This window comes from Burkholderia sp. MSMB0856, from assembly GCF_001524645.2.
Lineage (GTDB): Bacteria > Pseudomonadota > Gammaproteobacteria > Burkholderiales > Burkholderiaceae > Burkholderia > Burkholderia diffusa.
In genome coordinates this window covers 2,119,406-2,234,748 of the sequence record NZ_CP013428.1, presented here as the reverse complement: position 1 = coordinate 2,234,748, position 115,343 = coordinate 2,119,406, and the positions used below count along the sequence as shown (strand labels likewise).

The following is a 115,343-nucleotide window of genomic DNA, read 5'->3' as shown; positions in this document are numbered from 1 at the left end:
GCCGAACGCGACCGACACGCCGTAGCCGACGAGCACGAGGCTGACCTGCGACGGCGTGAAGCCGGCGATCTGTTCGAGCAGCGGTGCCATGTAGGTGAACGCGATCAGCGAGCCGCCGTAGCCGACCGCCGTCATCGCATAGACGAGCAGCAGGCGCGGCTGGGCCAGCACGCGGAACTGGCGGGCGAGCGGCGCCGGCGGCGTCCGCGGAAGACCGCGCGGCACGAAGGCAACCGCGCCGAGGAACGCGACGAGGCCGAACAGCGCGACGATCAGGAACGTCGCGCGCCAGCCGAAGTGCTGGCCGATGAAGGTGCCGAGCGGAATGCCGGCGACGAACGCGACGGTCATGCCGCTGAACATCGTCGCGATCGCGCTGGCGGCTTTGTCCTTCGGCACGAGCGTGGTCGCGATGATCGAGCCGACCGAGAAGAACACGCCGTGCGCGAGGCCGGTGAGCACGCGCGCGACGATCAGCGATTCGTAGCCCGGCGCCTGCCAGGCGACGAGGTTGCCGATGGTGAACAGCGCCATCAGCGCGGCGAGCAGCGTCTTGCGCGGCACGCGGCCGGTGAGCGCGGTGAGGAGCGGCGCGCCGATCGCGACGCTCAGCGCGTAGAGGCTGACGAGCAGGCCGGCCGACGGCAGGCTGACGCCGAGATCGGCGCCGATCGTCGGAATCAGCCCGACGATCACGAATTCGGTCGTGCCGATGGCAAAGGCGCTGATGGTCAGCGCAAGCAGGGCGAGTGGCATGGCGGGATCCAGGTTCCAGTAAGAATGGATCGCAGTGTGCCGCCTTTACTTTTGCGGAAAAACTGGTCTATAAACCAAATTGTTTTGATTTCAGGTCAACAATGAAAATCACGCTCGACGAACTCCAGGCCTTTGCCGCCGTGGTCGACACCGGTTCGATCACCGCCGCCGCGCAGCAGCTCGACGTCACCGTGTCGGCGGCGAGTCGCACGCTTGCGCGGCTCGAGGAGAAGCTGAAGACCACGCTGCTGCGCCGGACCACGCGCCGGCTCGAACTGACCGAAGAAGGGCGCGCGTTCCTGCAGGATGCGCGCGCGATCATCGAATCGGTCGAGAACGCCGAGGAGCAGATGCTCGCGCGGCGCGAGATGCCGTCGGGGCGGCTGCGCGTCGATGCCGCGACGCCGTTCATGCTGCACGTGATCGTGCCGCTCGTGCGCGGCTACCGCGAACGCTTCCCGAAGGTCGAACTGGAACTGAACAGCAACGAGGGGATCATCGACCTGCTCGAGCGGCGCACCGACGTCGCGATCCGGATCGGCCGCCTGAAGGATTCGACGCTGCACAGCCGGCGGATCGGCAACAGCCGGCTGCGCATCCTCGCGAGCCCCGCGTACATCGAAGCGCACGGCCAGCCGCGCAAGGTCGAGGATCTCGCCAAGCACACGCTGCTCGGCTTCACGCAGCCGGAATCGCTGAACGTGTGGCCGATCCTCGGCGCGGACGGCGAGCCGAGCCGCATCGAGCCCGCCATCTGGTCGTCGAGCGGCGAGACGCTGCGGCAGCTCGCGCTGGAGGGAGCGGGCATGGTGTGCCTGTCGGATTTCATGACCGCGCAGGATCGCGAGGCCGGCCGGCTCGTGCAGGTGCTCGCGCGGCAGACGCTCGAAGTCGAACAGCCGATCAACGCGGTGTATTACCGGAACACCGCGATCTCGTCGCGGATCGCGTCGTTCGTCGATTACATGATCGAGGTGCTGGGCGGCGGGAGCAGCGGCAGCGATGCGCCGACGCGGCGCAAGGCTGCCTGGATGGGGCCGCTGTAACGGCGGCGCGCCGGAAGGGAAGCGGGGGGCGGCGGTGGGCCGGGTGTGATCCGGCGTGCCGCACGGCGCTTGCGCCGCGGGCACGCCGTCGTGCAGCGCTTACGCTTCCTCGGACCACGACATGTTGTCGCGCGCCAGCAGCGCCGACGATGCCGCCGGTCCGAACGTGCCCGCGGTGTAGAGCCGCGGGCGATCGCCGAGCTGCTTCCAGCCGTCGAGGATCGGCTCGACCCACGACCACGCGGCCTCGAGTTCGTCGCGGCGCATGAAGTGCGTGAGGCGGCCGCGGATCACGTCGATCAGCAACCGCTCGTACGCTTCCGCGCGCCGTTCCGGAATCGCCTGCTGCAGGTCGAGGTTCAGGCTCACCGGCACCATCTTCATCCCGCTGCCCGGCTCCTTCGCGAGCATCTGCAACTGGATCGACTCTTCCGGCTGGAGCTGGATCACGAGGCGGTTGCTGTAGTGGCGCGGGCCGCTCGGGATGATCGAAAACGGCATGTCCGCGAACTCGATCACGATTTCCGACTGGCGGCGCTGCAGCCGCTTGCCGGTGCGCAGGAAGAACGGCACGTTCGCCCAGCGCCAGTTGTTGATGTGCGCGCGCAGCGCGACGAAGGTCTCCGCGTGGCTGTCCGCCGGCACGTTGTCTTCCTCGAGATAGCCCTTGACCGGCTGACCGTCGACCGCGCCGGCCGTGTACTGGCCGCGAACCGTGTCGCGCGCGACGTCCGACAGCGCCATCGGCCGCAGCGAGCGCAGCACCTTCAGCTTCTCGTCGCGCACCGCGTCCGGGTCGAGCGACACCGGCGGCTCCATCGCGACGATGCACAGCAGTTGCAGCAGGTGGTTCTGCACCATGTCGCGCAGCGCGCCGGTATGGTCGTAGAAGCCCGCGCGGCTGCCGACGCCGACCGTCTCCGCCACCGTGATCTGCACGCTGCGGATGCTCGGCGCCTGCCACAGCGGCCCGAAGATCGGGTTGCCGAAGCGCAGCACCATCAGGTTCTGCACGGTTTCCTTGCCGAGGTAATGGTCGATCCGGTAGATCTGCGATTCCGCGAAATGCTTGCCGACCGCGTCGTTGATCGCCTGCGCCGACGCGAGATCGTGGCCGAGCGGCTTTTCGAGGACGACGCGCGAGCGCGCGTCGACGAGGTGCGCGGCCGACAGGTTGTCGCAGATCGTCGTGAACAGCTCCGGCGACGTCGACAGATAGAACACGCGGATCGCATCGCCGCGCGCGGCGTCGGCGAGGCGTGCGTAGTCTTCCGGCGCGTTCACGTCGATCAGCACGTACTTGAACAGGTCGAGGAAACGGGCCCACGCGTCGGCGTCGAACGCCTTGTCGTCGATGAACGGACGCGATTGCTCGTCCATGAACTTGCGATAGCCGTCGATGCCCCAGTCGCGCCGGCCGACCGCGATGATGCGCGTCTCCGGCGGCAGGTTGCAGTGCAGGTGCGCCATGTACAGCGCGGGCAACAGCTTGCGGGCGGCCAGGTCGCCGCCGCCGCCGAAGATGATCATGTCGACGGGCTGGTCGGCTTCGGTCTGGTTGGGCTTATTCGTCATGAGTGGATCGCGGTCTGAAGCGGTGTGAGCGTGGAACGAACGTCGAAGCGCCGGGCGCCGGTGCGTTGGCGCGCCAGTACGTGAAAACGCTAATAGTGCACGCTTTTGATCGATTGCGTATGTGTTCCCGCGTTGTAACGGCACTTGCATCGCACGCATGCCGTGATTATGATTGAGCGCTCACTCATTAAAGGAATCGAACGTGGCCCGACCGCGCAGTCCCGACAAGCACGACGCCATCCTCGCCGCCGCCGCCCGCGCGCTCGCGGAGGACGGCGCGAGCGCGACCACCGCGCGCATCGCGCGGCTCGCCGGCGTCGCGGAGGGCACGGTGTTTACCTATTTCGAGACCAAGGATGCGCTGCTGAATGCGCTGTACCTGAGCCTGAAGGCCGAGATGCGCGAGGCGATGATGACCGGGTTTCCGGAGCATGCGCCGGCCGAACAGGCGATGCGGCATGCGTGGAACGGCTACGTGTCGTGGGGCGTCGCGAACCCGGACGGGCGCCGCGCGTTGCAGCAACTCGGCGTGAGCGGCCGCATCGACGACGCGCATCGCGCGGCCGGGGCAGAAGGGTTCGGCGCGATCAGCTCGCTGCTGCGCGCGCAGGTTGCCGCGGCGGGCGGGCTGAAGGCCGACGATGCGCACGCGTTCTGCGCGGCGCTGTTCACGTCGATCGCGGAGACGGCGATGGAATCGATCGCGCGCGATCCGGCGCTGGCCGACGGATACCGGGAGGCCGGGTTTCGTGCGCTGTGGGCCGTGCTGCACGCTGTCTGAGCGAACGGCCCGCCGGGCGGACTGCGCGGCGGACAGCGGGAGGCGGGTGATCGGCGGCGTGTTCGGCTCGGGCGTGTCCGCCGCGACGGAAGGCGGTTTCAGGCAGGGCGAGGCACGGTGAAAACCATCGCGTCAGCGCCCATATTAATGAGTGAGTAATCATTCATTTTGTGGTTTCAACCTTGTCGAGGAGTGGAAAATGTCGAAAGTCTGGCTGGTAACAGGGGCCGCGCGCGGCTTGGGGCGTGCGATCGCGGAAGCGGTGCTGGCGGCGGGCGATCGTCTGGTGGCCGGTGCGCGCGATCCCGCGCGGCTCGCGGATCTGGAGGAGCGGTACGGCGACCGGCTGCTGCCGATCGAACTCGACGTGACCGACGCCGCCGCGGCCGCGCATGCGGTGGCGGCTGCGCGCGACGCGTTCGGCCGCATCGACGTGCTGGTGAACAACGCGGGCTACGGTCATACGGCGCCGTTCGAGCAGATGGCCGCCGACGATTTCCGCGACCAGATCGAAACGAACCTGTTCGGCGTGGTCAACATGACGCGCGCGGTGCTGCCGACGATGCGCGCGCAGCGCGCGGGCCACATCTTCCAGGTGTCGTCGGTCGGCGGGCGCACGGCGACGGCCGGCCTGTCCGCGTATCAGGCCGCGAAGTGGGCGGTCGGCGGGTTCAGCGACGTGCTGTCGAAGGAAGTCGCGCCGTTCGGCGTGCGCGTGTGCACGCTGGAGCCGGGCGGGATGCGCACCGAATGGGCGGCGCAGGCGAAGCGCGAGGTCGACGGCTTGCTGCCCGACTATCAGCCGTCGGTCGGGAAGATTCTCGAATTGCTCGGCGCGTATGGCGGCCACGAGGTCGGCGATCCCGCACGGATCGCGGCGCTGATCGTCGAGCTGTCGCGTCGCGACGACGTGCCGATGCGTCTGCTGCTCGGCGGCGATGCGCTGTTCGTGTGCGAGCAGGCGGAAGCGCAGCGTGTGGAGGAGGCGGCGCGGTGGCGCGATGCGACGCTGTCGACGATGTTCCCGGACGCGAAGCTCCCGGATGGGCTGCAGGCGTTGAAGAAGGTCGGGTAAGCCGGGGCATCGCGGGTTCGTTTGAGCGCCGCGCCGCGCCGGTCGTCGACAGCGATCGCCGTTGCCGGCGGCCTTCAGCGCCCCAGCGCGTAGAACTCCGCGTTGGGCCGCATGTTCGTCACGTTCGCGAGGCGATTCGACATCCCGAAGAACGCCGAGATCGCCGCGATGTCCCAGGCGTCCTCTTCGGTGAAGCCATGCGACTTCAGCGTATCGAAGTCCGCTTCGCCCACCAGGTGCGCGGTTTGCGAAACCTTCATCGCGAAGTCGAGCATCGCCTTCTGTCGGGCGGTGATGTCGGCCTTGCGATAGTTGGTCGCGATCTGGTCGGCGATTAGCGGATCCTTCGCGCGAATGCGCAGGATCGCGCCGTGCGCGATCACGCAGTACTGACACTGGTTCACGCTGCTGGTGGCCACGACGATCATTTCGCGTTCGGCCTTGGTGAGGTTGCCCGGCTTGTCCATCAGCGCGTCGTGGTACGCCATGAACGCGCGAAACTCGTCCGGGCGATGCGCGAGCGTGAGGAATACGTTCGGGACGAAGCCCGATTTTTCCTGGACGGCCGCGATCCGTTCGCGAATGTCGTCGGGCAGGTCTTCGAGTGCCGGCACGGGGAAGCGGCTGACGGGCGTGTTGTCTGCTGCGGTCATGAGGTCTCCTGGATGAAGTGGCACGGGCGGTCTCGACGCACGAGCCGCGGGCCTGAAAAAGAAACATCGCGTGTTGCCAGTGGCGTCATGCGTTGACGTCGACGATGATGTGGCCGCGAATCGGGTTGTTCATCAGCTCATCGCCAAGTGGGGTGACGCTGCCGACGCCGAATAGCGTGATGCAGCGCAGGATGAACGGCATGACTATATGAGCCATGAATGCTCTTCCAAGTTGCGATCCGTGTTCCGCTTCGTCCGCTCTTTGAGACGTATCGGGATTTTCGTCGCGTTCAGAACTTGGTGCACGCCGGCTTTGCCAACCGTAGCAAGGAATTTCGATTTCCCTTTACCTCAAAATTTGCCATGGCCATGGCATCCGCGTCACGAGATTGTAAAACATGCAAGAGGCCGTTGCCTTTTAATTCAGACGCGAAATGTAATTTCATCGATTCAGGATCAAACGGGCAGACGAAACTAATGCTTCGAACGAAGGCGATTTGCTCCGTTTTTGTATTCAACACAAGAGTGCCGGGGGTAGATGTGCTTGGAGAAAGCTCGATGTCAATAAATCCCGCCATATTTTCTGAGGCTTTTCCGTCCAATGCGGCCAGATTGACTTGGAGTCGAAGCTTTGATGTAACGATTTGATCGTTGATATTGTTTGAATGTATTAAAGCGATGCACGCTTCGTGATCGCATTTTTGGGTTACGACAATTTCGAAGCTTGGCTCGTTATTTGCCGAAATAGCGCTGGCCAAGGCGCTTTCAGCAGCGATGGACGTCATCGCGCAAACTATGCTGGCCATGGTGAGGAAGGTATTGGATTTCTTTAATTTTAGAATGCGATTTCTTTCGAATATGCTGCTGGCGAGTGTGATGATGGCCGTTGAGGCAATAAATGAGAAATATATTGCGGATTCATATTTTCTGAATTGTATCTCGAGCAAAGGACGTAGCACCATTGCTATCAAAGATAGGGCGATCCAGATTATGGAAAATTTTATAATGACGCTCGATATTATGAAGGTGATGTGAATCTCCATGTCAGCCGTTCGTTTGGACGGGCGAAGAAGTTTTGCGAATAAGCGAATTGCGCAAAAACAGATCAATGTTGAAGCGGCAAATATGAGGCTTTCATCGCCGATCGAGAGCGTTTCTAGTTCTTTCCAGACTTTGTGGTTGATCTGATTTATGTCGTATACGGCGCCGGCTATTCCGTAAGTATGAGGGGCGTATATTGACAGGAAATTCAAGCGAAATGCCGCGATGGTCCCCCAGATTGTGGCTGCTGTTGCCAATGCCGACGTAACAAGAGCGTATGTCCACCACGTCAAATGATTGCGGTTTGGTACTTTGGATTGTCTTTCTCTCGATAGGGTAGTGGACCATCTGTACGTTATGTAGAGTCGTTTGAAGAAAATTGCCGTATTGACAATAATTTTCCCGATTTCGCTGGTTTCCATGTTGAAATGGCTGGGTGTTTTATGATGGTTGCGGAAAATGGCACCAAGTTGCCTTGGTGCCACATGATTCATGTACATCGGTAAATAACGGCCGGTGCTGAATAATCTTGACCTGTCGATGGCCTGTGTTTATAGCCGGATGGAGCAAGTCTGTCTGCGAACGGTGCAAGCATGGGATCTCACTCGCACTGGTACAAACCCTGATTAAATAAATTTATCGCGGTGAAAAATTCCGCATCTTATTCAACGGATATCGGCTCGCTATAGTGGCTCGCTTTCCCGCACGCAACCGTTCGCGTGCGGGCTGACACGCTGACGATCAGCAGGAGCCGCTTGATGACCACCGACGTCCGATTCACCGAAATCGAGGATCTGATGCCCGCCGCCGGCGGGCTGCGCGAGATTCGCCATCACATTCACCATCACCCGGAACTCGCGTACGAGGAGCACGAGACGGCCGCGCTCGTCGCGGACAAGCTCGAGCAATGGGGCTGGCAGGTGACGCGCGGGGTCGGCGAGACGGGCGTGGTCGGCACGCTGCGCGTCGGCGACGGCACGCGCAGCATCGGCATCCGTGCGGACATGGACGCGCTGCCGATCCTCGAGGCGACCGGCCTGCCGTACGCGAGCGGCACGCACGGCAAGATGCACGCATGCGGCCACGACGGCCACACGACGATGCTGCTCGGCGCCGCGCAACACCTCGCGAAGACGCGCAACTTCTCCGGCACCGTGCATCTGTATTTCCAGCCGGCGGAAGAGCACGGCGTCGACAGCGGCGCGAAGAAGATGATCGACGACGGCCTGTTCGACCGCTTTCCGTGCGATGCGGTGTTCGGCATGCACAACCATCCGGGCGCGGCGCCCGGCGTGTTCCTCACGCGGCGCGGCCCGTTCATGTCGGCCGGCGACAAGGCGATCATCTCGATCGAGGGCGTCGGCGGCCATGCGGCGCGGCCGCACCTGACGGTCGATCCGGTGGTCGTCGCGGCGAGCATCGTGATGGCGCTGCAGACGATCGTCGCGCGCAACGTCGACCCGTCGCAGCCGGCGGTCGTCACGGTCGGCTCGATCCACGCGGGCACCGCGAACAACGTGATCCCGAACGGCGCGCGCCTCGAGCTCAGCGTGCGGTCGTTCAGCCCCGAGGTCCGCGCGCTGCTCAAGCGCCGCATCGTCGAGCTCGCCGAAGCGCAGGCCGCGAGTTACGGCGCGACCGCGCACGTCGAGTACATCGAAGGCTATCCGGTCGTCGTCAATACGGATGCCGAAACGGATTTCGCCGCGCAGGTTGCGCGCGAGCTGGTCGGCGACGCGCACGTGGTCGAGCAGGCCGACCTGCTGATGGGCAGCGAGGATTTCGCGTTCATGCTGCAGCAGCGGCCGGGCTCGTTCGTGCGGCTCGGCAACGGCGAAGGCGAGGACGGCTGCATGGTGCACAACCCGAAGTACGACTTCAACGATCGCAACCTGCCGATCGGCGCGGCGTTCTGGACGCGCCTCGTCGAGCGGTACCTCGGGCAGTAGCCCCGGCGGCGGCGCGCGGCCGGCGCTTCCGGCCGCATTGAGAGGAGAACCGAACGATGCAGAAAGACCATCTCGCGCTGCACCCCGCGTCGGCGGGGGCTGCCGAAGCCGATACGCGCGGCGCACCGGCCGTCACGAAGCGCGGCGCGATCGCGGCGGCCGTGATCGGCAACTGGCTGGAGTTCTTCGATTTCACCGTGTACGGCTTTTTCGCGGTGCTGATCGGCAAGCTGTTCTTCCCGTCGAGCGATCCGACCACGTCGCTGCTGCTGTCGGTCGCGACGTTCGCCGCGGGCTTCTTCACGCGGCCGCTCGGCAGCGTCGTGCTCGGCGTCTATGCGGATCGCAAGGGCCGCAAGGCCGCGCTGAACCTGACGATCATGCTGATGGCGCTCGGCACCGGCCTGATCGCGATCGCGCCGACCTACGCGCAGGTCGGTGTGGCCGCGCCGCTGCTGGTCGTCTGCGCACGGCTGATGCAGGGCTTCTCGCAGGGCGGTGAATTCGGCGCGGCGACTTCCACGCTGATCGAGCAGGGCGGCACGTCGCACCGCGCGTTCCGCGCGAGCTGGCAGCTGGCGACGCAAGGCGGCGCGGCGCTGATGGGATCGGGCTTCGCGGCGCTGCTGTCGAACACGCTGACGAAGGACGCGCTCGAGGGCTGGGGCTGGCGCCTGCCGTTCCTCGTGGGCGTGCTGATCGCGCCGGTCGGCATGTATCTGCGCCGCCGGCTCGCGGACGATGCGCCCGGCGACAGCCATCACGGGATCGAACGCGGCGTGCTGCGCGAGCTGTTCTCGCAGCACACGCGCACGGTGCTGCTGCTGATGCTGACGGTGATGGGCGGCACGGTGTCGACCTACATCCTGACGTTCTACATGCCGACCTATGCGATCCACACGCTCGGGCTGCCGATGAAGCTGTCGATGTTCGTCGGCGTCGCGTCGGGTTGCGTGATGCTGGTGACGTGTCCGCTGTTCGGCTGGCTGTCGGACCGCCTCGGCAGCCGGCGCATGCCGATCTTCGTCGGACGCGGCGTACTGGTCCTGCTGCTGTTCCCGGCATTCTGGCTGATGAACCATCATCCGACGCTGTCGGTGATTCTGCCGCTGACCGCGCTGATGCTGCTGTTCTATTCGCTCGGTTCGGCATCCGAAATGGCGCTGATGTGCGAATCGCTGCCGCGCCACGTGCGCGCGACGGGCATCTCGATCGCGTATGCGCTCGCCGTGACGATCTTCGGCGGCACCGCGCAGCTGGTCGCGACCTGGCTCGTGAAGACGACGGGCAGCAAGCTCGCGCCGGCCGGCTATGTGGCCGCGTGCGTGGTGCTGTCGCTGATCGCGGTCGCGATGCTGCGCGAGACGGCGCGCGAATCGATGGACTGACGGGCGGCGCCGCGGGCGGCGATCCGCGTCTGGATTACCGCCCGCGCACGGTCCTCAGGTACGACGCGAGCATCGTCGCCAGTTCCTGCGCGGCAGGCGTCAACGGCACGGCCGCGCGCTGCAGCAGGCAGACTTCCTGCGATTCAGCCTGCTCGCGCACGCGCACTTTCGCGAGCGCGCCCGCGAACGGCCCGTGCCGCGTCACGGCTTCGGATTCGAGCGCGAGGCAATCCGTCTGCGTGACGAGCTGCAGCGTTTCGAACATCCCTTCCACGGTTGCGATGATCGTCGGCGCGGGCTGGCCGTGCGCGTCGAAATACGCGAGCAGCCGGTTGACGACCGGATCGGCGCTCAGGTTCGGCGAACGCGTCGACACCCACGCGTAGTCGGCCAGCTCGGCAAGCGATTGCGCGTGCTGCCGCGGATGGCCGCTGCGACACACGACCACCGGCGCCGACGCATGCAGCGGCGTGACCGCGAGATCTGTCGTGTCGGTCTGCTTCGCGACGAGCGCGATCGCGAAATCCACCGCGCTCTCGCGCAGCCAGCCGATCATCATCCGCGACGTGCCGGTGCGCAAGTGCACGTCGACCTTCGGGAAGCGCGCGCGGAACGCGGTCAGCACCGGCGCGAACGCATCGATCAGCGGTTCGGTCACGAGGCCCAGCGTGACGGTGCCTTCGTAGGCGCCGCTCAGCTGACGGATCTCGTGCTCGACCTGTTCGCATTCGCCGAGGATCGCGCCCGAGCGCGCGAGCAGCCGCTGGCCGACGGCCGTCGGCACGATCCCGCGATTGGTGCGCGTGAACAGCGTCGCGCCGAGCGTCGCTTCGAGGCTCTGCAGTTGCTGCGTGACGCCGCTCTGCGCGAGATCCAGCGCGCGTGCGGCGGCGCGCAGGCTGCCGTGTTCGACGACGGCCTGGAAGATGCGGAGCTGGGACAGCGTGAACGCCATGGTCGAGCGCGAGGCCGGTGATCGGAAATACTGATCATGATAAGACAGCCGCGCGTTCCGGCGGCGACGCGCGCGCACTACGATCGCAGGCAGTCCGGCCCATGCCGGTTGTCCCACTTCCCGCCTTCCGTCGATCATGAAACGCGTGCCACGCCTCCCTCGCTTCCGCCGCTTCCTCGTTCCGCTGGCTTCCCTGTGCATCGGTTTCGCGGCGCCGTCCGCGCACGCGCTCGATGCGCATGTGGTGCGCCTCGGCATCGATCCGACCTATCCGCCGATGGACGCGAAGGCGCCCGACGGCAGCCTGAAGGGCTTCGACGTCGATCTCGGCAACGAGATCTGCCGCCGTGCGCAATTGCGCTGCCAGTGGGTCGAGCTGGAATTCTCCGGGATGATCCCGGCGCTGCAGGCGCGCAAGATCGACGCGATCCTGTCGTCGATGGCGATCACCGAGAAGCGCGAGAAGCAGATCCTGTTCTCGTCGAAACTGTTTCGTTTCAAGTCGCGACTCGTCGCGCGGCCCGAGCGCGGGCTCGGCAGCACGGCCGCGTCGCTGGCCGGCAAGCGCGTCGGCGTGCAGTCGGGCACGCAGTTCGAATCGTGGGCGCTCGCGCACTGGGCGCCGGCCGGTGTCGGCGTGGTGCCGTACAAGAGCCAGGACGACGTGTTCGCCGATCTCGTCAACGGCCGGCTCGACGCCGCGCTGCTCGGCACGGTGGAAGCCGACTACGGATTCCTGCGCCAGCCGAAGGGCAAGGGCTTCGCGTTCGTCGGCGCGCCGCTCGACCTGGGCGATCGCGGTGTCGGCATCGGAATGCGCCAGTCGGACACGGCGCTCAAGGCGTCGATCGACGGCGCGATCGCATCAATGCTGAAGGACGGCACGTACGAGCGGATCGCGAAGCAGTACTTCGATTTCAACCCATACGGCGACTGAGCCGAACGCGCCGTTTCCCTCGCATTTTTCATTCTGGACCCTCGATGCAGATTCGCACCACGCCGCTCCTGTCGCCGTCGATCGGCACGCAGCGCACGCTGATGAGCTTTCACTTCGGGCCGGCCGACGCCGGCCGCAAGATCTACCTGCAGGCCGCGCTGCACGCGGACGAGACGCCCGCGATGCTCGCCGCCGTCGCGCTCAAGCAGCGACTCGCGCAGCTCGACGCGGCCGGCCGGCTCGCGGCCGAGGTCGTGCTGGTGCCGGTCGCGAACCCGATCGGGCTCAATCACCATCTGCTCGGGCAATTCATCGGCCGGTTCGATCTCGCGAGCGGGCGCAATTTCAATCGCGGCTTCCTGCCGCTCGCCGACATCGCCGCGCGGGCGCGCGACCGGCTCGGCGCGGATCCCGAACGCAATCGCGCGACCGTGCGCGAATGCGTCGGCGCGGCGCTCGGCGAGATCGCGCCGCGCACCGAATTCGACGCGTTGCAGCTTGCGTTGCTGAAGCTGTCGCACGACGCGGACGTCGTGATCGACCTGCATTGCTCGCTCGAAGCGGTGATGCACGTGTACACGAGCGACGAGGCATGGCCACAGGTCGAGCCGCTCGCGCGCTATCTCGGCGCGGAGGTGTCGCTGCTCGCCGAGGATTCCGGCGGCCACGCGTTCGACGATGCGCATCACCTGCTGTGGACGCAGTTGCGGCAGCATCTGCCGGAACGCACGCCGATGGCGGCGGGCACGGTGGCCGTGACCGTCGAATGCCGCGGCCAGCGCGACGTGACGCACGAATACGCGGCGCGCGACGCCGAGGCGCTCGTCGACTATCTGGTGTGGTGCGGCGCGGTGCGTGGCGAGCGCACGCCGCTGCCGCCGCTCGCCGCGCCGGCCACGCCGCTCGCGGGCAGCGAGCAGTTCTACGCGCCGGTGAGCGGGATTCTCGTGCACCGCGCGGCGATCGGCGCGACGATTCGTGCGGGCGATCCGTTGTTCGACATCGTCGATCCGCTGACCGACGCGATCACGACGGTGTCGAGCGGCACCGACGGCGTGTTCTACATGCGCCGCGCGATCCGCTTCGTGACGGCCGGTGCGCCGCTCGGCCGCGTGACGGGGACGGTGCCGGTGCGCACGGGGATGCTGCTCGGGGCGTGAGTGGTGGGCACGGTGCCTGAGCGGCGCCGCGCAATGTCGTGCTTGTTGAATTGACCGGGCGTTACAGGAGAGTCGGAGCATTGAACGGGCGGCCACGTGCCCCCCGTTTTTTTGTGTCCGCGAATGGCCGTCGCACTGGTCCGGCCATCCCACGGTGCACTTACCCGCGCCGTGCCACCAGTTCCGACACCGTCTGCGCGGCCTGCTGCAGCGGCCCGAGAAACTCCTTCACCATCTGCTTCGCGGTATGCCGCTGCGCGTTGCCGCTGATGTTCATCGCGGCGATCACCTGCCCGCGCCGGTTGCGGATCGGCGCCGAGATCGACATCAAGCCCACTTCGAGTTCCTGGTCGACCACGGCCCAGCCTTGTTGACGCACCTGCGCGATCGTCGCCTTCAGCTCGCCGATGTCGGTGATCGTGCGCGGCGTGTGCGCGCGGATGCCGCTCTGAGCGAGCGTTTCGTCGAGCGCCGCGTCGTCGAGCGCGGACAGCAGCACACGGCCCATCGACGTGCAGTACGCGGGCAGGCGGCTGCCGATCGACAGGTTGATCGTCATGATCTTGTGGGTCGGCACGCGCAGCACGTAGACGATCTCGGTGCGGTCGAGCACGGCGGCCGAGCAGCTTTCGTGGATCTGCGCGGACAGCTGCTCCATCACCGGATCGGCGAGACTCCAGAACGGCATCGACGTGAGATACGCGAAGCCGAGTTCGAGGATCTTCGGCGTGAGCCGGAACAGCCGGCCGTCGGCCTCGACATAGCCGAGCGTCTGCAGCGTCAGCAGGATCCGGCGCGCGCCGGCGCGCGTGAGCCCGGTGGCCGAGGCGACCTCGGTGAGCGTCTGCTCCGGGCGCTGGGCGTCGAATGCGCGGATCACCGCGAGGCCGCGCGCGAACGACTGCACATAGGAGTCGCCCGGTTTCGTCTGGATGTCTTCGGTTGTCATGAACGGTCGGATTGTCGTGCAGCCGAGAAGATAGCGCATGGGGCCTGACACGCCAACCGCACCGCGGACCGGGCGCTTGACAGGTCGTCCCCGCACTCCCTATGATGCGTTGAACGTTCGATACACGATCTTATGTTCGTATATAGAACATTTAAGCGCATCCCGGCGGGCAATGCAAGGGGCGCGTTTCATTAACTTCCCAGCCTTGCATGAGACCGGAGACACTGATGACCGAAGCTTTTCTGTGTGATGCGATTCGTACCCCGATCGGCCGTTACGGCGGCGCGCTGTCCGGCGTGCGCGCCGACGACCTCGGCGCGGTGCCGCTCAAGGCGCTCGTCGAGCGCAACCGCGACGTCGACTGGACGGCGATCGACGACGTGATCTACGGCTGCGCGAACCAGGCCGGCGAGGACAACCGCAACGTCGCGCGCATGTCCGCGCTGCTCGCGGGTCTGCCGGAGGGCGTGCCGGGTTCGACGATCAACCGCCTGTGCGGTTCCGGGATGGACGCGGTCGGCGTGGCCGCGCGCGCGATCAAGTCGGGCGAAGCCGCGCTGATGGTGGCCGGCGGCGTCGAAAGCATGACGCGCGCGCCGTTCGTGATGGGCAAGGCCGCCAGCGCGTTCGCGCGCCAGGCCGACATCTACGACACGACGATCGGCTGGCGCTTCGTCAATCCGCTGATGAAACAGCTGCATGGCGTCGATTCGATGCCGGAGACGGCCGAGAACGTCGCGGTCGACTACAACATCAGCCGCGCCGACCAGGACCTGTTCGCGCTGCGCAGCCAGCAGAAGGCCGCGCGTGCGCAGCAGGACGGCACGCTCGCCGAGGAAATCGTGCCGGTCACGATTCCGCAGAAGAAGGGCGATCCGGTTGTCTTTTCGCGTGACGAGCATCCGCGCGAAACGTCGCTCGAGACGCTCGCGAAGCTGAAGGGCGTCGTGCGTCCGGACGGCTCGGTGACGGCCGGCAACGCGTCGGGCGTCAACGACGGCGCTGCCGCGCTGCTGCTCGCGAACGAAGCCACCGCGAAGCGCTTCGGCCTGACGCCGCGCGCGCGCGTGCTCGGCATCGCGACGGCCGGCGTCGCGCCGCGCGTGATGGGCATCGGCCCCGCGCCGGCCACGCAGAAGCTGCTCGCCCGGCTCGGGATGACGATCGACCAGTTCGACGTGATCGAGCTGAACGAAGCGTTCGCGTCGCAGGGCCTCGCGGTGCTGCGCATGCTGGGCGTCGCCGACGACGATCCTCGCGTGAACCCGAACGGCGGCGCGATCGCGCTCGGCCATCCGCTCGGCGCGTCGGGCGCGCGCCTCGTGACGACCGCGATGTATCAGCTGCATCGCACCAACGGCCGCTTCGCGCTGTGCACGATGTGCATCGGCGTCGGCCAGGGCATCGCGATCGCGATCGAGCGCGTCTGATCGCGTCATCCGGGGGAGCGGCGGGAGTTCACGCCGCTTGACCGGGTTCCCGCTTCAAACGGTGTGGCCGGCACGCGATCGTCGTGCCGGCCACATCGTCATTCAGCTTGCGCTCGTTGCGCGAGGCGTGCGATGAGCGCGTCGATCTCGGTGTCCGCGAACACCTCGATGCCATGCTGGCGCAGAAGCGCCGCCGTCACGCCGGCGCCGGCATGCCGTCGGCCCGCAAAACTCCCGTCGTAAATGAAACTGCTTCCGCACGAGGGGCTGCCGTCCGCCAGGATCGCGTAGCGGCAGTCGTGCGCGCGTGCCAGCGCGAGCGCGGTGCGCGCGCCGTCGATGAACGGCGCCGTCGCGTCGGTGCCGTGCACGTCGACGATGCGCGCGGCACCCGACAGAACGCGTTGCCCTGATTCCCCATTCGCGATTTCGGCGGGCGGTCGCGGCACGCTCAATCCCCCTGCCAGTTCCGGACACACGGGCACCAGGCGCCCTTCGCGCTGCCATCGTGCGAGCGTTTCATGCGCGGCGGTCTTCGCCGAGCCGTTGTAACGGACGGGGTGACCGAGCACGCACATGCTGACGAGGATCTTCGGCAAGGCCGGTGGCCGCGACGCGTTGTGCAATGTCGTTCTCCGAGCAGGCGGTGTTGAGCGAGCGGAAATTCTACGCGCGGGTTGCGTTCGCGCGCGTACGGATGACGGAGGATCTCGCACCGAGCGGCATGTCCGCCGCCGCATTCCGGCACGACCGATTCCATTGATTGCTGGATTTTTTCATCGAATTCAAATGCCGGTCGAATGGAGCCGAGCAGACTGAATCGTTTCGCTGTGCGCAATGGTTATGTGAACCGATGCGTCGCCTGACGTAATCCAGCAAAGCATCGGGCCGTATCCGCAAAGCGCTGGATGCAATTATCGCGGCATTACTTGATCGAAATCATGTCGACGACGGAATTCGAATTTTCCGGCGCTTTCGGACTCAGGATTTCCCGGTGATTGCCGACAGTAAGGACGAGACCGTCGTAAAGCGATAAACCGTTTTTCGGCTACTGAGCGTGATTTTCGCGCCGCGCGGATCCCGCAGACGGATCCGCCTTTCGGAGCCTTGCATGCGCAACAACCAACCTATCACCCAACAAGAATTCGAATTTCCCGACGACGTCACGCTGATGTCGACCACCGATGCCGACAGCATCATCACGTACGCGAACACGACGTTCGAATACGTGAGCGGCTTCTCGAACGACGAACTCGTCGGTCAGCCGCACAACGTCGTGCGGCACCCCGATATGCCGAAGGAGGCGTTCGCCGACATGTGGGCGACGTTGAAGAGCGGTGAGCCGTGGACCGCGCTCGTGAAGAACCGTCGCCGGAACGGCGATCATTACTGGGTGCGCGCGAACGCGGTGCCGGTGATGCGCGACGGCGTGCCGCACGGTTACCTGTCGGTGCGCACGAAGGCACCGCGCGACGAGATCGCGGCCACCGACGCGCTGTATCGCGCGTTCCGTGAAGGCAAGGCCGGCAATCGCCGTTTCCACAAGGGATTGATCGTCCGGAGCGGGCTGATGCGGATCGTGTCGCTGCCGCAGACGATGTCGGTGCGCGCGCGCGTGCATTCGGCGCTGTGCGTGCTGGCGCCGGCCGTCGTCGGTGCGGGCTGGGCATGCGGGCTGGCCGGCGGCGGGCTGGCGGCGTTTGCCGCCGCGACGGCCGGCGTGTCGGTGGCCGCCGGCCTGTGGCTCGATGCGCAGATCGTGCGTCCGCTGAAACGGCTGCACGACCAGGCACTGAACGTCGCGACCGGCGAAAGCCGCCGCGGCGTGCGGATGAACCGCGTCGACGAGATCGGCATGACGCTGCGCACGATCAACCAGCTCGGGCTGATGTTCCGCTGGCTCGTCGACGACGTCAGCGAGCAGGTGCACAACGTGCAGCGCGCGAGCAACGAGATCGCGCAGGGCAACAACGACCTGAGCGCGCGCACCGAGCAGGCGTCGACCAGCGTGCAGCAGACGGCCGCGTCGATGGCCGAGATGACGGCCACGGTGTCGAGCAATGCGGAGACGGCGCTGCAGGCGAACCAGTTGTCGGTTTCCGCGAGCGAGGCGGCCGAGCGCGGCGGGCAGGCGGTGAGCGAGGTCGTGACGACGATGAACGACATCACGGCGAGTTCGCGCAAGATTTCCGACATCATCGGCGTGATCGACGGCATCGCGTTTCAGACCAACATCCTTGCGCTGAACGCGGCGGTCGAGGCGGCGCGCGCGGGCGAACAGGGGCGCGGCTTCGCGGTGGTCGCCGGCGAGGTGCGGGCGCTCGCGCAGCGCAGCGCGAACGCGGCGAAGGAAATCAAGACGCTGATCGGCGCGAGCGTCGAGCGGGTCGAGTCGGGCGCGCGCCGGGTCGACGATGCGGGCAGAACGATGGAGGACATCGTCACGCAGGTGAAACGCGTGTCGGACCTGATCGCGGAAATCAGCTCGTCGACGGTGGAACAGAGCACGGGCGTCGCGCAAGTGGATCAGGCAGTCGTGCATCTGGACAACATCACGCAGCAGAACGCGGCGCTGGTCGAGCAGAGCGCGGCGGCGTCGGAAAGCCTGAAGCAGCAGGCGACGCGGCTCGTCGATGCGGTAAACGTGTTTCGGTAATCGGCGGGGGGCGCGGGCGTCTGCGCGTTCCGTCGCGGCGAGCCGGTTAAATCCCGGCTTTCCGATTCGATTCGAATGTATCGAACGAGAGGGATTCTCATTTCCGAACCCGGATTTATTCACTAATCCGGGCGGAGGATATGTTTACATTGATCTGACAATTGACGGCAAAGTATTTGATAAAACGGGTTTTTTGATTCACGTATAAACAAAGTTTTCGGCTGAATCAAGATGATGCGAAATTAATGCATATTTACCCGCAGCCGGCATAATGTTTTCGCCGGATTTGCCGAAAGCGCAGGAGTGTGACCGAACGCATGCGGGACAGCCGCGATGCGTACGGTCTCGATCCAATCCACAAGCGGACACAAGATTCGCAACCGGGAACTCCACACCATGCGCAATAACCAGCCTGTCACGCAACGCGAATTCGAATTCCCCGATGACGCGACGCTGATGTCGACCACCGACGCGGACAGTTACATCAAATACGCGAATGCCGCGTTCATTCAGGTCAGCGGATTTTCCCCCGAGGAAATCGAAGGTCAGCCGCACAACATCGTGCGGCATCCGGATATGCCGAAGGAAGCGTTCGCCGACATGTGGGCGACGCTGAAGAACGGCGAACCATGGACCGCACTGGTAAAGAATCGCCGCAAGAACGGCGATCACTACTGGGTCCGTTCGAATACGGTGCCGGTGATGCGCAACGGGCAGCCGACCGGCTACATGTCGGTGCGCACGAAGGCGACGCGCGACGAGATCGCGGCGGCCGACGCGCTGTATCGCGCGTTCCGCGAAGGCAAGGCCGGCAATCGCCGTTTCCACAAGGGATTGATCGTCCGGACCGGGCTGATGCGCGTCGCGTCGCTGTTCCAGATGATGTCGGTGCGCGCGCGTTTGCATTCGACGCTGTGCGTGCTGGCGCCGGCCGTCGTCGGCGCGGGCTGGGCATGCGGGCTGGCCGGCGGCGGGCTCGCGGCGTTCGCCGCCGCGACGGCCGGCGTGTCGGTGGCCGCCGGCCTGTGGCTCGATGCGCAGATCGCGCGGCCGCTGATGCAGCTGCGTGACCAGGCGTTGCGCGTCGCGACCGGCGAGAGCCGCACCGGCGTGGCGATGAACCGCGTCGACGAGATCGGCATGACGCTGCGCACGATCAACCAGCTCGGGCTGATGTTCCGCTGGCTCGTCGACGACGTCAGCGAGCAGGTGCACAACGTGCAGCGCGCGAGCAACGAGATCGCGCAGGGCAACAACGACCTGAGCGCGCGCACCGAGCAGGCGTCGACCAGCGTGCAGCAGACGGCCGCGTCGATGGCCGAGATGACGGCCACGGTGTCGAGCAATGCGGAGACGGCGCTGCAGGCGAACCAGTTGTCGGTTTCCGCGAGCGAGGCGGCCGAGCGCGGCGGGCAGGCGGTGAGCGAGGTCGTGACGACGATGAACGACATCACGGCGAGTTCGCGCAAGATTTCCGACATCATCGGCGTGATCGACGGCATCGCGTTCCAGACCAACATCCTCGCGCTGAACGCGGCGGTCGAGGCGGCGCGCGCGGGCGATCAGGGGCGCGGCTTCGCGGTGGTCGCCGGTGAAGTGCGGGCGCTCGCGCAGCGCAGCGCGAACGCGGCGAAGGAGATCAAGACGCTGATCGGCGCGAGCGTCGAGCGGGTCGAGTCGGGCGCACGGATCGTCGACGGCGCGGGCAAGACGATGGAGGACATCGTCACGCAGGTGAAGCGCGTGTCGGACCTGATCGCGGAGATCAGCTCGTCGACGGCGGAACAGAGCACGGGCGTCGCGCAGGTCGACCAGGCGGTCGTGCATCTGGACAACATCACGCAGCAGAACGCGGCGCTGGTCGAGCAGAGCGCGGCGGCGTCCGAAAGCCTGAAGCAGCAGGCGACGCGGCTCGTCGATGCGGTGAACGTGTTTCGTTGAAGGCGGGGGGAGGGAGGTGACGCGGGCGCGGCGGAGAGGGGCGCCGGCCCGCGTCGGGACCGCCCGGTTCCGGCCGGGCGGTCAGGGCCTGTCACGGACGCGACAGGCCCCGAACCGTCAGACGGCGAGACAGAGGTACTTGATCACGACGTAATCGTCGATGCCGTAGTGCGAGCCTTCGCGGCCGAGGCCCGACTGCTTGACGCCGCCGAACGGCGCGACTTCGTTCGAGATCAGGCCCGTGTTGACGCCGACCATCCCGTATTCGAGCGCCTCGGCGACCTTCCACACGCGACCGATGTCGCGGCTGTAGAAATACGCGGCGAGACCGAACTCGGTGTCGTTCGCGAGGCGGATCACCTCGTCGTCGCTGCCGAACTTGAACAGCGGCGCGAGCGGCCCGAACGTCTCTTCCTTCGCGACCTTCATCGCCGGCGTGACGCCCGTCAGCACGGTCGGCTCGAAGAAGCCGTGGCCGAGCGCGTGGCGCTTGCCGCCCGTCACGACGGTCGCGCCCTTCGCGAGCGCGTCCTCGATGTGTGCCTCGACCTTCAGCACGGCCGCTTCGTTGATCAGCGGGCCTTGCGTGACGCCCGGCTCCGTGCCGCGACCGACCTTCAGCTGGCCGACCGCCGCCGCGAGCTTCTGCGCGAACTGGTCGTACACGGCTTCGTGCACATAGAAGCGGTTCGTGCACACGCACGTCTGGCCGCTGTTGCGGTACTTCGACGCGATCGCGCCCTGCACGGCCGCATCGAGATCGGCGTCGTCGAACACGATGAACGGCGCGTTGCCGCCGAGCTCCAGCGACACTTTCTTGACCGTCGCCGCGCATTGCGACATCAGCAGGCGGCCGACCGGCGTCGAGCCGGTAAACGACAGCTTGCGCACGATCGGGTTAGACGTCAGTTCGCCGCCGATCGCCTTCGGGTCGCCCGTGACGACGCTGAACACGCCGGCCGGCACGCCCGCGCGCTCGGCCAGCACGGCCATCGCGAGGGCCGAGAACGGCGTCGCTTCAGCCGGCTTCACGACGATCGGGCAGCCTGCCGCGAGCGCCGGGCCGACCTTGCGGGTGATCATCGCCGCCGGGAAGTTCCACGGCGTGATCGCCGCGCACACGCCGATCGCTTCCTTCGTCACGACGATGCGCTTGTCGCTCGCCGGCGTCGGGATCGTGTCGCCGTACACGCGCTTGCCTTCCTCCGCGAACCACTCGAGGAACGACGCCGCGTAGCCGATCTCGCCCTTCGCCTCGGCCAGCGACTTGCCCTGCTCGGTCGTCAGGATCAGCGCGAGGTCGTCGGCGTTTTCCATCATCAGGTCGTGCCACTTGCGCAGGATCGCCGCGCGTTCCTTCGCGGTCTTCTTGCGCCACGCCGGCCATGCGGCGTTCGCGGCTTCGATCGCGTGACGCGTCTCGGCCGTGCCCATCGCCGGCACGGTGCCGAGCAGGCCGCCGGTTGCCGGGTTGCGGACTTCGAACGACTCGCCGTTCGCCGCGCCTTGCCATTCGCCGTTGACGTACGCCTGCTGGCGGAACAGCGACGGATCTTTCAGTGCCAGGGTTTCCTGAACAGTGCTCATATGAATCGCCTGCGTTGAAAATGACGGATGAAACGGCCGCCGCCGTCACGAAGACGGCGGCGGCGCATTCAATTGAAGCGGACGGGAACTCAGGCCGGCACGCCGACCGTTTCCTTCAGCACTTCCTCGAGGATCACGAGCGCTTCGTCGAACACGGCCTGCGGGATCGTCAGCGGGAACAGGAAGCGCACGACGTTCGAGTACACGCCGCACACGAGCAGCAGCAGCCCGCGCTCGAGCGCACGCGCCTGCACGCGCTTCGTGAATTCCGCGTCCGGCTCGCCCGAACCCGGCTTCAGGAACTCGACCGCGATCATCGCGCCCGGGCCGCGCACGTCGGCGATCTGCGGCACGTCGGCCTGCAGCGAATTCAGCTTCGCCTTCAGCACGTCGCCGAGCTGCGTCGCGCGTTCGCACAGCTTCTCTTCGTCGATGATGTCGAGCACCGCGTGCGCCGACGCGACGGCCAGCGGGTTGCCCGCGTACGTGCCGCCGAGGCCGCCGGGGGCAGCCGCGTCCATCACGTCGGCACGGCCGACGACGCCCGACAGCGGCATGCCGCCCGCGAGGCTCTTCGCCATCGTGATCAGGTCGGCCAGCACGTCGTAGTGCTGCATCGCGAACAGCTTGCCGGTACGCGCGAAGCCCGTCTGCACTTCGTCGGCGATCAGCAGGATGCCGTGCTCGTTACAGATCTTGCGCAGCGCGCGCACGAATTCGGCCGGCGCCGGATTGAAGCCGCCTTCGCCCTGGACCGGTTCGAAGATGATCGCGGCGACGCGCTTCGGATCGATGTCGGCCTTGAACAGCATCTCGATCGCCTTGATCGAGTCGGCCGTCGTCACGCCGTGCAGCGCGTTCGGGTACGGTGCGTGGAACACGTCGCCCGGGAACGGGCCGAAGTTCAGCTTGTACGGGGCGACCTTGCCGGTCAGCGCCATGCCCATCATCGTGCGGCCGTGGAAGCCGCCCGAGAACGCAATGACGCCCGGACGGCCGGTTGCCGCGCGCGCGATCTTGATCGCGTTTTCGACGGCTTCGGCGCCGGTCGTGAAGAACGCGGTCTTCTTCGGGAAGTCGCCCGGCGCGCGCGCATTGATCTTTTCGGCCAGTTCGACGTACGACGCGTACGGGACGATCTGGTAAGCGGTGTGCGTGAAGCTGTTCAGCTGATCCGCGATCGCCTTGACGATCTTCGGGTGGCGGTGGCCCGTGTTCAGCACCGCGATGCCGGCGGCGAAATCGATGAAGCGACGGCCTTCGACATCCCACAGCTCCGCGTTCTCGGCGCGGGCTGCGTAGAAATCACACATCACGCCGACGCCGCGCGGGGTGGCGGCGTTCTTGCGGGCCTGCAGGTCGGCATTCTTCACGGTCATCTCCTTGATGTTTTGCCCGGTGGGATAAAAATCGGCCGCGTTGGCAGCCCATGGAGGCGACTATAATCACATTTGGCTCTGGCAATCAGAGCCATTTCAATAAATATTCAGGAGCCAATCATGCGCGCAAGCGTGTTGTCGGACTGGCTGGCGCAGCGCCTCGTGCGCGGCGGCGAACAGCCGATCTACCGGCAGCTGCACCGCCTGCTGCAGCAGGCGATCCTGTCGCGCGAACTGCCGGCCGGCACGCGCGTGCCGTCGTCGCGGCTGCTGGCGGCGGAGCTCGGGATCGCCCGCAACACGGTCACGCAGGTTTACGAACAGCTTTCGCTCGAAGGCTACGTGAACTCGGCGACGGGGCGCGGCACGTTCGTCGCCGACAGCGCGCCGGACGAGATCGTCGGCGCGCCGGCCGACGCGGGCGCCGGGCCGGCGGTGGTGCCTGCTTCCGCGCGGCGGCTGTCCTCGCGCGGCACGCGGCTCGTCGAAGGCGCGGGCGTGTCGAAGCGCCAGGGCGGCGCGTTCATGCCGGGCGTGCCCGATGTGTCGCGATTTCCGGCGCGCGCGTGGACGCGGCTGCACAACAAGTATTGGCGGCGCCTGCGCCCGGACCTGCTGACCTACGCGCCGGGCGGCGGGCTCGCGCTGTTGCGCGAGGCGCTGGCCGACTATCTGCGCACGTCGCGCTCGGTGCGCTGCACGCCCGAGCAGATCGTGATCACGACCGGGATCCACCAGTCGATCGACCTCGCGGTGCGGCTGCTGACCGATCCGGGCGACGCGATCTGGACCGAGGATCCGTGCTACTGGGGCGTGCGCAGCGTGCTGAACGTGTCGGGGCTCACCACGCGGCCGATTCCGGTCGACGACGAAGGGATCGCGCCGTCGGCCGCTGATCTCGCCGAGCCGCCGAAGCTGATGCTCGTCACGCCGTCGCATCAGTATCCGCTCGGGATGGTGATGAGCCTCGCGCGGCGGCGGATGCTGCTCGAATACGCGCGCCAGCACGGCTGCTGGATCATCGAGGACGACTACGACAGCGAATTCCGTTACGGCAGCCGGCCGCTCGCGTCGCTGCAGGGGCTCGATACGGCCGGGCAGGTGATCTACGTCGGCAGCTTCGGCAAGACGCTGTTCCCGGGGCTGCGGGTCGGGTATCTCGTCGCGCCGGAGCCGCTCGCGGAGAGTTTCGCGACCGCGAGCGCCGAGCTGTATCGCGAAGGTCAGTTGTTGCAGCAGGCGGTGCTCGCGGAGTTCATCGCGGAAGGGCACTTCGTGTCGCATATCCGCAAGATGCGCACGCTGTACGGGCAGCGCCGCGAGGTGCTGCTCGATGCGGTCGCGCGCCGCTACGGCGACACGCTGCAGGCGCTCGGCAGCGACGCGGGGCTGCATCTCGTCACGCGGCTCCCGGACGGTGTCGACGATCGCGCGGTCGCGCAGGCCGCGCTCGAACGCAACATCGTCGTGCGGCCGTTGTCCGGCTATTACGCGCAGCGCGAACGTGCGGCGTCGGGCTTGCTGCTCGGTTATGCGTGCGTGCCGGAGGACGAGATCGCGACCGCGTTCGCGACGCTCGCCGAGGCGATCGACGAACGGGCGTTCGACCAGGTCGTCGCGACGGTCTGACGGGAACGGCACGGCGGCATGCGCGCGCTGCGGGGCGGGCCGTCGACAGGTGAGCCAACGATCGCCCGCGCGGTGCGAACCGATCGTCGGCATGCGCTACAGCCGAATCAACACCGCGCCCGCGACCACCAGCACACACGCGGCGAGCCGCTGCGCGCCGGGCCGCTCGCGCATCACGAACCAGCCGATCGCGACCGCGAAGATCGAGCTCGTCTCGCGCAGCGCCGACACCGTCGCGACCGGCAGGTGCCGGTACGCGAGGATCACGATCCCGTATGCGGTGAGCGAGATCGTGCCGGCGATCGCGCCCTGCGTGAGCGCGGTGCGCGACGCGAGCACCGCGCGCGGGCCGCCGCGCAGCACGCAGACGAGCACGAGCTGCGGCACGCTCCACAGCAGATACACCCACGCGATGTAGCCGAGCGCGCTGCCGGACACGCGCGAGCCGATCCCGTCGCAGATTGAATACGCGGCGATGAACACACCCGTGAGCAGCGCATACGGCACGCCTTCGCCGGAGAACCGGAAGCCGCGCCGCAGCGCGAGCGACATGATGCCGAGCGACACGAGCGCGATGCCCGCGAAGCCGAACGGCGTCGGCCGCTCGTGCAGCATCGCGAGCGCCAGCACCGACACGAGCAGCGGCGAAATCCCGCGCGCGATCGGATAGATCTGCCCGAACTCGCCGTTGCGGTACGCGCGCGCCAGCGTGAAGCAGTACGCGACCTCGAGCACCGCCGACGCCGCGACATATGGCCAGGCGGCGGGCGCCGGCGCGGGCAGCAGCACGGTGCCTGCGATGCCGAACGCGAGATACGGCAGCGACATCGTGCCGAGCTGGACGAGCCGGTCTTCGCTGACATGGAGGAAGGCATTCCAGATCGCGTGCAGCAACGCGGAGCACAGCACGAGACCGATGAACAGGTGATCCATGAACGAAGGCGCGGACGGGAGGGGAGCGGCGAGCGCCGTCAATTATGTGGGTATCCGGCGCGCTCGCGCGGAATTGTCGATAATGGAGCGTTGTTATTTACCGGATGCCGACGATGACCGAAGCCACCCTCACCCCGCCCGCCGTTCCGCGCCTCACGAGCCTGTCCCACGGCGGCGGCTGCGGCTGCAAGATCGCGCCGGGCGTGTTGTCCGAACTGCTGAAGCGAGCCACGCCGCCGGCGCTGTTCCCGGACCTGCTGGTTGGCACCGAGACCTCCGACGACGCGGCCGTCTACCGGCTGAACGACGAGCAGGCGATCGTCGCGACCACGGACTTCTTCATGCCGATCGTCGACGATCCGTTCGACTTCGGCCGCATCGCGGCAACCAACGCGCTGTCCGACGTCTACGCGATGGGCGGCAAGCCGATTCTCGCGCTCGCGCTGGTCGGGATGCCGATCAACGTGCTGCCGCACGAGACGATCGCGGCCGTGCTGCGCGGCGGCGAATCGGTGTGCGCGGATGCCGGCATTCCGGTCGCGGGCGGCCACTCGATCGATTCGGTCGAGCCGATCTACGGGCTCGCGGCGATCGGCGTCGTGCATCCGTCGCGCGTGAAGCGCAACGCGGCCGCGCGCGCGGGCGACGTGCTCGTGCTCGGCAAGCCGCTCGGCGTCGGCGTGCTGTCGGCCGCGCTGAAGAAGAATCAGCTCGACGACGCGGGCTACGCGCAGATGGTTGCGACGACCACCAAGCTGAACCGGCCGGGTGCCGAACTCGCCGCGCTGCCGGGCGTGCATGCGTTGACCGACGTCACGGGCTTCGGGCTGCTCGGCCACACGCTCGAACTCGCGCGCGGCGCGAATCTCACCGCACGCGTGCATTACGCGTCGCTGCCGTGGCTGGCGGGCGTCGAGGCGTTCGTCGCCGACGGCGTGTTCACCGGCGCATCGGGCCGCAACTGGGCGGCGTATGGCGCCGACGTGCGGCTCGCCGACGGGCTGCCGACGGTCGCGCAGGCGCTGCTGACCGACCCGCAGACATCCGGCGGCCTGCTGGTCGCGTGCGCGCCGGACGCAGTCGACGACGTGCTCGCGTGCTTCCGCGCCGACGGTTTCGATCGCGCGGCCGTGATCGGCGAGATGGTGGACGGCCCCGCGCGCGTCGACGTCGCCTGACGCGTTTCCTTATCGCGGATCGCTGTCGGTCGGAAGAATCGATGCCTTCCCTCGACGGCATCGACGACCGATGAACGATTTCCTGTTCGGGCTGACGATCGCATTGTCGGTCGGGCCCGTCGCGCTGATGATCGCGAACCACGGGATGCGCGCCGGCACCGCGAGCGGCGTGCGCGCGGCGGTCGGCGTGGCGTCGGCCGACGGCTGCTATGCGCTCGTCGCGTTCACGCTCGGCGCGATGCTCGCGAGCACGCTCGCGTCTTACCTGCCGCTGTTCCGCTTCGTCGGTGCGCTCGTGCTGCTCGCCATGGGCGCACGCATGCTGTGGCAGGCGCTGAAGGATCGGCGCCGCACGCTGGATGGCGCCGCCCCGCCGCCGGGCACGCGCCCGTTCACGTCGATGTTCGTCGTCACGCTCGCGAATCCGCTGACCATCCTGCTGTTTTATGGCTATGCCACCGCCACCGCCGCAGCCGGCGCGCACCGGCACTGGCTGCTCGGCGCCGCGTGCGTGTTTGCCGGCAGTCTCGCCGGACAACTCGTGTTCGCATTCGGCGGCAGCGCGATCGGGCGCATCGTGAAGTCGCCCCGATGGCTCGTGGCAAGCCATGTGCTGGCGGCGCTCGTCGTGCTCGGTTATGGCGTCGCGGGGATGCTGCGCGTTTAGCGAATCGAATGCCGTCGCCGGTCACGATCGATAGCGGCGATGTCGCGTCGCCCAATCGAATGGCATTCCTGATTTTTTGTCGGATATCGTTCGAACCACGCGCACACGAACCGCGTGATCGAATGCCGCGGGCCGTTTCGTAGCCGGGTTCCGCATCGCACACGCGCGTTCTATACTCCCTCGCGCAGTCTCCGAGAGCCGTTCTCACCCAACATCACCGAAACAAGGAACGCCGATGCTGACTCGCTCCATCCTTTCCGCCGCTGCATTCTCGCTTGCCGCCTGTGCGACCGCGCCGTCGATCGCGCAGGATCACCAGGGCAACGACGCGGGCAATGCTGCATTCGCCGAGACCGGTGCACAGGGCCGCCCGGTCAAGGTCATGATCATCACGATGTTCGGTCCGGAGGGCCAGGCATGGCTCGACCGGCTCGGCCCGTGGCGCGACATCACCGTGCCCGGCCTGTCGCCCGACTATCCGGCCGTTCACTGCAACAAGCAGGACGTGTGCGTGGTGACGACCGGCATGGGCTACGCGAACGCCTCCGCGACGATCATGGCGCTCACGTTCTCGCAGCGCTTCGACCTGCGCCGCACGTATTTCCTCGTGTCGGGCATCGCGGGCGTCGACCCCGCGCAAGGCACGGTCGGTTCCGCCGCCTGGTCGAAATATCTGGTCGACTTCAGCCTGCAGTGGGAACTCGATGCGCGCGAGATTCCGGCCGGCTGGAACACCGGCTTTCTCGGTATCAATACGAAGAGCCCGAACGACAAGCCGCCGCTCGACTACCGCACCGAAGTATTCCAGCTCAACCCGCAGCTGACGGACGCGGCGTATGCGCTCTCGCGCAACGTCGTGCTCGCCGACAGCGCGCAGGCGCAGGCCGCGCGCGCGAAGTTCACGTATGCGCCGGCGAACCGGCCGCCGACGGTGATCCAGTGCGACACGTCATCGGGCAATACGTGGTTCTCGGGCACGCTGATCGGCGAGCGCGCGCGTCAGTGGACGAAGATCCTCACCGACGGCAAGGGCACCTACTGCATGACTGCGCAGGAAGACAACGCGACGTACGAAGCGCTCAAGCGCGCGGCGAGCGTGAAGCGGGTCGACCTGTCGCGCGTCGCGGTGCTGCGCACGGGCTCCGATTTCGACCGGCCGTATGCGGGGCAGACGAGCGCGGACAACCTGCTGAACTACGCGGATCAGGGCGGTTTCGCGCCGGCGACCGAAAACCTGTATCGCGCCGGCAATCCGCTCGTGCAGGACATCGTCACGCACTGGGGCGAATGGCGCGACGGCGTGCCGCGCCGTTGACGGGCGCACGCTGTCGACGAGACGTCGGCGCGAAAGTAGTCAATGCGATTGCGGCGCGGAACGGAACGGCGTCCACACCGGCGTGGTGTCGTCCCAATGATCGAGCGGCGAAGGAAGGTGGTCGTTCATCACAGACTCCTGCAACTAACTGACTAATCGAATGTTGGACGGCGGTATCGCGACGCCGCGCGGTGGATCATCCGCTGCGCGGCGTTGCGCGTTTACCGACGTTCAGCGGGCCCCGCCTGCGAGCTGGTTGCTTTCCGGCATCGAGCGATACGGGCCTTGCGCGAGTTCGAGCCCTTGCGGATACGAATTCGCCTTGCGCAGCCAGGCCAGCGTGCCGTCGCGGCGTGCCTGTTCGACTTCGGCGCTGACTTCGGCGCGCGTGCGCGGGCCGTTGTGCTGCGTGTACCACGACGTGTTGCCGTAGTCGCCGGCGTGCGCGGTGGTCGTATCGGCGAAGGCCGGTGCGGACACGGCGAGTGCGAGGGCGACGGCGGAGAGAAGATGGCGGCGGTTCATGACGTAACTCCTGTGTTAGTCGGAGTTGGCGCCTGAGCGCTCGCTCCGGTCCCGTCAAACGGGGCTGTTCGATGCGCAACGAGGTGCGCGACAGGGTTTACTCTAGGTATCTGTCCCGACGCGATAAATGCGGCAGACGCGAATTGATTTGTCGTGATCGAGGAACAATCGCGATTCGCAACGTCGTCAGGGGGATGTCGAAATCGCCCGCAGCCGCCTGCAGCGGGCCTCGCGGCGGTGTACCACTGCTCGCGCAATGACGTGCGCGGACCATTGCCACACGCGGCGAAAAGGTGTGATGCGGATTCGGAAAAGGCGAGGTGCGCGGCGAGGAAGGTGGCACGAAGGCGACACCGCAGCGGCACGAAGGCGGGACGGCGCGCGAGCCGGACAGCCCGCGCGCCGCGGTTCAGACGATTACGCGACCCACTCGTTGATGACCGGCGTGTCGAGCGCCGGCGCGCGCTCGGCTTCCTCGAACGTGCGCTTGCTGCACGTCGCGTCGAGGCTGCCCTTGCCGCTCAGCAGCGGGCAGCGGTCGAACACTTCGGCGATCCAGTCGACGAACACGCGCACCTTTGGCGACAGGTGCCGGCTGTGCGGATACACGACCGAGATCGGCATCGGCAGCGGTTTCAGGCCGGGCAGCACTTCCTTGAGCCGGCCGTCGCGCAGGTGCGGCAGCACCATGAACAACGGCGGCTGGATCAGGCCGAAGCCTTCGAGCCCGCAGGTCACGTACGCATCGGCGTCGTTGACCGACACGATCGCGTTCATCTTGACCTCGACTTCCTTGCCGTCCGTGAGGAAGGTCCAGTCGATCGTGCGGCCCGTGCGGCTCGAGAAGTAGTTGACGGCCCGGTGGTCGCCCAGGTCCTCGATCGCGTGCGGCTCGCCGTGCTTCTCGAGATACGCGGGCGACGCCACCGACACGCATTCGAACAGGCCGACGCGGCGCGCGACGAGCGACGAGTCCTGCAGCGCACCGACGCGGATCACGCAGTCGACGCCTTCCTGCAGCAGGTCGACCGGTCGGTCGGACAGGCCGAGTTGCAGGTCGATGTCCGGATAGCGCGTGTGGAATTCGCACAGCGACGGAATCACGAGCAGCCGCCCGATCGAGCCCGGCATGTCGATACGCAACTTTCCGTGCGGCTTCCGGTTGTTGTTCTGGAAGCTTGCTTCGGTTTCCTCGACATCGGCGAGGATCCGCACGCAGCGTTCGTAGTACGCGGCGCCGTCAGGCGTCAGCGACAAGCGGCGCGTGGTCCGGTGCATCAGGCGCACGCCGAGAAATGCTTCGAGATTCTGGATGATCGTCGTGACGGATGCCCGCGGCAGGCTGAGCGTTTCTGCTGCCTTGGTGAAGCTGCTTGTATCGACGACGCGAGTAAACACCTGCATGGCCTGAAGCCGGTCCATCACAACCTCCGCAATCTAATTTGCCGCCGGAACAAGAAGGCTGCGCCGCTTTGTAGGCGGCGCAGCCTGGGATTGTTCGGGGGTGTTGAATTGTGTTGCCGGATTATAGGCATTTATCCCAATGTCTGCCGGACCCAGAATTCGTTCCATCTCGAAATGGATGCTGCATCGTCATGGACGCTTCTGAATTCAGCAAATTCCTGAAAGCCGCATTGCCCGCCGAAGCCAGAGCCGGCGCGGCATTGACGGTCGCGGAAGTGGAAATTCCCGGCTACGCGCAGGACATCGTGCTGCGCCTCTATCGGCGTGCGGACAAGACCGGACTGCCGGTAGTGCTTTATTTCCACGGCGGCGGTTTCGTGCGCGGCACGCTCGACGACGCCGACTTCGCCGCGCGCTTTTTAGCAGAACGCTTACCAGCTCTCGTAGTGTCGGTCGATTATTCGCTCGCGCCGGCCTTTCCTTTTCCGGCCGCGCCGGAGGATGCGTATCGCGCCGCCGTATGGGCCGCGACGCGCGCCCGCGCGTTCGGCGGCAATCCGAAGAAGATCGGCGTCGCGGGGCACGACGCGGGCGGTCAGCTCGCGAACTGTCTCGCGTTCATCGCGCGCGATCGCGGTGAAGTGTCGATCGCCGCACAGGCGCTGTTCGGGCCGATGCTCGACCCGAGCATGACGCGCATCGGCGACGCAGAACGCCTTTCATCCGACATCACCGCGCGCGAATGCGCGGCCTGTTATCGCGCCTATCTGCCACAGGCGGCGCAGCGCATGCACCCGTATGCGGCGCCGCTCGAATCGGTGCGCCTCGCGGGCCTGCCGCCGACGCTCGTCGTCACCGCGCAGAACGACGTGCTGCACGTCGAAGCGGAGAAATATGCGGGCTGCCTGATTTCATCGGGCGTGCTCACGCAGGTGATCCGCTACCCGGACGTCACGCACGCGTCGCTCGCGACGCACGAAGCCGCGCTCGAGGAGGCCGTGCGCTTCTTCCAGTGCCGCTTCCAGGCGCGCCAGCCGAACCGTTCCGAATAACCAGACCAATCCACGCTTATTGGAGATCCACATGGCCATCCTACGCACCTCCCGCTCCCGAATCGCGACCGCGGCGATCGTGACGCTCGCCGTCGTCGGCCTCGGCACGTTCGGCGCGATGCGCGTGAACGCGAACGCACCCGAGAAAGCGGCGGCGCCGCTGCCGGAAGTCGACGTCGCGACCGTCGTGCCGCAGACCGTCACCGATTGGCAAAGCTATTCGGGCCGCCTCGAGGCGGTCGAGAAAGTCGACGTGCGCCCGCAGGTGTCGGGCACGATCGTCGCGGTGAACTTCAAGGACGGCGCGCTCGTGAAGAAGGGCGACGTGCTGTTCGTGATCGACCCGCGCCCGTATCAGGCCGAAACCGACCGCGCGGCCGCGCAGCTCGCCGCCGCGCAGGCCCGCAACGGCTACGCGCAGAGCGACTGGCAGCGCGCGCAGCGGCTGATCGGCGACAACGCGATCGCGAAGCGCGACTACGACGAGAAGCAGAACGCCGCGCGCGAGGCGAGCGCGAACCTGAAGGCCGCCGAAGCCGCGCTGGAAACGGCGCGCATCAATCTCGGCTACACGCGCATCACCGCCCCCGTGTCGGGCCGTGTGTCGCGCGCGGAAATCACGCTCGGCAACGTCGTGTCGGCCGGCGCGTCGGCCGCGCCGCTGACGACGCTGGTATCGGTGTCGCCGATCTACGCATCGTTCGACGCGGACGAGCAGACCTACCTGCAATACATCAACGGCGCGCGCAACGGCCGCAAGGTGCCGGTCGAGCTCGGCCTCGCGAATGAAACGGGCTACTCGCGCAGCGGCGAGATCGACTCGGTCGACAACCGGCTCGACACGTCGTCCGGCACGATCCGCGTGCGCGCGCGTTTCGACAACGCGGACGGCGCGCTCGTCCCGGGTCTCTACGCACGCGTGAAGGTGGGCGGCAGCGCGCCGCACCAGGCGCTGCTCGTCGACGACGCCGCGATCAACACCGACCAGGACAAGAAGTTCGTGTTCGTCGTCGACCAGCAGGGCCGCGTGTCGTATCGCGAAGTGCAGCAGGGCCTGCAGCACGGCAACCGGCGCGTGATCGTGAGCGGCTTGTCCGCCGGCGATCGCGTGATCGTGAACGGCACGCAGCGCGTGCGCCCGGGCGAGCAGGTGAAGCCGCACATGGTCCCGATGACGGGCGGCGATGCGCCGTCCGCGCCGCTCGCGGATAACGCGAAGCCGGCCGCACCGGCGAAGGCGGAATCGTAAGCGGCCCGCCGCTACGGTTTCCGCGTTCAACCAGACAGAGCCAGACATGAACATTTCAAAATTCTTTATCGACCGGCCGATCTTTGCAGGAGTCCTATCGGTGATCATCCTGCTCGGCGGGGTGATCGCGATGTTCCTGCTGCCGATTTCGGAGTATCCGGAAGTCGTGCCGCCTTCCGTGATCGTGAAGGCGCAGTACCCCGGCGCCAACCCGAAAGTGATCGCCGAGACGGTCGCGTCGCCGCTCGAGGAGCAGATCAACGGCGTCGAGGACATGCTCTACATGCAGTCGCAGGCGAACAGCGACGGCAACATGACGATCACCGTCACGTTCAAGCTGGGCACCGATCCGGACAAGGCCACGCAGCTCGTGCAGAACCGCGTGAACCAGGCGTTGCCGCGTTTGCCGGAAGACGTGCAGCGGCTCGGCATCACCACGGTGAAGAGTTCGCCGACGCTGACGATGGTGGTCCACCTGATCTCGCCGGACAACCGCTACGACATGACCTACCTGCGCAACTACGCGCTGATCAACGTAAAGGATCGCCTGTCGCGGATCCAGGGCGTCGGTCAGGTGCAGCTGTGGGGCTCGGGCGACTACGCGATGCGCGTGTGGCTCGATCCGCAGAAGGTCGCGCAGCGCGGGCTGTCCGCCGAGGACGTCGTGCAGGCGATCCGCGAGCAGAACGTGCAGGTCGCGGCCGGCGTGATCGGCGCGTCGCCGTCGCTGCCCGGCACGCCGCTGCAGCTGTCGGTCAACGCGCGCGGCCGTCTGCAGACGGAAGACGAGTTCGGCGACATCGTCGTGAAGACAACGCCGGACGGCGGCGTCACGCACCTGCGCGACATCGCGCGCATCGAACTGGATGCGTCCGAATACGGGCTGCGCTCGCTGCTCGACAACAAGCCCGCCGTCGCGATGGCGATCAACCAGTCGCCGGGCGCGAACTCGCTGCAGATCTCCGACGAAGTGCGCAAAACGATGGCCGAGCTGAAGCAGGACATGCCGGCCGGCGTCGACTACAAGATCGTCTATGACCCGACGCAGTTCGTGCGCTCGTCGATCAAGGCCGTGGTGCACACGCTGCTCGAAGCGATCGCGCTGGTCGTGATCGTCGTGATCGTGTTCCTGCAGACCTGGCGCGCATCGCTGATTCCGCTGATCGCGGTGCCGGTGTCGATCATCGGCACGTTCTCGCTGCTGCTCGGCTTCGGTTATTCGATCAACGCGCTGTCGCTGTTCGGGATGGTGCTCGCGATCGGTATCGTGGTCGACGATGCGATCGTGGTCGTCGAGAACGTCGAGCGCAACATCGAAAGCGGGATGAACGCGCGGCAAGCGACCTACAAGGCGATGCAGGAAGTGAGCGGGCCGATCATCGCGATCGCGCTGACGCTCGTCGCCGTGTTCGTGCCGCTCGCGTTCATGTCGGGCCTGACCGGCCAGTTCTACAAGCAGTTCGCGATGACGATCGCGATCTCGACGGTGATCTCGGCGTTCAACTCGCTGACGCTGTCGCCGGCGCTGTCCGCAATCCTGCTGAAGGGCCATGGCGACAAGGAGGACTGGCTCACGCGCGCGATGAACCGCGTGCTCGGCGGCTTCTTCAGGCGCTTCAACAAGGTGTTCCATCGCGGCGCGGAGAACTATGGCCGCGGCGTGCGCGGCGTGCTGTCGCGCAAGACGCTGATGCTCGGCGTGTATCTCGTGCTGGTGGGCGCGACCGTGCTCGTGTCGAAGATCGTGCCGGGCGGCTTCGTGCCCGCGCAGGACAAGGAATACCTGATCGCGTTCGCGCAGTTGCCGAACGGCGCGTCGCTCGACCGCACCGAGAAGGTGATTCGCGACATGGGCTCGATCGCGCTGAAGCAGCCGGGCGTCGAAAGCGCGGTCGCGTTCCCGGGGCTGTCGGTGAACGGCTTCACCAACAGCTCGAGCGCGGGCATCGTGTTCGTCACGCTCAAGCCGTTCTCGGAGCGGCACGGCAAGGCGCTGTCGGCCGGTGCGATCGCCGGTGCGCTGAACCAGCAGTACGGCGCGATCAAGGACTCGTTCGTAGCGGTGTTTCCGCCGCCGCCGGTGCTCGGCCTCGGCACGCTCGGCGGGTTCAAGATGCAGATCGAGGATCGCGGCGCGGTCGGCTACGCGAAGCTGTCGGATGCGACCAACGACTTCATCAAGCGCGCGCAGCAGGCGCCGGAGCTCGGCCCGTTGTTCACGAGCTATCAGATCAATGTGCCGCAGCTCAACGTCGATCTCGACCGCGTGAAGGCGAAGCAGCTCGGCGTGCCGGTCACCGACGTATTCAACACGATGCAGGTGTATCTCGGCTCGCTGTACGTGAACGACTTCAACCGCTTCGGACGCGTGTACCAGGTGCGCGTGCAGGCCGATGCGCCGTTCCGTCAGCGCGCGGACGACATCCTGCAGCTGAAGACGCGCAACGACCGTGGCGAGATGGTGCCGCTGTCGTCGCTCGTCACGGTGACGCCGACGTTCGGCCCGGAAATGGTCGTGCGCTACAACGGCTACACGGCGGCCGACATCAACGGCGGCCCGGCGCCGGGCTTCTCGTCGGGCCAGGCGCAGGCCGCGATCGAGCGCATCGCGCATGAAACGCTGCCGCGCGGCGTGCGGTTCGAATGGACCGACCTCACGTACCAGCAGATCCTCGCGGGCGATTCGGCGATGTGGGTGTTCCCGATCAGCGTGCTGCTCGTGTTCCTCGTGCTCGCCGCGCTGTATGAAAGCCTGACGCTGCCGCTCGCGGTGATCCTGATCGTGCCGATGAGCATTTTGTCGGCGCTGACGGGCGTGTGGCTCACGCAGGGCGACAACAACATCTTCACGCAGATCGGCTTGATGGTGCTGGTGGGGTTGTCGGCGAAGAACGCGATCCTGATCGTCGAATTCGCACGCGAACTGGAGCATGACGGCAGGACGCCGCTCGAGGCCGCGATCGAGGCGAGCCGGCTGCGGCTGCGCCCGATCCTGATGACGTCGATCGCATTCATCATGGGCGTCGTGCCGCTCGTCATGTCGACGGGCGCGGGCTCCGAGATGCGACATGCGATGGGTATCGCAGTGTTCTTCGGGATGCTCGGCGTGACGCTGTTCGGGCTGATGTTGACGCCGGTGTTCTACGTCGTGCTGCGCACGCTGGCGGGCGGCAAGATCCACGTCGCCGGCAAGGACTCCGCCGGCTATGGCGTGCCGGGCCAAGGCGTGCCGGCTTCGGATGCTTGAGGATAAAAAGATGGACAACATGCACAACTCGAATGGCCTGATGCGCTTCGCGAAGGTGGCGGCCGCGAGCACCCTGCTCGCGACGCTGCTCGCCGCGTGCGCGGTGGGGCCCGACTACAAGCGCCCGGACGTGTCGACGCCCGCGGCGTTCAAGGAAGCGCCGACGCTCGCGGCCGGCGAACAGGCCGGCACGTGGAAGACCGCCGAACCGGCGGACGGCGAGCATCGCGGCGAATGGTGGAAGGTGTTCGGCGATCCGGTGCTCGACTCGCTCGAATCGCAGGCGCTCGCCGCGAACCAGAACCTGAAGGCCGCGGCGGCGCGCGTCGAGGAAGCGCGTGCGGCGACCCGCACCGCGCGCTCGCAGTGGTTCCCGCAGGTCGGCGCCGGATTCGGGCCGACGCGCGAAGGGCTGTCGTCGGCGTCGCAGTTCCAGCCGCAGGGCACGGGTCCGACCACCGCGACGCTGTGGCGCGCGCAGGGCACGGTGTCGTACGAGGCAGACCTGTTCGGCCGCGTGAGCCGCAACGTCGAGGCGTCGCGCGCCGACCAGGCGCAGAGCGAAGCGCTGTTCCGTTCGGTGCAGCTCGCGCTGCAGGCGGACGTCGCGCAGAACTACTTCGAACTGCGCCAGCTCGACTCGGATCAGGACCTGTACCGTCGCACGGTCGAATTGCGCGACCAGGCGCTCAAGCTCGTGCAGCGCCGCTTCAACGAAGGCGACATCAGCGAGCTCGACGTGTCGCGCGCGAAGAACGAACTGGCGACCGCGCAGGCCGATGCGGTCGGCGTCGCGCGTCGGCGCGCGGCGTCCGAGCATGCGCTCGCGATCCTGCTCGGCAAGGCGCCCGCGGACTTCGCGTTCAAGGAGACGCCGATCGTGCCGGTCGCGGTGAAGGTGCCCGCCGGCCTGCCGTCCGCGCTGCTCGAACGCCGCCCGGACGTGTCGGCGGCCGAGCGCGCGATGGCGGCCGCGAACGCGCGGATCGGCCTCGCGAAGTCGGCGTATTTCCCGAAGCTCGATATCACGGGTGCGTTCGGTTATGAAGCGTCGACGCTGGGCAACCTGTTCCTGTGGTCGAGCCGCACGTTCCTGCTCGGGCCGTTCGCCGGCACCGCGCTGACGCTGCCGCTGTTCGACGGCGGCCGCCGTGCGGCGGGCGTGCAGCAGGCGCGCGCGCAGTATGACGAGCAGGTCGCGAACTACCGGCAGCAAGTGCTCGTCGCGTTCCGCGAGGTCGAGGACAATCTCGCCGATCTGCGTCTGCTCGACGACCAGATTCGCGCGCAGGATGCGGCCGTCAATGCGTCGCGCCGTGCGGCGACGCTGTCGCGTACGCAGTATCAGGAAGGTGAGGTCGCCTATCTCGACGTGATCGACAGCGAGCGGTCGGTGCTGCAGTCGCAATTGCAGGCGAACCAGCTGACCGGTGCGCAGGCCGTGTCGACCGTCAACCTGATCCGCGCGCTGGGCGGCGGGTGGGGCGCGGCGCCGACGGCGGTCGGCGATGCGGCGACGGGCAAGCAGGAAGTCGCCGTGCGTTGATATGCCGGCCGGCGACGGGCTGCCGTAACGGGCGGTCGATCGAAGAACCCGATCCGTGGTAACGCGGATCGGGTTTTTTTGTTGGCCTTTTGTCGCGGTGCCGCAGGTGCGTCGCTCCGGTTGCAGGTCCCACGTCGGATTGGGGGATTGCCGGAAGACGCGAAGCAACTGCAACTAACGGTCGAGCCGTCGGGCATTGACCAACGCTGCGGCGGCATTCGCCGCCGCACCGCTTACCTGCTGTCGCTTTCCGCCCGCAGCGCCCGCACCAGTTCGCTGGCCGCCTTGCCGAGCCCCGTGTACTTCGGCCGGCGCAGGTACACGGGCAGCGGCAGCCCGTTGCGGATGTTTGCGAACACGAGCGGCGCCAGTTCGCCGTCTTCGACATACCGGCCGATCAGCGATTCGGGCAGGTTCGCCCAGCCGTGTCCGGCCTTCACGAGCGCGATCGCGGTGGCCATGTCGGTCACCTTCCACGTGCGGTTGCCGATCACGGGACGCACGTCGGTGAGCGGCCGTTCCGGGTCCGCGATGACGATCTGCCGAAACCCCGACAGCCGTTCGATCGCCTCGGGATGCGCGGCTTCGGCAATCGACGGATGACCGGGCGCGGCGACGGCGATCAGCGTCTCGGTCCACAGCGCGTGGATCTGTTCCTGCGGATGAAGATCGAGCCCGCCGTACGCGACGCAGAGATCGATCGCGCCGCGATGCAATGCGTCGACGATCGCGTCCTGCGGCGCGGTGACGATGCTGATCGCGAGCGCCGGATATTTCGCGGCGACGGCGGTCAGTGCGCGCGCAACGGGCGCGCCGTCGAGCTCCGCCGCGAGGCCGAGCCGCAGCGTGTCCTCGACGCCTTCCGACAAGTGCTGCGCATGCGCGCGCAACGCCTGCAACCGTTCGGCGATCGACCGCGCATCGGGCAGCAGCGCGGCCATCGCGGCGGTCGGCGTGGGTTCGCGCGTGCCGCGATCGAACAGCACGAGGTCCAGCTCGGCCTCGAGGTTCGCGATCGCCATGCTGACCGCCGACGGCGTGCGGCCGAGCGCGCGCGCGGCCGCCGAGAACGAGCCTTTGTCGATGACGGTCAGCAGCATGTCGATGTGGTCGCTGGTCAGCATCGGCGGCCTCCTGTCAGAAAAATTGAAAGGACCTGACTTTTGCGGGCGAAGTGCCCGCTGTAGTCTCGCCACCTCGTTCGATATGAAGGTGGTGGGTCATGCAAGGATGGAAGAGACGCATAGTCTACGTCGTGATGTTCGAGGTGCTCGGCATCCTCGTCGCATCGTCGGTGCTCGGCATGCTGAGCGGCGCGAGCGCGACGACGAGCGGCCTGCTCGGCGTGATGATCTCGACGACGGGCGTCATCGTCAATTTTCTGTACAACCTCGGGTTCGAGGCGTGGGAGCGGCGCCGCGCGGAAACGACGCGCACCGTCGCGCGGCGCGTCGTGCATGCGATCGGTTTTCAGGTCGCGCTCGTGACGTTCCTGATCCCGCTGATCGCGTGGTGGCTCGACGTGTCGCTGGTGCAGGCGTTCCTGTACGACGCAGTGCTGATCGTGTTCTTCCCGATCTTCACGTTCGCGTACAACTGGTCGTTCGACAGCGTGTTCGGGTTGCCGGATGCGGTGACGCGCAAGCCCGAACCGATCATGTGACGCGAACGCGAACGCGAACGCGAACGCGAACGCGAACGCGAACGCGAACGCGAACGCGAACGCGAACGAAGCGCTGCGATGCAGGCAACCCGCATCGCAGCGCTTCGAATGAGAAAGGGGAGTAAGCAACGGGCGGCGCGAATGCCGCCCGCGAGCGTTACGCGGCGACGAACTCGTGCACGTAACGGTTGAACACTGCGGGGCTCGCCGCGTTCATCCCGTGCGACGCACCGGCGACGGTCTGCCGTTGCGCATCGCCGATCCATTGCGACAGCGTGTCGACGTTGTTGCGGAACATCTTCGGGCTGCGCTGGCCGTCGATCAGCAGCGTGCGGCACGCGATGTCCGACGCCGAGTGCTGCGAATACGCGGGCAGCGGATCCTGAAGCTGCTTCGGCAGCGTGCTCGCGTTGTCGATCGCCATCGTGCGAAAGCGCGACGTGCTCTTCTTCCATGCGCCGGGCAGGCTCACCGAATCGACGAACATCTCGAGGCCGGCTTCCACTTCGCCTTCCCCGATCAGGTTCACGGCCTTCGTGCGCAGTGCGATCGCGGCGGCCGGCAGCGCGGCTTCGCGCACGCCCGGCTGCTGCAGCGGGCCGCCCGGATCCGCGAGCGTCAGCGTGTCGACGAGTTGCGGATGCTGGCGGGCGACGTTGAACGCGACGCTGCCGCCACGCGAGTGGCCGACGAGATGCACGGGGCCGAGATCGAGTGCGTCGATGAATTCGGCGAGCTCGTCGACGTGGTTCTGCCAGCTGAACTCGTCCTGGATGCCCGCTTCGACGGCCGGCCAGTAGTGGCTCAGGCTCGGCGCGATGCAGCGGTAGTGCGCCGACAGCGACGCGAGTTGCGGCTCCCAGTAACGGTAGTCGCACAACGATCCGTGCACGAACACCATCGGCGCGCCGCTCCCCCGCTCGACATACGGCAGGCTGATGCCCGACGAAAGCGTCGCAAATTGCAGGTCCGGGTTCGCGAGCACCGACGGCTCGATTCGCATGTTCATGACTGAAAACTCAATGGGTGCGTCATCACGTCGCAACTATGCCTCACGGCAAGCTGCAAGGAAAACGCATAATTTTCATCGTCACGATCAATTTTATTGATGGTTCGGCTGAAAACCCTTGTCGCAGCGTGGGGATGTGGCGAAGCTTTCAATCATCTGATGATTGATTGCGCGGATGAAAGCGCGGCGAAGGCCGTCGAATGCGGCCCGCGCATTACCGCACCACCAGCGCGGGCGCGGTCTGAAGCTCGACGGGAAGATCGTTGTCGGCGGCGAACTGCATCGCGAAGTCGAACGCGTCGGCGCATACGTCGCGCAATTCGTCCGACACGAACAGGCATTTGACGCCGCCGTCGACGACCGGCATCGCGAGCCGCGACAGCGCGCACGGATAGCCGGGCCGCCGCTCGCCGACGAACAGCGTGATGACGCCCGCGAGCCGTTCGGGCCAGTCGCTCGGGCGGAACGTCTTGTGTGCGCGGGTGATGCCGCGCATCAGGTGGCCGTCGATGCGGCCGCGTGCGGTGATGTCGATGCGATCCATGCCGTGCGTATCCTTTCGCGTCATTCGCCGCCGTCGGCCGCCGCGTCGCCGCGCGCGGGAATCCGCAGGTTGCGCAGCTTGTGATAAAGCGTCTTCTTCGGCATGCCGAGCGCAACGCTCGCATCCGCGACGTTGCCGTTGTGACGCTGCAGCGCGTCCTCGATCAGCATCCGTTCGAAATATGCGAGCTGCTCCGCGAGCGTGTCGCCCGCGACGGGCGCACCGCCGGACGACAGCAGGCTGTCGCCCGTCAGGCCGAGCACGAAGCGATCGGCCACGTTCTGCAGTTCGCGCACGTTGCCGGGCCATGCATGCGTCATCAGTTCGGACACCTGCGCAGCGGTGACGACCGGCGCCGGCTGCCCGAAGCGCCGCGCGGCCGCGAGCACGAAATGCTCGAACAGCAGCGGCACGTCCTCGCGCCGCTCGCGCAGCGGCGGCAGCTCGATCTGCGCGACGTTGAGCCGATACAGCAAGTCCGCGCGGAAGCGCCCGTCGGCCGCGAGTTCGGCGAGATCGGCCTTCGACGCGGCGACGACGCGGCAATCGACCGGAATCAGCTCGTTCGCGCCGAGCCGCTCCACCACGCGTTCCTGCAGCACGCGCAGCATCTTGATCTGCAGCGGAATCGGCATCGTCTCGATCTCGTCGAGGAACAGCGTGCCGCCGTGCGCCCATTCGATCTTGCCGATGCGCTTCTTGATCGCGCCGGTGAACGCGCCGGCCTCATGGCCGAACAGCTCGCTCTCGAACACCTGCTCGGGCAGGCCGCCGCAATTCAGCGCGACGAAATGCGCATCGCGCCGGCCGCCGAAGTCGTGCAGGCTGCGCGCGATCAGTTCCTTGCCGGTGCCCGTCTCGCCGGTGATGAGCACCGACACCGACGTATCCGCGAGGCGCAGGATCTTCTTGCGCACGTCGGCCATCGCGGGCGACTTGCCGAGCACGAACGCCTCGATGCCCTGCCAGTTGTTGAGCGCCGCGCGCAGCCCCTGCACCTCGAGCGTGAGCCGGCGCTTCTCGACCGCGCGCGCGACGCGGCCGGCGATCACGTCCGACGAGAACGGCTTCTCGATGAAGTCGTATGCGCCGTCCTGCATCGCGCCGACGGCCGTCGAAATGTCGGCGTGGCCGCTGATCAGCACGACCGGAATCTGCGTATCGACGGCCATCACGCGTTCGAGCAGCTGCAGCCCGTCGATGCCCGGCATCCGCACGTCCGACACGATCACGACGGGCGCGCCGGGCGCGACGTGCGCGAGCGCGTCGGCGGCCGACGCGAACGCGTCGACCGGGAACCCCGCGAGCGCGACGGCCTGCTCGACGCCGATCCGGACGTTTTCATCGTCCTCGACGACCAGCACGCGAATCTCATCTTCCATGCTCTGTCCTTTGTTGCGGCGCGACCGCCGCGAATTCGATGGTGAACTGCGCGCCGCCGGCGTCGCGGTTCGTCGCGGCGATCTTCGCGCCGAACGCCTCGACGATGCGCGACGTGATCGCGAGGCCGAGCCCGAGGCCCTGACCGCGCGGCTTGGTGGTGACGAACGGCTCGAACAGGTGCGGCAGCACCTCCGGCGCGATGCCGGCGCCGCTGTCGGCGACGGTGAGGCGCACGCGGCCGGCTGCGTCCGCATCGTCGGCTCTGGCGGCTTCGATGACGATGCGCCGCACGGGCGCGTCATGCACCGCGTCGAGCGCGTTGCCGAGCAGGTTCACGATCACCTGCTGCAACTGGCTCGATTCCGCGGATACCGTCGTGCCGGGCGCGATGTTCACGTCGAGCTGCACGCCTTCGTCGCGGATCCGCGCATCGTAGATGAGCCGCGCGTGCGCGACGGCCTCGTTCAGCGACACGGCGACGCGCTCGACATCGGGCTTGCGCGCGAAGGTCTTCAGCTCGCCGGTGAGCACGGCCATGCCGTCGACCAGCTTGCCGATCCGTTCGAGATTGGCGTATGCCGGCGCCGGCTGGCCGCGCTCGAAGAACGTGCGTGCGTTGTCGCACAGCGTGCGGATCGCGACGAGCGGCTGGTTCAGCTCGTGCGTGAGGCCCGCGGCCATCTGCCCGAGCACCGCGAGCTTGCCCGCGTGCACGACTTCCTGCTGCGAATCGCGCAGCCGCTGCTCGGTGCGTTCGCGTTCGACGATCTCGCGCTGCATCCGCTCGTTCGCGGCCGTCAGCGCGGCCGTGCGCTGCGCGACGGTCAGCTCGAGCCGGTCGTTCGCGCGGCGCAGCGCGTCCTGCGCGTTCAGCCGCGCGACGATCGCCCGGCGGCGCTGGATCGCGTAGCCGACCAGCAGCGCGGCGATCAGGAACGCGCCGGTGACGAACACGAACGCGGTTTGCTGCTGGCGCCGCGCGCCGGCGATGTCGAGCAGCACCATCAGCGAGTCGCCGGCCTGCGGCGCGGGCCGCGACATCACGAGATAGCGTGTGCTGCGGCCGGCGTGACGCGGATCCGGGAACGTGCCGAACCATGCGGCGGCGCTGCGGTCGCCGATGTGGCGGTAGGGCAGCACGTCGACCGTGCGGCCCGCGTATTGCCGCGACGCCTGGATGTCGCGCTGCTGCTGCGCGGTGATCGGGCGCAGCGCGGTGAATTTCCACGCCGGCTCGGTCGAGATCACGACCACGCCGTTGCCGTCGACCACCATCGCGGCGACCCCCGGCGCGCGCCATGCGGATTCGAGCGGGTCGACGCTGATCTTCACGGCGGTCGCGCCGATCGGCACGCCGTCGTCGCGCACCGCGCTCGCGAAGTAGACGCCCGGCACGCCGGTGTTGGTGCCGATCCCGAAGAAGCGGCCGCTGCCGTGTGCCAGGGCATCCTTGAAGTACGGCCGGTACGACACGTTGGTGCCGACGAAGCTGATCGTCTCGTTCCAGTTGCTGGCGGCGATCACTTCGCCCTGCAGGTCGATCACGTCGACGGCACCGCTGCCCGCGTCGCGGTTCACGGCTTCGAGATACGTGTTCACGGTGTGCGTGAGCGCGGGCCGGTCTTGCGGCGCGGCCCGCAGCAGCGTGCGCACGCCGTCCTGGCGGGCGACCAGGCCGGGCAGGATCTCGAAGCGGCCGAGTTCGCTCTTCAGGCTCGACGCGTACAGGTCGAGCCGATGCGCGCCGGTTTCCTCGAGCGCGTCGATCGCGCGTTCCCACGCGAAATCGACGGCCGCGCCCGCCACGCCGACATACAGCACGGCGGCCGACGCCCACCCCCACCACGGGATTCCCTTGAAGCTCTTCTGCACGTTCGCCCTCATCGAAGCCCGCAACCGGTCGTCCGCAACCGGTCCCCGGAGCGACGCCCCGAACGACGCGCGCCGCGCGCCGGCAGGGCCGGCGGCGGCGCGTGCGAAGCAGCCTGCGCGACGGTGCGCGCAGCGGCGCGTCATCCGAAGTGCGCGACCAGGATCAGCGTCACAGTGACGACGATTGCGCCGCCGATGCGCGTCGCGATCTGCGCGAACGGCATCAGCTGCATCCGGTTCGCGGCGGTCAGGATCGCGACGTCGCCGGTGCCGCCTTGCCCGCTGTGGCAGGCGTTCACGATTGCGGTGTCGATAGGGTACATCTTCAGCAGGCGGCCGACCACGAAACCGGTGCCCATCAGCGTCGCGACGGTCGACACGATCGTGACGACGTTGACGATCGTGAAGGCGGCGGTCAGCTTGTCCCACGGCGTCATCGCGACGCCGATCGCGAACAGCAGCGGATACGTGACGGCGGTCGAGAAGAACTTGTAGACGACGAACGCGCCTTCCTGCAGCGGCGGCGACACCGCGCGCGCGAGCTTCACCAGCACCGCGAGGAACAGCATCGCGACCGGCGCGGGCAGGCCGAACAGCTTGTGCGCCATCAGGCCGACGAGGTACAGCGTGATCGCCGTGATGCCGGCGCCCGCGATGTGCGTGACGTCGACGTGGCCGCGGATTTCCTCGCTTTCCGGCGTCATGTCGCCGCTTTCGCCGACCTGCAGGCGGCCGTTGCCGGTCAGGTGCGGCAGGCGCTTGCCGAGCATGTCGAGCGCGCCCGACAGGATGATCGCGGTCAGGCTGCCGAGCATCACCGGCGGCAGCACCATCGCGAACATCTCGCCCTGCGGCAGGTGCATCAGTTCCGAATAGCCGATCGACAGCGGAATCGCGCCTTCGCCGACGCCGCCCGCCATGATCGGCACGACGATGTACAGCAGCGTGTGGCGCGCGCCGAGGCCGAGCGCGGTGCCGACCGCCGTGCCGACGATCGCGGCCGCGACCGAACCGGCGGCGAGCGGAATGAAGATCTTCACGAAGCCCTGGATCAGCACGCGCCGGTCCATGCTCAGGATGCTGCCGACGATGATCGACGCGATGAACAGATACAGGAAGTTCGTCGACTTCGTGAACTCGACGGTGAGGTTCAGCACCGGCTTCGGCAGCACGTGGTAATAGGTGAGCGCCGACGGCACGAAGGTCGCGAAGATCGCGGCCGCGCCGATGTTGCGCAAGAGCGGCAGGCGCTTGCCGAGTTCCGCGCAGGTGAAGCCGAAGAACGCGAGCACGGCGATCGCCATCGAGATCTCGCCGGGCACCTTGCCCGTCACCGCGAAGCCGACGATCAGCCCGAACAGGATCACGTAGACCGGCAGCGGGATGATGCCGATGCGGATTTCCATCAGCTTCCACCAGCCTTCAGGCCAGAAGCGCTCGCGCGCGGCGGGACCGGCTTCGGCAATCGGCTCGGCACGGGCGGGGGTAGGGATTGAGGTCTGCAAGACGTGTCTCCTGATGTTGGAATGCCTGCATGGCTTCGCGGCATCGTGTGCCGTCTATTACGCAACCCCCGTGCCAGGATTCCGGCCTGCCGGAATATTTTCAATGCATTGATTCATAACGGATTTGTTTCGTCTGCGGAAAGGGTTCAGCCGCAGGCTGGCCGAGATTTCGGAATTCGCCCGCCGGCCAGGCCGAGATTTCGGCCAACTGGCCATCCGGGCGGCCGCCCGCGCGGCGGATCGCGCGCCATATCGCCGCACGCGATTTTCTTCGCACAATCGCTTCGTAGACCGCCTTCCCGCCGCTCTCTATCATCGACTGATCCTTTTCCGATGCGACGACGACCGTCCGGAGAACGCCCGCGCGTTCGCCGCGGCGTCGCTCATCCGTCGATACCGTCTTTGGACAGGAGAGTGGTTCCCATGCTGCATGCCGTTTTTTCCACCCGTTTTTCCCCCGGCCGCGTGACCCGCCTGCTGGCCGCCGCGCTGCTCGGCGTCGTGATGCTGAACGGCGCGCGTGCCGATACCGCGCCGTTGAAGGTCGGCATCTCGACGAGCCCGCAGATCGATGCGCTGAAGATCGCCGCGAAGGAGGCGAAGGAGCAGGGCCTCGACGTGCGGATCGTCGAGTTCACCGACTGGAATACGCCGAACGCGGCGCTCGCGAACAAGGACATCGACGTCAATTACTTCCAGCACATCCCGTTTCTCGAGAACGCGAAGAAGCAGGGCGGCTACAACTTCGTATCGATCGCGCCCGGCACGATCATGAAGATCGGTCTCTATTCGAAGAAGGTGAAGCGCTTCGACGAGCTGAAGGACGGCGCGCGCGTCGCGATCGCGAACGATCCGGTAAACGGCGGGCGCGGGCTGTTGCTGCTGCAGCGCGCGGGCCTCATCACGCTGAAACCGGGCGCCGACTACCGCGCGACGACGCACGACATCGTGTCGAATCCGAAACACCTGAAGATCATCCCGCTCGAAGCGTCGCAGCTCGCGCGCTCGCTCGATGACGTCGACCTTGCACAGGGCTACCCGAGCTTCATCAAGCTCGCCGGCACGACCGACCCGAACAGCGCGCTGCTGTTCGACGGCACCGAGAACAAGAACTTCGCGATCCAGTGGGTCGTGCGGCCGGAGAGCGTGAACGATGCGCGCATCCGCAAGTTCATCGCGATCTACCAGCACTCGCCGGCGGTGCGCCGGGCGCTCGACAACGCATTCGGCTCGCTGTACGCGATCGCGTGGTGACGGAGGCGACATGACGACGGCGAACCGCAAGAAGATCCTGCTTAACGCGTTCAACATGAACTGCGTCGGGCACATCAACCACGGGCTGTGGACGCATCCGCGCGACCGCTCCGCGCACTACACCGATCTCGACTACTGGGCCGATCTCGCGCGGACGCTCGAACGCGGCAAGTTCGACGGGATCTTTCTCGCGGACATCGTCGGCGTGTACGACGTGTTCGGCGGCGGCCCGGACGCCGCGCTGCGCGAATCGGTGCAGGTGCCCGTCAACGATCCGCTGCTGCTCGTGCCCGCGATGGCGCAGGTCACGCAACATCTCGGCTTCGGCGTGACCGCGAACCTGACCTACGAGCCGCCTTACCTGTTCGCGCGCCGCATGTCGACGCTCGACCACCTGACGAAGGGGCGCGTCGGCTGGAACATCGTGACCGGCTATCTCGACAGCGCCGCGCGCGGGATGGGCCTCGCGCAGCAGATCGGCCACGACGACCGCTACGAACGCGCGGACGATTACATGGACGTCGTCTACAAGCTGTGGGAACAGAGCTGGGACGACGACGCGGTGATTCGCGATGCGCACGCGCGCGTGTTCGCGCAGCCGGGCAAGGTGCGGCGCGTGAAGCACGACGGGCCGTTCTATTCGGTCGACGCGATTCACCTGAGCGAGCCGTCGCTGCAGCGCACGCCGGTGCTGTACCAGGCCGGTTCGTCGGCGCGCGGCGTCGAATTCGCGGGGCGGCATGCGGAATGCGTGTTCGTGAACGGGCAGAGCAAGGCCGCCGCGCGCGCGGCCGCGCTCGACATTCGCGCGGCCGCCGCACGGCAGGGGCGCGACCCGGCATCGATCAGGATTTTCGCCGGCGTGAGCGTCGTGACCGCCGAGACCGAACGTCTCGCGCGCGCGAAGTTCGATGAATACCGGCGCTACGCGAGCCCGGAAGCCGGCCTCGCGCATTTCGCGAGCTCGACCGGCATCGACTTCGCGAAGTACGGCCTCGACGAGCCGATCTCGTACGTGAAGACCGACTCGATCCAGTCGGCCGTCGACGCGATCTCGCGCAAGAGCACGACCGGCACGTGGACCGTGCGCCGGATGCTCGAACAGATGTCGCTGGGCGGCCGCTATGCGCCGATCGTCGGTTCGCCGTCGCAGGTCGCGGACGAACTGCAGTCGTGGATCGACGAGACGGGCATCGACGGTTTCAATCTGACGCGCACCGTGATGCCCGAGTCGTTCGAGGATTTCGTCGACTGGGTCGTGCCGGAATTGCAGAACCGCGGCGTCTACAAGGAAGACTACGATCCCGCCCCGACGCTGCGCGAGAAACTGTTCGGCGCCGGCGCACGGCTGCCGGCCTGGCACACGGGCGCGCGGCACCGGCCCACCGCCGCGCCGGCGACGGAACCCGCGCATCCCGCGCATGCATGAACGTGACGGAGCGAAGCGATGACGCAATTGTTCGATACGCTGGGTTTCATCGAGGCTTCGGCCGCGCGGGCCGGCGCAGGCGCGCACGCACAAGGGGCGCTTGACGAAGCGGCCGCACGCGCCGACGGCGCCGCCGTGTCGCTCGCGCACGTCGGCAAGGTGTTCTCGACGCCGCGCGGCCAGGCCGCCGCGCTGCGCGACGTGACGCTCGACGTGCGGCGCGGCGAGGTGTTCGGAATCATCGGCCGCAGCGGTGCCGGCAAGTCGACGCTGCTGCGGCTCGTGAACGGCCTCGAGCGGCCGAGTTCGGGCAGCGTGCGCGTGCAGGGCGTCGACGTCGGCGCGCTCGACGAGGATGGGCTCGTCGCGCTGCGGCGTCGCACCGGCATGGTGTTCCAGCATTTCAACCTGCTGTCGGCGAAGACGGTGTTCGAGAACGTCGCGCTGCCGCTGAAGATCGCCGGCGTACCGAAGGCCGAGCGCACGCGCAAGGCCGAGGCGCTGCTCGATCTCGTCGGGCTCGCCGCGAAGCGCGACGCGTATCCGGCGAGCCTGTCGGGCGGCCAGAAGCAGCGCGTCGGCATCGCGCGGGCGCTGGTGCACGACCCCGAGGTGCTGCTGTGCGACGAGGCGACCTCGGCGCTCGATCCCGAGACGACGCAATCGATCCTCTCGCTGCTCGCCGACATCAACCGCCGCCTCGGGCTGACGATCGTGCTGATCACGCACGAGATGGAAGTGATCCGCGCGGTCTGCGACACGGTCGCGGTGATCGAGCAGGGCGAGGTCGTCGAAACGGGCCCGGTGTGGCGCGTGTTCGGCGATCCGCGCCACGGCGCGACGCGCGCGCTGCTCAGCACGCTCGTGCACGACCTGCCGGCCGAACTGGCCGCGCGCGTACGGCCGTTGCCCGAGCAGGCCGTGCTGCCCGAAGGCGCGCAGGTGGTGCTCGACGTTCGCTATACGGGCGAGAGTGGCGGCGAGCCGGACGTCGGCGCGCTCGCGGCGGCGCTCGGCGGTTCGGTGCGCTTTCTGCATGGCGGGATCGAGCGGATCCAGGGCCATGCGCAGGGGCGTCTCGTGATCGCGGCATCGCCGCGCGCGGATGACGCGGGGCAGCCGCCGGCACGCGGCGGCGCGGTCGCGGCACTGCTCGAACGCGCACGCCGCCATGCGAACCACGCGGAGGTGCTCGGCTATGTTTGAACTCTGGAGGCCCGAACTGCTCGACGCGATCCGCGACACGCTGTCGATGGTCGCCGCGTCGGCCGCGATTGCCGCGCTGATCGGCATCCCGCTCGCGGTGATCCTCGTGACGACCGCGCCAGGCGGCATCTATGCGCGGCGCGGCGTGAACGCGGTGCTCGGTGCGCTCGTCAACGTGTTCCGCTCGACGCCGTTCATCATCCTGCTCGTCGCGCTGTTGCCGTTCACGCGCGTGCTGATCGGCACGACCATCGGCGTGTGGGCGGCCGTCGTGCCGCTGTCGATCGCCGCGATTCCGTTCTTCGCGCGGATTGCCGAGGTGAGCCTGCGCGAAGTCGATCGCGGACTGATCGAGGCCGCGCTCGCGATGGGCGCGAAACGTCGCCACATCGTGTGGCACGTGCTGCTGCCGGAAGCGCTGCCCGGCATGCTCGGCGGCTTCACGATCACCGTCGTCGCGCTGATCGGCTCGACCGCGATGGCCGGCGCCGTCGGCGCGGGCGGGCTCGGCGATCTCGCGATCCGCTACGGCTACCAGCGCTTCGACACCACCGTCATGGTGACCGTGATCGTGATCCTGATCGCACTCGTTTCGGCCGTGCAATTCACGGGCGACCGCCTGGTCCGACGCGTGACCCGGCGTACCTGAGCGGTGCCACGAGCGCCGGCTCTTTTCATTGAAGACCCTGAGAGAACGATACCCATGACCTTACCTACCGGCGCGCCGCGCGAATGGAACGGACAATTCGAGGAAGCGCTGTTTCTGGATGTCGCGCGACGCCATCGCCCCGACTTCCCGGACAAGCTGGCGACACCGCCGCGCGAGCCTCGCGATGAAGATGAACGGGCCGCCGTCGCCGACTACTACACGAAGATGGCGTCGCACGACCTGTTCATCGTGCAGGTCGTCGCGAAGGCGATCGACACGCTGTTCCGCGACGACCCGCATTTCCAGCTGATCCTGTCGCGTCAGCTCGGCGACGACGGCGCGCACGCCGTGATCGGTCGCGAACGCGTGACCGAACTGACGGGCCGCGATCCGCTGCCGGAAGTCGAGCGGCTCGTCGCCGCGCACTGGGAACGCATCGGAGACATCGCGGTGCGCGACGTCGCGGGTTTTCTCGCGTTCGAATGGCATTACGAACTGCACATCCTCGCGAAGCTGTGGATCCAGCGCAAGACCGGCCGCATCGCCGACGGTGCGATGCGCGAGCACGGCGAGAACCGGATTCGACCGGACGAGGAGTGGCATCGCGTGCAGATCGTCCAGTGGTGGTTCGACACGTTGAAGGCGCTGCCGGCCGCCGAGCGCGACGCGCTGATCGATCGCGTGATCGCGGCCGACGAGGAAACGCAGGCACGGCTCGACGGTTATCTGCACGACGAATATGCGCACACCGCACACGTGTTCGGTGCCGATATCGCCGAATACCGCGCGATCTACGACGACTGGCGGCGCGAGATCCTGTCGCGGCTGACCGGCCGTCGACTCAGCGCGCTGGTGCCGCTGTCGAGCGATACAGTTGCGCACGCAACCGTTGCACAGGAAGCCGTCGCATGAACGATCCTCGCGGCCCGGCGACGCTGGCGCCGGACTCCGACACCAGCGCGATCGACGCCGACGCGCTGGCGCGTGCGATCGACGCGCTGCGTGCGACGGCCGCCGCGCGCGACCGCGCGGGCGGTCATGCGGCCGACGAGAAGCAGCGGCTCGCCGACGCGGGCCTGCTGACGCTCGCGGTGCCGCGCGAATTCGGCGGACAGGAAGCCGAGTGGCCGGCGATCTACGACACGATCCGGCGGATCGCGCGCGTCGACAGCGCGCTCGCGCATCTGGTCGGGTTCCAGGTCCTGCAGGTGGTGAGCGTCGACGTGTGGGGCAGTGCGGCGCAGCGCGAACGCTATCTGCGCGGCACGGTCGAGCATCGCTGGTGGTGGGGCAATGCCGTGAACCCGCTCGACACGCGGCTGGTGGCGACCGCGACGCCGGACGGCGGCTACCGGCTCGACGGCGTGAAGGGATTCTGCTCGGGCACGCGCGGCTCGCAGCGGATGACCGTGTCCGCGCACGATCCGGAAACGGGCCGCGCCGTGTTCGGCGTCGTGCCGACCGATCGCGACGGGATCACGGTCAACGAAGACTGGGATCCCGTCGGTCAGCGCCAGACCGACAGCGGCAGCGTGCGCTTCGACGGCGTGACGCTCGCGCCGGACGACGTGCTGCACAGGTCCGAGACGCCGCCGACGCCGCGCGCGACGCTACGCACGCTGGTGTCGCAGCTCGTGTTGACGAACCTGTTCGTCGGGCTTGCGGAAGGCGCGCTGGCCGAGGCGCGCGAATACGTGCTGGCGCACGGCCGGCCGTGGATTAACTCGGGCGTCGCGCAGGCGAGCGACGATCCCTATACGCTGCAGCGCTTCGGCGACATGCGCGTGCAGGCGGTTGCGGCGGCGTCGCTGGCCGATCGCGCGGCCGTCGCGTTGCAGCGCGCATGGACGCGGCGCGGCGCGCTGACGGCCGGCGAACGTGCCGAAGTGGCGCTCGCGGTGTCGGACGCGAAGATCGTCGCGCAGCGCGCGGCGCTCGATAACGGCGAGGCGCTGTTCGATGCGTGCGGCGCGCGCGCGACGGCCGCGTCGCTCGGCCTCGACCGCTTCTGGCGCAACGCGCGCACGCATACGCTGCACGATCCGCTCGACTACCGGCTGCGCGACGTCGGCCGGTTCGCGTTGACGGGGGAATTGCCGCAGGCGTCGCTGTATACGTAGCGTCGGCAAGCCGTCCGCCGACGCTACGCAGCTCGGTGTCGCCTACCAGCGATAGCCGACGCCCGCGCCGGCGCCGAACGAGCCGTGGCCCGACACCGCCGTCGTGATCGAGCCTTTGACGAGCCATTTCGTCGTCGCGACCGACAGGCCGACCGCCATCGCGCTTTGACCGCCGTACGTGCCGCCGCCGAGCGCAACGACCTTCTCGCCGGGCAGCACGGCCTGCGGCACGTTGGCCATCGCGATCGCGCTCGCTGTGCCAGCGTTCGCGTCCTTGCGGTACTTCGACATTTCTTCGCGAACCGAATTGATCGCGCCGTTCAACTGGCGCACGTTGACACCGTCCGTCGGTGCAGTGCCGTCGGCCACGTTGGTCAACTGGCGTTCTGCACCCGGCGCGCCGATCGAGACCGTGTTGTCGCGATCCGCGACCGAGTTCGCGCCCAACGCCACGGCATTGTTGGCGCTCGCGCGGCTGTTCGTGCCGATCGCGGTGGAGTCCGTGCCGGAAACATTCGAGCCGGTGCCGACGGCCGTGCCGTTCGTGGCGGTGACCTTCGAATTCGTGCCGATGGCCGTGCCGTTCGTCGCGGTGACGGTCGAATTCACGCCGACCGCCGTACCGTTGTCGCCCGAGACGTTCGAGCCGTTGCCGACCGCCGTTCCGTTCGTCGCCGTGACCGACGTATTCGTGCCAATCGCGGTGTCCGTCGGGTCCGTCACCGTGCCGCTCGGGACGCTCGACGAGATCTTGCCGACGGTGGTCGTCAGCGCCGCGAGATCCGTCGTCAACGTCGAAACTTGGCTTGCGATCGAGAACAGCTGCGAACCGTTGATGGCGTCCGTGCTGGTTGCGCTGATTGCACCGGCCGCGACGTTCACGATCTGCCGCTCGGCGCCGGCGCTGCCGACGCTGACCACACCGACCGGCGTGCCCGCGAAGCCGCTGTAGCTGACGCCGTCGAGCGTTACGCTGCTCACGGTCGTGAACGCGCGCGTCGCTGCGTTCGAGCCCAATGCGACGGAGTTCGCGTCGGCGGCGTTCGCGCCTTCGCCGATGGCGACCGCGTTCACGGCGGATGCCGTCGCGCGGGCGATGGCCACGCTGCCGGTTGCGGACGCCGAGCTGTCGATGCCGAGCGCGACCGCATCGTTGGCGCCGGCGTTCGCCTGGAAGCCGAGGGCCGTCCCGCCGGCCGCCACGCTGCCTTTGCCGACCGCCGTCGAGAACGTCGCGGTCGCGCTCGCGCCTTGTCCGACCGCCGTTGCCTGGTCGACGGCCGAGGCACCCTGACCGAATGCCGACGCGGTGGCGCCGTTGGCGATCGCGCCGTCGCCGACCGCCGTCGCCTGGATACCGGTTGCGCGGGTAAGCGCGCCGAGCGCCGTTGCGTGGTCTCCGGTGGCGGTGGAATTGCCGCCGACCGCAGTTGCCTGCGTGCCGGTCGCGCCGGCCATGCGGCCGATCGCGACGGTTTCGCTATAGGCGCCGGTCGACGAACCGGAGTTCGCCACCGCCGCGGTGCCGATTGCCACGTTGTCGCAACCCGTTGCGGTCGCCGGATACGTGCCGCTTCCCGAGATCGCGATGTTGCCGACGCAGCCGCCCGACGTTTCTGTCGACGTACCGTTCTGCACGTAGTCGGCCCGCGCGGGCGCGGAAGCGGCGAATGCGACCATGGCGGCACCGACCGCGACGGCAAGCGTGGCCTTCGACTTCTTCGGTGCGCGTCGTGCGGAAAGTTCCAACCCTCGTTGATGCTTGTTCATTTCGTGTTCCCAGGCTCAATGTAAAAGTCGTGTTGTGTTTTGCACGGTCTGCGCACGATTTCACGTTCGCATCGAATCGTTCGCGTCTCTTTCATGACAGGTGCTGCCCGTCCATCCGGAAAACAAAAGTTCTGCTAATCAAATTCGACATTCGCCGGTATTGAAGAGACAAGAACCGCGCACGGATCGCAGCTACGTGCTTCGGCCGCGGCCACTTCCGGGCTTCGGGGGCTCGAAGCTCGAGCCGCGACGACGCATTTTGATGGGCCTCGGCCGAGCCTATGTTTGCCGCGGCGTCTGAACGCTATGTTTCGGGAGAAATTCGGTCGGTGAAGGGCGTGATGCGGCGGCGGGCAGGCGGTGTGGCTCGCTCATGCGGGTAGGCGTCTCGTCGTGCGGCGCTTCATCGTCGAAGTCCGTCCCGACCGTCATTGCGACGGCGGGAATGCCGTAGACATCGACCGCGTGCGGGAACTCGGCTTTCTCGATCGATTTCGTGTCGCCGGCGCGCGAGAGCGACAGCCGCGTACCGGGTGGCATATCGATGCGCAGCAGACGCGCGCCCTTCTCGAGCGCCGGATGCTTTGCGGCTTCTTCCTTTCTGATGTTCGCCTCGGCCCGCCGCCCGATCGCCGCCATCAAGACGACGAAGCTGCTCATCACGCACAGCGCGGTGAGGACGACGGTGGAGCGTCGCCGATGCACACGAAACGATCGTCGTACAGGCGGAAGCAACACCAGTGCAACGATCCCAAGCAGGACTCAGACGGCCGCCAGTAACGAAATGCCGAGAACGATGAAGAAGGTGCCGGAGAAAATCGGGTGCAGCCACCGGTGTGGCCCCGGGTGGCGAACGGCATTTCAGGATCTTGTATGAACGGACGTCATTGCAGTGTTCTGCCGCATCGATCCGATGACGGCAGCACGCACGCCTTCGCCTTTCCGCATGCCTAGATCGGCAGACGCACCGTCTGCTTGATGCGTTTCAGCGGAATCTCGGTTTCGACGTTGCGTACGCCTTCGATCTGGGTGAGCGTCTCCATCTGAAAGCGCTGGTAATCGTCCAGATCCTTCGCGATGACGCGCAGCAGATAGTCGTAGCTGCCGGCCATCAGGTGGCATTCGAGTACCTCGGGCGCTTGCTCCATCTCGCGCGCGAAGCGTTCGACGGTCGTCTTGTCCTGGCGTTCCAGCGTGACGCGCACGAATGCCGTGAATCGCAGCTCGACGGCTGCCGGGTTCAGCAGGGCGACGTATGCGTCGATGACGCCCTGTTCCTCGAGCAGGTGAACGCGGCGCAGGCAGGGCGTGGGCGAGAGGCCGGCCTGCTGCGCGAGCTCGGCATTCGTCTGGTTCGAGTTTCGTTGCAGCGCACGCAAAATGCGCCGGTCGATGGCGTCCAGCTTGATTGGCATTTTTGGCTACCAATGATGTCGATGATGGAGAATAACGCCAATTTGCAAATCGAAAGTAGCCAATTTCGCAGCCATTCTCCACGGCAAGTTGCCGATAATCCGATGACTGCCCGGCCCCGGAGGCATGTGCGATTCCCGTCCGTCGCTCCCGGTGCCGCTTTCAGGAGAATCCCGATGCCGCACGTAGCCTGGTTGCCGTTCATGGCCACCTCCCTTCTGATCATTCTGACACCGGGCCAGGACATGGTGCTCGTGATGTCGCGCACGCTATCCGGCGGCACGCGGGCGGGCCTCGTGACCGCTGCGGGTGTCAGCGTCGGGTTGCTCGTGCATACGATGCTCGCGACGCTCGGGCTGGGCGCGCTTCTTCAGGCATCCGAATGGCTGTTCACTGCATTGAAGATGATCGGCGCGCTGTACCTGCTGTACCTCGGCATCACGCTGCTGCGTTCGTCCGGCGAGCTGACGCTCGCGAGCGGTCGCGACGCGCCGGCGTCCGGGTTGCGCACGTTCGCGCAGGGCGCGCTGTCCAACGTGTCGAATCCGAAGGTCGCGCTGTTCTATCTCGCGTTTCTGCCGCAGTTCGTGCCCGCGGGCGCCGCGCATCCGATGGTGTCGCTGTTCGTGCTCGGCACGACGTTTGCCGGCCTGACGTTTCTCGTCAAGGGGCCGGTCGCGCTGTTCGCCGGCCTGCTGTCGACGTCGATCCGGCGCAATCCGCGCATCCTGACCCGCATGCATCGGGTGAGCGGCGCGGTGCTCCTCGGGCTGGGCGTGAAGCTGGCGTTCGAGCGTCGTTGACGATGCTCACCGAGCCGGCAGCGCGTCCGCCAGCGCGCGCATCGCGTTCACCGTTTCCGGGTTCGCCGGGAAAAACGCCTCGATCGCGAGTTCCGACAGCGTGACGTCGACCGGCGTGCCGAACACCGTCGTCGTGCTGAAGAACGTCAGTTCGCCGGCGGCCGTGCGCAGCCGCAGCGGCACCGCGATGTCCGCGTAGTCGGCGCGCGCATGCGTGTCGTCGGGCTGGCCGGCCGGTGCCGGATACGCGGCGAGTTCGTCGCGCAGCGCATGCAGCGTGCGGTCGCCGCTCGCGTCGATCTGCCGTTGCAGCCGGTGCAGGATATGCGCGCGCCATTCGTGCCAGTTGACGATCTGCGGCGCGAGGCCGTCAGGATGCAAACTCAGGCGCAGCACGTTGACGGGCGGCCGCAGGAGCGCCGGATCGGCCTGCGCGACCAGCGCGCCGAGCATCCGGTTCGCGGCGAGCAGCGTCCAGTGGCGATCCACCGCGAGTGCAGGGTAGGGCTCGTGGCCGCGCAGCACGGCTTCGACCGCGTGGCGTGCCGCATCGAGCTGCGGATCGGAGAAGGGCCGTTCGCGAAACAGCGGCGCATAGCCGGCCGCGACGAGCAGCGCGTTGCGCTCGCGCAGCGGCACGTCGAGGCGCTCCGCGAGATGCAGCACCATCTCCCGGCTCGGCTGCGCGCGTCCCGATTCGACGAAGCTCAGGTGCCGCGCGGACACTTCGGCCTCCAGCGCGAGGGCCATCTGGCTCAGGCGCCGGCGTTGACGCCAGGTGCGCAGCAGCGAGCCGATGCCGGACGCGCGGCCGGCGGACGGGGGGAGCGATTGAAGGGCGGCGGTCGAGTTCATGACGAGGATGATAGGCAATCCCGCGCGCATCGGGCATTACCTGCGAGGTAAGCATTCCGGATCGATGTGCATCGGGTGTGCATCGCGACTCCGCCCGCTGCCGCCCGATGCGCTCTTCCGCCCCCGCATTTCGATCCCGGATGCGCGCCGACGCTGCGTTACCATAGCCCTCGTGCCACCTGAGAGGCGGCACCGGACCCGCGACCACCACGCCCGGGCCGGATGCCGCGCACATTCACAACAAGGCATTCCAGGGGAATCCAACAATGAAAAAACTCGCCGTCCGCGTCGCCTGCGTGGCGATGCTCGCGCTCGCCGCAACCAGCGGCCATGCGCAGACCGAAGCCGCGCAGGTCGAAATGAGGGCCGCCGCCGCGGCCGCCAACAAGGTCGTCGTGAAGGGGCCGGCCGATATCGACGTCAAGCACGAAGCCGTGCTGAAGCTGAAGGAAGGCGAATCGTTCGTGCCGGCCGCCGAAGCCGGCCGCTACCTGCGCTCGATGGGCAACTCGATCGACGAATCGAAGCTGGTCGGCCTCGTGCTGCCCGAGGACCCGGACGCCGACTGGATCTCGGTCGTGTCGTTCGAGCCGAGCGGCTACATTCGCGACGACGACGCGAAGGACTGGAAACCCGACGAATTGCTGAAGAGCCTGCAGGCCGGCACGGAGGAAAACAACCCGGCGCGCAAGGAGCGCGGGCTGCCCGAGACCGAGGTGGTCGGCTGGGCGCAGGCGCCCGCGTACGACGCCGCCACGCACCGGCTCGTGTGGTCCGCGATCATTCGCGACAAGGGTGCGGCCGCGAACGCGGAGAGCGACGGCGTGAACTACCGGACGCTCGTGCTCGGCCGTGACGGCTACCTGTCGTTGACGATGGCGTCGACGCTCGCCGATCTGCCGAAGTACAAGGCTTCGGCAGACGACCTCCTCGCGAACATCCGCTTCAACGACGGCAAGCGCTATGCCGATTTCAACAAGTCGACCGACCACGTCGCCGAGTACGGGCTCGCGGCGCTGATCGTCGGCGTCGGCGCGAAGAAGCTCGGGCTGCTCGCGCTGATCGGCGCGTTCGCCGTGAAGTTCTTCAAGATCGGCGCGGTCGCGTTGCTGGCAGGCGGTGCGGCGTTGAAGCGCTTCTTCGGGCGCAAGCCGAAGCCGGCGGCCGTGCCGGTCGTCGCCGATGCAACCGACGCAGCCGCCGTGTCCGGCACGGAGCGCAAGGAATGACCAAGCTGCTGCTGCTGATCTTCGGCGGCCTGAAGCTCGGCAAGGTACTCATGTCGGCGGGCACCATGCTGGCGTCGATCGCGGTCTACGCGCTGTTCTACGGATGGCGCTTCGCGGCCGGTTTCGTCGCGCTGCTGCTGGTCCATGAAGCCGGCCACTACATGGCCGCGCAGCGGCGCGGGCTCGACGTCGGGCTGCCGACGTTCATTCCGTTCGTCGGCGCGTGGATCCAGCTGAAGGAGATGCCGCACGACGCCGAAACCGAAGCGTACGTCGGGCTGGCCGGGCCGTTCGTCGGCACGCTCGGCGCGCTGGCCTGCTACGCGGCCGCGCGGCACTACGACAGCAACCTGCTGCTCGCGCTCGCCTATACGGGCTTCTTCCTGAACCTGTTCAACATGATTCCGCTGTCGCCGTTCGACGGCGGGCGCATCACGGCGGTGCTGTCGCCGCGCATCTGGTTCGCGGGCGTGCCCGTGCTGATCGCGCTGTTCGCGTACCGGCCGAGCCCGCTCCTGATCGTGATGGCGATCCTCGCGTTGCCGCAGTTGAAGCGCGCATGGCGCTACGATCCCGACGCGCCGGAGAACCGCGCGTACTACACGACGTCGGTCGAGACGAAAACGACTTACGCGCTTTTCTACGTCGGCCTGCTCGCGTTTCTCGCGCTGATGACGTCCGGCGTGCACGACATGCTGCGCGTCGCGCATTCGGCGGCCTGAGCGATGTAAGAACGGCGGCCGCTCATGCGCGGCCGCCTTCGTCTTTGCCAGCCGCTCGGCAATTGCGCGAGCACGTATGCCCAGCCGAACGCCGAGACGGCGAACAGCATCGCCAGAATCCAGTAGCGCACGGCGGTGCGGCGGGCGGTGCGCGCGAGATCGATCGGAAGATCGCGAGGGGAGGTTTGATTGGGCACTTTAACGTACGTCGTCGTATGACATGACCAGAAGTTCATAAGGCCTGGCCGAACCCGAAACCTCGGGTTTTCCCTTTGCAGAGCGGCGTGAAATGGTCAACATTTGGGCAAAGCCCGAAGGGATAAGGGTTTCGCGCAGAGTGTGGCAGGATCGACGATCGGCGCGAATCGTGAAATCGTGTCGGCAGACATCGTATCTGTTGAGCTACAATGAACCAATTATTCCCGAAACACGGAGCACACCCCATGCAACTGACTGGAGAGATGCTGATCGGCGCCGATGCGGTGGCCGGCTCGGCCGGTACCCTGCACGCGTTCGACCCGACGAAGGGCGCGCCGATCGATGCGCCGGCCTTCGGCGTCGCGACGCAGGCGGACGTCGACCGCGCGTGCGAGCTTGCGCGCGACGCGTTCGACGCGTACCGCGCGCAGCCGCTGGCGGCCCGCGCGGCGTTTCTCGAAACGATCGCCGACGAAATCGTCGCGCTCGGCGACGCGCTGATCGAGCGCGCACACGCCGAAACGGGCCTGCCCGTCGCGCGGCTGCAGGGCGAGCGCGGCCGCACCGTCGGCCAGCTCCGGCTGTTCGCGCGCGTCGTGCGCGACGGGCGTTTCCTCGCCGCGTCGATCGATCCCGCGCAGCCCGCGCGCACGCCGCTGCCGCGCTCGGACCTGCGGCTGCAGAAGGTCGGGCTTGGGCCGGTCGCGGTGTTTGGCGCGAGCAACTTCCCGCTCGCGTTCTCGGTGGCCGGCGGCGATACGGCGTCGGCACTCGCGGCCGGCTGCCCGGTGATCGTGAAGGCCCATGAGGCGCACCTCGGCACGTCCGAGCTGGTCGGCCGCGCGATCCGTGCCGCGGTCGCGAAATGCGGGATGCCGGCCGGCGTGTTCTCGCTGCTGATCGGCCCCGGCCGCGTGACCGGCGCGGCGCTCGTCAGCCATCCGGCGGTGCAGGCCGTCGGCTTCACCGGCTCGCGGCAGGGCGGCATGGCGCTCGTGCAACTCGCGAACGCACGCCCGCAGCCGATTCCCGTCTATGCGGAAATGAGCAGCATCAACCCGGTCGTGCTGTTCCCGGCCGCGCTGGCCGCGCGCGGCGACGCGATCGCGACCGGCTTCGTCGATTCGCTGACGCTCGGCACCGGCCAGTTCTGCACGAATCCGGGCCTCGTGCTGGCGGTCGATGGCCCCGATCTCGACCGCTTCGAGTCCGTCGCGGCAGAGGCGCTCGCGAAGAAACCGGCCGGCGTGATGCTGACGAGCGGCATCGCCGATGCGTATCGCAATGGCCGCGGCAAGCTGGCCGAACTGCCGGGCGTGCGCGAAGTCGGCGTGGGCGAGGCGGCGCAGACCGAATGCCAGGCAGGCGGCGCGCTGTACGAAGTCGCCGCGCCGGCGTTCCTGGCCGAGCCGGCGTTCGGCCACGAAGTGTTCGGGCCGGCATCGCTGATCGTGCGTTGCCGTGATCTCGACGAAGTCGCACGCGTGCTCGACGCACTCGAGGGCCAGCTGACGGCCACGCTCCAGATGGACGCCGACGACAAGCCGCTCGCGCGCCGCCTGCTGCCGATCCTCGAACGCAAGGCCGGGCGCCTGCTCGTCAACGGCTACCCGACCGGCGTCGAAGTGTGCGACGCGATGGTGCACGGCGGGCCGTTCCCGGCGACGTCGAACCCGGCGGTCACGTCGGTCGGCGCGACCGCGATCGACCGTTTCCTGCGGCCCGTGTGCTATCAGGACTTCCCGGACGACCTGCTGCCCGAAGGGCTGCAGGAAAGCAATCCGCTCGGCGTTCCGCGGCTGCGGGACGGAAAGGCGGAGTGACGGTGCGGCGGCGCGGCGCGAAGCCGGGCCGCTTGCCGAAGGAATGAAAGCGGGGGCGGCCGGCGGGCTGCCTCCGCTTTTTTCATGATGGCTTCCGCGTCACCGGAATTTCTCCTACAGTAGCGGGGCCTCGGGCCGCCCGGCCCGCAGGCGAGCCTGAGAGACCACAAAATTCCAAGAGGGAACCATCCGATGAACATCAGCAAGCGCGGCGACCACCTGTTCGCCGCCGGATTGTGGAAGGCGATCGGTGACGTCGCGCATTCGGTGCGCAGCCGGATCGGCCAGTACAGCGAAGGGCGCGTGCTCGCGAATGCGCTGCTGGAATTCCAGCGCGACCTGGGCGGCAGCGAATTCGACGTGACCATCAACCAGGGGCGGCCCGTCACGGGCTCCGATGCGCATTCGCTCATGTTCGGCCTCGCCGTGCGCCGTTTCCGGCAGGACATGGAAGCGCTGGTGTTCGCGCTCGAGCATCGCCGCAACATCGACGACCGCGACCAGAGCCTGCGCACCGAAGCGCTGATGCAGGCCAACAGCGCGCTTCTGACCGCGAAGCAGTCGGCGACGATCACGGTCGGCCGGTTCTTCGACGCGGTCGTCGATCGCGACGTGCTGGGGCAGATTCTCGGCGACGGGTCGAATGCACGCGTGCGTGCGGGCGCGCAAGGGCAGATCGAGGCGACCCGGATCAAGCTCGGCAACGTGCGTCACCGGATCATCGGCGTCATCGCGCAGATGTGACCACGCGCATCGCGGCGGGACGCGTGGCATGTCCGCCGCTGCAAACGACCGCGGCCGGCAGGCGCCGGCCGCGATGCAACGCAGGCAACAAGCCGGTCGCGGTGCCGTTGAAGGCACCGCCCCGGCCATGCCCGCTTACTGCGGGCCCATCTTCTTGATCAGCATGTCCAGTTCGGCCATTTCGGCGTCGGTCAGGTCGACGAGCGGCGCGCGCACGGGGCCCGCGTCGTGGCCGACGAGCTTCGCGCCTGCCTTCACGATGCTGACCGCATAGCCCGCGCGACGGTTGCGGATCTTCAGGTACGGCAGGAAGAATTCGTCGATCAGGCGACCGACCGTTGCGTGGTCGTCCTTCGCGATCGCTTCGTAGAACGCCATCGCCGTCTTCGGGATGAAGTTGAATACGGCGGACGAGTACACCGGCACGCCGAGCGCCTTGTACGCGGCCGCATAGACTTCGGCCGTCGGCAGGCCGCCGAGGTACGCGAAGCGGTCGCCGAGGCGGCGGCGGATCGTGACCATGCTCTCGATTTCGCCGACGCCGTCCTTGAAGCCGATCAGGTTCGGGCAGCGGTCGGCGAGGCGCTCGAGCATGTCGGCGTTCAGCTTCGAATTCGCGCGGTTGTACACCACGACGCCGATCTTCAGCGCGCGGCACACCTGCTCGACGTGTTCGGCGATGCCTTCCTGGCTGGCTTCGGTCAGGTAGTGCGGCATCAGCAGCACGCCGCTCGCGCCGAGGCGCTCGGCTTCCTGCGCATATTCGATCGCGACGCGCGTGCCGCCGCCGGCGCCGGCCAGGATCGGTACCTTGCCCTTGCAGGTTTCCGTCGCGACGCGGATCACGTCCGAATACTCGCGCTGCGTGAGCGAGAAGAATTCACCGGTGCCGCCGGCCGCGAACAGCGCGGTCGCGCCATACGGCGCCAGCCATTCCAGACGCTCGGCATAGGTGGTCGGGCGGAAGCTGCCGTCCGCGTCGAAGTCCGTCAGCGGAAACGACAGCAGGCCGTGGGAGATGATCTGTTTGAGTTCTTGCGGTGAGGTCATGGTTGGGTCGTCCGTCTAGCGCGAGGGCTGGGTTCGTCGGGTACGCCATCCGAGCCATATTGGCGATGTCGTTGTATGTCATCGTACAACGCAGGAAGGCGCAGCGCAAGCGGTTTGCCGGCGGGTAAAGGGTAGGGTCTTTCCGGATAAGGGTTTACGCAGCATCGCGGGTTGATGTCGAATGTCGTATGATGACTAACGATTTGGCTGGTAGCCTTCCAGGAATTCCAATGACTGCTTCCCCGCTCTATATCCGCGTGCACCCGGACGACAACGTCGCGATCGTCGTCAACGACGGCGGCCTGCCCGAGGGCGCGACCTTCGCCGACGGCCTGACGTTGCGCGAAGGCGTGCCGCAAGGGCACAAGGTTGCGTTGGTCGACCTCGCGGCCGGCGACCCGATCGTCCGCTACAACGTCGTGATCGGCTACGCGCTCGCCGAGCTGCGCCGCGGCAGTTGGGTCAACGAGCGCACGATGCGCATGCCCGAGCCGCCGGGGCTCGACGACCTGCCGCTCGCCACGCGTGCCGCGCCGCCGCTGGCGCCGCTCGAAGGCTATACGTTCGAGGGCTTTCGCAATCCCGACGGTTCGGTCGGCACGCGCAACATCCTCGCGATCACGACGACCGTGCAGTGCGTGTCGGGCGTCGTCGAGCATGCGGTGAAGCGGATCAAGGACGAACTGCTGCCGCGTTACCCGAATGTCGACGACGTGGTCGGGCTCGAGCACACGTATGGCTGCGGCGTCGCGATCGATGCGCCCGATGCCGACATCCCGATCCGCACGCTGCGCAACATCAGCCTGAACCCGAACTTCGGCGGCGAGGTGATGACGGTGAGCCTCGGCTGCGAGAAGCTGCAGCCGGAGCGCCTGCTGCCGCCCGGCGCGATTCCGCTGGCGGCCGACGGCGCGACGGACAACGGCGGCGTCGTGTGCCTGCAGGACGCCGCGCACGTCGGCTTCAACTCGATGATCGACTCGATCATGAAGATGGCCGAATCGCATCTCGAGCGGCTGAACCGCCGCCGTCGTGAAACCTGTCCGGCGTCCGATCTCGTCGTCGGCGTGCAGTGCGGCGGCAGCGACGCGTTCTCGGGGCTGACCGCGAACCCGGCGGTCGGCTTCGCGGCCGACCTGCTCGTGCGCGCGGGCGCGACGATCATGTTCTCGGAAGTGACCGAAGTGCGCGATGGCGTCGCGCAGCTCACGTCGCGCGCGGCGAACGAGGACGTCGCCCGCGAGATCATCCGCGAGATGGACTGGTACGACCGCTACCTGCAGCGCGGCCGCGTCGATCGCAGCGCGAACACGACGCCCGGCAACAAGAAGGGCGGCCTGTCGAACATCGTCGAGAAGGCGATGGGTTCGATCGTGAAGTCGGGCAGCGCGCCGATCGCCGGCGTCGTGCGTCCCGGCGATCGGGCGCGGCAGAAGGGGCTGCTGTACGCGGCGACGCCCGCGAGCGATTTCATCTGCGGCACGCTGCAGCTCGCGGCGGGGATGAACCTGCACGTTTTCACGACCGGCCGCGGTACGCCGTACGGCCTCGCGCAGGTGCCGGTGATCAAGGTCGCGACGCGCAGCGATCTCGCGCAGCGCTGGCACGACCTGATGGATCTCGACGCGGGGCAGATCGCGACCGGCGCGGCGTCGATCGAGGACGTGGGCTGGGAGCTGTTCCGGTTGATGCTCGACGTCGCGAGCGGCAAGCGCCGCACGTGGGCCGAGCAATGGAAGCTCGCGAATGCGCTGACGCTGTTCAATCCGGCGCCGGTGACCTGACGCGCGCGATGGCAACGGCAGACGATGCGGGCGCCGTCGGGCGCCCGTTTTTGATTGCGGCGACGCGATTTCCTTACCTCGAACGTAATCGACCGCCCATGCGAGGCCGGCGACGATGGCGGCACGCGAACACGAAATGTCCGCGGCGCTGTCCTCCCTTCATCCAGACCAGGAGCCTCGCATGAACACCGACCAAACCGTCCAGTCCGCTCACGCCGACCTGATCGACCGCTATTTCGACGCGTGGAACGAGCCCGACGTCGCCCGCCGGCGCGCGCTGATCGATGCGACCTACGCGAGCGACGCGGCCTATCGCGATCCGCTGATGGCCGGCGACGGCCACGCGGGCATCGACACGATGATCGCCGCGGTGCAGGCACGCTTCCCCGCGTTCCGATTCCGCCGCACGACCGACGTCGACGGGTTCGGCCAGCATCTGCGCTTCTCTTGGGCGCTCGTGTCGCCCGACGGCGCGGCGATCGTGAAGGGTTCGGATTTCGGCATCGTCGATGCGTCGGGCCGCCTGAAGTCGGTCACGGGTTTCATCGACGAAATGCCGGCAGCGGCGTCGTGACGTGAGCGATGCATGCCCTGCGGCCGCCGGGATCGGGTAACTTATGCCATTCGTTCCCGATCCCGGAGACTTGCCCACATGCTGAAGAATCTCGATCCTCTGCTGCACGCCGACATCCTGCACACGCTGCGCGCGATGGGCCACGGAGATGAAGTGGCGATTTGCGATGCGAATTTTCCGGCGGAATCCGTCGCCGAGCACACGGTAGTCGGTCGCGCGCTGCGCATCGACGGCGCCGACTCGGCGCGCGTCGCGCGCGCGGTGCTGTCCGTGTTGCCGCTCGACACGTTCGTCGAGACACCCGCGTGGCGGATGGAAGTGGTCGGCGATCCGGCCGCAGTGCCGCCCGTGCAGCGCGAAGTGCAGGCCGAAATCGATCGCGCGGAAGGGCGCGTCGTGCCGCTCGTGGGCGTCGATCGATTCGCGTTCTACGAGCGCGCGCAGCAGGCGTATGCGGTGATCGTCACCGGTGAGCTGCGCGGCTACGGCTGCTTCCTGTTCAAGAAAGGCGTGCTGTTGAGCGACGCCGGTTAAGGCTCGTTCCCTTTATTCGCGGCGACGGCCGGGCGTTGTTCTTCGTGGTGCCGCCATGCCTGCGTCGCCGCCGCGGTGTAAAGATTTGCTACAACCTTTTTCTTGGACACCGCGAAAAGACCCTCTATGCTGGCCCATTTGCCGCGGGCCCGACTGGGCCGCGCGGCTCCGAACCGCGCGGGCATGCCTCGCGCGGACGGCCGAATTGCATACGAGGAGAGTGGCATGACGCGTTCCGTCGATTCCGGCGTCATTTTTTTCGCACGCCTGGCGCTGGCGGCGTTGTTCTTGTGGGGCGGCGTGATGAAGCTGCTCGGCTATAGCGATTTCATCGGCTATCTGCATGGGCTGAACGTGCCCTATCCGCAGGTGATGGGCCCGGTCGTCGTCACGATCGAAGCGCTCGGCGGCCTGCTGCTGATCGTCGGCTACAAGGTGAAGCCGCTTGCGTTGCTGATGGCGTTCTATACGGTCGCGACCGCGATGGTCGGACACAATTTCTGGGACGCGACCGACGCCGCGGTCCAGCACGACATGGTGATCCACTTCTGGAAGAACATCGCGATCGCCGGCGGCTTCCTGCTGCTGTTCGTGACCGGCGCGGGCGGCGCGAGCATCGACGCGCTGCGCCGGCCGAGTTCGTCGTACGGCGCGCTGCGCTGAGTCGAACCGGGCTGAATGGCGCGACGCACGCACGTCGCGCGCCGCGCTGAACCAAATCAAAAGGGCCGAATCCCGCACGCCGCGGGATTCGGCCCTTTGTTCATCCAGCCGGCGCATGCGCGCCGGGGTTCAGCGTGCGTCCTTCAGGTCCTTCGCATCCTTCGAGAACTGCACGGCGATCGCGCCGAGCACGCAGATCGTCGCGACATACACGACCGGCGCGAGCGGGTTCGACTTCATCATCAGCGACACGATCACCGGCGTCAGGCCGCCGAAGATCGCATACGCGACGTTGTACGAGAAAGAGATGCCCGAAAAGCGCACGACGGCCGGGAAGCTTTTCACCATCACGAACGGCACCGCGCCGATCGTGCCGACCGCGAAGCCGGCGATCCCGTAGTACAGCGGCAGCGTCGACGCGTCGGCCGCGACCTGCGCGAACAGCAGGTAGTAGCACGCGGCCAGCACGAGGCCGCCGATGCCCAGCACACGCTTCGCGCCGATCCAGCCCGCGAGCGAGCCGGCGGTGATGCAGCCGGCCGTCAGGCACAGCGTCGCGATGCTGTTCGCGAACAGCGTGGTCGCGGGTGTCAGGTGAAACTGCTTCTGCAGCAGCGCGGGCGTCATCAGGATCACGACGACGATCGCCGCCGACAGCATCCACGTGAGCAGCATCGACACGATTACCGCGCGGCCGTGGTCGCGCAGCACGGCCTTCAGCGGAATCTCGGCCGCGAGCGCCTTCTTTGCCTTCATCTCGGCGAACACCGGCGTCTCGTGCAGCCAGCGGCGCAGGTACACGGAGAACAGGCCGAACACGCCGCCGAGCAGGAACGGAATGCGCCACGCGAACGCGGTGACTTCGGCGCCCGAGTAACGGCTGTTGATGCCGGCGGCGACCAGCGAGCCGAGCAGGATGCCGGCCGTGAGGCCCGCGGTCAGCGTGCCGCACGCATAGCCGATGTGGCGCGACGGCACGTGCTCCGACACGAACACCCATGCGCCCGGCACTTCGCCGCCGACCGCCGCGCCCTGCAGCACGCGGAACAGCAGCAGCAACACCGGCGCGAGGATGCCGATCGAGTCGTAGGTCGGCAGCAGGCCCATCAGCAGCGTCGGCACCGACATCATCAGCACGCTCAGCGTGAACATCCGCTTGCGGCCGAACAGGTCGCCGAAGTGCGCCATGATCACGCCGCCGAGCGGGCGCGCGAGATAACCGGCCGCGAAGATGCCGAACGTTTGCAACTGGCGCAGCCAGTCGGGAATGTCGTGCGGGAAGAACAGCTGTCCGATCGCGGGTGCGAAGAACACGAAGATGATGAAGTCGTAGAACTCGAGAGCGCCGCCGAGTGCGGCAAGGCCAAGAGTTTTATAGTCGCTGCGCGTGAGCGCGCGTTCGGCGGCGCGAGGCACGCCGCTCAATTCGGAAGCTTGCATGGTCAGGACGATCGGTTTTCGAATGTTGTTGTCGGTGCTGCGTCTCCAGAACCCGCTATCGGCATGGACTGGCAAGGCGCGGCTTGCGTCGTCGAGCGTGTGCCGAGCGCCGGATGGGCACGCGACACGCACCGTCGCACCGGGATGGGGCACGACGCAGACGAAGCGTCAAAGCGGGTGGGGGGATTCTACAGGAGCGCGAAATGCGTGCGCGCGGGGCCGCGCCGAGGAATGCTTCGGACTTCGTCGGGACGAAACGCACGCGGCGCGGCAGGCGGGTGAACCGCTTGCCGCGCCGCGCGCGTGACAGGGTCTGCTCGATCAGTTGCCGGCGATCGTGTCGACCGGCTTGAACGCGCCGTGCTCGACCTTGTAGATCGTCACCGGCGCATCCTTCAGGTCGCCCTTCGCGTCGTACGCGATGCTCGGCGCCGACACGCCCTTGATCGACACCTTGCCGAGATACGGCGTGTAAACCTTCGGGTCGGTCGAGTTCGCGTCCTTCATCGCGGTGAGCAGCGCGATCGTGCCGTCGTACGAGTAGGGCGAATAGGTGATCACGTCTTCATTGAAGCGTGCCTTGTAGCGCGATGCGTAGCCGGCGAAGCCCGGCATCTTTTCCTTCGGCAGCCCGCCCATGTAGACGATCGCGCCTTCGGCCGCTTCGCCGCCGACCTTCAGGAACGTCGGCGAGCGCGACATCTCGCCGGTCACGAAGGCGGCCTTCATCCCGAGCTGGCGCATCTTGCGGATCATCGGCGACGACTGCGCGTCGCCGCCGCCGTAGAAGATCGCGTCGGGGTTGATGCCCTTCAGGTTGGTCAGGATTGCAGAGAAGTCGAGCGCCTTGTCGTTCGTGAAATCACGCTTGACGATGGTGCCGCCGGCGGCCTGCACGGCCTTCGCGAATTCGTCGGCGATGCCCTGGCCGTAGGCCGTGCGGTCGTCGATGATCGCGATGCGCTTGAAGCGCAGCGTCTTCACCGCGTACGTGCCGACGATGCGGCCCGCTTGCGCGTCGCTCGTCAGCAGCCGGTAGGTCGTCTTGTAGCCGCGCGCCGTGTATTGCGGCGACGTCGCCATCGAGATTTGCGGCAGCCCCGCGCGATCGTACAGGTCGGACGCCGGAATGCTCGTGCCCGAGTTGAAGTGGCCGATGACGCCGCGGACATTGTCGTCGATCAGCCGCTGCGCGACCGTCGTGCCGGTGCGCGGGTCGGCCTGGTCGTCCTGCGAGTCGAGCTGGAACGTGACCGGCTGACCGCCGATCGTCGGATGCGTCGCGTTGAAATCGGCGATCGCGAGCTGCACGCCCTTCTGCATGTCCGTGCCGTAGTTCGACTGCGGCCCCGTCAGCGGTGCGGCGAAACCGATCTTGACGACGTCGGCGGCGATGGCGTGTGCGCCCGACAGTGCGCAGGCAGCGGCCAGCGCGACGTGCGATACCTTCAGCTTCACTTTCACTTCCCCTTGATGGCGTGGTTGGGCCGCCGCCGGCCAGCGGGCCGGTGCGGTAAACCGGGCGAGACGTATCGGTCTGCAGGCCGTTGCGACAGCCGTGCTGCGTGTGCCATGCGCCGCGCGGGCTGTGCCGGAATCGGCGTGCGCGGTGCCAGCGGGATGTCGTCTCGTAACCGTTGATCGAAGTCTAGGTAGCGAAAATGCGCGCGTCTTGCGCGTTCGATGCGTGGCCGGCGACGATTTCGGCATATCGTCGATAACCCTGATATATGCTGAAATCGTCATGTGGAATGCGCAATCGCGCCAAGACGCGACACGCCGGCATTTCTAGGATGGCGGCTTCGCGAGCGTTGTTTCGGTACCGGCGGGGTGCATCGATATCGCCGACGTTGCCGACGGATGCCCGGCGCCATGCAGCGGGCCGATGCGAAATCGACGCCGCCCGACAAGCGCGCCGCAGTGGTTGCGCGCACAACCGCACGCGTACGATGCGCCGACGTATGCGGCCCCCCGATCGTCGCTGATCGTCGCCGATCGGCGGCGCGTTGCGCGGACCGCCGTTCATCGCGCCGCCCGATCGCTTGCCCGAGATCGCCATGACGTGTTCTCGAGCGCGCTCCTATAATCGACGCCATCAGCCACTCCCTTCGCCAATGCCGGGATGACGACCTTTCTTGCCGCACCGCCCATGAGCCTGTCCGATACGCTGCGCTACCAGCCCGACAACGCCGATCTTGGCGCGATGCTCGCGCACTTCCGCCTGCTTGAGCCGGTGTTCGACGCACTGCCCGACGTCGCGTTCTTCGTGAAGGATGCGAACGGCCGCTACGCGCTCGTCAACCGCACGCTGGCGATGCGCTGCGGCTACAAGGACAAGCGCGACCTGCTCGGCAAGACGACCGACGAGGTGTTTCCGCGCCGCTTCGGCCGGACCTACTTCGAACAGGACATGGCGACGATCACCGCCGGCCAGCAGCTGATGGATCAGCTCGAACTGCATCTGTATCCGGGCCGCCAGCCGGGCTGGTGCCTGACCTGCAAGGAGCCGCTGCGCGACGCGGCCGGCAAGGTGGTCGGTCTCGCGGGCATCTCGCGCGACCTGAAGGCGCACGAGGGATCGCATCCGGCCTACAGCAAGCTCGCCGACGTGGTGCAGCACATCCAGGATCACTACGTTCAGCCGCTGAACCTGAAGCAGCTTGCGCAGATGGCCGGGATGTCGGTCGCGCAGCTCGAACGCTACTTCCACAAGGTGTTTCACCTGACGCCGCGCCAGGTGCTGCTGAAAACGCGGCTCGACGCGGCCACGGCGCTGCTCGTCACGCACGACAAGGTGACCGACGTCGCGGCGCTATGCGGTTATACGGATCACAGCGCGTTCACGCGCCAGTTCAAGGCGACGGTCGGCATGACGCCGACGGAATACCGGCTGATGCTGCAGGACCGGGCAGGGTGAAGTGACGCGCCGGGCGGGCCGGCGGGTCTGAAGGATCGGGGCGGTGCGAGAGCAAGAAGCGGGGAAAGGAAGCGGGAAAGCAGCGGCTCAGCGGTAGCCGAGGCCTTTCAGGACGGCCGTGCCGTCTTCGGTCAGCCGGAAGCTCGGTGCCGTGTCGGCGTCGAGCTTGATCATCTCGACGAGGCCGGCTTCCTGCAGCGCGGGCAATTCGGGTTTGGCGTTCGCGCCGATCGGTGCGTGCAGCAGCACGAGCAGCGTCGCGATTTCATGATGGCTGAGCAAACGGCGCAGCATCGTCTTTTTCACAGGGGGGGCGGCCGGGCGGCCCGCGGGTGCATCTACGGCGCTCATCGCTGTCCTCCTTTTCGGGATATCCATCGGGTACTGGTTGCGGATGGTGCCGTCGAAGACTTAAGCGATTCTTAAAACCGCGGTGGCCAGGCCGATGCTGCAGTGCGGCGTGCGTTACCGGATGTAACCTCCGCCCGGCGGCGGTTTTCGGCCCCGAGCGGACGGCCTTGCCGGGCGGGGCGCCGCCGCGGTATTCACCACGACTGTGCGTCCGCGCGTCGCACGTCGCAGGGTCGACGTAGTTTTCTCGTTTGATTCGCCCCCTGCGCGAAATTCGCTTGCTCCCTTATTTCCTGCGCTGCGCCTGCGCGGCGAGCCGCACGGCCGCGTTGGCCGCGCCGTAGCCGTCGTAGCCGCCGCGCCGCTCGACGATTTCGAGCGAGAAGCGGTTGTCGACCAGTTCCGTATACGCATGCAGGAATTCGCCGCCGTTTTCATCGCGGTCGTACAGCAGATGGTGGGCGCTGAGCGTCTCGATCAGTTCGTCCGGCAGCGCGTAGCGCGCGGCGAGATCGTCGTAATAGTTCGGCGGAATCCGCAGGAACGGCACGCCGTCGGCCGCGAACGCGGCGACCGTCTTCACGATGTCGTCGGTCCGGAACGCGACGTGGTTCAGCCCCGTGCCGTGATAGCGGTCGAGCGATTCGGCGACGGCCGTGTGGCGGTCGACCGACGCATTCAGCGCGATCCGCACCGAGCCGTCGGCGCTGCGCACCGCGCGGCTGCGCATCAGGCCGTACGGATCGGGCACGAGCCAGCTGCGCTCGGCCTCGAAGCCGAAGGCGGTCTTGAAGAACAGGATCCACGTATCGAGCGCGTCGGCCGGCAGCGCGAGGCAGACGTGATCGATGCCCGTCAGCGGGCCGACCTCGCTGGGGCCGTCGATGTCGGTCAGCACGAAATCCGATTCGTACAGCGTTGGCGCGTTCGGCGTCTCGTCGACGAAGTATTCGAGGCTGCCGTCCGGCGCCTGCACGCCCGGCAGCACGCGCTCGTTCGGGCCGACGCGCCCGGAAAACGGCGCGTAGCCGAAGCCGGCCGCGCGTTCGAATGCCACTTTCGCATCGTCGACGCGGAACGCCGACGCGCACAGCGACAACCCGTGCTGCTGGAAGAACGCGTCGGCGAACGAGTCGCGCTCGGCGTTCAGCACGATCGACGCGGCGCCGTGCTGGAACAGCGTCACGTCCTTCGATCGATGACGGCCCGCGAGCCGGAACCGCATCCGGCCGAGCCATTCGCCGACGGTGGCTGCCGCCTGCGCGTCGACCGCGAATTCGATGAACTGGAACCCGACGTGCGCGGGCGGCGCCGGCGGCGCGAACAGCGGCTGGCCGGCGGCGGGCGCGCGGCCGTCCTGCGCGAGCCGCGCGCGCGTCAGTTCTTCCAGATAAAGCAGCGAGCGGTGGCCGTCGGCGGCCGTGATCGCGGTCGGCGCGGCGCGGAAGCCGTCGTTGAAGATCTCGAGCGACAGCGGCCCCCTATAACCGGACTCGATCACGCGGGCCGTGAAGCGCGCGAGGTCGAAGTCGCCCTGGCCGGGGAACGAGCGGAAGTGGCGGCTCCATTCGATCACGTCCATCACGAGCTTCGGCGCGTCGGCGATCTGCACGAACGCGATCCGGTCGCCCGGGATGTCGGCGATCGCGTCCGGCGAATCGTCGAGCGACAGCGTATGGAAGCTGTCGAGCGCGAGGCCGAGATGCGGGCTGTTCACCGCGTTCACGAGCTGCCATGCGTGGCTGTACCGGTTCACGACGCGGCCCCATGCGAGCGCCTCGTACGCGGCGACCACGCCGGCCTGCCGCGCGGCTTCGGCGAGCGCGCCGAGCTGGTCGACCAGCAGCGCGTCGTCCGCGATCGTGTCGGGCGCCACGCTGCTGCACACCAGGATACGGTCGGTGCCGAGCGCGTGCATCACGTCGAACTTGCGGCGGATGCGGTCGAGATTGCGGGCGAGCTGGGCCGGGCTCACGCCCTCGAAGTCGCGAAACGGCTGGAACAGCACGATGTCGAGGCCCAGATCGGCGGCCATGCGCCGCACGTCGGCGGGCGATCCATCGAAGTAGACGAGGTCGTTCTCGAAGATTTCGACGCCGTCGAAGCCGGCGGCCTGGATGGCGGTGAGCTTCTCGGCGAGCGTGCCGGACAGTGACACGGTGGCGATCGAGCGCTGCATGGGCGAATCCTGCGGGTGAGCGGGGCGTGGCGTCGGCCGGATCGGGCCGGAATGAACCAGTCGTTGAATGACCTGCGGGCGCCACATCCCGAATTTACTAGGGGAGTATGGCGAATTATACAAACTAACTAGATGGTACAAATTAGCGAAAACCCGAAAAGACATTGCGCTTGCGCAAGCGCACACTAGCGCCAAATCTTGACGTCAAGGGGCGAAGTCGGCTAGCGATGCGCCCCCGTTTTAGGAGCAGAAACACCATGAGCAAGCACAAGGTGCTGGTGCTGAACGGCCCGAACCTGAATCTGTTGGGGACCCGCGAGCCCCACATCTACGGCGCGGAAACCCTTGCCGACGTCGAGCAGCGCTGCCGCACGGCGGCCGAGGGGCTCGGACTGGAGATCGACTTTCGCCAGTCGAACGCCGAGCACCAACTGATCGACTGGCTGCACGCCGCGCGTCACGATACGCACGGCATCGTGATCAACCCGGCCGGGTATACGCACACGTCGGTCGCGCTGGCCGACGCGCTGTCCGCGATCGCGAAACCCGTGATCGAGGTGCATATCTCGAACGTGCATCGTCGCGAGGCATTCCGTCACCACTCGTATGTGTCGGCGGTGGCCGAAGCCGTGATCTGCGGCTGCGGCACCGAAGGCTACGTATTCGCGCTGCAGCGCCTGTCGACCCTTTTTGCGCAGGGAGCCGCACGATGAGCCGCCCGTCTTTTCTGATCGGCCTGATCGGCCAGGGCATCGGCGGTTCGCTGTCGCCCGCAATGCATGAGGAAGAAGGTTTCCGCCAGGGATTCGGCTACGTGTACCGGCGCATCGATCTCGATGTGCTCGGCGTGACCGCCGACGCGCTGCCGGAGCTGCTCGATGCCGCGCAGCGGATGGGCTACAACGGGCTCAACATCACGCATCCGTGCAAGCAGCGCGTGATCGAGCACCTCGACGCGCTGTCGGACGACGCGCGCGCGCTCGGCGCGGTGAACACCGTGCTGTTCAAGGATGGCAAGCGGATCGGCCACAACACCGACTGGTCGGGTTTCGCGAAGTCGTTCCGCCGCGGGTTGCCCGACGCGTCGCTCGAGCGTGTCGTGCAGCTGGGCGCGGGCGGCGCGGGTGCGGCCGTCGCGCATGCCGCGCTGCAGATGGGCGCCGCCGAGCTGACGATCTTCGACGTCGACGGCACGCGTGCCGTCGCGCTCGCGGGTGAGCTGCAGCAGCGCTTCCCAGCCGCCCGGGTCACGCCGGGCAGCGATCTTGCGGCCGCGATGCAGGCCGCGACCGGCCTGATTCATTGCACGCCGACCGGCATGGCCAAGCATCCGGGCCTGCCGCTGCCGGCCGAGCTGCTCCGCGCGGGAATGTGGGTCGCCGACATCGTGTATTTCCCGCTCGAAACCGAACTGATCCGCGCCGCGCGCGCGGCCGGCTGCGCGACGCTGCCGGGCGGCGGGATGGCCGTGTACCAGGCCGTCGATGCGTTCGAGATTTTCACCGGACGCACGCCGGACGACGAGCGGATGTTCGAACACTTTCAGTCGCTCGTCGCACGCTGACCCTTCTACCGACTAGCTGAAAAATAGACCAGGAGACAACCATGCAGCACACCACCCACACGAACGCCGCGCCCGCGGCGGCCGGCACGGTCCGGCGGACCTCGGCGCGCTACAAGATCCTCGCGCTGCTCGCGATCGGCACGATGATCAACTATCTCGACCGTACCGTGCTGGGGGTGGCTGCGCCGCAGCTCACCAAGGAGCTCGGCATCAACGCGGCGGTGATGGGCATCATGTTCTCCGCGTTCTCGTGGACGTACGTCGCGATGCAGGTGCCCGGCGGCCTGTTCCTCGACCGTTTCGGCAGCAAGATCACTTATTACTGGTCGATGACGCTGTGGTCGCTGTGCACGCTGCTGCAGGGTTTCGTGCCCGGTGTCGGGACGCTGCTCGCATGCCGGCTCGGTCTCGGCGTGACGGAAGCGCCGTGTTTCCCGACCAACAGCCGGGTCGTCGCGACGTGGTTCCCGCAGAACGAGCGCGCGATGGCGACCGGCACCTACACCGTCGGCGAGTACATCGGCCTCGCGTTCTTCAGCCCCGTTCTGTTCGCGCTGATGGGTGCGTTCGGCTGGCGCTCGCTGTTCTGGGTCGTCGGTGCGGTCGGCATCGTGTTCGGTCTGGTCTGGTGGAAGTTCTATCACGAGCCGCGCAACCATCCGGCCGCTAATTCGGAAGAACTCGCGTACATCGAAGCGGGCGGCGGTCTCGTGCACGGCGCGCGCAAGGACGGCGACAAGAGCGGCAAGCCCGCACAGGCCAAGTTCAGCTGGTCGATGGCCGGCCGGCTGCTGAAGAAGCGCCAGCTCGCGGGTATCTGCCTCGGCCAGTTCGCCGGCAACTCGACGCTCGTGTTCTTCCTCACCTGGTTCCCGACCTATCTCGCGACCGAGCGCCATATGGGCTGGCTGAAGATCGGCTTCTTCGCGATCATGCCGTTCATCGCCGCGTCGGTCGGCGTGATGTTCGGCGGGATCTTCTCCGACTGGCTGCTGCGCCGCGGCAAGTCCGCGAACCTCGCGCGCAAGCTGCCGATCATCGCCGGCCTGCTGCTCGCGTCGACGATCATTCTCGCGAACTACGTGCAAAGCAATGAAGCCGTGATTGCGATCATGTCGGTCGCATTCTTCGCGCAGGGGATGGCCGCGCTCGGCTGGACGCTCGTGTCCGACATCGCGCCGGACGGCCTGCTCGGCGTGACCGGCGGCATCTTCAACTTCGCGGCGAACCTCGCGGGCATCATCACGCCGCTCGTCGTCGGCTTCATCGTCGCAACGACCGGGTCGTTCGTCGGCGCGCTCGTGTTCATCGGCGTGATCGCGCTGATCGGTGCGCTGTCGTACATCTTCGTCGTCGGCGACATCAAGCGGATCGAATTGTAAGTACCGGCTCCACGCACTCTCGGTGCGTTCGCCCGGCGACCTGTGGGTCGCCGGGCTTTTTTGTTTCTGCGTTCCCTGCTTGCGGGCCGTGGCATGCGTCGGCGCTCACGCGCGCTGCACGGCAATCCCGAGCGATTCGACCGCGAGCGCGATCGCCGCGACCGCACGTCGGATGTCGCCGGCATCGATCGCGCCGATGCAGCCGACGCGGAACGTCTCGAGTTGCGTCAGTTTGCCCGGATACAGGATGAAGCCCGCGTCGCGCACCGCGTCGTAGAAGAGGCGGAAATCGTAGGCCGGATGGTCGGGCGCATGGAACGTGACGATCACCGGCGCCTGCACGCTGGCGTCGAGGAACGGCGTGAAACCGAGCGCGCGCATCGATTCGATCAAGGTCCGGCAGTTCTCCGCATAGCGCGCGCCGCGTGCGGGCTGGCCGCCTTCGGCCAGGTACTGGTCGAGCGCGGCGCGCAGCGCGGCGATCACGTGGGTCGGTGGCGTGAAGCGCCACTGGCCCGTCTTGCGCAGGTATGCGTACTGATCATGGAGATCGAGCGCGAGCGACGGCGAATTGCCTTCGCTCGCGTCGAGCGCATCGCGCCGCACGATGGCGAACCCCATCCCCGGCACACCTTCCAGGCATTTGCCGCTCGCCGAGATCAGCGCGTCGATCCCGCTGTCCGCCAGCGCGATCGGCAATGCGCCGAACGAACTCATCGCGTCGACGATCAGCCGCTTGCCGTGCCGCCAGCACACGGCCGCGATTGCGTCGAGCGGATTCAGAATGCCGGCGCTCGTTTCCAGATGCACGAGCGCGACGTGCGTGATGCGCGGCTCGCGCGCGAACGCGGCATCGATCGCCGTCGGGTCGACCACGGCGTCCTCTGCGAACGGCAGCGCGATCGCCTCGATGCCGAGCCGGCCGAGGATCTTCAGGATGCGCGCGCAATATGCGCCGTTGTCCGGCACCAGCACGACGCCGTCGCGCGGCACCAGCGTGCCCAGCGCGGCCTCGACCGAAAACGTGCCGCTGCCTTGCATCGGCACGCACACGTATTCGTCGCCGCCGCGCGCGATCGTGACGAGATCCGCGCAGACGCTGGCCGTCAATTGATTGAAAGCGGCGTCCCACGAGCCCCAGTCATGTTGCATTGCGTGGCGTGTTGTGGCGGACGTGGTGAGCGGGCCGGGCGTGAGCAGAATCGGGGCGGGCATGGCTTTTTCTCCAGCAGAGATCGGACGAAACGCCGGGTTGGCATTTCTGGGTGACTTGCATGATATTGGCAAAATGTGTCATTTTTTGGAAATTGTGGCACGCGTCACGGCGTTGTCATCGAACGCTGTGATCCTTCGGTTGCCGCGCGAGACCACCTGCAGCGCGGCAGCGAGGCAGGCCGGTCGTCGGTCTGTCCGACTGAAAGGAGCCGGATCGTGCCCCGGCCGTTTGGTGTTCCGCCTACGGAGAAGTGAGATGACACTGCAGAATTCCTCGCGCGCCGCTGCCGGCGCGTTCCGCAAGCTCGCGCTGGCCGCCTGCGCCGCCGGTCTGCTGCAAGGCGCGGCGATGCCCGCGCATGCGGCGAACGCGGTCGTGCTGTATACGGCGGACGGTCTCGAGAATCTCTATCGCGATGTGCTGCCGGCGTTCGAGAAGAAGGAAGGCGTCAAGGTGAACATCGTGACGGCGGGCAGCGGCGAGGTCGTCAACCGCGCGAACATCGAAAAGAACTCGCCGAAGGCTGACGTGATCGTCACGCTTCCGCCGTTCATCCAGCAAGCCGGCCAGATGGGCCTGCTGCAGCCGTATCAGAGCGTCAACTACAAGAACGTGCCGGCGATCGCGAAGGCGGAAGACGGCACGTGGGCGACGTTCGTGAACAACTACTTCTCGTTCGCGATCAACCCGGATGTCGTGAAGAACCAGCCGAAGACGTTCGCGGACCTGCTGTCGCCGGCCTACGCGGGCAAGGTCGCGTACTCGAACCCGGCCACGGCCGGCGACGGGATGGCCGTGCTGATCCTGACGACGTCGCTGATGGGCGAGGACAAGGCGTTCGACTACCTCGCGAAGCTGTCGCAGAGCGTGAAGTTCCACACGAAGGGCACCGGCTATCTGAACGTGCTGCTGTCGCGTAACGAGATCAGCGTCGCGAACGGCGACCTGCAGATGGATCTCGACGACGCCGAGCACGGCGCGCTGGCCGTCAAGCCGATCTTCCTGGCCGCGAAGGACGGCGACCAGCCGACCACCTTCCAGCTGCCGTACGGCATCGGCCTGATCAAGAGCGGCCCGAACCAGGACGCCGGCAAGAAGCTGATCGACTACCTGATGTCGACGGACGTGCAGTCGAAGGTGCCGGACATGTACGGCATCCCGGGCCGCACGGACGTGCCGCTGGCCGGCAAGAACGGCGAAGCGGTCAAGAAGGCGATCGCGGGCGTGAAGCTGATCCCGGTCGACTGGACGCAGGTGATGGCGAAGAAGCCGGTGTGGATCGAGCGCTGGAAGAAGGACGTGATCGGCAGCTCGGGCAAGCAGCTCGACGTCGTCAAGCCGAAGTGATCGGCACACGCCGCCTGTATTAGTGAGCAAGAGGATGAACCCGGTGGAAACCACCCTGACCCATCCCGGCGCATTCGGCGCCGCCGAACCGCGCGCCACGTTGCGGTCCGGCGCGCCGGGCGGCGTGCAGATCGAACACCTGAGCGTGCGCTACGGCGCACGCACGGTGCTGGAAGATCTGTCGCTGTCGATCGGCGCCGGTGAATTTCTGACCGTGCTCGGCAAGAGCGGCTGCGGCAAGACCACGCTGCTGCGCTTCATCGCCGGGTTCGTGAAGGCCGATGGCCTGACCGGCACACTGACCGTGGCCGGACGCGACCTGACCCATGCGCCGCCGCACAAGCGCAATCTCGGTCTGTTGTTCCAGAATTACGCGCTGTTCCCGCACCTGTCGGTGTTCGAGAACGTCGCATTCGGGCTGCGCGCCCGTGGGATGGCCTCGTCGGAAGTGACGCGCCGCGTCGCCGACGCGCTGAAGCTCGTGCAGCTCGGCGAGGCCGGCCACCACCTGCCCGCGCAACTGTCGGGCGGGATGCAGCAGCGCGTCGCGCTGGCCCGCGCGCTCGTGATCGAGCCGGACGTGCTGCTGCTCGACGAACCGCTGTCGGCGCTCGACGCCAACCTGCGCGCGTCGGTGCGCAGCGAACTGAAGGCGCTGCACGAGCGCCTGCCGAACCTGACCGTCGTGTGCGTGACGCACGACCGCGACGACGCGCTCGTGCTGTCCGACCGCGCGCTGCTGATGCGCGACGGCCGCATCGCGCAGCTCGGCACGCCGCAGCAGCTGTACGACGCGCCGCAGGACGGCTACGTCGCGCGCTATCTCGGCCCGGCCAACCTGCTGCCGCCGCACGTGATCTTCCCGCTCGGCGACCCGCGTCACGACGTGCGCGGCAAGGTCGCCTGCGTGCGTCCCGAGCGCCTGACCGTGATGCCGCTCGCGGCGGGCGGCCTGCACGGCACGGTGTCGTCGGTCGAATGGCAGGGCGCCGACCTGTCGATCGCGGTCGTGATCGACGCGGCGCCCGACGAACCCGTGCGCGTCACGATGCAACGCGGCCGCGGCGCTGCTCCCGAGCGCGGGGCGCGCGTTTCCCTGCATTGCGAGGCAGACGATGTCGTCCTTATCGAGCCCTGAAGCCGGCCTGCCGCCGCACGTGCTCGCGTCGGCCGCCGCGCATGCCGCCGCCGCGCGGCGCCGCAAGCGCATGGGCGATCTGCACCTCGCCGCGCTCGCGATCGTCGTGCTCGGCCCGCTCGTCGTCTATCCGCTGGTGCGGCTCGTGCTGCTGAGCGTGTCCGGCGATCACGGGCTGAGCTTTGCCGCGTACCGGACGTTCTTCGGCAACCCCGATACGCGCAACGTGCTGCTGACGACCGTCGGCGTGCTGTTCGCGAGCGCCGGCACGGCGTCGGTGCTCGGCGTGCTGCTGGCCGCGCTGCTGTTCTTCAAGCCGTTTCCGGGCGCATCGCTCGTCACGCGCTTCCTGGAACTGTACGTCGCGTTCCCGTCGTTCCTCGTCGCGTTCACGCTGATCTTCCTGTACGGCTCGCAAGGCTCGATCAGCATCGCGCTGCAGCACCTGTTCCATCTCGAGACCCCGCCGCTCGATTTCCTGTTCGGCATCGGCGGCGTGATTCTCGCGCAGACCGTGTTCTATACGCCGTTCGTCGTGCGGCCGACGCTCGCGTCGTTCGCGACGCTCGACCTGCGCCTGATCGAGGCGGCACGCAGCCTCGGCGCATCCGGTTGGATGCTCGCGCGCCGCGTCGTGCTGCCGATCGCGTGGCCGGGCATCGCCGCCGGCACCGTGCTGTGCTTCCTGCTGACGCTGAACGAGTTCGGCATCCTGCTCGTGCTCGGCAGCGCGCGGCTCGTGACGCTGCCGGTCGCGATCTACAGCAGCGCGACCGTCGACCTCGACCTGCCGACCGCGTCGGCCGGTGCGGTCGTGATGCTCGCGCTGTCGCTGGCGCTTTATGCGGTTTATCGCCGGGTAAACCGGCGTGCGACGGGAGGGAACGATGTCCGCTGAATTCCGTATCGGGCAAGCCGTGCCGCGCCATCGGATCGGCTGGGGCGACACGCTGCTCAAGCATGCGTCGCGCGCGGCGCTTGCGCTGGCCGCGTTCGCCTGCTTCTGGCTGTTCGTGCTGCCGGTCATCGTCGTTGCACTGTCGAGCGTGTCGACGCAGTGGTCGGGCACGATCCTGCCGGCCGGCTACAGCCTGCGCTGGTTCGAGCGGCTCGGTTCGCCGGAATACGACGCGCTGCTGACGAGCCTCGAGATCGGCTTCGGCGTGTCGGCGATGGGCACGATCCTCGGGCTGTGGCTCGCACTCGCGCTCGAAGGGCGCGACCGGCGCGGCCTCGGCGCGCTGGTCGACGCGCTCGTGATGGTGCCGAACGGCGTGCCGAGCGTCGTGCTCGGGCTTGCGGTGCTGATCGCGTATCACCAGAAGCCGCTCGACCTGTCGAGTTCCGCCGCGATCGTCGTGCTCGTGCAACTCGCGCTGATTCTGCCGTTCTGCTATCGCTGCGCGGCCGCCGCGCTGCGCCCGGAGCTGACCGTGCTGCGCGAAGCCGCGGCGAGCCTCGGTGCGCCGCCCGCGATGGTGCTGCGCCGCGTACTGCTGCCGCAGCTCGTGCCGGCGCTGCGCGCGAGCCTCGCGCTCGGCTTTGCGCTGTCGCTCGGCGAACTCGGCGCGACGCTGACCGTCTACCCGCCGGGTTTCGCGACCGTGCCGATCGTCGTGATCGGTCAGGTCGAGCGCGGCTACTACCTTCCGGCATCGGCGCTGTCGCTGCTGATGCTCGGCGCGTCGCTCGCGGCGCTGCTGCTGATCGCCGCGCGGGTGCCGCGCGGCAAGCGGGCGGCATCATGAACGCCGCGTTCGCATTGCGGCAGCCCGGCGAGCAACCGGCCGCCGGCAAGGTATCGGCGGATCTCGCGGGGCGTTCCGTCGACGTCAACGGCCGGCGCTACCGTCTGCCGGTCGAACCGACCGTCGTCGTTTGCGTCGACGGCTGCGAGTACGATTATCTCGAGCGCGCGGTGGATGCGGGCGTCGCGCCGTTCATCGGCAGGATGATCGCGGAAGGCGCGGCCTGGCGCGCCGACTGCGTCGTGCCGACCTTCACCAACCCGAACAATCTGTCGATCGTCTGCGGCGTGCCGCCGGCGGTTCACGGAATCTGCGGCAACTACTTCTGGGATCCGGCCGCCGACGGCGGACGCGGTGCCGAAGTGATGATGAACGACCCGGCCTACCTGCGCGCCGGCACGCTGCTCGCGGCGGCGTCCGACGCCGGCGCGCGGGTGGCCGTCGTCACGGCGAAGGACAAGCTGCGCCGGCTGCTCGGCTGGCAGATGAAGGGCATCTGTTTTTCCGCCGAGAAGGCCGCGCAGGCGAATCTCGCGGAAAACGGGATCGTCGACGTGCTCGACTGGGTTGGCCTGCCTTCTCCCGACGTGTACAGCGCGGCGCTTTCCGAATTCGTGTTCGCGGCCGGCGTGCGGCTTGCGCAAACGCGCCAGGTCGACCTGATGTACCTGTCGACCACCGATTACGTGCAGCACAAGTGCGAGCCCGGCAGTGCCGGCGCGAACGCGTTCTACGCAATGATGGACGGCTATCTCGCGCAGCTCGACGCGCTCGGCTGGGCGATCGGGCTCACGGCCGACCACGGGATGAACGCGAAGCACGATCCGGCAACGGGCCGCCCGAACGTGATCTATCTGCAGGACGCGTTCGACGGCTGGTTCGGCGCGCGGGCCGCTCGCGTGATCCTGCCGATCACCGATCCGTACGTCGTGCACCACGGCGCGCTTGGCTCGTTCGCGACCGTCTACCTGGCACCCGGCGTCGACCGGACCGAAGCGATGTGGCGCGTCGGCGGGATCGACGGCGTCGAGCTCGTGCTCGACAACGCGGAAGCCGCCGCGCGCTTCGAGCTGCCGGCCGACCGGATCGGCGACCTCGTCGTGATCGCACGGCGCGACATGACGCTCGGCACGCGCGAGCGCGAACACGACCTGTCCGGCCTGACCGTGCCGCTGCGTTCGCACGGCGGCGTGTCCGAGCAGGAAGTGCCGTTGCTGTTCAACCGTCGGATCGAGCAGGACGATCCTGTGCGTCGTCCGCGCAATTTCGACGTCTTCGATTTCGTGCTGAACCGGGTCGCGTCATGATGGCTCATCCCCGACAGGATCACCCCGCCTTTCGCGCCGAGGCGATGCGCTGGTGCGGCACGCGTGCGACGCGCGACCGTGTTCTCGACGTCGCCGATCCGTATACCGGCACGCGTGTCGGCACGGTGCCGCTGGCGAGCGTCGACGACGTGCGCGCCGCGTTCGACTACGCGATGGCGTACCGGCCGGCGCTCACGCGTTACGAGCGTTCGCAGATTCTCGAACGCGCGGCGGCGTTGCTGCGCGAGCGTACCGAGGAGGCATCCGACCTGATCACGCTCGAATCGGGATTGTCGAAACGGGATTCGCGCTATGAGATCGGTCGCGTTGCCGACGTGTTGAAGTTCGCGGCGGTGGAGGCGCTGCGCGACGACGCGCAGAGCTTCTCGTGCGACCTGACGCCCCACGGCAAGGCGCGCCGCGTGTTTTCGCAGCGGCAGCCGCTCGACGGCGTGATCGTCGCGATCACGCCGTTCAATCATCCGATGAATCAGGTCGCCCACAAGATCGCGCCGGCGATCGCGACCAATAACCGTGTGATCGTAAAGCCGTCGGAGAAGGTGCCGCTGTCGGCGTTCTATCTGGCGGACCTGCTCTACGAGGCCGGCTTGCCCGAGCCGATGCTGCAGGTACTGACCGGCGACCCGCGCGAAATCTCGGACGAACTCGTCACGCATCCGCACGCATCGCTGATCACCTTTACGGGCGGTGTGTCGATCGGCAAGGCGATCGCCGCGCGGGCCGGCTACCGGCGCATCGTGCTGGAACTCGGCGGCAACGATCCGCTGATCGTGCTCGACGACGCCGATCTGGAACGTGCCGCATCGCTGGCCGTGCTCGGCTCGTACCGGAATTCGGGGCAGCGCTGCACGGCCGTCAAGCGGATCCTGGTGCAGCGCTCGATCGCGCCGGCGTTCACCGAGTTGCTCGTCGAGAAGACGCGTGCATGGAAATATGGCGATCCATTCGATGCCACGAATGAAATGGGCACGGTGATCGACGACGCGGCGGCGCGACTGTTCGAGGCCCGGGTCGGCGAGGCGGTCGCACAGGGGGCGCGCCTGCTGACCGGCAACGTGCGTCGCGGGGCGCTCTATTCGCCGACCGTGCTCGATAACGTCGATCCGTCGATGACGATCGTGCGCGAGGAGACCTTCGGCCCCGTCTCGCCCGTCATCGCGTTCGACACGATCGACGACGCGATCCGGATCAGCAACGGCACGGCATTCGGGCTGTCGTCGGGTGTCTGTACGGACAGTACGGCCGCGGTCGTGCGGTTCGTGAACGAGCTGAACGTCGGGACGGTGAATGTCTGGGAAGTGCCGGGATACCGGATCGAGCTGTCGCCGTTCGGCGGGATCAAGGATTCGGGGCTCGGCTATAAGGAAGGCGTTCAGGAAGCGATGAAGAGCTTCACGAACCTGAAGACGTTTTCGCTGCCTTGGGAGTGAGCGGATGGCACTGACGGTGGAAGAGATTCACGGGCTGTATCGCGAGCACGGCCACGTCGCGTATAGCGGCGAACCGGTCACGCAGCTGGAGCATGCATTGCAGAGCGGGTTGCTGGCGGAGGAGGCGGGCGCTGACGACGCATTGGTTGCGGCCGCGTTCCTGCACGACCTGGGGCATCTGCTGAATCGGCAGGGCGAGACGCCGAGCGCGCGGGGGATCGACGACCTGCATCAGTATTACGTGCTGCCGTTTCTGCGGCCGCTGTTCAACGAGGCGGTGCTGGAGCCGATCCGGTTGCACGTCGACGCCAAGCGTTGCCTGTGCCGCACGGACGCCGGCTACTTCGGGAGCCTGTCGCCGGATTCGGTGCGCAGCCTCGCGCTGCAGGGAGGCATCTTCAGTGAAGAGGAAACGGCGGCGTTCCTGCGGCGCCCGTTCGCGGAGGACGCACTGCGCCTGCGCCGCTGGGACGATACCGCGAAGGAAGAGGGCAAGGTGACGCCTGGTCTCGATCACTATATGGAGATAGTGGCGCGTCAGGCGCGTGTGGTCTGACGCTTCGGCTGCCTCTATATAAGGCCCCGCACGCGGCAGCGTGCGGGGCCTTATATTTTTCGAGAAACCCCTTGCGCGATCGCCGGGAGCTGCTTAGAATCACGCCTCTTTCGCGCTAACGGAAACGCAGCGCGGAAGGAGAAGGGAAGCGGTGCGGTCGAGGGCAGGTTGTAGAGCCCCGGCGCACACGAAGTTGAACCCCCGCCGTCGCAACGAAGCAGTTCAGAAAGTTGTTGACGAGCTGAAAAAGACGGTTCATAATCTCGCTTCTCTGCTGCTGAAAACGCAGCGCTGCTGGGAAACTTCAGGTTTCTCGCAGAAATGCTCTTTAAAAATTAACAGCCGATAAGTGTGGGCGCTTGATGGCCGCGAGCTGATCTTCGGATCAGAAAGCGAAAGTATCAAGAGTCTCACACTAAAGTAAGTCAGGTTTATGAAGTGATTCATATACCTGTCAGCTTTGAGTGAGCGACCGGTTCTTAACGGAACCGAAAACAGTAACAGGTTTAAACTGAAGAGTTTGATCCTGGCTCAGATTGAACGCTGGCGGCATGCCTTACACATGCAAGTCGAACGGCAGCACGGGTGCTTGCACCTGGTGGCGAGTGGCGAACGGGTGAGTAATACATCGGAACATGTCCTGTAGTGGGGGATAGCCCGGCGAAAGCCGGATTAATACCGCATACGATCTACGGATGAAAGCGGGGGACCTTCGGGCCTCGCGCTATAGGGTTGGCCGATGGCTGATTAGCTAGTTGGTGGGGTAAAGGCCTACCAAGGCGACGATCAGTAGCTGGTCTGAGAGGACGACCAGCCACACTGGGACTGAGACACGGCCCAGACTCCTACGGGAGGCAGCAGTGGGGAATTTTGGACAATGGGCGAAAGCCTGATCCAGCAATGCCGCGTGTGTGAAGAAGGCCTTCGGGTTGTAAAGCACTTTTGTCCGGAAAGAAATCCTTGGTCCTAATATGGCCGGGGGATGACGGTACCGGAAGAATAAGCACCGGCTAACTACGTGCCAGCAGCCGCGGTAATACGTAGGGTGCAAGCGTTAATCGGAATTACTGGGCGTAAAGCGTGCGCAGGCGGTTTGCTAAGACCGATGTGAAATCCCCGGGCTCAACCTGGGAACTGCATTGGTGACTGGCAGGCTAGAGTATGGCAGAGGGGGGTAGAATTCCACGTGTAGCAGTGAAATGCGTAGAGATGTGGAGGAATACCGATGGCGAAGGCAGCCCCCTGGGCCAATACTGACGCTCATGCACGAAAGCGTGGGGAGCAAACAGGATTAGATACCCTGGTAGTCCACGCCCTAAACGATGTCAACTAGTTGTTGGGGATTCATTTCCTTAGTAACGTAGCTAACGCGTGAAGTTGACCGCCTGGGGAGTACGGTCGCAAGATTAAAACTCAAAGGAATTGACGGGGACCCGCACAAGCGGTGGATGATGTGGATTAATTCGATGCAACGCGAAAAACCTTACCTACCCTTGACATGGTCGGAATCCTGCTGAGAGGCGGGAGTGCTCGAAAGAGAACCGGCGCACAGGTGCTGCATGGCTGTCGTCAGCTCGTGTCGTGAGATGTTGGGTTAAGTCCCGCAACGAGCGCAACCCTTGTCCTTAGTTGCTACGCAAGAGCACTCTAAGGAGACTGCCGGTGACAAACCGGAGGAAGGTGGGGATGACGTCAAGTCCTCATGGCCCTTATGGGTAGGGCTTCACACGTCATACAATGGTCGGAACAGAGGGTTGCCAACCCGCGAGGGGGAGCTAATCCCAGAAAACCGATCGTAGTCCGGATTGCACTCTGCAACTCGAGTGCATGAAGCTGGAATCGCTAGTAATCGCGGATCAGCATGCCGCGGTGAATACGTTCCCGGGTCTTGTACACACCGCCCGTCACACCATGGGAGTGGGTTTTACCAGAAGTGGCTAGTCTAACCGCAAGGAGGACGGTCACCACGGTAGGATTCATGACTGGGGTGAAGTCGTAACAAGGTAGCCGTATCGGAAGGTGCGGCTGGATCACCTCCTTTCCAGAGCTATCTCGCAAAATTGAGCGCTCACGCTTATCGGCTGTAAATTTAAAGACAGACTCAGGGGTCTGTAGCTCAGTCGGTTAGAGCACCGTCTTGATAAGGCGGGGGTCGTTGGTTCGAATCCAACCAGACCCACCATTGTCTGGCGGTAGGTACCTGAGGCAAATCTGTACTCATGGGGGCATAGCTCAGCTGGGAGAGCACCTGCTTTGCAAGCAGGGGGTCGTCGGTTCGATCCCGTCTGCCTCCACCAATCTTCAATGACAAGCGTTCGAGGTGCTCGAGTGTTTGTCATTGGCGATTGAGCCAGTCAGAGCGGTACGTAGGATGTATCGGCTGTCGTTCTTTAACAATCTGGAAGAAGTAAGTAATTTGGATAGCGGAAGCGTCTTGAGATGGACGTGGAAACTATCCGGGTTGTGATTGTATCGATGTATCTCAAGATGATTCGAACTCTATGTTTGACTCAATTGGAATACGGCACAACGCGAGAACTCAACCTGTAACGAGACAGACTCGTTATAGGGTCAAGCGAACAAGTGCATGTGGTGGATGCCTTGGCGATCACAGGCGATGAAGGACGCGGTAGCCTGCGAAAAGCTACGGGGAGCTGGCAAACGAGCTTTGATCCGTAGATGTCCGAATGGGGAAACCCACTCCTTTTGGAGTATCCATGGCTGAATACATAGGCCATGCGAAGCGAACGCGGTGAACTGAAACATCTAAGTAACCGCAGGAAAAGAAATCAACCGAGATTCCCAAAGTAGTGGCGAGCGAAATGGGATGAGCCTTGCACTCTTTATTTGTATTGTTAGCCGAACGCTCTGGAAAGTGCGGCCATAGCAGGTGATAGCCCTGTAGGCGAAAACAGTATGAAAGAACTAGGTGTGCGACAAGTAGGGCGGGACACGTGAAATCCTGTCTGAAGATGGGGGGACCATCCTCCAAGGCTAAATACTCGTGATCGACCGATAGTGAACCAGTACCGTGAGGGAAAGGCGAAAAGAACCCCGGGAGGGGAGTGAAATAGATCCTGAAACCGCATGCATACAAACAGTCGGAGCCTCGTAAGGGGTGACGGCGTACCTTTTGTATAATGGGTCAGCGACTTACGTTCAGTAGCAAGCTTAACCGTATAGGGCAGGCGTAGCGAAAGCGAGTCCGAATAGGGCGTTCAGTTGCTGGGCGTAGACCCGAAACCAGGTGATCTATCCATGGCCAGGATGAAGGTGCGGTAACACGTACTGGAGGTCCGAACCCACTAACGTTGAAAAGTTAGGGGATGAGCTGTGGATAGGGGTGAAAGGCTAAACAAACCTGGAAATAGCTGGTTCTCTCCGAAAACTATTTAGGTAGTGCCTCGTGTCTCACCTTCGGGGGTAGAGCACTGTCATGGTTGGGGGGTCTATTGCAGATTACCCCGCCATAGCAAACTCCGAATACCGAAGAGTGCAATCACGGGAGACAGACATCGGGTGCTAACGTCCGGTGTCAAGAGGGAAACAACCCAGACCGCCAGCTAAGGTCCCCAAATATAGCTAAGTGGGAAACGAAGTGGGAAGGCTAAAACAGTCAGGAGGTTGGCTTAGAAGCAGCCACCCTTTAAAGAAAGCGTAATAGCTCACTGATCGAGTCGTCCTGCGCGGAAGATGTAACGGGGCTAAGCTATATACCGAAGCTGCGGATGCGTGCTTTGCACGCATGGTAGGAGAGCGTTCCGTAAGCCTGCGAAGGTGCCTTGTAAAGGGTGCTGGAGGTATCGGAAGTGCGAATGCTGACATGAGTAGCGATAAAGGGGGTGAAAGGCCCCCTCGCCGTAAGCCCAAGGTTTCCTACGCAACGTTCATCGGCGTAGGGTGAGTCGGCCCCTAAGGCGAGGCAGAAATGCGTAGCTGATGGGAAGCAGGTCAATATTCCTGCACCATTGTTAGATGCGATGGGGGGACGGATCGCGGAAGGTTGTCCGGGTGTTGGAAGTCCCGGTCGCTGCATTGGAGAAGGCGCTTAGGCAAATCCGGGCGCAGGATTCAAGGGTGTGGCGCGAGCTCCTTAGGGAGCGAAGCAATTGGAAGTGGTTCCAAGAAAAGCCTCTAAGCTTCAGTCTAACGATGACCGTACCGCAAACCGACACAGGTGGGCGAGATGAGTATTCTAAGGCGCTTGAGAGAACTCGGGAGAAGGAACTCGGCAAATTGGTACCGTAACTTCGGGATAAGGTACGCCCTTGTAGCTTGACTGGCCTGCGCCAGGAGGGTGAAGGGGTTGCAATAAACTGGTGGCTGCGACTGTTTAATAAAAACACAGCACTCTGCAAACACGAAAGTGGACGTATAGGGTGTGACGCCTGCCCGGTGCCGGAAGATTAAATGATGGGGTGCAAGCTCTTGATTGAAGTCCCGGTAAACGGCGGCCGTAACTATAACGGTCCTAAGGTAGCGAAATTCCTTGTCGGGTAAGTTCCGACCTGCACGAATGGCGTAACGATGGCCACACTGTCTCCTCCCGAGACTCAGCGAAGTTGAAGTGTTTGTGATGATGCAATCTACCCGCGGCTAGACGGAAAGACCCCATGAACCTTTACTGTAGCTTTGCATTGGACTTTGAACCGATCTGTGTAGGATAGGTGGGAGGCTATGAAACCGGAACGCTAGTTTCGGTGGAGCCGTCCTTGAAATACCACCCTGGTTTGTTTGAGGTTCTAACCTTGGCCCGTGATCCGGGTCGGGGACAGTGCATGGTAGGCAGTTTGACTGGGGCGGTCTCCTCCCAAAGCGTAACGGAGGAGTACGAAGGTACGCTAGGTACGGTCGGAAATCGTGCTGATAGTGCAATGGCATAAGCGTGCTTAACTGCGAGACCGACAAGTCGAGCAGGTGCGAAAGCAGGTCATAGTGATCCGGTGGTTCTGTATGGAAGGGCCATCGCTCAACGGATAAAAGGTACTCTGGGGATAACAGGCTGATACCGCCCAAGAGTTCATATCGACGGCGGTGTTTGGCACCTCGATGTCGGCTCATCTCATCCTGGGGCTGTAGCCGGTCCCAAGGGTATGGCTGTTCGCCATTTAAAGAGGTACGTGAGCTGGGTTTAAAACGTCGTGAGACAGTTTGGTCCCTATCTGCCGTGGGCGTTGGATATTTGAAGGGGGCTGCTCCTAGTACGAGAGGACCGGAGTGGACGAACCTCTGGTGTACCGGTTGTCACGCCAGTGGCATCGCCGGGTAGCTATGTTCGGAAGAGATAACCGCTGAAAGCATCTAAGCGGGAAACTCGCCTTAAGATGAGATATCCCTGGGGACTAGATCCCCTTGAAGGGTCGTTCGAGACCAGGACGTTGATAGGTCAGGTGTGTAAGCGCAGTAATGCGTTCAGCTAACTGATACTAATTGCCCGTAAGGCTTGATCCTATAACAAGTCTGTCTCGCGCTGACTACAGCGCGTCGGACTGGTTGATTCTCGTGTGTGATACACACAACTCAAAATTACTGCTTCTTCCCAGATTGGTTCTGTTGGCCACGCCAGCAGGACAACCCCCTTTGCCTGATGACCATAGCGAGTCGGTCCCACCCCTTCCCATCCCGAACAGGACCGTGAAACGACTCTACGCCGATGATAGTGCGGATTCCCGTGTGAAAGTAGGTAATCGTCAGGCTCCCTAAGCCAAGAACCCCCGCCCGACAAGGCGGGGGTTTTTGCATTAGGGCGGCGGAAATGCGAGCGGAATGGCGAGTACCAGGCGGCTGGAACTGAAGCACCGAAGGTCTTGCTCCAGGTGCCCACGGTTCTTGAGCAATCCACCACTTCGTACCATCGAGATCGCGCGGCACCCCTTATCCAGATCAGACCAATCCGCGAATAGTTAGCGCCAGCCAATGTCGATGAATCTGGCAAAGGTGCTGTAAGGCCGATGATGCTCGACGTTGCTCGATGATCGTCGAAAAATGTCACTTTCCGGAAAAAATTCCCCGACTTGATGTTCCCGTCCCGCCATTCGGTGACTGCGGCACGATATCGTCATAAAAATCTATGCGCATAAAGTCCATTTGCGCGACATGCTCGGCAAAGCGGATAAGCAGCCCTTCGGGGTAATATCGCCGTTCATCCCGATTCCCGGTGTTCATCTGTATAAACCGGCACTCGGTGTCCTTCGATTCCGTTTCCCGCACCGTTCATGACTGACAGCCCTGCACAAAGTGGTCGGACGACCGACTTCTTGCCATATCTGGTCGCTGCAACGTTCTTCATGGAGTATCTCGACACGACCGTGATCGCGACCGCGCTGCCGCAGATGGCGCGCTCGTTCGGCGTCGGGCCGAACGCGCTGAGCCTCGGGATGACCGCCTATATGCTAGCGCTCGCGGTGTTCATCCCGATCAGCGGTTGGATCGCAGATCGTTATGGCTCGCGCACGGTGTTTGCCACCGCCATCTTCGTCTTTACCGGCGCGTCGGTGCTGTGCGGGCTGTCCGAGGGTGTGATGACGTTCACGGCCGCGCGTCTGCTGCAGGGTGTCGGCGGAGCGATGATGGTGCCGGTTGGACGGATGATCGTCGTTCGCAGCACCGAGAAGGCTAAGCTGATGCGCGCAATCGCGACGATCACGTGGCCAGGCATTGTCGCGCCGGTCGTCGGGCCGCCCATTGGTGGCTTCATCACGACCTACGCGTCATGGCGATGGATCTTCCTGCTGAATGTCCCGTTCGGCGTTGTTGCGCTCGTCTGTACCTGGCTGATTGTCCGGAACACGCGTGCCGACGAGCACCGACCGCTCGACTGGGTCGGCTTCGTGCTGGCAGGCGCTGCGCTGACCTGTCTGCTGATCGGTACCGAAGCAGCTGGCCAGCAGGACGTCGACTTCACGCGGGCGGGTATTCTTGTGGGCGCGAGCGTGCTGTTCGGCATCGCCGCGTGGATGCACGCGCAACGCTGTGCGCATCCGCTGCTCGATTTCACGACGCTGAAGGTGCCGACATTTTCGGTGACGGTGATCACCGGCTCCATCACGCGGATGGCGATCAATGCCGTGCCGTATCTGCTGCCGCTGCTGTTCCAGATCGGCTTCGGGTTGTCGCCGTTCCAGTCCGGCCTGCTGCTGCTCGCCAGCGCGCTCGGCAATCTCGGAATGAAGGCGGGAACGTCGTGGATCCTCGATCGATTCGGTTTCCGGCGCGTTGCGCTCGTCGACGTGACGATCGTCGGTCTCTTCACGATCTCGTGTGGCTGGCTGACGGCGTCGACGCCGCTGGCGATCACGCTGTTCGTCGTATTCGTCTACGGGCTCACGCGGTCGATGCAGTTCACGACGCTCGCGACGCTGGCGTATGCGGATATCCCGGCTCGACAGACGAGCGCGGCCAGCACGCTGTGGAGTGCTGCACAGCAGATGACGATCGGGATGGGGATTGCATTTGGTGCGTTGTCGCTGCGGCTCGCGGCGTTGGTGCGTGGCGACGCGGCCGGCGTGCATTACGTGCTCGACGACTTTCGCTGGGCGTTCGTTGCGGCGGGCGTGCTCGCGCTGCTGACGTTGCCCGGCTATGCGCGGCTGGCTTCCAATGCTGGCGATCGCCTGCGGGCAAATGCGGCTCGTGGGTAAGCAGGACTTCTCATTGCATTGGCGTCGCGACGGGTGAGGGCTTCAGTTTTTTGTCGCTCACTTGAAACGTCGATCCGTCATGGCGACGATCGTCTGCAGGACAGTGTGCCCGTCGCCCGTCACCATTGGTGATGCGCGGACCATGCGGCGGCGGCACGGCGCAACGATCCTCGCGCAACGATGTGCAGGGCTTGTTGCGCAAACTCACCCGCATGCCGAATGGCGCGACAACATCGCGTTGCACCCCGCAGGCCGTCATTGCGCGTCATGGAAGATGATGCCGACCGTGTGGCGGTGGCCGCTTCGGATTCTGCTCACGCCATGGCGCAAGTTGACGCGGTAGACGCCGCGCGTTCCCTGCACGGGCCTGCCGTGGACGGCGAAGATCACCGCGTCGCCTTGTATCAGCGGCACCACTTCCGCGCGTGACTGCATGCGTGGTCGCTGTTCCGTCAGCACGAACTCGCCGCCCGTGAAATCCCGACCAGGTACCGACAGCAGGATAGCGACCTGAAGCGGAAAGACATGCTCGCCGTACAGGTCCTGATGAAGGCAGTTGTAGTCGTCGGGACCGTATTGCAGGATCAGCGGCGTCGGTCGTGTCTGTCCCGCCGCGTGGCAGCGATCGAGGAATGTCCGGTGCTCTTTCGGATAGCGGACGTCAATCCCGAGCGCCTGGTTCCAGCGATTGGCGATCGGCGCGAGATGCGGGTAGAGCGTCGCGCGCAGCTCGTCGACGACCGCGGGCAGCGGGTACGCGAAGTACTTGTATTCGCCGCGCCCGAAGCCGTGCCGTGCCATCACGACGCGCGAACGATAGAGCGCATCCCGCGGATAGAGCGAGGCGAGCGCATCGCACTCGCTCGCGGAGATCAGGCCCGGTACTCGCGCACATCCGTAGCGATCGAGCTCGATATCGACGGTCGGCCAGTCGATTGCATCGACGCGTTGCGCGATGTCCGGCGATTCGACGGCAGGTTGCAGATTGGCGATATTCACGGGCGTACCTCGGTTCGTCAGCGTTGTGGCGCCGTACGATCGCGTGGAATATTCACAAGCGTCGCGTGCACGGTCGAAGCCACGATGAAAGTTGATGAACCCAGTCTAGCGGCGTCCGTGTGCCGGCGCGCTCCAGATCTTGCTCTCCAATCCGGAAAGGCGGAAAAGGCAAGGACGTGGCACGGCCCCATCGAATGCCGAGAAGTGTCGAAGCGGAGAAGGGACGGAGATATTTTCCACGGCAGGCGACCGGCTTTCACCGGCCGCGTCCCGTTTACCCGATCAAGCCACTGACCGGAACAACCAGTAGAGCCCGCCTGCCAGCACGATTGACGCGGGCAGCGTCAGCACCCACGCGAGAACGAGGCTGCGCACGGTGCTCCACTGCAACCCGGATCCGTTCGCGGCCATCGTGCCCGCGACGCCCGACGACAGCACGTGCGTCGTCGACACGGGCAGCCCGTACACGTCGGCGGCGCCGATCGTCAGCATCGCGACGAGTTCGGCCGACGCGCCCTGCCCATACGTCAAATGCTGCTTGCCGATCTTCTCGCCGACGGTCACGACGATCCGCTTCCAGCCGACCATCGTGCCCAGGCCCAGTGCGATCGCGACGGCGACTTTCACCCACGTCGGAATGAACTTGGTCGCGTGGTCGAGTTGCTTGCGATAGTTGTCGATTGCGAGCTTGTCGTCGGCGGCGAGCGCGGGCTGCCCCGACTTCTCGATCAGGCGAATTGCTTCGGACACCAGATACATCGTGTTGCGCACGTTGTCGACGTCGCGTTGCGGCACCGCCGCCATCGACCCCGACACGCCGACCGCGGTCGCGAGCGACGTGGACAGCTGTTGCACTGCAGGCAGCACGGCGGGCGTCAGTTCACGATGCTGCACGTAGTGCTCGACGTCGGCGCGTGGGTTCGCGGACGGCGCGACGCCGTTCGTGTACTTCCCGAACGTCGCGGCAGCCTGGTTCGCGACGGCGACGAAGGTCTGCGATTCGGCCGGCGTGACGGCCTTGTTCAGCGCATACGCGGTCGGCACCGTACCGATCAGGATCAGCATGATGAGGCCCATCCCTTTCTGCCCGTCGTTCGATCCGTGCGCGAACGACACACCCGTGCAGGTCAGGATCAGCAGGCACCGAATCCAGAACGGCGGCGGTTGATCCCTCTGTGGCTCCTTGTACAGCTCGGGAACCCGCACGAGCGCTTTCAGCACGAGCAGCAGCAGTGACGCGCACAGGAAGCCGACGATCGGCGAAAACAGCAGCGACTTGCCGACACCGAGCGCCTGGCCCCAGTCGACGCCGCTCGTGCCGGATGGTCCGTGCATCAACTGGTTCATCAGGCCGACGCCGATGATCGACCCGATCAGCGTATGCGAGCTCGACGACGGTAGCCCGAAATACCAGGTCGCGAGGTTCCACATGATCGCGGCGATCAGCAGCGCGAACACCATCGCGAAGCCGGCGCCGCTACCGACCTGCAGGATCAGTTCGACCGGCAGCAACTGCAGGATGCCGAACGCGACGGCGCCGCTCGAGACCATCACGCCGAGGAAGTTCCACATGCCGGACCAGATCACCGCGACGTTGGGCGTCAGCGAGTGGGTATAGATCACGGTGGCCACCGCATTCGCGGTGTCGTGGAAGCCGTTGACGAATTCGAAGCCGAGCGCGATCAGCAGCGCGGCGCCGAGCATCAGGTACGGGAACAGCGACCCTTCGCGGACCGGCGACAGATCGGCGATCAGGTGCGTGGCGATATAGGCGGCGCCGAACGCGAGCACCAGCAGGAACACGGCATAGCCGACCTGCCTGGTGCGTGCGACTGAACCCGAATTGTTCGGTGCGGACGAAGCAGGATGATTCATGACGGCATCTCGTAAGGGAACCGCGTCCGATCCTAGCTTTAGCTAGCAGTCAGTTTGATGACAGTACGGATGACGAATCATGGTCTTACGGATGTGTAAGGGGAAGGCGCTGTGACGTCGTGACGCAACTTGCCGTGCAAGGCTCGCGTCGTCGTCCATATAGTGAACACCAGCCTGCGCACCGACATGCGGCCGCCGGAAGTGCGCGGCGTGCGAGCGCGGCTAGCGCAGCATGCGTGGCGCGCTCCATGTCGATTCGCGCGCCAGCGCGACGAATGCGGCCAGATAGTCGATCGACGCATCCGCCTCGCGGATGCCGAGGAAGATCTGTTTCGCAATGCCCCTCTTGCCGAGCTTGACAGGCACGACCGGCATCCGGTCCGCGTATTCATCGGCAAGCCACCTCGGCAGCGCGGCCACGCCGCGCCCGCTCGCCACCATCTGCAGCATGATGTCGGTCGTCTCGATCGACTTGTGGCGTCTCGGCACGATGCCGGCCGGCGTCAGGAACTGGTTGTAGATGTCGAGCCGGTCGGTCTCGACCGGGTAGGTGATCAGGACCTCGTCGGTCAGCTGCTCGGGCGTCACGTAGTCGGCGTTCGCGAACCGATGCGCGTCCGCGACCACCAGCACCTGCTCGTAATCGAACACGGGATCGAAGCGCAGCCCCGGCTTGTTCAGCGGATCGGGCGTCACGAGCACGTCGATGTCATGGCCGAACAGCGCGCCGATGCCGCCGAACTGGAAGCGCTGCTTCACGTCGACGTCGACGTCCGGCCAGCGCGACAGATACGGCGACACGACCTTCAGCAGCCACTGGTAGCACGGATGGCATTCCATCCCGATGCGCAGCGTGCCGCGCTCGCCCTTCGCGTACTGCTTCATCCGCTCCTCGGCGAGTTCGAACTGCGGCAGCAGCCGGTTCGCCAGCTTCAGCAGATACTGCCCGCCTTGCGTGAGCCGCAGGCCGCGTCCTTCCCGGTCCCAGATCGGCGTGCCGAGCTGCTGCTCGATTTTACGGACGGTATGGCTGAGCGCCGATTGCGTGAGATGCAGCGCATTGGCGGCCGCGGTCAGCGAGCCCTGGCGCTCGACTTCGCGGATCACGACGAGATGGAATCGTTCCAGCATGGAGATCGTTCACCCAGCAGATACATGAACAGATTTAATGGATGAATGAAATAATGCCATTTTATTTCATGGGGTGAAATCCCTATGATGGCTGCCGGATCTTCAATTTCTTCTGGATGGCAGCTTCATGGTTACGACACACAACCTCGGTTTTCCGCGCATCGGCGCGAAGCGCGAACTCAAGTTCGGTCTCGAACGCTACTGGAAGGGTGAATCGACGCGCGACGAACTGAAGGCACTCGGCGCCGAACTTCGCCAACGCCACTGGAACGACCAGCGCGACCTCGATCTCGTACCGATCGGCGATTTCGCGTTCTACGATCAGGTGCTCGACATGAGCTTCACGCTCGGCAACCTGCCGAAACGCGTGCAGGACTTCCATGGCGATGCGCTCGACAACTATTTCCGCGTCGCGCGCGGCCGTTCGGCGCAGTCGGCGGAAGAACACGCGGCATGCTACGGCGGTGTCGCGGCCGGTGAAATGACGAAGTGGTTCGACACGAACTATCACTACATCGTGCCGGAGTTCCACGCGGACACGAACTTCTCGCTCGATCCGTCGCGCCTGCTCCAGCAACTGGCGGAAGCGCAGGCGCAGGGCGTCGCCGCGAAGCCGGTGATTCTCGGCCCCGTCACGTATCTGTGGCTCGGCAAGGCGAAGGACGATTCCGATCGCCTCGCGCTGCTGCCGAAGTTGCTGCCGGTATATGGCGCGCTGCTCGACACGCTGACCGCGCAGGGTGTCGAATGGGTGCAGATCGACGAACCGATCCTCGTCACCGAGCTCGACGCCGAATGGCGCATGGCGCTGCGCACCGCGTACGACGCGCTCGAGACGCGCCGCATCAAGCTGCTGCTCGCGACGTACTTCGGACAGCTCAAGGAAAACCTGACGCTTGCGGTCTCGCTGCCGGTCGACGGCCTGCATATCGATGCGATCAACGCCCGCGACGAAATCGATGCACTCGTGCGCGAACTGCCGGCCGACCGCGTGCTGTCGGTGGGCGCGATCAACGGCCGCAACATCTGGAAGACGGACCTGAACGCGACGCTCGACTGGCTCGAACCGCTCGCGAAGCGACTGGGCGATCGCCTGTGGCTCGCACCGTCGTGCTCGCTGTTGCATGTGCCGGTCGATCTCGCGAACGAGGAGAAGCTCGACGCGGAGATCCGTGCATGGCTCGCGTTTGCGCTGCAGAAGCTCGACGAACTGAAGGTGCTCGCGACCGCGCTGAACGAAGGCCGCGACAAGGTGGCCGACGCGCTCGCCGCGAACGCCGCCGCGATCGAAGCACGCCGTCGCTCGCCGCGCGTGAACAACCCGGCGGTGAAGGCCGCGATCGCGCGCATCGACGCGCAGCTCGGCAATCGCGCGAGCCCGTACACGCAGCGCGCGCCGAAACAGTCCGCGCGCCTGAACCTGCCGGCGTTCCCGACGACGACGATCGGCTCGTTTCCCCAGACCGCCGAGATTCGCCTGGCGCGCAGCCAGTTCAAGGCCGGCGCGCTGGATGAAGCCGGTTACCGCGAGGCGATGCAGGCGGAAATCGCGCGCAGCGTGCGCGAGCAGGAGTCGCTCGAGCTCGACGTGCTGGTGCATGGCGAAGCCGAACGCAACGACATGGTCGAATACTTCGGCGAGCAGCTCGACGGCTACGCATTCAGTCAATTCGGCTGGGTGCAGTCGTACGGTTCGCGCTGCGTGAAGCCGCCGATCCTGTTCGGCGACATCAGCCGCCCGAAGGCGATGACAGTCGAATGGATCGCGTATGCGCAGTCGCTGACGAACAAGCCGATGAAGGGCATGCTGACCGGTCCGGTGACGATCCTGAATTGGTCGTTCGTGCGCGACGACCAGCCGCGTTCGGTGTCGTGCTACCAGCTCGCGCTCGCGATCCGCGACGAAGTGCTCGATCTCGAGAAGGCCGGCGTGCGCGTGATCCAGATCGACGAGGCCGCGCTGCGCGAAGGGCTGCCGCTGCGTCGCGCGCAATGGGACGAGTACCTGGAATGGGCGGTCGAGTCGTTCCGCATCACCGCGAACGGCGTGCAGGACGATACGCAGATCCATACGCACATGTGCTATTCGGAGTTCAACGACATCATCGCGTCGATCGCCGACATGGACGCGGACGTGATCACGATCGAAACGTCGCGGTCGGACATGGAGCTGCTCGACGCGTTCGACAGCTTCAGGTATCCGAACGAGATCGGGCCCGGCGTGTACGACATCCACTCACCGAACATCCCGACGCAAGATCATATCGTCGGCCTGATGAGGAAGGCGGCCGAGCGGATTCCGGCGGAACGCCTGTGGGTGAACCCGGACTGCGGGCTGAAGACGCGCCAGTGGGCGGAAGTGATTCCGGCGCTGACGAACATGGTCGCCGCCGCGAAGACGCTGCGCAGCCAGGTGCGATAACGCGCGAACGCTGGGCGAATGTCGTCGCGATCGACGATCGGACAGCGGAAACGGCGGCCCGCTTTTCGCGATGAGTGTTTGGGGACGTTGCGGCGTACCGCGGTACGCCCATGCAAACGGGCAGGCGATGTCGCCTGCCCGTTGCGTGGGGTTACGCGGTGCGTGCGCCGCGCGGCAACGCTTCGTCCGCCTTGCCGGGCGCGCCGGCATCGTCGATGCTGACGCGGCGCGAGATCAGCCACACGCACACCGACGACAGCACGGCGGCGCTCGTGTACTGAATCGCGAGCGGCCACCATTGCGGCGCGGTGTTCTGTGCGATCAGCGTGGCGACGAGCGGCGTGAGGCCGCCGGCGATCGCACCGCACACCTGGTACGCGATCGAGATCGCCGTGTAGCGGATGCGCGCGATGAAGATGCCGCTGACGAAACCCGCGACCACCGAGTAGTAGCCCGACTCCGCGAGCGTCGCGAGGCCGACGCCGACCGTGATCGACAGCGGCGTGCCCATATGCACGAGCGGCAGCATCACGAACGGCACGATCGCGGCCCAGGCGCCGGTGATCAGCAACACGCGCGTCGTGCCGAAGCGCTGCGCGATGAACGCGGCGGCGAGCTGCACGACGAACTGCAGCACGGCGACGATCGTCATGCAATGCAGCACCATCGACCGGTCGAGCGACAGGAACTGCGTCGCGTAGCTGATCATGAAGATATTGCTGAAATACACGCCGGCGATCCCGTACACGTTCGCGCCGATCGCGAGCAGCAGCAGCGGCCAGTACTTGAGCGCCTCGCGCACCGGGTTCTGCGCGGTGTTGCCGCTCTTCCTGACTTCCTCGAACTCGGGCGACTCGGACACGCTCGCGCGGATCACGAAGCCGACCGCCAGCAGCACGGCGCTCGCGAGGAACGGCACGCGCCAGCCCCAGCTCATCATGTCGTCCTTCGACAGCGTGCTGATCGCGCCGAACGCGAGCATCGACAGGATCAGGCCGCTTGCGCTGCCAAGCTGCGCGAACGACGCGAAGAACGTGCGCTTGCCTTCGGGCGCATGCTCGCCGGCGAGCAGCACCGCGCCGCCCCATTCGCCGCCGACCGCGATGCCTTGCAGCACGCGCATCAGAACCAGCAGGATCGGTGCGATCACGCCGGCCTGCGCATGGGTCGGCAGCAGGCCGATCGCGACCGTCGACACGGCCATCAGCATCAGCGTCGCGAGCAGCGAGCGCTTGCGGCCGAAGCGGTCGCCGAGATAGCCGAACATCACGCCGCCGAGCGGCCGCGCGAAGAAGCCGACCGCGAACGAGCCGAACGACGCGAGCAGGCTGACGAAACGGCTTTCGCCGGGAAAGAACAGCGGGCCGAACACGATGGCGGCGGCGGTCGCGTAGCTATAGAAGTCGTACCATTCGATCGTGGTGCCGACGAATGAAGCGAGCGCCGCCCGCTTCGGTTGCTTGATGGCAGTCCCCATCTGTTATGTGCTCCTCTGGAATCCTCTGATTTGGAATAGGCCGTGCGCCGGGATCAGTCGCGGTACGCGACGCCGGGCAGCACGCACAGCAACTCGTAGGCGAGGTTCGCGCCGAGCAGGGCCGTGGTGCCGAACGGGTCGTACGGCGGCGCGACTTCGACGAGATCGCAACCGACGATGTTCAGCCCCTTCGCGCCGCGGATGATCTCGAGCGCCTGCGGCACCGTGAGGCCCGCGATTTCCGGCGTGCCGGTGCCCGGCGCGTAGGCCGGATCGATGCCGTCGATGTCGAAGCTGATGTAGACGGGCGTGTCGCCGATGCGCGCGCGCACTTCTTCCATCAGCGGGGCGAGCGACTTGTTCCAGCATTCCTCGGCCTGGACCACGCGAAAGCCCTGCTCGCGGCACCAGTCGAAATCCTCGGCTGCGTAGCCGGTGCCGCGCAGGCCGATCTGCGTGACCTTGTCGCCGTGCAGCAGGCCTTCTTCGACCGCGCGGCGGAACGGCGTGCCGTGCGCGATCTTTTCGCCCATCATCGTATCGTTCACGTCGGCGTGTGCATCGACGTGGATCAATGCAACCTTGCCGTGCTTGCGGTGGATCGCGCGCAGGATCGGCAGCGCGATCGTGTGGTCGCCGCCGAGCGTGATCGGCTTGCAGTCGTGCGCGAGAATCGCGTCGTACGCGGTCTCGATGCGCGCGATGGAGTCGTGCAGGTTGTACGGGTTGATCGCGACGTCGCCGATGTCGGCGATCTGCAGCGAATCGAACGGCGCGGCGCGCGTGGCCATGTTGTACGGGCGCAGCAGCACCGATTCCGTGCGGATCTGGCGCGGGCCGAAGCGTGCGCCGGTGCGATTGGAGGTGCCGAGGTCGAACGGCACGCCGACGAAACACGCGTCGAGGCCGGCGGCGCTCGCCACGTGCGGCAGGCGCATCATCGTCGCGATGCCGCCGCTGCGCGGCATTTCATTGCCGCCGAGCGGCTGGAAATGGGTGTGATCGTTCATGGGTTTGTCTCTTCCGATGTGGGGTTGCCGTATCATTCGACGCGGCCTGGCGCATAGTTTTACGCGTCCGACCGGAAAGAAGAATGCGAAGATATCGACGTAAACATCGATTTTCATCGATGTATGGAAGGGGAATAGCGTGCTGGGGAATCTGTCGACCCTCGATCTGCGGTTGATCCGCGTGTTTCTCGCGGTCACGGACGCGGGCGGCGTGTCGGCCGCGCAGGCGATGCTGAACGTCGGCCAGTCGACGATCAGCGCGCAACTGTCGTCGCTCGAGACGCGGCTCGGCTACCGGCTCTGCGAGCGCGGCCGCAGCGGCTTCCGGCTCACGCCGAAGGGCGAGCGGTTCCACGCGATGAGCCGCAAGCTGCTCGCCGCGCTCGACGAATTCGGGATGGCCGCGCGGCACATGGACCGCCAACTCGTCGGTACGCTGAATATCGGCCTGATCGGCCATACGCCGGTCAGCCAGAACGCGCGGATCGCGGAGGCGATCGCCGCGTTCCGCACACGCGACCAGGCCGTGCGCTTCTCGATCTCGGTGCGCGCGCCGGGCGATCTCGAGGAAAAACTGCTGAGCGGCGAGATCCAGATCGCGGTCGGCTACTTCTGGCATCGCGTGCCGACGCTGCACTACACGCCGCTGTTCGTCGAGCGGCAGGTCGCATACTGCGGCCGCGGCCATCCGCTGTTCGAACGCGCCGGCGCGCTGACGCCAGCCGACGTCGCGGGATTCGAATGGGCCTGGCGCTCGTATCCGCTGCCGGAGGCGCAGATGTCGACCACGCCCGATCGCGTGACCGCGACCGCCGACAACATGGAGGCGGTCGCGCTGCTGATCCTGTCAGGCCATCACCTCGGCTATCTGCCGCAGCACTTCGCGGCGCCGTATGTCGCGCAAGGGCTCCTCGCGCCGCTCAGCCCGGATCGGCTGCATTACGAGGTCACGTTCCATATGGTCGTGGCGCGCGACGGGCGCGGCGATCCGCTCGTCGAAGCGTTTCTCGAGGATCTCGAGCGCGCGCACCAGTCGCCCGACGTCGTGTGAACCCGCGTGCGGCCGGGCAACGCCGGCACTGTGGACGAATGTCACGCCGGAGCGGGCCGGGCCGCGGCCTGCATCATGGCACCGGCAACCCCGCGTCATGCTTCACCTCCCGTAGCGACAGCGCCGATTCGATCGACGTGACGCCCGGCAGCATCCGCAGCGAGTCGCGCAGGAACGTGCCGTAGTCGTCGAGATCGCGCGCGACCACCTGCAGCAGGTAGTCGGCTGTGCCCGCGACGTTGTGGCACGCGAGGATCCGCTCGATGCCGAGCACTTCCCGTTCGAACCGGTCGGCGACCTTGCGGTCGTGCGTCGCGAACCGCACGAGCACGAACGCGACGACGCCGAAGCCGAGCGCCTGGCGTGACAGCTGCGCGCGGTAGCGCTCGATGTAGCCGTCGTTTTCGAGACGTTTCAGGCGCCGCGCGCACGGCGTTTCGGACAGGCCGACGGAATCGGCGAGGCGCGCGATCGGCAGGCGGCCGTCGCGCTGCACCGCGGCGAGAATCGCGCGATCGGTTTTGTCGAGTTCGGTCATGTTGGCGGAATCCGTGTCTGGATTCCATGATTGTGGCGGATTCCGCTATGGATCGCCAATCCTGAGCCAAAGATGGCCAATAATCCCTCCACCTCCAGCGGCAACATATCGTCATTGAAGGACGGGGGCAGACCATGATTTCCACGCATTTGCTGTTGATTTATCTCGCCGCGCTGGCGGCCATCTACGCGGTGCCCGGGCCCGACATGGCGCTCGTGCTGCAGACCAGCATCGGCCGCGGCGTGCGCCCGGGCATGGCGGCGGCGGCCGGCCTTTCCCTGTCACGCACCGCGCACGTGACACTCTCCGCGTGCGGCGTCGCGGCGCTGATCCGCAGCGCGCCGTGGCTGTACGAAGCGATCCGTTACGGCGGCGCACTTTATCTCGCGTACGTCGCGATCCAGGTGTTCCGCTCGCCGGTGTTCGCACTCGGCGACGGCGACGAGGCGGCCCCGGACGAACTGCGGCAGTCGTTCTTCAAGGGGCTGCTGACGAACCTGCTGAATCCGAAGGCGCTGCTGTTCTGCTCGGTGCTGCTGCCGCAGTTCGTGCGGCCCGAGGCCGGGCCCGTCGTGTGGCAGATGTTCGAGCTCGGCGCGCTGCTGGTCGCGGCCGGCGTGTGCTTCGACCTCGCATGCGTGTTCGGCGCGTCGCGCATCGCGGCGTGGATGCGCGCGCATCCGCTCGCGCAGACGGTCCAGCGCTGGACGTTTTCCGCTGCGCTGATCGGGTTCGCGTTGCGGCTGTCGATGGATTGAGCCGCATCGTCGTATCGCTGCCGTGCGGGTCGACGGGCCGCGCGGCAGCGATGCGACGATCGACGGAGGCCGCGTGCAATGCCGGCCTTCGTGCCCATGCCCCGCCGCAGAAGGGCGTGCGCGCAAATCGTCTGACTGATCTAAACTCCCTTTAACTTCGCGCATTCGCGAACCGACTGACCGAACGGAACCGACTTCCGCCGGCTATGTCCGATTTCCTGGCTGTTCCGTGCAACGCGGTACCAAGGAGGGTCAGAACATGGCAAGGCATCTTCACGCCGACCGTGAACCCCGAATCGTCCCCGAGTCCAAGTGCCTCGGCCCGTGCGATCCGGCAGAACGCATCCACGTCACGATCATGTTGCGGCGGCAGGAAGAAGGGCAACTCGATACGTTGGTCCACCAGCTCGCCACCGGCGACGCACAGGCGAAACCGCTGTCGCGCGAAGCCTTCGCGCAGCGTTTCTCCGCCCATTCCGACGACATCCGCAAGACCGAGGACTTCGCGCGTCGTCACCAGTTGACGGTCGATCGCGTCGACCCGGTCGAAAGCGTCGTCGTGCTGTCGGGCACGATCCAGCAGTTCGAAGCGGCATTCGGTGTGAAGCTCGAGCGTTTCGAGCATCGTTCGATCGGTCAGTACCGCGGCCGCTCGGGCCCGATCGCGCTGCCGGACGAACTCGGCGACGCCGTCACGGCCGTGCTCGGCCTCGACAGCCGCCCGCAGGCGCGGCCGCACTTCCGGCTGCGTCCGCCGTTCAGGCCGGCGCGCGGCGCCACGAGCGTCACGTTCACGCCGGTCCAGCTCGCGTCGCTGTACGGTTTTCCGGCCGGCGACGGCGCCGGGCAGTGCATCGCGATCGTCGAACTCGGCGGCGGCTATCGCGCGGCCGATATCCAGCAGTATTTCCGCGGGCTCGGCATCGACACGCCGCCGACGCTCGTCGACGTCAACGTCGGCACCGGCCGCAACGCGCCGACCGGCGACGCGAACGGCCCGGACGGTGAAGTCGCGCTCGACATCGAGATCGCCGGTGCGATCGCGCCGGCCGCGAAGATCGCGGTCTATTTCGCGCCGAACAGCGACGCGGGCTTCATCCAGGCCGTCAACGCGGCCGTCACCGACAAGACCAACAGACCGTCGGTGATTTCGATCAGTTGGGGCGGGCCGGAAGCGATCTGGCAGGCGCAGTCGGCGCAGGCGTTCAACCGTGTGTTGCAGGCGGCCGCCGCGCAGGGCATCACCGTGTGCGCGGCGTCGGGCGACAGCGGCTCGGGCGACGGGTTGCAGGACGGCACCGATCACGTCGACTTCCCCGCATCGAGCCCGTACGTGCTCGGCTGCGGCGGCACGCAGCTCGATGCGCTGCCCGGACAGGGCATCCGCGGCGAGGTCACGTGGAACGACGAGGCGTCCGGTGGCGGCGCGGGCGGCGGCGGCGTCAGCACGCTGTTCGACCTGCCGGCATGGCAGCAAGGATTGAAGGTTGCGCTCGCCGACGGCAGCAGCGTGCCGCTCGCGAAGCGCGGCGTGCCGGACGTCGCCGGTGATGCATCGCCGCAGACGGGCTACGAGGTGTCGATCGCGGGCACGCCCGCGGTGATGGGCGGCACGAGCGCGGTCGCGCCGTTGTGGGCCGCGCTGATCGCACGGATCAACGCGGCGGCGGGCGCATCGGCTGGCTGGATCAATCCGGCGCTGTACAAGAATCCGGGCGCGCTGCGCGACATCACCAAAGGCTCGAACGGCACCTATGCAGCGGCGTCCGGCTGGGATGCGTGCACGGGCCTCGGCAGCCCCGACGGCGCGAAACTCGCGGCAATCCTCGCGCGCAAGCCGTCGAGCTGACACGCCGGCACAGGCCTTTTTACGCGACGCGGGTTTCCTGCCCGCGTCTTTTTTCACCTCCAGGAGCAGCACGATGGGCATCGATTCCGCATCCTCCGGCGGCGTGTATCCGCTGCATCACGGCGACCACAATTCGCATGGCGTGCCGCCGACCATCAATCCGGTCGCGCTGAGCCACGGCCGCGACCAGCCGTTCTTCGATCCGGTCGCGTACGGCAACGGCCCCGACGACTCGGTCACCGACACGACCGAAGCGGCCGCGATCACGCACCATACGATCCTGATCGACGGCAAGCGCATCGCGTACACGGCGACGGCCGGCCATCTCGTGACGGTCGACCCGAGCAGTTCGCTGCCGGCCGCGAAGATCTTCTACGTCGCGTTCACGGCCGACGGCGCGAAGGAGGAAACGCGGCCCGTCACGTTCTTCTACAACGGCGGGCCGGGGTCGTCGTCGGTGTTCGTGCTGCTCGGCTCGTTCGCGCCGAAGCGCATCAAGACCTCGATGCCGGGATTCACGCCGCCCGCGCCGTACCAGATGGAAGACAATCCGGACAGCATGATCGACCACAGCGACCTGGTGTTCATCAACCCGGTCGGCACCGGCTATTCGGCGGCCGTCGCGCCGAACAAGAACCGCAATTTCTGGGGCGTCGACCAGGATGCGAATTCGCTGAAGCAGTTCATCAAGCGCTACCTGACGAAGAACAACCGCTGGAATTCGCCGAAATACCTGTTCGGCGAGTCGTACGGCACCGCGCGCAGCTGCGTGCTTGCGTACAAGCTGCACGAGGACGGCGTCGACCTGAACGGCGTCACGCTGCAGTCGTCGATCCTCGACTACCGGCAGGCCGGCAACCCGGTCGGCGCGCTGCCGACCGCCGCGGCGGACGCGTGGTATCACAAGAAGCTCGGCGTCACGCCCGCGCCGACCGATCTCGGCACGTTCGTCGAGGAAGTCGCGCAGTTCGCGCGTACCGATTACCTGACCGCACTGCGCAACGTGCCGCATGCCGATCCGGCCGCCGTGCGGAGGCTGTCGGGCTACACGGGCATCGACACAGCGACGCTGCAGACCTGGGGGCTCGACATCGCGGGCTACGACGCGCGTGGCAATTCGCTGTTCCTGACGACGCTGCTGCACGCGCAGGGGCTGGCGCTCGGGTCGTACGACGGCCGCGTGACCGGGATCTCGTCGGGCATCGCCGGCAAGATCGATCCGAACTCGGGCGGCAACGATCCGACGATGACGGCCGTGACCGGCGTCTACACGGCGATGTGGAACAGCTACCTGAACGAGCAGTTGAAGTTCACGTCGAATTCCGCGTTCACGGACCTGAACGACCAGGCGTTCCAGAACTGGGACTTCAGCCACATCGATCCGACCGGCGCGCAGCAGGGTATCGATGCGAAGGGGAACGTGATCCTCTATACGGCCGGCGATCTCGCCGCGGTGATGGCGCTGAACGTCGACCTGAAGGTGCTGTCGGCGAACGGCCTCTACGATTTCGTCACGCCGTTCTACCAGACCGTGATCGACCTCCAGCAGATGCCGCTCGAGGATCAGAAGGTGCGGCAGAACCTGTCCGCGCGCTTTTATCCGTCGGGGCACATGGTGTATCTCGACGGCGGTTCGCGCACCGCGCTCAAGCGCGATCTCGCGACGATGTACGACGCGACGGTCAGCGATACGGGCGCGCGGATGCGGATTCGCGCACTGCAGGCGAAGAAGACGGGCGGGCACGCGTAGCGTCGCCCGTCGTGCATGTGCCGCGCGTAACCGCGAGGTTCGCGCGGCACGGCATGGTGCGGCGGCGACGGGGCCGGCTTACGCGGCCGGCCAGTCGAACGGCGTGTACGGCAGCGCGCGCTTGTGGCGCGAGCCGTCGTAGAAGCGCAGGACCGTTTCGTACACGCTGTCGGCCACGGGTTTGCCTTCGAGGAAATCGTCGATCTCGTCGTAGGTAACGCCATACGCGTGCTCGTCGGGGCGCAGCGGACGCAGTTCCTCGAGGTCGGCCGTCGGCACCTTCATCACGATCAGTTCGTCGCCGCCCAGCGCGCGGGCGACCGCACGCACGCGGCGCTTGCTCAGGCCGGCGAGCGGCAGTACGTCCGCGCCGCCGTCGCCGAACTTCGTGAAGAAACCCATCAGCGATTCGGCCGCGTGGTCGGTGCCGATCACGATGCCGCGCCGCGCGCCGGCGACCGCGTACTGCGCGATCATGCGCTCGCGTGCCTTGATGTTGCCGTGCACGAAGTCCTGCTGTGCCGGGTTTTCGAACGCGTGGCCGGAGGCGACGAGCGACGCGAGCATCGCGTCGGCCGCCGGCTTCACGTCGACCGTGAACGTCTCGTCCGCGCGCACGAACGCGAGCGCGCGCTGTGCATCGGCTTCGTCGTTCTGCACGCCGTTCGGCAAGCGCATCGCGATGAAGCGGGCGTCGTAGCCGTCGGCGCGCAGCCGTTCGACCGCCAGTTGCGCGAGCCGCCCGGCCGTCGACGAATCGACGCCGCCGCTGATGCCGAGCACGTAGGTCCGCAAGCCGGTCGAACGAAGGTACTGCGCGAGGAAGTCGACGCGGCGGGCGATTTCGGCATCGACGTCGAATTGCGGGGCGACGTTCAGTTCGGCAATGATCGCGCGTTGGCGGCTGGCGTAATCGGCGGATGTCATGGAGGGTGGTTCCGGAACGAAATGCAAGGCGCTCATCATAAGCGCAATCGCTGCCCGGCGCCGCGCCGGGCATGCGATCCGGCGGCCGCGCGTTGCATCGGCGAGACGCGCTGCATCGTCATGGGGCAGCGCGCGGGGCGGCGGGCTCCGGCGTGCACGCGGATGCCTCGTTTCGATGCATGAAAGGGGCGCGGTGAGGAGGCTCTCTGCTTCCGCTCGCCCGCGTCAGCGCCGCGCGAGCACGACGCCCACCAGCGCGAGCCCGAAGCCGGCGAGCTGGACGGCCGCGAGCGTTTCGCCGAACAGCAAGTAGCCCTGCAGCGCGGCGAGCGGCGGCGCGAGGAACAGCAACGACGTCGCGCGCGCGGCGTTGCCGCGCCGCAGCATCCACATCAGCATCGTGACCGCGCCGCCGGACAGGAACACGATGCCCCACACGAGCGAGATCCACAGCGCCGGCGAGCCGATCCAGCGCGTTTCGTGCAGCAGCACGACGAAGATCGCCGCGACGATCGCCGCGCCCAGGTTCTGCACGGCGACGGCCGTGCGCAGGTCGTTCTGCGCGAGCTTGCCCTTCTGATACAGCGAACCGGCGGTGATCGAGCCGACCGACAGGATCGACACGGCCACGACGAACCACGCGGGCGCGGCGCCCGGCAGCGGCGCGACGCCGCCCGCCACTTTCGGCGCGAGCACGAGCGCGACGCCGGCGAGGCCGAGCGCCATCCCGAGCCAGCCGCGCGCGGGCAGGCGCTCATTGAACAGCGGCACCGCGAGCACGGCGGTGGCGAGCGGCTGCAGCGCGCCGAGCAACGCCATCACGCCCGCATTCAGTCCCTGCGCGACGGCCCAGTAGCTGGCGCCGAGATAGACGCCTTGCAGCAGCGCGCCCGCGATCAGGTGGCGCAGCCATTCGCGGCGGGCCGGCCACGGCGCGCGCGCGGCGAGCGCCACCGCGCCGAACAGCACGGCAGTGCCGGCGAAACGCGCGAGCAGGAACAGGTTCGGATCGGCGTACGGCTTGATTGCCCGGGCGACGATGAAGCCGGTGGACCACAGCGCGACGAAAGTCGCGGCGACGAGCGAGTTAAACATGCATGGCGGGCCGCGATACGGCCGGACGAATCGTGAAGTCGGCCAGTATCGGCGGAACCGGAGCCGCCGTCTTGTCGGATTCTGCATTCGCCTGTGGCGCGAGCGCGGCGGCCATTCCGTTACCGGCCGGCCAGATGAAGGTGCTGCGGCGTGAAAGCGCGCCGTGGCGCGCGGAAAGGACGGAGGATCAGTCGAGCGAGAACGTGTCGAGCGGCTGGTTTGCGCGAGCGTCGGTCGCGAAGCGCGCGGCGAGCTGTTCGTACAGCCGGCGCGCCTCGTCGAGCGTCAGGTCGATCCAGTACGGATCGCCCGCGCCGTCGTTGAGTCGTTCTGGCGAAAACTGGATTTCGAGCACACTGCCTTTGCGATACATTGCGCAAGCCCCTTGATGGTCTGTCGTTCGGCGAAACGCAGAGTGTAGCAACCGCTTGCCGTGCCGATTCGCGCGCATCGGGCAATACAGAATTTCGCTTTCGTGAAACGCGCCGACCGCCAGCCGCGCCGCCGTCAAATGGCGGTCAAACGGCCGTAATACAATGGTCGGCTTACCCATTACCAGTCGCCTCGGGCGCATTGCGATGCTGGCGGAACAACGTCATCAATACATTCTGTCGGAGCTCGGACGATCGGGCGCGCTGTCGGTCGCCGAACTCGTGCGCTCGCTCGACGTATCGCGCGAGACGATCCGGCGCGACCTGAATGCGCTCGCGGCGCGCGGCCTGCTCGTGATGACGCACGGCGGCGCGCTGGCGGCGGACCGCCGCGAGCCGAGCCTGTCCGAGCGTGAAGCGGCGAACGCCGAAGCGAAGCGCACGATCGGGCGACGCGCGGCCGAATTCGTACCCGACGACGCATCGGTGCTGATCGACTCGGGCAGCACGCCGCATGCGGTCGCGCTCGCGCTGGCCGACCGGCACCGGCTGTCGATCTACACGAACGACTGGCGCACGGCATTCGTGCTCGCGCGGCGCAACGGCAATCGCGTGACGCTGCTCGGCGGCGAACTGTCCGACGACGAGGACGCGACGTTCGGGCTCGATACGATCCAGCAGCTCGCGCAATACCATGTCGATTTCGCGTTCGTCGGCGCGGGCGGCATCACGTCGGACGGCGACTGCACCGACTATTCGCGGCTCGCCGCCGAAGTGCGCAGCCGGATGATCGCGGCGGCCGGCACGGCGATCATCGTCGCCGACCATTCGAAGTTCGGCCGCGTGACGCCAGTGCGGATCAACGGCACATCGGCCGCGCGCTACCTCGTCACCGAGCGCGCGCCGGACAAGGCCGTGCGCCGCGCGCTGACCGCACGCGGCATCGAGCTGCTCGTGTGCGACTGACGCGGGTGCGACATACAAGGTTCATCGAACCGTCATCGCGCGGGAAGAACCACCGTCAACACTGACTCATTCATCTCGACCGGCCCGTCCGGCAGGAGCAACGAATGACCGTCAGCGTACGCAGTTATCTTTCCCCGACCCTCGTCCTGCTTGCCTTCGACTGGCCCGATGCGGCGTCGCGCTCGGACTTCCTCGGCTTCGCGATCCGGCGTACGCCGGGCTTCTGGTCGGCCGACGGCAAGACGCGGGCGCCGAACAGCTGGCTGCCGAACCGGCTCACGTTCGACGGCCCGGCCGCCGACACGCAGGGCGACGCACCGACCGACCAGGCGCCGATCCAGAAATTCATGTGGTGGGACGCGCGCATCGATCCGCAGGACCGCGATGCGTCGTTCCGCTATGACGTCTATCCGGTCGTCGGCACGCCGGAGCACCTGCAGGTGCTCGATGCGGAGGCCGGCGTGTGCGATGTCGTGCTGCCCGCGCACGTCGTGGACGGTGTCGGCACGTGGTTCAACCGTGCGGTCGTCAGCTCGCAGGCGTTCGCGAAGCAGGTTGCGGCGCTGGGTCTCGCGCCGGATGCGGCGCCGAGCGCGGACCAGGCACTGAAGCTGCGCGCGTGGCTCGCGAACGACATGGAGCAGGTGTTCGCGGCGATGCTCGACCCCGCGTCGCGCGCGGTGTCGGCCGTCTATCACCTGACGGACACGCTGTGGGCGCTGCCCGCTTTCGAGGCGTTCGGACGGCGGCACGGCGAAGCGTCGCTCGCGATCGTCTACGACGCGCACACGACCGCGCGCAAGGGCAAGCCGCCGCTGCCGTCGCCGAACCAGCCGGCCGTCGACGCGCTGCAGGGCCTCGCGACGCTCGCGCCGCGCGACCGGACGCACATCATGCACGACAAGTTCATCGTGACCGACGCACCGGCAAATGCGGCAACCGCGGTGACGCCCGCGCGCGTGCTGACCGGTTCCGCGAACTTCACGACCGAAGGGCTGACGGAGCAGGCGAACGTGCTGCACGCATTCGATTCGCCGGCGCTCGCGGCGCTGTACAACGCGCGTGCGCACGCGCTGGCCGGGAATCCGCCGATCGCGGAGACGGCGAAGTTGTCGGCGGGCTGGTCGGCGCCGATGACGATCGGCAGCGCGCAGGTGCGCGTCGCGTTTTCGCCGGAGCCGGCGGGGCAGCGCACCGAGATCGATACGATCGTCGCCGCGATCGCGGCCGCGGAGCATTCGGTGTCGTTCTGCCTGTTCATGCCGACCGACGCTGCGCTGCGCGACGCATGCTTTGCAGCCGGCGACCGCGGCCTGATGATGTTCGGCCTGGTGAACCGCATCAACGTCGGCAGCGCGACGAAGGCCGATGCCGCGCAGCACGACGGGCAGTCGCTCGATGCGGCGACGCTCGCGAACCTCGAGCTTTATCATCGCCAGCGCGATCGGCGCGACGTGATCGATGCCGCGTATTTTTCGCCGGCGACGGTGCCGAAGGGTTTCGAGCCGGAGCTGCGCCTCTTTCCGGGCGAGCCGGCGCCGGCGTATCCGCCGGTCGTGATCCACCACAAGTTCATCGTGATCGATGCGGAAGGCGCGAACCCGATCGTCTATACGGGCTCGGCGAACATGAGCCGCAACTCCGAGCAGTACAACGACGAGAACCTGCTCGAGATTCGCGACACGCGGATCGCGGCGATCTATCTCGCGGAATTCCTGCGGCTCTACGAGCACTACCGCGCGCGAGCGCTGTCGATCGAGACGAAACGGCATGGCGCCGGTGCGCATCGGCAACTCGCGCTCGCGCCGGATTCGAGCTGGGCGAAGAAATATTACGTGGCGGGAAGCCCGGAAGAGAAGGCGCGGATCGCGCTGGCGTCGACTGTGCCGACGGACTCGCCCGCGACGCACGCGCGGCGTGAGGCGGCCTGAAGGAGCGTGCCGCGTGCGTCCGGCTCATGCCGGTTGCACGCGGCGGGGCGACGTTCGGGAGGTGTGCCGGACGGCGAGGGGAGCGCTCGCCAGCCGGCCTTCGGGCGGAATCGCGCGGTGTGCCTACGCGGCGACGTAGCGCAGCACGGAGTCGGTGATCGTCTCGCGATGTCGCGCGCGCAGCCGCGGCGCCGACGGATCGCGGCCGAACGCGGCGCCGAACGTATAACGGTTCGACACGCGGTGGAAGCAGAACGAGCTGATCAGCAGATGCAGGTCGAACGCGTCGATGTCCTTGCGGAAGGCGCCGCTCGCCGCACCGCGCTCGAGCAGTTCCTCGAGCGTCTTGATGATGCTGACGTTGCGGTTCTTGAACGACTTCAGCTGTTCGAGATACTTCGCGCCGTGGATGTTCTCGATCGACACGAGGCGGACGAAGTCGCGATGCTTGTCGTGATAGTCGAACGTGAATTCGACGAGCCGGCGCATGCCTTCGCGCGGCTCCATGTCGCCGACGTGCAGTTCCTGCTCGAGCGCGCGGATGTCGCCGTACACCTTCTCCAGCACGGCCTCGTACAGGCCTTCCTTGCTTTCGAAGTAGTAGTAGAGCATCCGCTTCGTCGTGTTCGTGCGCTCGGCGATCGCGTCGACGCGCGCACCGGCGAGGCCCATCGCGGAAAACTCCTGCGTGGCGACGTCGAGGATGTTGCGCTTGGTTTGCTCGGGATCGTATTTGCGCCGCGCATCGGTCGCAAGCGCGCGGCTTTCGGACGTGGCGGCCTTGCTTCCAGCTTTCATGTGACTTTGTTGTGAGTTCGCGGCGGCATGAAGAAACCATTCTAGCATGCGGGAAATGCCCGCCCGGCCGACCTTTCGCTCTAATCGGCCGGGCGGTTTCGGCTGCTGCCGCCGCTCAGCGCCGGCACGACGCGAGCGCGTCGCGAGCCTGGTACGCGGTGTACGTGAGCTGCGCGGCGGCGAGGCCCGCGAGCCCGAACGTGCGCGTGAGCCCGAACGCGGCGAAGCCTTCCGGCACGGGCCGCTCGCCGGCAAGCGCGGCGGCGAGCGCTTCGCCGGCGACGGTGGTGGGCGCCATCCCGTGACCGCCGAATGCGATCGCGTGCCACACGCCGTCCGCGTCGCGGCCGATCTGCGGCATCTTGTGCCGCGCGTAGCTCATCAGCCCGCCCCAGGCGTATTCGACCTTCACGCCTTCGAGCTGCGGATACACGCGCAGCAGGTCGCGTCGCAGCAGCCGCGCGATCGCGTCGGGGCCGCGGTCGAGCACCGAGATCCGGCCGCCCCACAGAATGCGCGTGTCCTTCAGCGGGCGGTAGTAGTCGAACGCGAAGCGCGTGTCGTAGATCGCGTACGGCGCGTCGATCGCGTCCGGCAGGCGCGTGCCGAGCGGTTCGGTCGCGATCACGTAAGTCGCGATCGGCAGCACCGCGCGCTCGATGCGCGGCGACACGCCGCGCGCGTAGCCGCCGCCGGCAAACACGACGTCCTTCGCGCGCACCGTGCCCTGCGCCGTGCGCACGACGTAGCCGGCGCCTTCGCGCGCGATGCCGAGCGCGGCCGAGCGTTCGAACACGCGCGCGCCGCCGCGCGATGCGGCCGCCGCGACGCCGAGCACGTACTTGAGCGGATGGAAGTGGAACGCGTTCGGCTCGAACAGGCCGCCGTAATAGCGCTGCGTCTTCAGCCGCGCGCGCAGCGCGTCGGTCGCGACCGGTTCCCAGTCGACGTTGAATTCCCGCTTCATCAGCGTGCGCACGCCGTCGAGCCGCGATGGATCGTCGAACCAGTTCGCGAGCATCACGCCCTCGTCGACGATGTCGCAGTCGATTCCGTAGCGGGCGATCCGCGCGCGGATCAGGTCGACCGCATCGACGGTGAGCCGGTACAGGCGGCGGCCTTCGTCGCGGCCGAGCGTGCGCAGCAGGTCCGCGTTGTCGAGGCTGTAGCCGCCGAACACGAAGCCGCCGTTGCGGCCCGATGCGCCGAAGCCGACCCGCTCGCCGTCGAGCACGACGACGTCCCGCACGCCGCGCTCGACGAGGCCGAGCGCCGTGCACAGGCCGGCGAGGCCGCCGCCGACGATGCAGACCTGCGTGTCGATCGTGCCGGTCAGTTGCGGGTAGGGCTGGCGGGTAAC

Annotated in this window: 95 protein-coding genes, 2 tRNA genes, 3 rRNA genes and 1 pseudogene (2 of these 101 running past the window's edge); 58 read left to right on the top strand and 43 right to left on the bottom strand. The window is 66.4% G+C overall.

The genetic code is table 11. The annotated features are described in order from the left end of the window. A protein-coding gene (locus tag WS87_RS27600) for an MFS transporter (protein WP_059528553.1) crosses the window boundary here: on the bottom strand, positions 1–756 show its 5' portion. It extends 447 nt beyond the left edge of the window; only the first 756 of its 1,203 coding nucleotides appear in the window; its start codon is at positions 754–756; its stop codon lies off the left edge, out of view. Between the two features lie 101 nt (positions 757–857). Between WS87_RS27600 and WS87_RS27595 the strand changes: the two genes are divergently transcribed. Beyond that, on the top strand, positions 858–1,802 hold the full coding sequence (locus WS87_RS27595; RefSeq protein WP_059814981.1) for a LysR family transcriptional regulator: 945 nt from the start codon (positions 858–860) through the stop codon (positions 1,800–1,802). Between the two features lie 99 nt (positions 1,803–1,901). On the opposite strand, the gene zwf is transcribed toward WS87_RS27595, so the two are convergent. Further along, a complete protein-coding gene (zwf, locus tag WS87_RS27590) occupies positions 1,902–3,377 on the bottom strand; it encodes a glucose-6-phosphate dehydrogenase (RefSeq protein ID WP_059528548.1) in 1,476 nt (491 codons plus the stop codon). A 202-nt stretch (positions 3,378–3,579) separates the two neighbouring features. Here zwf and WS87_RS27585 point away from each other — a divergent pair, with 202 nt between their 5' ends. Together WS87_RS27585 and WS87_RS27580 are read left to right on the top strand one after the other, a co-directional pair. Continuing rightward, positions 3,580–4,158 carry a TetR/AcrR family transcriptional regulator gene (locus WS87_RS27585; RefSeq protein ID WP_059814978.1) on the top strand — a complete coding sequence of 193 codons (579 nt, stop codon included), beginning with the start codon at positions 3,580–3,582 and terminating at the stop codon, positions 4,156–4,158. A 199-nt stretch (positions 4,159–4,357) separates the two neighbouring features. Next, on the top strand, positions 4,358–5,233 hold the full coding sequence (locus tag WS87_RS27580; RefSeq protein WP_059814974.1) for an SDR family NAD(P)-dependent oxidoreductase: 876 nt from the start codon (positions 4,358–4,360) through the stop codon (positions 5,231–5,233). Positions 5,234–5,307: 74 nt separating this feature from the next. On the opposite strand, the gene WS87_RS27575 is transcribed toward WS87_RS27580, so the two are convergent. Both WS87_RS27575 and WS87_RS33760 read right to left on the bottom strand, forming a co-directional pair. Next, positions 5,308–5,886, bottom strand: coding sequence for a peroxidase-related enzyme (locus WS87_RS27575; RefSeq protein ID WP_059814971.1), 579 nt, complete (start codon positions 5,884–5,886; stop codon positions 5,308–5,310). Positions 5,887–6,176: 290 nt separating this feature from the next. Then, positions 6,177–7,421, bottom strand: coding sequence for a hypothetical protein (locus WS87_RS33760; protein WP_218929484.1), 1,245 nt, complete (start codon positions 7,419–7,421; stop codon positions 6,177–6,179). A gap of 264 nt (positions 7,422–7,685) precedes the next feature. On the opposite strand from WS87_RS33760, the gene WS87_RS27565 reads away from it, so the two are divergent. Then, positions 7,686–8,876, top strand: a complete 1,191-nt coding sequence (locus tag WS87_RS27565; RefSeq protein WP_059814965.1) for a M20 aminoacylase family protein — start codon at positions 7,686–7,688, stop codon at positions 8,874–8,876. Between the two features lie 56 nt (positions 8,877–8,932). Continuing rightward, a complete protein-coding gene (locus WS87_RS27560; protein WP_059814962.1) occupies positions 8,933–10,264 on the top strand; it encodes an MFS transporter in 1,332 nt (443 codons plus the stop codon). Positions 10,265–10,298: 34 nt separating this feature from the next. On the opposite strand, the gene WS87_RS27555 is transcribed toward WS87_RS27560, so the two are convergent. Further along, a complete protein-coding gene (locus tag WS87_RS27555) occupies positions 10,299–11,219 on the bottom strand; it encodes a LysR family transcriptional regulator (RefSeq protein ID WP_059814959.1) in 921 nt (306 codons plus the stop codon). Positions 11,220–11,403: 184 nt separating this feature from the next. On the opposite strand from WS87_RS27555, the gene WS87_RS27550 reads away from it, so the two are divergent. Together WS87_RS27550 and WS87_RS27545 are read left to right on the top strand one after the other, a co-directional pair. Further along, complete coding sequence (locus WS87_RS27550; protein ID WP_236873269.1) at positions 11,404–12,156, top strand: transporter substrate-binding domain-containing protein; 753 nt, start codon at positions 11,404–11,406, stop codon at positions 12,154–12,156. A gap of 44 nt (positions 12,157–12,200) precedes the next feature. Then, positions 12,201–13,316: a succinylglutamate desuccinylase/aspartoacylase family protein gene (locus WS87_RS27545; RefSeq protein ID WP_059814952.1), complete on the top strand. Its 1,116-nt coding sequence runs from the start codon at positions 12,201–12,203 to the stop codon at positions 13,314–13,316. A 160-nt stretch (positions 13,317–13,476) separates the two neighbouring features. On the opposite strand, the gene WS87_RS27540 is transcribed toward WS87_RS27545, so the two are convergent. Beyond that, complete coding sequence (locus WS87_RS27540; RefSeq protein ID WP_059528522.1) at positions 13,477–14,265, bottom strand: IclR family transcriptional regulator; 789 nt, start codon at positions 14,263–14,265, stop codon at positions 13,477–13,479. Between the two features lie 227 nt (positions 14,266–14,492). On the opposite strand from WS87_RS27540, the gene pcaF reads away from it, so the two are divergent. Further along, positions 14,493–15,695: a 3-oxoadipyl-CoA thiolase gene (gene pcaF, locus WS87_RS27535; RefSeq protein ID WP_059599074.1), complete on the top strand. Its 1,203-nt coding sequence runs from the start codon at positions 14,493–14,495 to the stop codon at positions 15,693–15,695. A 98-nt stretch (positions 15,696–15,793) separates the two neighbouring features. Here the strand turns inward: pcaF and WS87_RS27530 are convergent, their stop codons facing one another. Continuing rightward, on the bottom strand, positions 15,794–16,273 hold the full coding sequence (locus WS87_RS27530) for a DUF523 domain-containing protein (protein ID WP_059815247.1): 480 nt from the start codon (positions 16,271–16,273) through the stop codon (positions 15,794–15,796). Positions 16,274–16,806: 533 nt separating this feature from the next. Between WS87_RS27530 and WS87_RS27525 the strand changes: the two genes are divergently transcribed. Together WS87_RS27525 and WS87_RS27520 are read left to right on the top strand one after the other, a co-directional pair. After that, positions 16,807–18,351, top strand: coding sequence for a methyl-accepting chemotaxis protein (locus tag WS87_RS27525; protein ID WP_059814949.1), 1,545 nt, complete (start codon positions 16,807–16,809; stop codon positions 18,349–18,351). Between the two features lie 396 nt (positions 18,352–18,747). Then, complete coding sequence (locus WS87_RS27520; RefSeq protein WP_059814946.1) at positions 18,748–20,292, top strand: methyl-accepting chemotaxis protein; 1,545 nt, start codon at positions 18,748–18,750, stop codon at positions 20,290–20,292. Positions 20,293–20,409: 117 nt separating this feature from the next. Here the strand turns inward: WS87_RS27520 and gabD are convergent, their stop codons facing one another. Continuing rightward, the gene (gene gabD, locus WS87_RS27515; RefSeq protein WP_044845770.1) at positions 20,410–21,879 is read right to left on the bottom strand and encodes an NADP-dependent succinate-semialdehyde dehydrogenase; all 1,470 of its coding nucleotides are present in this window, start codon (positions 21,877–21,879) and stop codon (positions 20,410–20,412) included. Positions 21,880–21,968: 89 nt separating this feature from the next. Then, positions 21,969–23,252, bottom strand: coding sequence for a 4-aminobutyrate--2-oxoglutarate transaminase (locus WS87_RS27510; RefSeq protein ID WP_107938225.1), 1,284 nt, complete (start codon positions 23,250–23,252; stop codon positions 21,969–21,971). Between the two features lie 126 nt (positions 23,253–23,378). On the opposite strand from WS87_RS27510, the gene pdxR reads away from it, so the two are divergent. After that, positions 23,379–24,887: a MocR-like pyridoxine biosynthesis transcription factor PdxR gene (gene pdxR, locus WS87_RS27505; RefSeq protein ID WP_059814939.1), complete on the top strand. Its 1,509-nt coding sequence runs from the start codon at positions 23,379–23,381 to the stop codon at positions 24,885–24,887. A gap of 96 nt (positions 24,888–24,983) precedes the next feature. On the opposite strand, the gene WS87_RS27500 is transcribed toward pdxR, so the two are convergent. After that, positions 24,984–25,820, bottom strand: coding sequence for a DMT family transporter (locus tag WS87_RS27500; RefSeq protein ID WP_059814936.1), 837 nt, complete (start codon positions 25,818–25,820; stop codon positions 24,984–24,986). Between the two features lie 113 nt (positions 25,821–25,933). On the opposite strand from WS87_RS27500, the gene selD reads away from it, so the two are divergent. The 3 genes from selD to WS87_RS27485 all read left to right on the top strand — a co-directional run bounded on the left by selD (position 25,934) and on the right by WS87_RS27485 (position 28,980). Further along, complete coding sequence (selD, locus tag WS87_RS27495; RefSeq protein ID WP_082750537.1) at positions 25,934–26,998, top strand: selenide, water dikinase SelD; 1,065 nt, start codon at positions 25,934–25,936, stop codon at positions 26,996–26,998. Between the two features lie 70 nt (positions 26,999–27,068). Beyond that, entirely contained in the window at positions 27,069–27,665 is a 597-nt protein-coding gene (locus tag WS87_RS27490; RefSeq protein WP_059814928.1) for a LysE family translocator, read from the top strand. 235 nt (positions 27,666–27,900) lie between these two features. Beyond that, positions 27,901–28,980 (top strand): purine-nucleoside phosphorylase, encoded by a 1,080-nt coding sequence (locus WS87_RS27485; RefSeq protein WP_059528497.1) that lies wholly within the window; start codon positions 27,901–27,903, stop codon positions 28,978–28,980. Between the two features lie 231 nt (positions 28,981–29,211). Here WS87_RS27485 and WS87_RS27480 read toward each other — a convergent pair whose 3' ends face one another. Together WS87_RS27480 and ceoR are read right to left on the bottom strand one after the other, a co-directional pair. Continuing rightward, positions 29,212–29,505: a DUF4148 domain-containing protein gene (locus WS87_RS27480; protein WP_059528494.1), complete on the bottom strand. Its 294-nt coding sequence runs from the start codon at positions 29,503–29,505 to the stop codon at positions 29,212–29,214. A 417-nt stretch (positions 29,506–29,922) separates the two neighbouring features. Then, positions 29,923–30,927 carry a putative multidrug efflux transcriptional regulator CeoR gene (gene ceoR / locus WS87_RS27475; protein WP_059692278.1) on the bottom strand — a complete coding sequence of 335 codons (1,005 nt, stop codon included), beginning with the start codon at positions 30,925–30,927 and terminating at the stop codon, positions 29,923–29,925. Positions 30,928–31,100: 173 nt separating this feature from the next. Between ceoR and WS87_RS27470 the strand changes: the two genes are divergently transcribed. From WS87_RS27470 to opcM, 4 genes are read left to right on the top strand one after another with little or no spacing between them, the layout of a single operon-like run. After that, positions 31,101–31,961, top strand: a complete 861-nt coding sequence (locus WS87_RS27470) for an alpha/beta hydrolase (protein WP_059814924.1) — start codon at positions 31,101–31,103, stop codon at positions 31,959–31,961. Between the two features lie 31 nt (positions 31,962–31,992). Next, positions 31,993–33,210 (top strand): multidrug efflux RND transporter periplasmic adaptor subunit CeoA, encoded by a 1,218-nt coding sequence (ceoA, locus tag WS87_RS27465; RefSeq protein WP_059528484.1) that lies wholly within the window; start codon positions 31,993–31,995, stop codon positions 33,208–33,210. Positions 33,211–33,256: 46 nt separating this feature from the next. Then, complete coding sequence (gene ceoB, locus WS87_RS27460) at positions 33,257–36,457, top strand: multidrug efflux RND transporter permease subunit CeoB (RefSeq protein WP_059528481.1); 3,201 nt, start codon at positions 33,257–33,259, stop codon at positions 36,455–36,457. A gap of 10 nt (positions 36,458–36,467) precedes the next feature. Continuing rightward, positions 36,468–38,003, top strand: coding sequence for a multidrug efflux transporter outer membrane subunit OpcM (gene opcM, locus WS87_RS27455; protein ID WP_059814921.1), 1,536 nt, complete (start codon positions 36,468–36,470; stop codon positions 38,001–38,003). A gap of 233 nt (positions 38,004–38,236) precedes the next feature. Here opcM and WS87_RS27450 read toward each other — a convergent pair whose 3' ends face one another. Further along, on the bottom strand, positions 38,237–39,127 hold the full coding sequence (locus WS87_RS27450; protein WP_059814918.1) for a LysR family transcriptional regulator: 891 nt from the start codon (positions 39,125–39,127) through the stop codon (positions 38,237–38,239). Positions 39,128–39,225: 98 nt separating this feature from the next. Between WS87_RS27450 and WS87_RS27445 the strand changes: the two genes are divergently transcribed. After that, positions 39,226–39,666, top strand: coding sequence for a PACE efflux transporter (locus WS87_RS27445; RefSeq protein WP_059528471.1), 441 nt, complete (start codon positions 39,226–39,228; stop codon positions 39,664–39,666). Between the two features lie 157 nt (positions 39,667–39,823). Here the strand turns inward: WS87_RS27445 and WS87_RS27435 are convergent, their stop codons facing one another. The 6 genes from WS87_RS27435 to WS87_RS33755 form a co-directional block, all read right to left on the bottom strand. After that, on the bottom strand, positions 39,824–40,675 hold the full coding sequence (locus WS87_RS27435; protein ID WP_059814915.1) for an alpha/beta fold hydrolase: 852 nt from the start codon (positions 40,673–40,675) through the stop codon (positions 39,824–39,826). Positions 40,676–40,889: 214 nt separating this feature from the next. Then, positions 40,890–41,219, bottom strand: coding sequence for a DUF3579 domain-containing protein (locus WS87_RS27430; RefSeq protein ID WP_059815244.1), 330 nt, complete (start codon positions 41,217–41,219; stop codon positions 40,890–40,892). A 20-nt stretch (positions 41,220–41,239) separates the two neighbouring features. Continuing rightward, a complete protein-coding gene (locus WS87_RS27425) occupies positions 41,240–42,601 on the bottom strand; it encodes a sigma-54-dependent transcriptional regulator (RefSeq protein ID WP_059814912.1) in 1,362 nt (453 codons plus the stop codon). Next, entirely contained in the window at positions 42,591–44,486 is a 1,896-nt protein-coding gene (locus WS87_RS27420) for a sensor histidine kinase (RefSeq protein ID WP_059815239.1), read from the bottom strand. Before WS87_RS27420 ends, WS87_RS27425 begins: the two co-directional genes overlap by 11 nt. 128 nt (positions 44,487–44,614) lie before the next feature. Next, positions 44,615–45,979: a 2-hydroxycarboxylate transporter family protein gene (locus tag WS87_RS27415; protein WP_059814907.1), complete on the bottom strand. Its 1,365-nt coding sequence runs from the start codon at positions 45,977–45,979 to the stop codon at positions 44,615–44,617. A gap of 100 nt (positions 45,980–46,079) precedes the next feature. After that, positions 46,080–46,295 carry a hypothetical protein gene (locus tag WS87_RS33755; protein WP_159085713.1) on the bottom strand — a complete coding sequence of 72 codons (216 nt, stop codon included), beginning with the start codon at positions 46,293–46,295 and terminating at the stop codon, positions 46,080–46,082. 107 nt (positions 46,296–46,402) lie between these two features. On the opposite strand from WS87_RS33755, the gene WS87_RS27410 reads away from it, so the two are divergent. From WS87_RS27410 to WS87_RS27385, 6 genes are read left to right on the top strand one after another with little or no spacing between them, the layout of a single operon-like run. Further along, positions 46,403–47,233, top strand: a complete 831-nt coding sequence (locus WS87_RS27410) for a MetQ/NlpA family ABC transporter substrate-binding protein (protein ID WP_059814903.1) — start codon at positions 46,403–46,405, stop codon at positions 47,231–47,233. A gap of 10 nt (positions 47,234–47,243) precedes the next feature. After that, positions 47,244–48,662, top strand: coding sequence for an LLM class flavin-dependent oxidoreductase (locus WS87_RS27405; RefSeq protein ID WP_059814899.1), 1,419 nt, complete (start codon positions 47,244–47,246; stop codon positions 48,660–48,662). Between the two features lie 18 nt (positions 48,663–48,680). Further along, positions 48,681–49,868 carry a methionine ABC transporter ATP-binding protein gene (locus WS87_RS27400; RefSeq protein WP_059814896.1) on the top strand — a complete coding sequence of 396 codons (1,188 nt, stop codon included), beginning with the start codon at positions 48,681–48,683 and terminating at the stop codon, positions 49,866–49,868. After that, the gene (locus tag WS87_RS27395) at positions 49,861–50,517 is read left to right on the top strand and encodes a methionine ABC transporter permease (protein ID WP_059814891.1); all 657 of its coding nucleotides are present in this window, start codon (positions 49,861–49,863) and stop codon (positions 50,515–50,517) included. The genes WS87_RS27400 and WS87_RS27395 overlap by 8 nt, the downstream gene beginning before the upstream one ends. Before the next feature lie 54 nt (positions 50,518–50,571). Next, on the top strand, positions 50,572–51,429 hold the full coding sequence (locus WS87_RS27390; protein WP_059814888.1) for a hypothetical protein: 858 nt from the start codon (positions 50,572–50,574) through the stop codon (positions 51,427–51,429). Then, positions 51,426–52,637 (top strand): acyl-CoA dehydrogenase family protein, encoded by a 1,212-nt coding sequence (locus WS87_RS27385; protein WP_059814883.1) that lies wholly within the window; start codon positions 51,426–51,428, stop codon positions 52,635–52,637. The genes WS87_RS27390 and WS87_RS27385 overlap by 4 nt, the downstream gene beginning before the upstream one ends. A gap of 42 nt (positions 52,638–52,679) precedes the next feature. Here WS87_RS27385 and WS87_RS27380 read toward each other — a convergent pair whose 3' ends face one another. The 3 genes from WS87_RS27380 to WS87_RS27370 all read right to left on the bottom strand — a co-directional run bounded on the left by WS87_RS27380 (position 52,680) and on the right by WS87_RS27370 (position 55,822). Beyond that, positions 52,680–54,407, bottom strand: a complete 1,728-nt coding sequence (locus tag WS87_RS27380) for a YadA family autotransporter adhesin (RefSeq protein WP_059814878.1) — start codon at positions 54,405–54,407, stop codon at positions 52,680–52,682. A 279-nt stretch (positions 54,408–54,686) separates the two neighbouring features. Further along, positions 54,687–55,067 (bottom strand): hypothetical protein, encoded by a 381-nt coding sequence (locus WS87_RS27375; RefSeq protein ID WP_159085712.1) that lies wholly within the window; start codon positions 55,065–55,067, stop codon positions 54,687–54,689. A 290-nt stretch (positions 55,068–55,357) separates the two neighbouring features. Then, positions 55,358–55,822 carry an Lrp/AsnC family transcriptional regulator gene (locus WS87_RS27370; protein ID WP_044845745.1) on the bottom strand — a complete coding sequence of 155 codons (465 nt, stop codon included), beginning with the start codon at positions 55,820–55,822 and terminating at the stop codon, positions 55,358–55,360. A 174-nt stretch (positions 55,823–55,996) separates the two neighbouring features. Between WS87_RS27370 and WS87_RS27365 the strand changes: the two genes are divergently transcribed. Next, complete coding sequence (locus tag WS87_RS27365; protein WP_059814872.1) at positions 55,997–56,623, top strand: LysE family translocator; 627 nt, start codon at positions 55,997–55,999, stop codon at positions 56,621–56,623. Between the two features lie 6 nt (positions 56,624–56,629). Here WS87_RS27365 and WS87_RS27360 read toward each other — a convergent pair whose 3' ends face one another. Continuing rightward, positions 56,630–57,478: a helix-turn-helix domain-containing protein gene (locus WS87_RS27360; RefSeq protein WP_059814869.1), complete on the bottom strand. Its 849-nt coding sequence runs from the start codon at positions 57,476–57,478 to the stop codon at positions 56,630–56,632. 266 nt (positions 57,479–57,744) lie between these two features. Between WS87_RS27360 and WS87_RS27355 the strand changes: the two genes are divergently transcribed. Together WS87_RS27355 and WS87_RS27350 are read left to right on the top strand one after the other, a co-directional pair. Continuing rightward, positions 57,745–58,707, top strand: a complete 963-nt coding sequence (locus WS87_RS27355) for a DUF2167 domain-containing protein (RefSeq protein WP_059814866.1) — start codon at positions 57,745–57,747, stop codon at positions 58,705–58,707. Further along, positions 58,704–59,429, top strand: a complete 726-nt coding sequence (locus WS87_RS27350; RefSeq protein ID WP_059697942.1) for a site-2 protease family protein — start codon at positions 58,704–58,706, stop codon at positions 59,427–59,429. Before WS87_RS27355 ends, WS87_RS27350 begins: the two co-directional genes overlap by 4 nt. Here WS87_RS27350 and WS87_RS34340 read toward each other — a convergent pair. Next, positions 59,429–59,626: pseudogene (locus WS87_RS34340) on the bottom strand (MFS transporter); the annotation flags it as partial. The gene WS87_RS27350 and the pseudogene WS87_RS34340 sit on opposite strands and share 1 nt — an antisense overlap. A gap of 246 nt (positions 59,627–59,872) precedes the next feature. Here WS87_RS34340 and WS87_RS27340 point away from each other — a divergent pair. Together WS87_RS27340 and WS87_RS27335 are read left to right on the top strand one after the other, a co-directional pair. Next, entirely contained in the window at positions 59,873–61,450 is a 1,578-nt protein-coding gene (locus WS87_RS27340) for an aldehyde dehydrogenase (NADP(+)) (protein ID WP_059814862.1), read from the top strand. A gap of 192 nt (positions 61,451–61,642) precedes the next feature. After that, positions 61,643–62,194, top strand: coding sequence for a hypothetical protein (locus tag WS87_RS27335; protein ID WP_059692294.1), 552 nt, complete (start codon positions 61,643–61,645; stop codon positions 62,192–62,194). Between the two features lie 135 nt (positions 62,195–62,329). Here WS87_RS27335 and kdgD read toward each other — a convergent pair whose 3' ends face one another. Beyond that, on the bottom strand, positions 62,330–63,244 hold the full coding sequence (gene kdgD / locus WS87_RS27330; RefSeq protein ID WP_059814859.1) for a 5-dehydro-4-deoxyglucarate dehydratase: 915 nt from the start codon (positions 63,242–63,244) through the stop codon (positions 62,330–62,332). A 230-nt stretch (positions 63,245–63,474) separates the two neighbouring features. On the opposite strand from kdgD, the gene garD reads away from it, so the two are divergent. The 4 genes from garD (at position 63,475) to WS87_RS27310 (ending at position 66,799) form a co-directional block, all read left to right on the top strand. Then, on the top strand, positions 63,475–65,028 hold the full coding sequence (garD, locus tag WS87_RS27325) for a galactarate dehydratase (RefSeq protein WP_059814856.1): 1,554 nt from the start codon (positions 63,475–63,477) through the stop codon (positions 65,026–65,028). 181 nt (positions 65,029–65,209) lie between these two features. Next, a complete protein-coding gene (locus tag WS87_RS27320; protein ID WP_059814852.1) occupies positions 65,210–65,602 on the top strand; it encodes a nuclear transport factor 2 family protein in 393 nt (130 codons plus the stop codon). Between the two features lie 78 nt (positions 65,603–65,680). Then, positions 65,681–66,136, top strand: coding sequence for an RbsD/FucU family protein (locus tag WS87_RS27315; protein WP_059814848.1), 456 nt, complete (start codon positions 65,681–65,683; stop codon positions 66,134–66,136). Positions 66,137–66,361: 225 nt separating this feature from the next. After that, a complete protein-coding gene (locus WS87_RS27310) occupies positions 66,362–66,799 on the top strand; it encodes a DoxX family protein (protein ID WP_059814845.1) in 438 nt (145 codons plus the stop codon). Between the two features lie 129 nt (positions 66,800–66,928). Here the strand turns inward: WS87_RS27310 and WS87_RS27305 are convergent, their stop codons facing one another. The 3 genes from WS87_RS27305 to WS87_RS27295 all read right to left on the bottom strand — a co-directional run bounded on the left by WS87_RS27305 (position 66,929) and on the right by WS87_RS27295 (position 70,298). Beyond that, entirely contained in the window at positions 66,929–68,239 is a 1,311-nt protein-coding gene (locus WS87_RS27305) for an MFS transporter (protein WP_059528387.1), read from the bottom strand. Between the two features lie 321 nt (positions 68,240–68,560). Then, positions 68,561–69,697 carry a branched-chain amino acid ABC transporter substrate-binding protein gene (locus WS87_RS27300; protein WP_059529087.1) on the bottom strand — a complete coding sequence of 379 codons (1,137 nt, stop codon included), beginning with the start codon at positions 69,695–69,697 and terminating at the stop codon, positions 68,561–68,563. Between the two features lie 190 nt (positions 69,698–69,887). Further along, a complete protein-coding gene (locus WS87_RS27295) occupies positions 69,888–70,298 on the bottom strand; it encodes a hypothetical protein (RefSeq protein WP_107938206.1) in 411 nt (136 codons plus the stop codon). Between the two features lie 63 nt (positions 70,299–70,361). Here WS87_RS27295 and WS87_RS27290 point away from each other — a divergent pair, with 63 nt between their 5' ends. Continuing rightward, positions 70,362–71,156 (top strand): AraC family transcriptional regulator, encoded by a 795-nt coding sequence (locus WS87_RS27290; protein ID WP_059528381.1) that lies wholly within the window; start codon positions 70,362–70,364, stop codon positions 71,154–71,156. 87 nt (positions 71,157–71,243) lie between these two features. On the opposite strand, the gene WS87_RS27285 is transcribed toward WS87_RS27290, so the two are convergent. Continuing rightward, complete coding sequence (locus WS87_RS27285; protein ID WP_059528378.1) at positions 71,244–71,507, bottom strand: hypothetical protein; 264 nt, start codon at positions 71,505–71,507, stop codon at positions 71,244–71,246. 286 nt (positions 71,508–71,793) lie between these two features. Further along, a complete protein-coding gene (locus WS87_RS27280) occupies positions 71,794–73,686 on the bottom strand; it encodes a bifunctional sugar phosphate isomerase/epimerase/4-hydroxyphenylpyruvate dioxygenase family protein (RefSeq protein ID WP_059814842.1) in 1,893 nt (630 codons plus the stop codon). 257 nt (positions 73,687–73,943) lie between these two features. Here WS87_RS27280 and aroQ point away from each other — a divergent pair, with 257 nt between their 5' ends. The 3 genes from aroQ to WS87_RS27265 are packed head-to-tail and all read left to right on the top strand — an operon-like array spanning position 73,944 to position 76,632. Continuing rightward, on the top strand, positions 73,944–74,399 hold the full coding sequence (gene aroQ, locus WS87_RS27275; protein ID WP_059814839.1) for a type II 3-dehydroquinate dehydratase: 456 nt from the start codon (positions 73,944–73,946) through the stop codon (positions 74,397–74,399). Further along, positions 74,396–75,250: a shikimate dehydrogenase gene (locus tag WS87_RS27270; RefSeq protein ID WP_059528372.1), complete on the top strand. Its 855-nt coding sequence runs from the start codon at positions 74,396–74,398 to the stop codon at positions 75,248–75,250. The genes aroQ and WS87_RS27270 overlap by 4 nt, the downstream gene beginning before the upstream one ends. A gap of 41 nt (positions 75,251–75,291) precedes the next feature. Then, positions 75,292–76,632 (top strand): MFS transporter, encoded by a 1,341-nt coding sequence (locus tag WS87_RS27265; protein WP_059697933.1) that lies wholly within the window; start codon positions 75,292–75,294, stop codon positions 76,630–76,632. 105 nt (positions 76,633–76,737) lie between these two features. Here the strand turns inward: WS87_RS27265 and WS87_RS27260 are convergent, their stop codons facing one another. Then, complete coding sequence (locus WS87_RS27260) at positions 76,738–77,847, bottom strand: 2-aminoethylphosphonate--pyruvate transaminase (protein ID WP_059814836.1); 1,110 nt, start codon at positions 77,845–77,847, stop codon at positions 76,738–76,740. Between the two features lie 256 nt (positions 77,848–78,103). On the opposite strand from WS87_RS27260, the gene phnS reads away from it, so the two are divergent. From phnS to rrf, 12 genes are all read left to right on the top strand, one after another. Then, on the top strand, positions 78,104–79,195 hold the full coding sequence (gene phnS, locus WS87_RS27250; RefSeq protein ID WP_059814833.1) for a 2-aminoethylphosphonate ABC transporter substrate-binding protein: 1,092 nt from the start codon (positions 78,104–78,106) through the stop codon (positions 79,193–79,195). Between the two features lie 34 nt (positions 79,196–79,229). Then, entirely contained in the window at positions 79,230–80,333 is a 1,104-nt protein-coding gene (gene phnT / locus WS87_RS27245) for a 2-aminoethylphosphonate ABC transport system ATP-binding subunit PhnT (protein WP_059814829.1), read from the top strand. Continuing rightward, positions 80,311–81,231: a 2-aminoethylphosphonate ABC transporter permease subunit gene (locus WS87_RS27240; protein WP_059814824.1), complete on the top strand. Its 921-nt coding sequence runs from the start codon at positions 80,311–80,313 to the stop codon at positions 81,229–81,231. Before phnT ends, WS87_RS27240 begins: the two co-directional genes overlap by 23 nt. Beyond that, on the top strand, positions 81,221–82,081 hold the full coding sequence (phnV, locus tag WS87_RS27235) for a 2-aminoethylphosphonate ABC transport system, membrane component PhnV (protein ID WP_059814821.1): 861 nt from the start codon (positions 81,221–81,223) through the stop codon (positions 82,079–82,081). Before WS87_RS27240 ends, phnV begins: the two co-directional genes overlap by 11 nt. Next, a complete protein-coding gene (gene phnA / locus WS87_RS27230) occupies positions 82,078–83,388 on the top strand; it encodes a phosphonoacetate hydrolase (protein ID WP_059814816.1) in 1,311 nt (436 codons plus the stop codon). The genes phnV and phnA overlap by 4 nt, the downstream gene beginning before the upstream one ends. Further along, entirely contained in the window at positions 83,385–84,839 is a 1,455-nt protein-coding gene (phnY, locus tag WS87_RS27225; RefSeq protein WP_059814813.1) for a phosphonoacetaldehyde dehydrogenase, read from the top strand. The genes phnA and phnY overlap by 4 nt, the downstream gene beginning before the upstream one ends. 4 nt (positions 84,840–84,843) lie before the next feature. Then, entirely contained in the window at positions 84,844–85,395 is a 552-nt protein-coding gene (locus tag WS87_RS27220; protein ID WP_059814810.1) for a phosphonate degradation HD-domain oxygenase, read from the top strand. 508 nt (positions 85,396–85,903) lie between these two features. After that, positions 85,904–87,436: ribosomal RNA gene (locus WS87_RS27210) — 16S ribosomal RNA — on the top strand. A gap of 64 nt (positions 87,437–87,500) precedes the next feature. Beyond that, a tRNA-Ile gene (locus WS87_RS27205) sits at positions 87,501–87,577 on the top strand. A gap of 39 nt (positions 87,578–87,616) precedes the next feature. Further along, a tRNA-Ala gene (locus WS87_RS27200) sits at positions 87,617–87,692 on the top strand. Positions 87,693–87,964: 272 nt separating this feature from the next. Beyond that, positions 87,965–90,846: ribosomal RNA gene (locus tag WS87_RS27190) — 23S ribosomal RNA — on the top strand. Between the two features lie 132 nt (positions 90,847–90,978). After that, positions 90,979–91,091, top strand: a 5S ribosomal RNA gene (gene rrf, locus WS87_RS27185). The 16S, 23S and 5S rRNA genes sit together here with 2 tRNA genes alongside, the layout of an rRNA operon. A gap of 292 nt (positions 91,092–91,383) precedes the next feature. Here rrf and WS87_RS33750 read toward each other — a convergent pair. Further along, positions 91,384–91,560 (bottom strand): hypothetical protein, encoded by a 177-nt coding sequence (locus WS87_RS33750; protein WP_159085711.1) that lies wholly within the window; start codon positions 91,558–91,560, stop codon positions 91,384–91,386. A gap of 50 nt (positions 91,561–91,610) precedes the next feature. Between WS87_RS33750 and WS87_RS27180 the strand changes: the two genes are divergently transcribed. Next, the gene (locus tag WS87_RS27180; RefSeq protein WP_059818531.1) at positions 91,611–93,035 is read left to right on the top strand and encodes a DHA2 family efflux MFS transporter permease subunit; all 1,425 of its coding nucleotides are present in this window, start codon (positions 91,611–91,613) and stop codon (positions 93,033–93,035) included. Between the two features lie 255 nt (positions 93,036–93,290). Here WS87_RS27180 and WS87_RS27175 read toward each other — a convergent pair whose 3' ends face one another. The 3 genes from WS87_RS27175 to WS87_RS27165 form a co-directional block, all read right to left on the bottom strand. Beyond that, positions 93,291–94,034, bottom strand: a complete 744-nt coding sequence (locus WS87_RS27175; RefSeq protein ID WP_059818532.1) for a 2OG-Fe(II) oxygenase — start codon at positions 94,032–94,034, stop codon at positions 93,291–93,293. Positions 94,035–94,316: 282 nt separating this feature from the next. Then, positions 94,317–95,909: an inorganic phosphate transporter gene (locus WS87_RS27170; RefSeq protein WP_059818533.1), complete on the bottom strand. Its 1,593-nt coding sequence runs from the start codon at positions 95,907–95,909 to the stop codon at positions 94,317–94,319. Between the two features lie 222 nt (positions 95,910–96,131). Then, the gene (locus WS87_RS27165; RefSeq protein ID WP_059818534.1) at positions 96,132–97,040 is read right to left on the bottom strand and encodes a LysR family transcriptional regulator; all 909 of its coding nucleotides are present in this window, start codon (positions 97,038–97,040) and stop codon (positions 96,132–96,134) included. A 127-nt stretch (positions 97,041–97,167) separates the two neighbouring features. On the opposite strand from WS87_RS27165, the gene metE reads away from it, so the two are divergent. Then, a complete protein-coding gene (gene metE / locus WS87_RS27160) occupies positions 97,168–99,462 on the top strand; it encodes a 5-methyltetrahydropteroyltriglutamate--homocysteine S-methyltransferase (RefSeq protein WP_059818535.1) in 2,295 nt (764 codons plus the stop codon). A gap of 151 nt (positions 99,463–99,613) precedes the next feature. Here metE and WS87_RS27155 read toward each other — a convergent pair whose 3' ends face one another. Then, on the bottom strand, positions 99,614–100,939 hold the full coding sequence (locus tag WS87_RS27155; RefSeq protein WP_059464556.1) for an MFS transporter: 1,326 nt from the start codon (positions 100,937–100,939) through the stop codon (positions 99,614–99,616). A 53-nt stretch (positions 100,940–100,992) separates the two neighbouring features. Further along, positions 100,993–101,949, bottom strand: a complete 957-nt coding sequence (gene speB, locus WS87_RS27150) for an agmatinase (RefSeq protein WP_059464555.1) — start codon at positions 101,947–101,949, stop codon at positions 100,993–100,995. A gap of 139 nt (positions 101,950–102,088) precedes the next feature. Between speB and WS87_RS27145 the strand changes: the two genes are divergently transcribed. After that, a complete protein-coding gene (locus WS87_RS27145; protein ID WP_059532632.1) occupies positions 102,089–103,000 on the top strand; it encodes a LysR family transcriptional regulator in 912 nt (303 codons plus the stop codon). Positions 103,001–103,073: 73 nt separating this feature from the next. On the opposite strand, the gene WS87_RS27140 is transcribed toward WS87_RS27145, so the two are convergent. After that, positions 103,074–103,538 (bottom strand): Lrp/AsnC family transcriptional regulator, encoded by a 465-nt coding sequence (locus WS87_RS27140; protein ID WP_044848788.1) that lies wholly within the window; start codon positions 103,536–103,538, stop codon positions 103,074–103,076. A gap of 134 nt (positions 103,539–103,672) precedes the next feature. Here WS87_RS27140 and WS87_RS27135 point away from each other — a divergent pair, with 134 nt between their 5' ends. The 3 genes from WS87_RS27135 (at position 103,673) to WS87_RS27125 (ending at position 107,895) form a co-directional block, all read left to right on the top strand. Further along, positions 103,673–104,296 carry a LysE family translocator gene (locus WS87_RS27135; RefSeq protein WP_059691636.1) on the top strand — a complete coding sequence of 208 codons (624 nt, stop codon included), beginning with the start codon at positions 103,673–103,675 and terminating at the stop codon, positions 104,294–104,296. 259 nt (positions 104,297–104,555) lie between these two features. Next, positions 104,556–106,145 carry a S53 family peptidase gene (locus WS87_RS27130; protein WP_059818536.1) on the top strand — a complete coding sequence of 530 codons (1,590 nt, stop codon included), beginning with the start codon at positions 104,556–104,558 and terminating at the stop codon, positions 106,143–106,145. Between the two features lie 73 nt (positions 106,146–106,218). After that, the gene (locus WS87_RS27125; protein ID WP_059818537.1) at positions 106,219–107,895 is read left to right on the top strand and encodes a S10 family peptidase; all 1,677 of its coding nucleotides are present in this window, start codon (positions 106,219–106,221) and stop codon (positions 107,893–107,895) included. A 78-nt stretch (positions 107,896–107,973) separates the two neighbouring features. On the opposite strand, the gene nadE is transcribed toward WS87_RS27125, so the two are convergent. From nadE to WS87_RS27110, 3 genes are all read right to left on the bottom strand, one after another. Next, entirely contained in the window at positions 107,974–108,822 is an 849-nt protein-coding gene (gene nadE, locus WS87_RS27120; RefSeq protein ID WP_059532621.1) for an ammonia-dependent NAD(+) synthetase, read from the bottom strand. A gap of 225 nt (positions 108,823–109,047) precedes the next feature. Then, positions 109,048–109,917 (bottom strand): DMT family transporter, encoded by an 870-nt coding sequence (locus tag WS87_RS27115; protein WP_059818538.1) that lies wholly within the window; start codon positions 109,915–109,917, stop codon positions 109,048–109,050. Positions 109,918–110,104: 187 nt separating this feature from the next. Next, entirely contained in the window at positions 110,105–110,290 is a 186-nt protein-coding gene (locus WS87_RS27110) for a hypothetical protein (protein ID WP_006752380.1), read from the bottom strand. A 205-nt stretch (positions 110,291–110,495) separates the two neighbouring features. On the opposite strand from WS87_RS27110, the gene WS87_RS27100 reads away from it, so the two are divergent. Together WS87_RS27100 and WS87_RS27095 are read left to right on the top strand one after the other, a co-directional pair. Beyond that, entirely contained in the window at positions 110,496–111,254 is a 759-nt protein-coding gene (locus WS87_RS27100) for a DeoR/GlpR family DNA-binding transcription regulator (protein ID WP_059532616.1), read from the top strand. Between the two features lie 104 nt (positions 111,255–111,358). Continuing rightward, entirely contained in the window at positions 111,359–113,185 is a 1,827-nt protein-coding gene (locus WS87_RS27095) for a phospholipase D-like domain-containing protein (RefSeq protein WP_059818539.1), read from the top strand. 123 nt (positions 113,186–113,308) lie between these two features. On the opposite strand, the gene WS87_RS27090 is transcribed toward WS87_RS27095, so the two are convergent. Then, positions 113,309–113,983, bottom strand: coding sequence for a TetR family transcriptional regulator (locus tag WS87_RS27090; protein WP_059464545.1), 675 nt, complete (start codon positions 113,981–113,983; stop codon positions 113,309–113,311). A gap of 115 nt (positions 113,984–114,098) precedes the next feature. After that, on the bottom strand, positions 114,099–115,343 hold the 3' portion of the coding sequence (locus WS87_RS27085) for an NAD(P)/FAD-dependent oxidoreductase (protein WP_059818540.1). The gene runs 24 nt beyond the window's last position; the window shows 1,245 of its 1,269 coding nt (coding positions 25–1,269); its start codon lies beyond the right edge, outside the window; its stop codon occupies positions 114,099–114,101.

Excerpts from the sequence above, each read along its gene's own strand:
- phnA (WP_059814816.1), top strand. The coding sequence starts at position 82,078 with ATGAACGCCGCGTTCGCATTGCGGCAGCCCGGCGAGCAACCGGCCGCC.
- WS87_RS27265 (WP_059697933.1), top strand. The coding sequence starts at position 75,292 with ATGCAGCACACCACCCACACGAACGCCGCGCCCGCGGCGGCCGGCACG.
- WS87_RS27090 (WP_059464545.1), bottom strand. The coding sequence starts at position 113,983 with ATGAAAGCTGGAAGCAAGGCCGCCACGTCCGAAAGCCGCGCGCTTGCG.
- WS87_RS27170 (WP_059818533.1), bottom strand. The coding sequence starts at position 95,909 with ATGAATCATCCTGCTTCGTCCGCACCGAACAATTCGGGTTCAGTCGCA.
- WS87_RS27430 (WP_059815244.1), bottom strand. The coding sequence starts at position 41,219 with ATGGATCGCATCGACATCACCGCACGCGGCCGCATCGACGGCCACCTG.
- WS87_RS27180 (WP_059818531.1), top strand. The coding sequence starts at position 91,611 with ATGACTGACAGCCCTGCACAAAGTGGTCGGACGACCGACTTCTTGCCA.
- WS87_RS27540 (WP_059528522.1), bottom strand. The coding sequence starts at position 14,265 with ATGACAACCGAAGACATCCAGACGAAACCGGGCGACTCCTATGTGCAG.
- gabD (WP_044845770.1), bottom strand. The coding sequence starts at position 21,879 with ATGAGCACTGTTCAGGAAACCCTGGCACTGAAAGATCCGTCGCTGTTC.
- phnY (WP_059814813.1), top strand. The coding sequence starts at position 83,385 with ATGATGGCTCATCCCCGACAGGATCACCCCGCCTTTCGCGCCGAGGCG.
- WS87_RS33755 (WP_159085713.1), bottom strand. The coding sequence starts at position 46,295 with ATGATAGAGAGCGGCGGGAAGGCGGTCTACGAAGCGATTGTGCGAAGA.
- WS87_RS27390 (WP_059814888.1), top strand. The coding sequence starts at position 50,572 with ATGACCTTACCTACCGGCGCGCCGCGCGAATGGAACGGACAATTCGAG.
- WS87_RS27355 (WP_059814866.1), top strand. The coding sequence starts at position 57,745 with ATGAAAAAACTCGCCGTCCGCGTCGCCTGCGTGGCGATGCTCGCGCTC.
- WS87_RS27410 (WP_059814903.1), top strand. The coding sequence starts at position 46,403 with ATGCTGCATGCCGTTTTTTCCACCCGTTTTTCCCCCGGCCGCGTGACC.
- metE (WP_059818535.1), top strand. The coding sequence starts at position 97,168 with ATGGTTACGACACACAACCTCGGTTTTCCGCGCATCGGCGCGAAGCGC.
- WS87_RS27110 (WP_006752380.1), bottom strand. The coding sequence starts at position 110,290 with ATGTATCGCAAAGGCAGTGTGCTCGAAATCCAGTTTTCGCCAGAACGA.
- WS87_RS27220 (WP_059814810.1), top strand. The coding sequence starts at position 84,844 with ATGGCACTGACGGTGGAAGAGATTCACGGGCTGTATCGCGAGCACGGC.
- WS87_RS27385 (WP_059814883.1), top strand. The coding sequence starts at position 51,426 with ATGAACGATCCTCGCGGCCCGGCGACGCTGGCGCCGGACTCCGACACC.
- WS87_RS27115 (WP_059818538.1), bottom strand. The coding sequence starts at position 109,917 with ATGTTTAACTCGCTCGTCGCCGCGACTTTCGTCGCGCTGTGGTCCACC.
- WS87_RS27125 (WP_059818537.1), top strand. The coding sequence starts at position 106,219 with ATGGGCATCGATTCCGCATCCTCCGGCGGCGTGTATCCGCTGCATCAC.
- WS87_RS27285 (WP_059528378.1), bottom strand. The coding sequence starts at position 71,507 with ATGAGCGCCGTAGATGCACCCGCGGGCCGCCCGGCCGCCCCCCCTGTG.
- WS87_RS27100 (WP_059532616.1), top strand. The coding sequence starts at position 110,496 with ATGCTGGCGGAACAACGTCATCAATACATTCTGTCGGAGCTCGGACGA.
- WS87_RS27425 (WP_059814912.1), bottom strand. The coding sequence starts at position 42,601 with ATGGAAGATGAGATTCGCGTGCTGGTCGTCGAGGACGATGAAAACGTC.
- WS87_RS27365 (WP_059814872.1), top strand. The coding sequence starts at position 55,997 with ATGCCGCACGTAGCCTGGTTGCCGTTCATGGCCACCTCCCTTCTGATC.
- phnS (WP_059814833.1), top strand. The coding sequence starts at position 78,104 with ATGACACTGCAGAATTCCTCGCGCGCCGCTGCCGGCGCGTTCCGCAAG.
- pcaF (WP_059599074.1), top strand. The coding sequence starts at position 14,493 with ATGACCGAAGCTTTTCTGTGTGATGCGATTCGTACCCCGATCGGCCGT.
- WS87_RS27320 (WP_059814852.1), top strand. The coding sequence starts at position 65,210 with ATGAACACCGACCAAACCGTCCAGTCCGCTCACGCCGACCTGATCGAC.
- WS87_RS27395 (WP_059814891.1), top strand. The coding sequence starts at position 49,861 with ATGTTTGAACTCTGGAGGCCCGAACTGCTCGACGCGATCCGCGACACG.
- WS87_RS27335 (WP_059692294.1), top strand. The coding sequence starts at position 61,643 with ATGAACATCAGCAAGCGCGGCGACCACCTGTTCGCCGCCGGATTGTGG.
- WS87_RS27310 (WP_059814845.1), top strand. The coding sequence starts at position 66,362 with ATGACGCGTTCCGTCGATTCCGGCGTCATTTTTTTCGCACGCCTGGCG.
- garD (WP_059814856.1), top strand. The coding sequence starts at position 63,475 with ATGACTGCTTCCCCGCTCTATATCCGCGTGCACCCGGACGACAACGTC.
- WS87_RS27280 (WP_059814842.1), bottom strand. The coding sequence starts at position 73,686 with ATGCAGCGCTCGATCGCCACCGTGTCACTGTCCGGCACGCTCGCCGAG.
- WS87_RS27295 (WP_107938206.1), bottom strand. The coding sequence starts at position 70,298 with ATGGCGATCTCGGGCAAGCGATCGGGCGGCGCGATGAACGGCGGTCCG.
- ceoR (WP_059692278.1), bottom strand. The coding sequence starts at position 30,927 with ATGGACCGGCTTCAGGCCATGCAGGTGTTTACTCGCGTCGTCGATACA.
- WS87_RS27480 (WP_059528494.1), bottom strand. The coding sequence starts at position 29,505 with ATGAACCGCCGCCATCTTCTCTCCGCCGTCGCCCTCGCACTCGCCGTG.
- zwf (WP_059528548.1), bottom strand. The coding sequence starts at position 3,377 with ATGACGAATAAGCCCAACCAGACCGAAGCCGACCAGCCCGTCGACATG.
- pdxR (WP_059814939.1), top strand. The coding sequence starts at position 23,379 with ATGCGCGCAAGCGTGTTGTCGGACTGGCTGGCGCAGCGCCTCGTGCGC.
- WS87_RS27370 (WP_044845745.1), bottom strand. The coding sequence starts at position 55,822 with ATGCCAATCAAGCTGGACGCCATCGACCGGCGCATTTTGCGTGCGCTG.
- WS87_RS27290 (WP_059528381.1), top strand. The coding sequence starts at position 70,362 with ATGACGACCTTTCTTGCCGCACCGCCCATGAGCCTGTCCGATACGCTG.
- WS87_RS27530 (WP_059815247.1), bottom strand. The coding sequence starts at position 16,273 with ATGTGCGTGCTCGGTCACCCCGTCCGTTACAACGGCTCGGCGAAGACC.
- WS87_RS27445 (WP_059528471.1), top strand. The coding sequence starts at position 39,226 with ATGCAAGGATGGAAGAGACGCATAGTCTACGTCGTGATGTTCGAGGTG.
- WS87_RS27130 (WP_059818536.1), top strand. The coding sequence starts at position 104,556 with ATGGCAAGGCATCTTCACGCCGACCGTGAACCCCGAATCGTCCCCGAG.
- WS87_RS27340 (WP_059814862.1), top strand. The coding sequence starts at position 59,873 with ATGCAACTGACTGGAGAGATGCTGATCGGCGCCGATGCGGTGGCCGGC.
- WS87_RS27315 (WP_059814848.1), top strand. The coding sequence starts at position 65,681 with ATGCTGAAGAATCTCGATCCTCTGCTGCACGCCGACATCCTGCACACG.
- WS87_RS33750 (WP_159085711.1), bottom strand. The coding sequence starts at position 91,560 with ATGAACACCGGGAATCGGGATGAACGGCGATATTACCCCGAAGGGCTG.
- WS87_RS27380 (WP_059814878.1), bottom strand. The coding sequence starts at position 54,407 with ATGAACAAGCATCAACGAGGGTTGGAACTTTCCGCACGACGCGCACCG.
- opcM (WP_059814921.1), top strand. The coding sequence starts at position 36,468 with ATGGACAACATGCACAACTCGAATGGCCTGATGCGCTTCGCGAAGGTG.
- WS87_RS27500 (WP_059814936.1), bottom strand. The coding sequence starts at position 25,820 with ATGGATCACCTGTTCATCGGTCTCGTGCTGTGCTCCGCGTTGCTGCAC.
- WS87_RS27560 (WP_059814962.1), top strand. The coding sequence starts at position 8,933 with ATGCAGAAAGACCATCTCGCGCTGCACCCCGCGTCGGCGGGGGCTGCC.
- WS87_RS27545 (WP_059814952.1), top strand. The coding sequence starts at position 12,201 with ATGCAGATTCGCACCACGCCGCTCCTGTCGCCGTCGATCGGCACGCAG.
- WS87_RS27360 (WP_059814869.1), bottom strand. The coding sequence starts at position 57,478 with ATGAACTCGACCGCCGCCCTTCAATCGCTCCCCCCGTCCGCCGGCCGC.
- kdgD (WP_059814859.1), bottom strand. The coding sequence starts at position 63,244 with ATGACCTCACCGCAAGAACTCAAACAGATCATCTCCCACGGCCTGCTG.
- ceoB (WP_059528481.1), top strand. The coding sequence starts at position 33,257 with ATGAACATTTCAAAATTCTTTATCGACCGGCCGATCTTTGCAGGAGTC.
- speB (WP_059464555.1), bottom strand. The coding sequence starts at position 101,949 with ATGAACGATCACACCCATTTCCAGCCGCTCGGCGGCAATGAAATGCCG.
- WS87_RS27405 (WP_059814899.1), top strand. The coding sequence starts at position 47,244 with ATGACGACGGCGAACCGCAAGAAGATCCTGCTTAACGCGTTCAACATG.
- WS87_RS27420 (WP_059815239.1), bottom strand. The coding sequence starts at position 44,486 with ATGAGGGCGAACGTGCAGAAGAGCTTCAAGGGAATCCCGTGGTGGGGG.
- WS87_RS27525 (WP_059814949.1), top strand. The coding sequence starts at position 16,807 with ATGCGCAACAACCAACCTATCACCCAACAAGAATTCGAATTTCCCGAC.
- WS87_RS27260 (WP_059814836.1), bottom strand. The coding sequence starts at position 77,847 with ATGCCCGCCCCGATTCTGCTCACGCCCGGCCCGCTCACCACGTCCGCC.
- selD (WP_082750537.1), top strand. The coding sequence starts at position 25,934 with ATGACCGAAGCCACCCTCACCCCGCCCGCCGTTCCGCGCCTCACGAGC.
- WS87_RS27240 (WP_059814824.1), top strand. The coding sequence starts at position 80,311 with ATGTCGTCCTTATCGAGCCCTGAAGCCGGCCTGCCGCCGCACGTGCTC.
- ceoA (WP_059528484.1), top strand. The coding sequence starts at position 31,993 with ATGGCCATCCTACGCACCTCCCGCTCCCGAATCGCGACCGCGGCGATC.
- WS87_RS27400 (WP_059814896.1), top strand. The coding sequence starts at position 48,681 with ATGACGCAATTGTTCGATACGCTGGGTTTCATCGAGGCTTCGGCCGCG.
- WS87_RS27565 (WP_059814965.1), top strand. The coding sequence starts at position 7,686 with ATGACCACCGACGTCCGATTCACCGAAATCGAGGATCTGATGCCCGCC.
- WS87_RS27270 (WP_059528372.1), top strand. The coding sequence starts at position 74,396 with ATGAGCCGCCCGTCTTTTCTGATCGGCCTGATCGGCCAGGGCATCGGC.
- WS87_RS33760 (WP_218929484.1), bottom strand. The coding sequence starts at position 7,421 with ATGAATCATGTGGCACCAAGGCAACTTGGTGCCATTTTCCGCAACCAT.
- WS87_RS27575 (WP_059814971.1), bottom strand. The coding sequence starts at position 5,886 with ATGACCGCAGCAGACAACACGCCCGTCAGCCGCTTCCCCGTGCCGGCA.
- WS87_RS27450 (WP_059814918.1), bottom strand. The coding sequence starts at position 39,127 with ATGCTGACCAGCGACCACATCGACATGCTGCTGACCGTCATCGACAAA.
- WS87_RS27485 (WP_059528497.1), top strand. The coding sequence starts at position 27,901 with ATGCTGACTCGCTCCATCCTTTCCGCCGCTGCATTCTCGCTTGCCGCC.
- nadE (WP_059532621.1), bottom strand. The coding sequence starts at position 108,822 with ATGACATCCGCCGATTACGCCAGCCGCCAACGCGCGATCATTGCCGAA.
- WS87_RS27555 (WP_059814959.1), bottom strand. The coding sequence starts at position 11,219 with ATGGCGTTCACGCTGTCCCAGCTCCGCATCTTCCAGGCCGTCGTCGAA.
- WS87_RS27095 (WP_059818539.1), top strand. The coding sequence starts at position 111,359 with ATGACCGTCAGCGTACGCAGTTATCTTTCCCCGACCCTCGTCCTGCTT.
- WS87_RS27595 (WP_059814981.1), top strand. The coding sequence starts at position 858 with ATGAAAATCACGCTCGACGAACTCCAGGCCTTTGCCGCCGTGGTCGAC.
- WS87_RS27520 (WP_059814946.1), top strand. The coding sequence starts at position 18,748 with ATGCGCAATAACCAGCCTGTCACGCAACGCGAATTCGAATTCCCCGAT.
- WS87_RS27435 (WP_059814915.1), bottom strand. The coding sequence starts at position 40,675 with ATGAACATGCGAATCGAGCCGTCGGTGCTCGCGAACCCGGACCTGCAA.
- WS87_RS27580 (WP_059814974.1), top strand. The coding sequence starts at position 4,358 with ATGTCGAAAGTCTGGCTGGTAACAGGGGCCGCGCGCGGCTTGGGGCGT.
- WS87_RS27155 (WP_059464556.1), bottom strand. The coding sequence starts at position 100,939 with ATGGGGACTGCCATCAAGCAACCGAAGCGGGCGGCGCTCGCTTCATTC.
- WS87_RS27350 (WP_059697942.1), top strand. The coding sequence starts at position 58,704 with ATGACCAAGCTGCTGCTGCTGATCTTCGGCGGCCTGAAGCTCGGCAAG.
- phnV (WP_059814821.1), top strand. The coding sequence starts at position 81,221 with ATGTCCGCTGAATTCCGTATCGGGCAAGCCGTGCCGCGCCATCGGATC.
- aroQ (WP_059814839.1), top strand. The coding sequence starts at position 73,944 with ATGAGCAAGCACAAGGTGCTGGTGCTGAACGGCCCGAACCTGAATCTG.
- WS87_RS27375 (WP_159085712.1), bottom strand. The coding sequence starts at position 55,067 with ATGAGCAGCTTCGTCGTCTTGATGGCGGCGATCGGGCGGCGGGCCGAG.
- WS87_RS27490 (WP_059814928.1), top strand. The coding sequence starts at position 27,069 with ATGAACGATTTCCTGTTCGGGCTGACGATCGCATTGTCGGTCGGGCCC.
- WS87_RS27165 (WP_059818534.1), bottom strand. The coding sequence starts at position 97,040 with ATGCTGGAACGATTCCATCTCGTCGTGATCCGCGAAGTCGAGCGCCAG.
- WS87_RS27470 (WP_059814924.1), top strand. The coding sequence starts at position 31,101 with ATGGACGCTTCTGAATTCAGCAAATTCCTGAAAGCCGCATTGCCCGCC.
- WS87_RS27305 (WP_059528387.1), bottom strand. The coding sequence starts at position 68,239 with ATGCAAGCTTCCGAATTGAGCGGCGTGCCTCGCGCCGCCGAACGCGCG.
- phnT (WP_059814829.1), top strand. The coding sequence starts at position 79,230 with ATGAACCCGGTGGAAACCACCCTGACCCATCCCGGCGCATTCGGCGCC.
- WS87_RS27140 (WP_044848788.1), bottom strand. The coding sequence starts at position 103,538 with ATGACCGAACTCGACAAAACCGATCGCGCGATTCTCGCCGCGGTGCAG.
- WS87_RS27135 (WP_059691636.1), top strand. The coding sequence starts at position 103,673 with ATGATTTCCACGCATTTGCTGTTGATTTATCTCGCCGCGCTGGCGGCC.